Source organism: Pseudomonas sp. FIP_A4 (assembly GCF_036701605.1).
GTDB lineage: Bacteria > Pseudomonadota > Gammaproteobacteria > Pseudomonadales > Pseudomonadaceae > Stutzerimonas > Stutzerimonas phenolilytica.
The window spans coordinates 171,283-285,213 of sequence record NZ_JAYDXP010000119.1; the positions used below are offsets into that span (position 1 = coordinate 171,283).

Annotated in this window: 102 protein-coding genes and 1 pseudogene (2 of these 103 cut by a window edge); 38 read left to right on the top strand and 65 right to left on the bottom strand. The window is 65.3% G+C overall.

What is annotated here, in order from left to right; genetic code table 11:
- On the bottom strand, positions 1-10 hold the 5' portion of the coding sequence (glgA, locus tag U8L64_RS05985; RefSeq protein ID WP_333394810.1) for a glycogen synthase GlgA. It extends 1,541 nt beyond the left edge of the window; 10 of the gene's 1,551 nt are visible here — the first part of the coding sequence; it begins with the start codon at positions 8-10; the stop codon falls past the left edge of the window.
- Between the two features lie 278 nt (positions 11-288).
- On the opposite strand from glgA, the gene U8L64_RS05990 reads away from it, so the two are divergent.
- From U8L64_RS05990 to U8L64_RS06000, 3 genes are all read left to right on the top strand, one after another.
- Entirely contained in the window at positions 289-789 is a 501-nt protein-coding gene (locus U8L64_RS05990; RefSeq protein WP_043296791.1) for a CinA family protein, read from the top strand.
- Between the two features lie 96 nt (positions 790-885).
- Positions 886-1,416 (top strand): ferritin-like domain-containing protein, encoded by a 531-nt coding sequence (locus U8L64_RS05995; RefSeq protein ID WP_333394813.1) that lies wholly within the window; start codon positions 886-888, stop codon positions 1,414-1,416.
- A gap of 104 nt (positions 1,417-1,520) precedes the next feature.
- Positions 1,521-1,808 carry a DUF2061 domain-containing protein gene (locus tag U8L64_RS06000; RefSeq protein ID WP_102828464.1) on the top strand — a complete coding sequence of 96 codons (288 nt, stop codon included), beginning with the start codon at positions 1,521-1,523 and terminating at the stop codon, positions 1,806-1,808.
- Here U8L64_RS06000 and U8L64_RS06005 read toward each other — a convergent pair.
- Positions 1,792-2,067, bottom strand: coding sequence for a DUF1652 domain-containing protein (locus U8L64_RS06005; protein ID WP_138299891.1), 276 nt, complete (start codon positions 2,065-2,067; stop codon positions 1,792-1,794). The two genes, U8L64_RS06000 and U8L64_RS06005, sit on opposite strands and share 17 nt — an antisense overlap.
- Positions 2,068-2,333: 266 nt before the next feature.
- On the opposite strand from U8L64_RS06005, the gene U8L64_RS06010 reads away from it, so the two are divergent.
- Genes U8L64_RS06010 through U8L64_RS06020 form a run of 3 tightly spaced genes read left to right on the top strand, consistent with a single transcriptional unit; the run spans position 2,334 to position 5,511 of the window.
- On the top strand, positions 2,334-2,636 hold the full coding sequence (locus tag U8L64_RS06010) for a hypothetical protein (RefSeq protein ID WP_054094756.1): 303 nt from the start codon (positions 2,334-2,336) through the stop codon (positions 2,634-2,636).
- Between the two features lie 9 nt (positions 2,637-2,645).
- Complete coding sequence (ligD, locus tag U8L64_RS06015) at positions 2,646-5,207, top strand: DNA ligase D (protein WP_333394818.1); 2,562 nt, start codon at positions 2,646-2,648, stop codon at positions 5,205-5,207.
- A gap of 34 nt (positions 5,208-5,241) precedes the next feature.
- A complete protein-coding gene (locus tag U8L64_RS06020) occupies positions 5,242-5,511 on the top strand; it encodes a cold-shock protein (RefSeq protein ID WP_052079010.1) in 270 nt (89 codons plus the stop codon).
- A gap of 77 nt (positions 5,512-5,588) precedes the next feature.
- Here the strand turns inward: U8L64_RS06020 and U8L64_RS06025 are convergent, their stop codons facing one another.
- Together U8L64_RS06025 and U8L64_RS06030 are read right to left on the bottom strand one after the other, a co-directional pair.
- The gene (locus U8L64_RS06025; RefSeq protein ID WP_077683283.1) at positions 5,589-5,825 is read right to left on the bottom strand and encodes a DUF2790 domain-containing protein; all 237 of its coding nucleotides are present in this window, start codon (positions 5,823-5,825) and stop codon (positions 5,589-5,591) included.
- A gap of 271 nt (positions 5,826-6,096) precedes the next feature.
- Positions 6,097-7,032: a LysR family transcriptional regulator gene (locus tag U8L64_RS06030; protein WP_333394823.1), complete on the bottom strand. Its 936-nt coding sequence runs from the start codon at positions 7,030-7,032 to the stop codon at positions 6,097-6,099.
- 173 nt (positions 7,033-7,205) lie between these two features.
- Here U8L64_RS06030 and U8L64_RS06035 point away from each other — a divergent pair, with 173 nt between their 5' ends.
- Positions 7,206-7,604 (top strand): YkvA family protein, encoded by a 399-nt coding sequence (locus U8L64_RS06035; protein ID WP_333394825.1) that lies wholly within the window; start codon positions 7,206-7,208, stop codon positions 7,602-7,604.
- A gap of 15 nt (positions 7,605-7,619) precedes the next feature.
- Positions 7,620-7,952 (top strand): YnfA family protein, encoded by a 333-nt coding sequence (locus U8L64_RS06040; protein ID WP_054094752.1) that lies wholly within the window; start codon positions 7,620-7,622, stop codon positions 7,950-7,952.
- Positions 7,953-7,956: 4 nt separating this feature from the next.
- Here U8L64_RS06040 and U8L64_RS06045 read toward each other — a convergent pair whose 3' ends face one another.
- Genes U8L64_RS06045 through U8L64_RS06060 form a run of 4 tightly spaced genes read right to left on the bottom strand, consistent with a single transcriptional unit; the run spans position 7,957 to position 12,569 of the window.
- Positions 7,957-9,411: an efflux transporter outer membrane subunit gene (locus tag U8L64_RS06045; RefSeq protein WP_333394828.1), complete on the bottom strand. Its 1,455-nt coding sequence runs from the start codon at positions 9,409-9,411 to the stop codon at positions 7,957-7,959.
- Positions 9,408-10,310 carry an HlyD family secretion protein gene (locus tag U8L64_RS06050; protein ID WP_333394830.1) on the bottom strand — a complete coding sequence of 301 codons (903 nt, stop codon included), beginning with the start codon at positions 10,308-10,310 and terminating at the stop codon, positions 9,408-9,410. Before U8L64_RS06050 ends, U8L64_RS06045 begins: the two co-directional genes overlap by 4 nt.
- Before the next feature lie 4 nt (positions 10,311-10,314).
- Positions 10,315-10,518: a DUF1656 domain-containing protein gene (locus tag U8L64_RS06055; RefSeq protein ID WP_043296772.1), complete on the bottom strand. Its 204-nt coding sequence runs from the start codon at positions 10,516-10,518 to the stop codon at positions 10,315-10,317.
- A complete protein-coding gene (locus tag U8L64_RS06060) occupies positions 10,515-12,569 on the bottom strand; it encodes an FUSC family protein (protein ID WP_333394833.1) in 2,055 nt (684 codons plus the stop codon). The genes U8L64_RS06055 and U8L64_RS06060 overlap by 4 nt, the downstream gene beginning before the upstream one ends.
- 182 nt (positions 12,570-12,751) lie before the next feature.
- On the opposite strand from U8L64_RS06060, the gene U8L64_RS06065 reads away from it, so the two are divergent.
- Positions 12,752-13,639, top strand: coding sequence for a helix-turn-helix domain-containing protein (locus tag U8L64_RS06065; RefSeq protein WP_333394835.1), 888 nt, complete (start codon positions 12,752-12,754; stop codon positions 13,637-13,639).
- A 310-nt stretch (positions 13,640-13,949) separates the two neighbouring features.
- Entirely contained in the window at positions 13,950-14,453 is a 504-nt protein-coding gene (locus U8L64_RS06070; RefSeq protein WP_333394992.1) for a copper chaperone PCu(A)C, read from the top strand.
- 58 nt (positions 14,454-14,511) lie between these two features.
- Here the strand turns inward: U8L64_RS06070 and gorA are convergent, their stop codons facing one another.
- Positions 14,512-15,870, bottom strand: coding sequence for a glutathione-disulfide reductase (gene gorA, locus U8L64_RS06075; protein WP_156714450.1), 1,359 nt, complete (start codon positions 15,868-15,870; stop codon positions 14,512-14,514).
- A gap of 72 nt (positions 15,871-15,942) precedes the next feature.
- On the opposite strand from gorA, the gene U8L64_RS06080 reads away from it, so the two are divergent.
- A complete protein-coding gene (locus U8L64_RS06080) occupies positions 15,943-16,365 on the top strand; it encodes a VOC family protein (RefSeq protein ID WP_333394838.1) in 423 nt (140 codons plus the stop codon).
- Positions 16,366-16,425: 60 nt separating this feature from the next.
- Here the strand turns inward: U8L64_RS06080 and galU are convergent, their stop codons facing one another.
- Positions 16,426-17,262, bottom strand: a complete 837-nt coding sequence (gene galU / locus U8L64_RS06085; RefSeq protein ID WP_043296762.1) for a UTP--glucose-1-phosphate uridylyltransferase GalU — start codon at positions 17,260-17,262, stop codon at positions 16,426-16,428.
- Between the two features lie 1,167 nt (positions 17,263-18,429).
- Here galU and U8L64_RS20290 point away from each other — a divergent pair.
- From U8L64_RS20290 to U8L64_RS06110, 6 genes and pseudogenes are all read left to right on the top strand, one after another.
- Positions 18,430-18,582, top strand: a pseudogene (locus tag U8L64_RS20290) (HAMP domain-containing protein); the annotation flags it as partial.
- A gap of 132 nt (positions 18,583-18,714) precedes the next feature.
- Entirely contained in the window at positions 18,715-19,443 is a 729-nt protein-coding gene (locus U8L64_RS20295; protein ID WP_442965269.1) for a methyl-accepting chemotaxis protein, read from the top strand.
- Between the two features lie 194 nt (positions 19,444-19,637).
- Positions 19,638-21,026, top strand: a complete 1,389-nt coding sequence (gene hemN, locus U8L64_RS06095) for an oxygen-independent coproporphyrinogen III oxidase (RefSeq protein WP_043296758.1) — start codon at positions 19,638-19,640, stop codon at positions 21,024-21,026.
- 133 nt (positions 21,027-21,159) lie between these two features.
- Positions 21,160-22,803, top strand: a complete 1,644-nt coding sequence (locus U8L64_RS06100; protein ID WP_333394844.1) for a VRR-NUC domain-containing protein — start codon at positions 21,160-21,162, stop codon at positions 22,801-22,803.
- Positions 22,800-25,061: an ATP-dependent DNA helicase gene (locus tag U8L64_RS06105; protein WP_333394846.1), complete on the top strand. Its 2,262-nt coding sequence runs from the start codon at positions 22,800-22,802 to the stop codon at positions 25,059-25,061. The genes U8L64_RS06100 and U8L64_RS06105 overlap by 4 nt, the downstream gene beginning before the upstream one ends.
- A gap of 154 nt (positions 25,062-25,215) precedes the next feature.
- Positions 25,216-25,461 carry a hypothetical protein gene (locus U8L64_RS06110; protein ID WP_333394848.1) on the top strand — a complete coding sequence of 82 codons (246 nt, stop codon included), beginning with the start codon at positions 25,216-25,218 and terminating at the stop codon, positions 25,459-25,461.
- Positions 25,462-25,508: 47 nt separating this feature from the next.
- Here the strand turns inward: U8L64_RS06110 and U8L64_RS06115 are convergent, their stop codons facing one another.
- Positions 25,509-26,147, bottom strand: a complete 639-nt coding sequence (locus U8L64_RS06115) for a peroxiredoxin (RefSeq protein WP_333394850.1) — start codon at positions 26,145-26,147, stop codon at positions 25,509-25,511.
- A gap of 134 nt (positions 26,148-26,281) precedes the next feature.
- Positions 26,282-27,712, bottom strand: coding sequence for a MocR-like pyridoxine biosynthesis transcription factor PdxR (gene pdxR, locus U8L64_RS06120; RefSeq protein WP_333394852.1), 1,431 nt, complete (start codon positions 27,710-27,712; stop codon positions 26,282-26,284).
- A gap of 65 nt (positions 27,713-27,777) precedes the next feature.
- Here pdxR (U8L64_RS06120) and U8L64_RS06125 point away from each other — a divergent pair, with 65 nt between their 5' ends.
- The 3 genes from U8L64_RS06125 (at position 27,778) to U8L64_RS06135 (ending at position 29,175) form a co-directional block, all read left to right on the top strand.
- Positions 27,778-28,212, top strand: a complete 435-nt coding sequence (locus U8L64_RS06125; protein ID WP_333394854.1) for a cupin domain-containing protein — start codon at positions 27,778-27,780, stop codon at positions 28,210-28,212.
- On the top strand, positions 28,205-28,666 hold the full coding sequence (locus U8L64_RS06130) for a carboxymuconolactone decarboxylase family protein (RefSeq protein ID WP_054094737.1): 462 nt from the start codon (positions 28,205-28,207) through the stop codon (positions 28,664-28,666). The genes U8L64_RS06125 and U8L64_RS06130 overlap by 8 nt, the downstream gene beginning before the upstream one ends.
- Before the next feature lie 68 nt (positions 28,667-28,734).
- A complete protein-coding gene (locus tag U8L64_RS06135) occupies positions 28,735-29,175 on the top strand; it encodes a carboxymuconolactone decarboxylase family protein (protein ID WP_333394857.1) in 441 nt (146 codons plus the stop codon).
- A gap of 17 nt (positions 29,176-29,192) precedes the next feature.
- Here the strand turns inward: U8L64_RS06135 and U8L64_RS06140 are convergent, their stop codons facing one another.
- Complete coding sequence (locus U8L64_RS06140) at positions 29,193-30,416, bottom strand: MFS transporter (protein ID WP_333394859.1); 1,224 nt, start codon at positions 30,414-30,416, stop codon at positions 29,193-29,195.
- A gap of 140 nt (positions 30,417-30,556) precedes the next feature.
- Positions 30,557-31,138: an alpha/beta hydrolase gene (locus U8L64_RS06145; RefSeq protein ID WP_043296736.1), complete on the bottom strand. Its 582-nt coding sequence runs from the start codon at positions 31,136-31,138 to the stop codon at positions 30,557-30,559.
- 257 nt (positions 31,139-31,395) lie between these two features.
- Between U8L64_RS06145 and oscA the strand changes: the two genes are divergently transcribed.
- The 7 genes from oscA to U8L64_RS06180 all read left to right on the top strand — a co-directional run bounded on the left by oscA (position 31,396) and on the right by U8L64_RS06180 (position 38,471).
- On the top strand, positions 31,396-31,575 hold the full coding sequence (gene oscA / locus U8L64_RS06150) for a sulfur starvation response protein OscA (RefSeq protein WP_054094823.1): 180 nt from the start codon (positions 31,396-31,398) through the stop codon (positions 31,573-31,575).
- A gap of 164 nt (positions 31,576-31,739) precedes the next feature.
- Positions 31,740-32,738, top strand: coding sequence for a sulfate ABC transporter substrate-binding protein (locus U8L64_RS06155; RefSeq protein ID WP_054094734.1), 999 nt, complete (start codon positions 31,740-31,742; stop codon positions 32,736-32,738).
- A 166-nt stretch (positions 32,739-32,904) separates the two neighbouring features.
- On the top strand, positions 32,905-33,723 hold the full coding sequence (cysT, locus tag U8L64_RS06160) for a sulfate ABC transporter permease subunit CysT (protein WP_138299906.1): 819 nt from the start codon (positions 32,905-32,907) through the stop codon (positions 33,721-33,723).
- 10 nt (positions 33,724-33,733) lie between these two features.
- The gene (gene cysW / locus U8L64_RS06165; RefSeq protein WP_138299907.1) at positions 33,734-34,609 is read left to right on the top strand and encodes a sulfate ABC transporter permease subunit CysW; all 876 of its coding nucleotides are present in this window, start codon (positions 33,734-33,736) and stop codon (positions 34,607-34,609) included.
- A complete protein-coding gene (locus tag U8L64_RS06170; RefSeq protein WP_043296730.1) occupies positions 34,606-35,601 on the top strand; it encodes a sulfate/molybdate ABC transporter ATP-binding protein in 996 nt (331 codons plus the stop codon). Before cysW ends, U8L64_RS06170 begins: the two co-directional genes overlap by 4 nt.
- Before the next feature lie 169 nt (positions 35,602-35,770).
- Positions 35,771-37,699 (top strand): alkaline phosphatase D family protein, encoded by a 1,929-nt coding sequence (locus U8L64_RS06175; protein ID WP_273525843.1) that lies wholly within the window; start codon positions 35,771-35,773, stop codon positions 37,697-37,699.
- A gap of 163 nt (positions 37,700-37,862) precedes the next feature.
- A complete protein-coding gene (locus U8L64_RS06180) occupies positions 37,863-38,471 on the top strand; it encodes a DedA family protein (RefSeq protein ID WP_077683260.1) in 609 nt (202 codons plus the stop codon).
- A 21-nt stretch (positions 38,472-38,492) separates the two neighbouring features.
- Here U8L64_RS06180 and U8L64_RS06185 read toward each other — a convergent pair whose 3' ends face one another.
- From U8L64_RS06185 to U8L64_RS06290, 22 genes are all read right to left on the bottom strand, one after another.
- A complete protein-coding gene (locus U8L64_RS06185; RefSeq protein WP_333394868.1) occupies positions 38,493-38,786 on the bottom strand; it encodes a hypothetical protein in 294 nt (97 codons plus the stop codon).
- Between the two features lie 80 nt (positions 38,787-38,866).
- Positions 38,867-39,670: an enoyl-CoA hydratase/isomerase family protein gene (locus tag U8L64_RS06190; RefSeq protein WP_081002783.1), complete on the bottom strand. Its 804-nt coding sequence runs from the start codon at positions 39,668-39,670 to the stop codon at positions 38,867-38,869.
- On the bottom strand, positions 39,667-40,710 hold the full coding sequence (locus tag U8L64_RS06195) for a Rieske 2Fe-2S domain-containing protein (RefSeq protein WP_008568691.1): 1,044 nt from the start codon (positions 40,708-40,710) through the stop codon (positions 39,667-39,669). The genes U8L64_RS06190 and U8L64_RS06195 overlap by 4 nt, the downstream gene beginning before the upstream one ends.
- Positions 40,711-40,899: 189 nt before the next feature.
- Positions 40,900-42,141 carry a helix-turn-helix transcriptional regulator gene (locus tag U8L64_RS06200; RefSeq protein WP_037020138.1) on the bottom strand — a complete coding sequence of 414 codons (1,242 nt, stop codon included), beginning with the start codon at positions 42,139-42,141 and terminating at the stop codon, positions 40,900-40,902.
- Positions 42,142-42,283: 142 nt separating this feature from the next.
- Positions 42,284-43,405 carry a helix-turn-helix transcriptional regulator gene (locus tag U8L64_RS06205; protein WP_202966894.1) on the bottom strand — a complete coding sequence of 374 codons (1,122 nt, stop codon included), beginning with the start codon at positions 43,403-43,405 and terminating at the stop codon, positions 42,284-42,286.
- A gap of 54 nt (positions 43,406-43,459) precedes the next feature.
- A complete protein-coding gene (locus tag U8L64_RS06210) occupies positions 43,460-45,886 on the bottom strand; it encodes an efflux RND transporter permease subunit (RefSeq protein WP_077683257.1) in 2,427 nt (808 codons plus the stop codon).
- A gap of 9 nt (positions 45,887-45,895) precedes the next feature.
- Complete coding sequence (locus tag U8L64_RS06215) at positions 45,896-46,864, bottom strand: WD40/YVTN/BNR-like repeat-containing protein (RefSeq protein ID WP_077683256.1); 969 nt, start codon at positions 46,862-46,864, stop codon at positions 45,896-45,898.
- 189 nt (positions 46,865-47,053) lie between these two features.
- A complete protein-coding gene (locus tag U8L64_RS06220; protein ID WP_077683255.1) occupies positions 47,054-48,256 on the bottom strand; it encodes an acetyl-CoA C-acyltransferase in 1,203 nt (400 codons plus the stop codon).
- Positions 48,257-48,267: 11 nt separating this feature from the next.
- Positions 48,268-48,738: a MaoC family dehydratase gene (locus tag U8L64_RS06225; RefSeq protein ID WP_077683254.1), complete on the bottom strand. Its 471-nt coding sequence runs from the start codon at positions 48,736-48,738 to the stop codon at positions 48,268-48,270.
- A 9-nt stretch (positions 48,739-48,747) separates the two neighbouring features.
- The gene (locus tag U8L64_RS06230; RefSeq protein WP_054094727.1) at positions 48,748-49,533 is read right to left on the bottom strand and encodes an SDR family oxidoreductase; all 786 of its coding nucleotides are present in this window, start codon (positions 49,531-49,533) and stop codon (positions 48,748-48,750) included.
- A 230-nt stretch (positions 49,534-49,763) separates the two neighbouring features.
- A complete protein-coding gene (locus tag U8L64_RS06235; RefSeq protein WP_333394881.1) occupies positions 49,764-50,648 on the bottom strand; it encodes an SDR family oxidoreductase in 885 nt (294 codons plus the stop codon).
- Positions 50,649-50,827: 179 nt separating this feature from the next.
- Entirely contained in the window at positions 50,828-51,979 is a 1,152-nt protein-coding gene (locus U8L64_RS06240) for an acetyl-CoA C-acetyltransferase (protein WP_333394883.1), read from the bottom strand.
- A 3-nt stretch (positions 51,980-51,982) separates the two neighbouring features.
- Complete coding sequence (locus U8L64_RS06245; protein WP_333394885.1) at positions 51,983-53,041, bottom strand: acyl-CoA dehydrogenase family protein; 1,059 nt, start codon at positions 53,039-53,041, stop codon at positions 51,983-51,985.
- 10 nt (positions 53,042-53,051) lie between these two features.
- The gene (locus U8L64_RS06250; RefSeq protein WP_333394887.1) at positions 53,052-54,218 is read right to left on the bottom strand and encodes an acyl-CoA dehydrogenase family protein; all 1,167 of its coding nucleotides are present in this window, start codon (positions 54,216-54,218) and stop codon (positions 53,052-53,054) included.
- A 10-nt stretch (positions 54,219-54,228) separates the two neighbouring features.
- Positions 54,229-54,981, bottom strand: a complete 753-nt coding sequence (locus tag U8L64_RS06255) for an enoyl-CoA hydratase family protein (RefSeq protein WP_054094723.1) — start codon at positions 54,979-54,981, stop codon at positions 54,229-54,231.
- Positions 54,978-56,084: an NAD(P)H-dependent flavin oxidoreductase gene (locus tag U8L64_RS06260; protein ID WP_333394995.1), complete on the bottom strand. Its 1,107-nt coding sequence runs from the start codon at positions 56,082-56,084 to the stop codon at positions 54,978-54,980. The genes U8L64_RS06255 and U8L64_RS06260 overlap by 4 nt, the downstream gene beginning before the upstream one ends.
- A gap of 5 nt (positions 56,085-56,089) precedes the next feature.
- On the bottom strand, positions 56,090-57,001 hold the full coding sequence (locus U8L64_RS06265; protein ID WP_333394889.1) for an enoyl-CoA hydratase: 912 nt from the start codon (positions 56,999-57,001) through the stop codon (positions 56,090-56,092).
- Complete coding sequence (locus U8L64_RS06270) at positions 56,998-57,807, bottom strand: CoA-transferase subunit beta (RefSeq protein WP_442965267.1); 810 nt, start codon at positions 57,805-57,807, stop codon at positions 56,998-57,000. The genes U8L64_RS06265 and U8L64_RS06270 overlap by 4 nt, the downstream gene beginning before the upstream one ends.
- Positions 57,808-57,819: 12 nt before the next feature.
- Entirely contained in the window at positions 57,820-58,695 is an 876-nt protein-coding gene (locus tag U8L64_RS06275) for a CoA transferase subunit A (RefSeq protein ID WP_077683248.1), read from the bottom strand.
- Positions 58,692-59,606: a VOC family protein gene (locus U8L64_RS06280; protein WP_333394894.1), complete on the bottom strand. Its 915-nt coding sequence runs from the start codon at positions 59,604-59,606 to the stop codon at positions 58,692-58,694. The genes U8L64_RS06275 and U8L64_RS06280 overlap by 4 nt, the downstream gene beginning before the upstream one ends.
- A 266-nt stretch (positions 59,607-59,872) precedes the next feature.
- On the bottom strand, positions 59,873-60,814 hold the full coding sequence (locus tag U8L64_RS06285) for a bifunctional OB-fold nucleic acid binding domain-containing protein/MaoC family dehydratase (protein WP_333394997.1): 942 nt from the start codon (positions 60,812-60,814) through the stop codon (positions 59,873-59,875).
- Positions 60,814-62,025, bottom strand: a complete 1,212-nt coding sequence (locus U8L64_RS06290; protein ID WP_333394896.1) for a thiolase family protein — start codon at positions 62,023-62,025, stop codon at positions 60,814-60,816. Before U8L64_RS06290 ends, U8L64_RS06285 begins: the two co-directional genes overlap by 1 nt.
- 218 nt (positions 62,026-62,243) lie before the next feature.
- On the opposite strand from U8L64_RS06290, the gene U8L64_RS06295 reads away from it, so the two are divergent.
- Positions 62,244-64,298, top strand: coding sequence for a PQQ-dependent dehydrogenase, methanol/ethanol family (locus U8L64_RS06295; protein WP_333394898.1), 2,055 nt, complete (start codon positions 62,244-62,246; stop codon positions 64,296-64,298).
- 57 nt (positions 64,299-64,355) lie between these two features.
- On the opposite strand, the gene U8L64_RS06300 is transcribed toward U8L64_RS06295, so the two are convergent.
- Genes U8L64_RS06300 through U8L64_RS06330 form a run of 7 tightly spaced genes read right to left on the bottom strand, consistent with a single transcriptional unit; the run spans position 64,356 to position 72,296 of the window.
- Positions 64,356-66,008: a DUF1302 domain-containing protein gene (locus U8L64_RS06300; protein WP_333394900.1), complete on the bottom strand. Its 1,653-nt coding sequence runs from the start codon at positions 66,006-66,008 to the stop codon at positions 64,356-64,358.
- Between the two features lie 60 nt (positions 66,009-66,068).
- On the bottom strand, positions 66,069-67,154 hold the full coding sequence (locus tag U8L64_RS06305; protein ID WP_333394902.1) for an MBL fold metallo-hydrolase: 1,086 nt from the start codon (positions 67,152-67,154) through the stop codon (positions 66,069-66,071).
- A complete protein-coding gene (locus U8L64_RS06310; protein WP_234302321.1) occupies positions 67,151-69,016 on the bottom strand; it encodes a long-chain-acyl-CoA synthetase in 1,866 nt (621 codons plus the stop codon). The genes U8L64_RS06305 and U8L64_RS06310 overlap by 4 nt, the downstream gene beginning before the upstream one ends.
- Positions 69,017-69,019: 3 nt before the next feature.
- Positions 69,020-70,099 (bottom strand): alkene reductase, encoded by a 1,080-nt coding sequence (locus U8L64_RS06315; RefSeq protein WP_333394905.1) that lies wholly within the window; start codon positions 70,097-70,099, stop codon positions 69,020-69,022.
- A gap of 12 nt (positions 70,100-70,111) precedes the next feature.
- Positions 70,112-70,741, bottom strand: a complete 630-nt coding sequence (locus U8L64_RS06320) for a nuclear transport factor 2 family protein (RefSeq protein WP_008568667.1) — start codon at positions 70,739-70,741, stop codon at positions 70,112-70,114.
- 39 nt (positions 70,742-70,780) lie between these two features.
- Positions 70,781-71,554 carry an SDR family NAD(P)-dependent oxidoreductase gene (locus U8L64_RS06325; protein WP_061338369.1) on the bottom strand — a complete coding sequence of 258 codons (774 nt, stop codon included), beginning with the start codon at positions 71,552-71,554 and terminating at the stop codon, positions 70,781-70,783.
- Between the two features lie 10 nt (positions 71,555-71,564).
- Positions 71,565-72,296: an SDR family NAD(P)-dependent oxidoreductase gene (locus tag U8L64_RS06330; RefSeq protein ID WP_234302322.1), complete on the bottom strand. Its 732-nt coding sequence runs from the start codon at positions 72,294-72,296 to the stop codon at positions 71,565-71,567.
- A 222-nt stretch (positions 72,297-72,518) separates the two neighbouring features.
- Between U8L64_RS06330 and U8L64_RS06335 the strand changes: the two genes are divergently transcribed.
- From U8L64_RS06335 to U8L64_RS06355, 5 genes are all read left to right on the top strand, one after another.
- On the top strand, positions 72,519-73,847 hold the full coding sequence (locus tag U8L64_RS06335) for a spinster family MFS transporter (RefSeq protein ID WP_316957888.1): 1,329 nt from the start codon (positions 72,519-72,521) through the stop codon (positions 73,845-73,847).
- A 16-nt stretch (positions 73,848-73,863) separates the two neighbouring features.
- Positions 73,864-74,700 carry an alpha/beta fold hydrolase gene (locus U8L64_RS06340; RefSeq protein ID WP_077683236.1) on the top strand — a complete coding sequence of 279 codons (837 nt, stop codon included), beginning with the start codon at positions 73,864-73,866 and terminating at the stop codon, positions 74,698-74,700.
- Positions 74,701-74,736: 36 nt separating this feature from the next.
- Positions 74,737-76,866: an oxidoreductase gene (locus U8L64_RS06345; RefSeq protein ID WP_333394914.1), complete on the top strand. Its 2,130-nt coding sequence runs from the start codon at positions 74,737-74,739 to the stop codon at positions 76,864-76,866.
- Positions 76,867-77,308: 442 nt separating this feature from the next.
- Entirely contained in the window at positions 77,309-77,791 is a 483-nt protein-coding gene (locus tag U8L64_RS06350) for a carboxymuconolactone decarboxylase family protein (protein ID WP_333394916.1), read from the top strand.
- A 146-nt stretch (positions 77,792-77,937) separates the two neighbouring features.
- Positions 77,938-78,387: a carboxymuconolactone decarboxylase family protein gene (locus U8L64_RS06355; RefSeq protein WP_333394918.1), complete on the top strand. Its 450-nt coding sequence runs from the start codon at positions 77,938-77,940 to the stop codon at positions 78,385-78,387.
- A 77-nt stretch (positions 78,388-78,464) separates the two neighbouring features.
- Here U8L64_RS06355 and pdxR (U8L64_RS06360) read toward each other — a convergent pair whose 3' ends face one another.
- Complete coding sequence (gene pdxR / locus U8L64_RS06360; RefSeq protein ID WP_333394920.1) at positions 78,465-79,910, bottom strand: MocR-like pyridoxine biosynthesis transcription factor PdxR; 1,446 nt, start codon at positions 79,908-79,910, stop codon at positions 78,465-78,467.
- Between the two features lie 64 nt (positions 79,911-79,974).
- On the opposite strand from pdxR (U8L64_RS06360), the gene U8L64_RS06365 reads away from it, so the two are divergent.
- A complete protein-coding gene (locus U8L64_RS06365) occupies positions 79,975-80,457 on the top strand; it encodes a GNAT family N-acetyltransferase (protein ID WP_333394921.1) in 483 nt (160 codons plus the stop codon).
- 13 nt (positions 80,458-80,470) lie between these two features.
- On the top strand, positions 80,471-81,151 hold the full coding sequence (locus U8L64_RS06370; protein ID WP_333394923.1) for an FMN-dependent NADH-azoreductase: 681 nt from the start codon (positions 80,471-80,473) through the stop codon (positions 81,149-81,151).
- 213 nt (positions 81,152-81,364) lie between these two features.
- Here U8L64_RS06370 and U8L64_RS06375 read toward each other — a convergent pair whose 3' ends face one another.
- The 14 genes from U8L64_RS06375 to U8L64_RS06440 form a co-directional block, all read right to left on the bottom strand.
- Positions 81,365-83,638, bottom strand: coding sequence for a DUF262 domain-containing protein (locus tag U8L64_RS06375; RefSeq protein WP_333394925.1), 2,274 nt, complete (start codon positions 83,636-83,638; stop codon positions 81,365-81,367).
- A 1-nt stretch (position 83,639) separates the two neighbouring features.
- Positions 83,640-87,176 carry a helicase-related protein gene (locus U8L64_RS06380; RefSeq protein ID WP_333394927.1) on the bottom strand — a complete coding sequence of 1,179 codons (3,537 nt, stop codon included), beginning with the start codon at positions 87,174-87,176 and terminating at the stop codon, positions 83,640-83,642.
- 492 nt (positions 87,177-87,668) lie between these two features.
- The gene (locus U8L64_RS06385) at positions 87,669-88,046 is read right to left on the bottom strand and encodes a hypothetical protein (protein WP_333394929.1); all 378 of its coding nucleotides are present in this window, start codon (positions 88,044-88,046) and stop codon (positions 87,669-87,671) included.
- Positions 88,047-88,231: 185 nt separating this feature from the next.
- Complete coding sequence (locus U8L64_RS06390; RefSeq protein ID WP_008568658.1) at positions 88,232-89,605, bottom strand: DUF1329 domain-containing protein; 1,374 nt, start codon at positions 89,603-89,605, stop codon at positions 88,232-88,234.
- A 229-nt stretch (positions 89,606-89,834) separates the two neighbouring features.
- Positions 89,835-91,538: a class I adenylate-forming enzyme family protein gene (locus U8L64_RS06395; protein WP_333394931.1), complete on the bottom strand. Its 1,704-nt coding sequence runs from the start codon at positions 91,536-91,538 to the stop codon at positions 89,835-89,837.
- 107 nt (positions 91,539-91,645) lie between these two features.
- Entirely contained in the window at positions 91,646-92,773 is a 1,128-nt protein-coding gene (locus U8L64_RS06400) for an acyl-CoA dehydrogenase family protein (RefSeq protein ID WP_333394933.1), read from the bottom strand.
- Between the two features lie 10 nt (positions 92,774-92,783).
- Positions 92,784-93,974, bottom strand: a complete 1,191-nt coding sequence (locus U8L64_RS06405) for an acyl-CoA dehydrogenase family protein (protein ID WP_333394935.1) — start codon at positions 93,972-93,974, stop codon at positions 92,784-92,786.
- Between the two features lie 93 nt (positions 93,975-94,067).
- Positions 94,068-95,537, bottom strand: a complete 1,470-nt coding sequence (locus U8L64_RS06410; RefSeq protein ID WP_333394937.1) for an FAD-dependent oxidoreductase — start codon at positions 95,535-95,537, stop codon at positions 94,068-94,070.
- 109 nt (positions 95,538-95,646) lie between these two features.
- Entirely contained in the window at positions 95,647-96,816 is a 1,170-nt protein-coding gene (locus tag U8L64_RS06415) for an acyl-CoA dehydrogenase family protein (RefSeq protein WP_333394939.1), read from the bottom strand.
- Between the two features lie 10 nt (positions 96,817-96,826).
- Positions 96,827-98,005 carry a lipid-transfer protein gene (locus U8L64_RS06420; protein WP_156714516.1) on the bottom strand — a complete coding sequence of 393 codons (1,179 nt, stop codon included), beginning with the start codon at positions 98,003-98,005 and terminating at the stop codon, positions 96,827-96,829.
- A 19-nt stretch (positions 98,006-98,024) separates the two neighbouring features.
- On the bottom strand, positions 98,025-98,444 hold the full coding sequence (locus U8L64_RS06425; RefSeq protein ID WP_170799467.1) for a MaoC family dehydratase: 420 nt from the start codon (positions 98,442-98,444) through the stop codon (positions 98,025-98,027).
- Positions 98,413-99,549: an acyl-CoA dehydrogenase family protein gene (locus U8L64_RS06430; RefSeq protein ID WP_333394947.1), complete on the bottom strand. Its 1,137-nt coding sequence runs from the start codon at positions 99,547-99,549 to the stop codon at positions 98,413-98,415. Before U8L64_RS06430 ends, U8L64_RS06425 begins: the two co-directional genes overlap by 32 nt.
- Before the next feature lie 9 nt (positions 99,550-99,558).
- Positions 99,559-100,539: a bifunctional MaoC family dehydratase N-terminal/OB-fold nucleic acid binding domain-containing protein gene (locus U8L64_RS06435; RefSeq protein WP_234302339.1), complete on the bottom strand. Its 981-nt coding sequence runs from the start codon at positions 100,537-100,539 to the stop codon at positions 99,559-99,561.
- A 58-nt stretch (positions 100,540-100,597) separates the two neighbouring features.
- On the bottom strand, positions 100,598-101,380 hold the full coding sequence (locus U8L64_RS06440; RefSeq protein ID WP_054094696.1) for an SDR family oxidoreductase: 783 nt from the start codon (positions 101,378-101,380) through the stop codon (positions 100,598-100,600).
- 135 nt (positions 101,381-101,515) lie between these two features.
- Between U8L64_RS06440 and U8L64_RS06445 the strand changes: the two genes are divergently transcribed.
- From U8L64_RS06445 to U8L64_RS06455, 3 genes are all read left to right on the top strand, one after another.
- Entirely contained in the window at positions 101,516-102,301 is a 786-nt protein-coding gene (locus U8L64_RS06445) for an enoyl-CoA hydratase (RefSeq protein ID WP_054094695.1), read from the top strand.
- Positions 102,302-102,373: 72 nt separating this feature from the next.
- Positions 102,374-103,543: an acyl-CoA dehydrogenase family protein gene (locus tag U8L64_RS06450; RefSeq protein ID WP_333394953.1), complete on the top strand. Its 1,170-nt coding sequence runs from the start codon at positions 102,374-102,376 to the stop codon at positions 103,541-103,543.
- Positions 103,540-104,730, top strand: a complete 1,191-nt coding sequence (locus U8L64_RS06455; protein ID WP_333394955.1) for an acyl-CoA dehydrogenase family protein — start codon at positions 103,540-103,542, stop codon at positions 104,728-104,730. Before U8L64_RS06450 ends, U8L64_RS06455 begins: the two co-directional genes overlap by 4 nt.
- 205 nt (positions 104,731-104,935) lie before the next feature.
- Here the strand turns inward: U8L64_RS06455 and U8L64_RS06460 are convergent, their stop codons facing one another.
- From U8L64_RS06460 to U8L64_RS06490, 7 genes are all read right to left on the bottom strand, one after another.
- Positions 104,936-106,162, bottom strand: a complete 1,227-nt coding sequence (locus tag U8L64_RS06460; protein ID WP_273527737.1) for an NADH:flavin oxidoreductase — start codon at positions 106,160-106,162, stop codon at positions 104,936-104,938.
- 67 nt (positions 106,163-106,229) lie between these two features.
- Positions 106,230-107,606, bottom strand: coding sequence for a DUF1329 domain-containing protein (locus U8L64_RS06465; protein WP_054094691.1), 1,377 nt, complete (start codon positions 107,604-107,606; stop codon positions 106,230-106,232).
- 18 nt (positions 107,607-107,624) lie between these two features.
- Positions 107,625-109,286, bottom strand: coding sequence for a DUF1302 domain-containing protein (locus U8L64_RS06470; RefSeq protein ID WP_333394959.1), 1,662 nt, complete (start codon positions 109,284-109,286; stop codon positions 107,625-107,627).
- Positions 109,287-109,395: 109 nt separating this feature from the next.
- Positions 109,396-111,006: a FadD3 family acyl-CoA ligase gene (locus tag U8L64_RS06475; RefSeq protein WP_333394962.1), complete on the bottom strand. Its 1,611-nt coding sequence runs from the start codon at positions 111,004-111,006 to the stop codon at positions 109,396-109,398.
- 16 nt (positions 111,007-111,022) lie between these two features.
- Positions 111,023-112,057, bottom strand: a complete 1,035-nt coding sequence (locus U8L64_RS06480; protein ID WP_054094689.1) for a 2Fe-2S iron-sulfur cluster-binding protein — start codon at positions 112,055-112,057, stop codon at positions 111,023-111,025.
- 2 nt (positions 112,058-112,059) lie between these two features.
- Entirely contained in the window at positions 112,060-112,815 is a 756-nt protein-coding gene (locus tag U8L64_RS06485) for a glucose 1-dehydrogenase (protein ID WP_333394964.1), read from the bottom strand.
- Positions 112,816-112,825: 10 nt separating this feature from the next.
- Positions 112,826-113,931 carry the 3' portion of an FAD-binding protein gene (locus U8L64_RS06490; RefSeq protein ID WP_054094687.1) on the bottom strand. Its footprint extends 607 nt past the window's final position, so the window shows 1,106 of its 1,713 coding nt (coding positions 608-1,713); the start codon falls outside the window, past its right edge; the stop codon is at positions 112,826-112,828.

Consider the following 113,931-nt stretch of genomic DNA (forward strand, 5'->3'; position numbering starts at 1 on the left):
CAATACTCATCACGATCTCCCCAAGTGTTCCGGCATCCAGGCGCCGGCGCCAGTTACGAGCATATTTCTCCAGTGCAACGATCTGATGACCGTCACACCCGTGAACACGATAGGCAGGAATCACTATTGCGAACCGCCGAACGGCGGGGGTAGGGCTACGCTGGCCCTACCAAAAACCAGACCGGACAGTGTGTGAGAAAGTTCTGGTTTCGGTTGAAAAAGACCCGGCGTGGAACTCGTTTCCGACAGGCTGCTCCGAACGGTAGGCAAACCGTTACGGAGGCGATCATGCAAAGGCTCGAAGAAGTGGTGACATTCCTGCGCGACCGGCAGGCAGTGCTGAGTACGGCCGAGTCCTGCACCTGTGGCCTTATGGCCTCGTTGCTGGCCGATATTCCGGGTTGCGGGCAGGTGCTCGACAGCGGCTTCGTGGTCTATTCGCCAGACGCCAAGCACCGGCTGCTGCAGGTCAGTTTCGCCACCATCGAGCGCTTCGGCCTGACCAGCGAGGAGGTCGCCACCGAAATGGCCACGGGCGCGCTGCGGGCCAGCGCGGCGTCGCTCAGCGTGGCCAACACCGGCGTCGCCGACGATGCCCAGGAGGACGAGGGCGGTACCCAGTGCTTCGCCTGGGCGCTGCGCGAGGGTGAGCGGCTGGTTTCGATCAGCGAAACGGTGAAGTTCGATGGCGACCGCGTGGCGATTCGCAAGCAGGCGGCGCGCTACGGACTTGAGCAGTTGCCGCAGCGCTATGCGCAGCTGCAGGGGATGCTGATCAGTCAGGACTAACGACGTGCAGTCAGTCGGACGGGGGGAACTCCCGGGACAGCGTGCGTTTCACAGCCATCAGAGGATCCGACATTCACGCCTTACAGGAGACGCCCCATGCAAAGTGCCCAGACCGGTCACGACGTCCGTACCGAACGCCTCATCGAATGGCTGCGCGATGCCCACGCGATGGAGGCCCAGGCCGAAACCATGCTGACCAAGCAGGCCAGCCGCATCCAGCATTACCCTGAGCTGAAGGCGCGCATCGAGCAGCACATCACCGAAACCCAGAACCAGGCCCGCCTGATTGAGGACTGCCTGCGCCGCCACGACAGGTCCTATTCCGGGTTGAAGGACCTGGGCGGCAAGATGATGGCGATGGGGCAGGCGATGGGCGGCATGATGGTCAGTGACGAGATCGTCAAAGGCGCGCAGATGGGTTACGTGTTCGAGAACCTGGAAATCGCCTCCTACAAGATTCTCATCGCCGCCGCCGAAGCCGTCGGCGACCTTGAGACCAAGGTAGTCTGCGAACGCATCCTGGTCGAGGAAATCGCGATGGCTGACTGGCTGCGCGACCACCTGGCCGAACTGACCCATGCCTACCTGACACGCGCGGCCGAGCCGCATGTCGAGGCCAAGCGCTAGGCCCGTCTCTACGTCGGCGGGATAGGGAGCGCAGCCCGCCCAAATTCAGCGAACCGTTCGCGCAGCCGTCCGGAGGAGCGGCGGCTGCGCGATGGGAACCTTCGATGAAGCCCAGACCGCTACTGAAGACCTTCACTTTCGCCATCCTGCATTTCGCCACGGCCTTCATCGTGGTTTACGCACTGACCGGCAATGTCGCGATCAGCGGCGCAGCGGCGCTGATCGAGCCGCTGCTCAATACCGTGGTGTTCTATTTTCACGAACGGGCATGGAACCGCTTCGGCCGGCAGACACCGCAGCAAAGCCACAGTTACGGGCACGACGTGTTCGTTAAATATCTCGCGCGGCGCAAAGGGGCGCGCGCCGAGGCATCGGCTATTCGACGGAGCTGAGCGTGGCGTTCTCGGCCGGCATTTCGCTACGGGTGACGAACATTTCGATGCGCAGCTCCTGTGCCAGACGCACAAGATTGGCGGCGTCGCGGCACTGCTCATGGGTCACGCCGAGTACCGTCAGCTCTTCGTGTTCGGCCTGGGCATCGTACAGCCGCACACTGAGGCCGCTGGCCTGCTCCAGGCATTCGCAGCGGAACGGGTGCAGGTAGTCGTGCAGGATCGCTTCGATCTTGAACAGGGGGAGTCGCGAGCCCATAAATCCTCCTTTTTCGGTAGGGGACGGATCACTGCACCTCGGCATCGTCATCTTGCCGACACAATGACCGTAGCAGTGGCTTGCCGGTTGTAAATCGCCGTTTGGCGCCATTTGCCGAGCATGGGACAGCAGCCCCGTGAGGCGGCGCTTTTCGGCCGCGACCTTTCATCGGAAGGCATGCCGGCCCGGCGATCGGCCTCGCTGAACTTCATACCGCAGGGGGATGACAAAACTGCTAAGGCGGACCGAAACCTGCGGAGGACCACATGAAGAAAGCATCCCTGGCGGTGGTACTAGCCGGCGTACTGACATTGCCCGCACTGGCGCAGTATCCGGCCGGCACGCCTGGCGACGATCGCGCCTCGCCGCCCAGCACGATGGGTAATCCGACGCCGCACGAAGAAGTAGAAACGCGCAAGGACGAGCAGGGGCGCACGGTTACCGAAGATGGCCGGCCGGTGGTCACGCCCAAGCATGATCGGGAGGCGGAGCCGTCCACCGATCCGACGCGACACTCGGCACCCGGCGGCCACGACGATCCCTCCACCAGCGCCGGCGAGCTGGATTGACGGGGCGTCATGGCGCTCGACGAGTACCAGCGCAAGCGTGATTTCGCCGCCACGCCCGAGCCGGCTGGCACGCGTAAGCGCGCCCGGCGCAGCGAGCAGGCGCTGCAGTACTGCATCCAGAAACATGACGCCACGCGACTGCATTACGACTTCCGCCTGGAACTCGACGGCACGCTGAAGAGCTGGGCGATTCCCAAGGGGCCGAGCCTGGACCCAGCGGTGCGCCGGCTGGCGGTCCATGTCGAGGACCATCCGCTGGACTATGCCAGCTTCGAGGGGCATATCCCCGAAGGGCACTACGGCGCCGGTGACGTGATCGTCTGGGATCGCGGCGTCTGGCTACCGGACGGTGATCCGCAGGTCGGTTATCGCAAGGGCAAGCTGAAATTCACCTTACAGGGCGAGAAGCTCGCCGGCAGCTGGAATCTGGTGCGTACCCGCATGGAGGGCAAGCAGGAGCAGTGGTTCCTGATCAAATCCCGCGATGAGGCTGCGCGCGAGCAAGCCGATTATGACGTCACCGCCGCCCAGCCGGACAGCGTGCTCAGCGAGCGCACCCTGGTGCCGCGCCGCCGCGGGACGGCGCGCAAACGCACCGAGGAAGATCCGCCCAAGCCGGTGAAGCGCCCAGGTCGCACGCGAAAGGGCGCGGCGACCAAGGTGCCGCAAGCGCTACCGGGCGCCGTTGCCGCCGACCTGCCGGCCACGCTGACACCGCAGTTGGCCACGCTGGTGGATGCGGTGCCGAGCGGTGACTGGCGCTACGAGATCAAGTTCGACGGCTACCGCATCCTTGCGCGCATTGATGCGGGGCGGGTGCAGCTGTTCACCCGCAATGGCCATGACTGGACGGCGAAGATGCCGCAGCAGGCTGCCGCGCTTGCCGGGCTCGGACTGCAATCGGGTTGGCTCGATGGCGAGGTGGTGGTGCCGGACGAGAGCGGCACGCCGGATTTCCAGGCGCTGCAGAATGCCTTCGAGGCCGGCCGCAGTGGCGGCATCCTCTATTACCTGTTCGATGCGCCGTACCTGAACGGGCTGGACCTGCGCGAGGTGCCGCTGGAGCAGCGTCGCGCGGCGTTGCGTGAAGTTCTGGCGCGTAGCGATAGCGATCTGCTGCGTTTTTCCGAGGATTTCACCGAGGCGCCGCAGAGCATTCTCGAAAGCGCCTGCCAGATGAAGCTCGAAGGGCTGATCGGCAAGCGCGCCGGCAGCAGCTATGTCGGCAAGCGCAGCAGCAGCTGGGTCAAGATCAAGTGCGGCAACCGCCAGGAATTCATCATCGTCGGCTACACCGCCCCCAAGGGCACGCGCACCGGTTTCGGTGCGTTGCTGCTGGGGCTGCATGACGATGACGGGCAGCTGCGCTACGCCGGCAAGGTCGGCACAGGCTTCGATGTGGCGACGCTAACCAGCCTGCATCGGCGCTTGCAGGCGCTGGAAATCGCCCGCTGTCCGTTGGACAAGGCGCCGCCGGCGACCGATGTGCGCGGCGCGCAATGGCTCGAACCGAAGCTGATGTGCGAAGTGGCCTATGCCGAGATGACACGCCAGGGCGTGGTGCGGCATGCGGTGTTCCATGGCCTGCGCACCGACAAACCGGCACAGGCGATCACCCGCGAGCGCGCCCGGCCGGTTAGCGCGGCGCGCGGCCGGGGCGGCAGGCGCAAGGCGGACGATCCGCTCGCCGACACCGGCGTGCGCATCTCCAACCCGGAACGCGTCATCGACCCGCACAGTGGCACTACCAAGCTCGAACTGGCGCGCTTCTACGCCCGTCTCGCGCCGTGGCTGCTGCCGCAACTGCGCGATCGCCCGCTGGCGCTGGTGCGCGCGCCGGAAGGCATCACCGGCGAGCTGTTCTTCCAGAAGCACGCGGACAAGCTGAGCATCCCGCACATCACCCAGCTCGATCCGGCGCTCGACAAGCACGGCGCGCTGCTGGTGATCGACAGCCGTGACGCGCTGGTCGGTGCGGCACAGATGGGCACCATCGAGCTGCACGCCTGGAATGCCGTCGCCCCCGGGCTGGAGCACCCGGACCGCTTCGTGCTCGACCTCGACCCAGACCCCGCCTTGCCGTGGAAACGCATGGTCGAGGCTACCCAGCTGACCCAGACGCTGCTGGACGAGATCGGCCTGCAGTCGTTTCTCAAGACCAGCGGCGGCAAGGGACTGCACATCGTCGTGCCGCTGGCGCCGGTGCATGGTTGGAGTGAAGTGAAAACCTTCAGCCATGCCATCGCCCGCTATCTCGCCAAGCTGCTGCCGGGCCACTTTTCCGCCGTCAGCGGACCGAAGAACCGCGTCGGCCGCATCTTCATCGACTACCTGCGCAACAGCCGCGGCGCCAGCACGGTGTCGGCCTATTCGGTTCGCGCCCGGCCGGGACTGCCGGTTTCCGTGCCCATCCACCGCGACGAGCTGGGCGAATTGCAGGGCGCCAACCTGTGGTCGGTCGGCAACCTGTTCGAGCGTCTGCAGGAACTGGGCGAGGCGGATCCCTGGGCTGAGCTGCCGCAGGTACGACAACGCATCGACGACGACATGCGCGCACGCCTTGGCGGTTGAGCCGCGCGCAACCCATCACAGCGAGGTAAGCGTCATGGACAAATCGTACGACGAATCATCCAGCGCACCGACGACTGGCGACGACACGCCCGTGGTGCAGCATCAGGGGCTGGTGATCGAGCTGGACGCCGGGCAAGGCCGCGGCCGGATCGAGACGACCGACGGCCGGCAATTGCCGTTTCACCGGCGCGACGTGGCCGGTGGCGCGTTCGATGGCTTGCGAAAAGGCGATCAGGTGCGCTTCGCCGAGGAGCTGGGCGACGAAGGACCGGAGGCGAGAAAGGTGGAGCGCGGCGAGGTATAGCACGCTCGCCGACAGCGCAAAAATAAAACAGCAACGGCGCCTGTCGGCATCGTTGCTGTTCGACACGCCATTCGCGGTCAGAAGTTGTGGCAGTCCGGCCCCTGGCGCAGATACGACGTCACATGGGTTTCGCCCTGGGAGTCGACGTAGGTCATCTTCGCCTCGACGATCTCGCAGCCGCCGGCCGGAACTTCCAGCGAAACGACCTCGGCAATGTCCAGCTCGTCACCGTACTGATAGGGCGCGGCCGCGGTTTCAGCATTGGCCAGCGGGGCGCACAGCGCCAGACTGGCGATACACAGCAGCTTTTTCATATCGAACCTCTAACGATGTGTCTGGCGGTCGACAGGGCCAAGCCGGGTACCGCCCGAAGCCGGCTCACGTCTGAGGTGCGCCAGCGCAATAAACAGGGCCGCAACGAGGAGAGCGGCCCGAAAGGGGCAATGACCGCGGGAGCGAAGGAGCACTCGATCGGGCGGTCTAGCGGTGCAGGGAAACCGCTGTTGCCACTGACGCAGAATACGCCGCGTCGTATCGGTTAAAAACGCCGCACACCGTCATAGACCTTTACCTGATCAGCAACAATCACGCCCAATAGTTGGGGTTCTGAATGATCTGGTGATAGCTATGGAATGCCTTGGGCAGCTCCAGCTTGAGGAAGTCCAGCCAGGTCTTGATCTTCGCATCGAGAAACCGTCGTGACGGATACAGCGCGTAAATGTGCTTGCACTGCAAGCGGAAGCCCGGCAACAGGCGCACCAGCGTGCCGCGCTGCAGCGCCGGCGCTGCCACGTAGTCGGGCAGCAGGCAGATGCCCATGCCGGCCTCGGCGGCGCTGGCCATCGCCTCGGCGACGTTGACCTTGAAGGTGTCGCCCGGATGGATCAGGTGCACAGCGTCGCCGTCGTTGAATTCCCAGGCATCGGCAAACACCGGATCGACCAGACGCAGGCAACGATGCTGCTGCAGCTCCTGCGGGGTCGCCGGAGTGCCGTGCTGCCTGAGGTAGCTGGGCGCGGCGCAGACCAGGTTGAACACGGAGCCGAGGTTCTGCGCGATCAGTTCGGAATCCGGCAGTTCGCGCGAAAGCGTGATGACCACGTCGAGGCTTTCGCCCAGCAGATCCGGCTGGCGCTGCGAGAGCATCAGCTCCAGGTTCACCTCGGGATACTGCTCGCTGTAGCGGCTGGCCAGCGTGGCCAGCATCTGGATGCCGAGCCCGGTGGTCGAATGCACGCGTAACCGTCCGCGTGGCGTCAGGTGGGCGCCGCTGGCCTCCAGCCGGGCCTGCTCGAGCTGGGCGAGAATCTGTCGACTCTGCTCCAGGAAGCGCTCGCCCACTTCGGTCAGCGCCAGACGGCGAGTGGTGCGATGCAGCAGGCGCGCCTGCAATTGGCTCTCCAGCTCGGCGACCTGACGCGAGACCTGCGCCGTGGACGTCGCCGACTGCAGCGCCGCCGCGGTGAAGCTGCCGGCGTCGACTACCCGAACGAACGCCCGCATGGCTTGCAGCATATCCATCGATCATTACCCCCTGGCCCAACTGATGCGTGAATGGTGCCTGTATCGAATGAAGGGAAGAAGCGTTGTTTCGTTCTGCGCAAGTATCGCCACCATTTCCCCTGTCGGCGCTTGACGCGCGCCCGACACCGCGCAGACTAGCCGCCTGCATTGGTTACCAGGACGCTTCGCTGATGATGCTCGACGATCTCCGCCGCCGGGCCAGGCTGCTCAAGCACCAGGTGATGGTGCTCTGGTTCGCTTGCCGGCATCCGCGCACGCCGTGCTTGCCCAAGCTGATCGCCCTGTGCGTGGTGGCTTATGCGCTCAGCCCCATCGACCTGATTCCCGACTTCATCCCGCTATTGGGCTATCTGGACGACCTGCTGCTCCTGCCGCTCGGGATCTGGCTGGCGCTGCGCCTGATGCCCGCGGCGTTGCTGGATGAGTGCCGCCAGCAGGCACTGGCCTGGGAGGCGCAACAGACGCCAAGGCCCGTCAACCGGATCGCGGCGGGCGTGATTGTGCTCGTCTGGCTGGGGCTGCTCGCCTGGCTCTGGCATTCCTACATGGCCAGCCCGGCCGGCCTTTGAACAAGGAACAACTCGATGGAACTGTTACGTCTGGTGGGCCTGTTTGCCCTGACCGCGCTGGCGGAAATTCTCGGCTGCTACTTGCCCTGGCTGGTCCTGAAGCAGGGCAGGAGTGCGCTGCTGCTGGTGCCGGCCGCGCTTTCGCTGGCGTTGTTCGCCTGGCTGCTGACGCTGCACCCGACGGCGGCCGGGCGTACCTATGCCGCATACGGCGGCATGTACATCGCGGTTGCGCTGCTCTGGCTGCGGCTGGTCGACGGCATCGCGCTGACGCGCTGGGATATCGCCGGTGCCACCATCGCGCTGGTCGGCATGGCGATCATCGCGTTGCAGCCGACCGCGCACTGAGCGCTCAATGCGTGGCGGCCACGCCCGGCTCGGCGCCAGCGGCGGTCGTCCAGCCACCACCCAGGGCGAGGAACAGATCGACCTGATCCTGTGACAACCGGGCCTCGGACGCGGCGAGCGTGGCTTCGCTGGCGGCCAGTGTTCGCTCGGCGTCCAGACTGTCGAGGTAGGCAAGCCGGCCCTCCTGATACAGCGTGCGACTGTACTCGGCGGCTGCCTTGGCCGCATCGCGCGACTGGCGCAGGGCGCGGTTGCGCTGCAGATCGTCGGCGTAGCGGGCAAGCAGCGTCTGGGTTTCACGCAGCGCGTCGAGCACCACGCCATCGAAGCGGGCGAGCGCGGCGTCGGCACCGGCCTCGGTGGCACGCACGCGGGCACGGTCGACCTGGGTCGGGAAGTGCCAGGCGATATGCGGACCGAACGCCCAGCGCCGGGTGATCGGATCGCCCAGGTGCTCGAGCATGCCGGTGTAGCCCGCGCTGGCGCCGAGGCTGACTTCGGGGTACATCATCGCGGTCGCCACACCGATATCGGCGGTGGCGGCGGCCAGTTGCCGTTCGGCGGCGCGAATGTCCGGGCGACGCTTGAGCAGAGCTGCACCATCGCCCACCGGAATCGGCTGGCTCAGCTGTGGCGCATGCGTGCAGGCGGCAACCGTCGGTGGCAGGTCGCCGGGCGTGCGGCCGAGCAGGGCGGCCAGGCGGTAGAGCGCGGCTGCCTTCTTCGTCTCGAACGGCGGCAGCTCGGCGCGTAGCGCCTCGGTCTGGGCGCGGGCGCGGGCGACGTCGATCTGATTGCCGCGCCCACCGGCGAACAGCCGCTCGGCGACGTCGAGCTGACGTTGCTGGATATCCAGCGACTGCCCGGCGATGTGCAGTTCCTCGGTGGCATGACAGGCTTCGACGTAATCGCGTACGACCTGCGCCACCACCGTGATGCGCGCGGTATCCAGCGCGGCCTGGCTGGACTGGGCACTGGCGGCGGCCGATTCGGTGGCGCGCTGCAGCTTGCCGAACAGGTCGAGCTGATAGCCGACGGTCAGCCCGGCGTCCGCGAGGTTCATCACCGGCAGCTTTTCATGCAGTGCCAGCGCTTCGCTGGACAGCTGGCCGCGTGCGAGCGAGCCGCTGCCGCCGATCTCGACCTCCTGCGCATGATGCGCCATCTGGTAGCCCTCGTAGGCACGCCGCAGGTTGTGGTACGCCAGGCGCACGTCGCGGTTGCCGTCCAGTGCCGCGTGCACCAGTTGGTCGAGCAGCGGGTCGTCGTACAGTCGCCACCAGTCGTCGGGCAGGGTGCTTGCGCTGACGGCGGCATTGTCGGCGAGGTCGAAGGATTGCTTCGCCTTTTCCTGCTTGATGACCGCCTCGTCAGGCACCTGGTAATCCGGGCCGACGGCCGAGCAGGCCGACAGCAGGGCGATCAGCGCGAGCGACGCGCAGCGCGACGTGCGGCTCATGGCTTCACCGGCTGCGCATCCGTGGCGGCGGGCCAAGGCAGCACCGAGAGCGTCGCCGTGCGGCCGATGACCATGCGGATGTCGGTCTGCTGGCCCTCGTCCAGCACCACCCGCACCGGGATGCGCTGGGCCAGGCGGACCCAGTTGAAGCTCGGGTCGATGTTGGGCAGCAGCGAATTGCCGCGTGCGCGATCGCGGTCCTCGATGCCCGCGGCAATGCTCTGCACATGGCCCTGCAGGTGCTGCGACTCGCCCATGATGTGGATGTCCACCGGCTGGCCGATGGCAATGGCGTGCAGCTTGGTTTCCTCGAAGTAGCCCTCGACGCGCAGGGAGTCGGTGTCAACGATCGACAAGACAGGTGTGCCGGTTTTCACGTAGTCGCCGACGCGCATGGTCTGGTCGCTGAGATAGCCGTCCACCGGGCTCAGCACGCGGGTGCGCTTGAGGTCCAGTCGTGCCACGCCGAGCGCGGCTTCGGCGGTGGCCAGTGCGGCTTCGGCACGCTTGACCTGGGTGTCGCCAATCTCGACGGTTTCGGCGGCAATGAGGTCCTTGAGCACGCGGTTGCGCCTGGCTTCGCGACGCGCCTGGTCGAGCTGCGCGCGGCGCTCCAATACATTGGCCTCGGCTTCGTCGACGGCCAGTTCGAAGCGTGCCTGGTCGATGACGAACAGCACTTGGCCGCGGCTGACCTTCTGGTTGTCACGTACGTGCAGCTCGGTCACCAGCCCGGAAACGTCCGGCGCGACCTGGATGATGTCGGCGTGAACGTGGCCGTCGCGCGTCCAGGGCGCTTCCATGTAGTAGTCCCACAGGTGCAGGCTGACGATAACTGCGGCGCTCACGGCCAGCAGGGTGAGCAGCACCGAGCCGATGGCGGGTATCCAGTTCTTCACGCATTCACATCCTGGGTACGAGGTTGAACAGGGCGCCGAGCACGAGGATGTACAGGGCGAGATTGAACAGCGGCGGGTGCCAGACCCAGCGGTAAAAGCCCAGCCGCCGCAGTACCGCGGCGATCACGCTCTTCGCGCCGTAGGCGGCCAGCATCGCCACCAGCAACACCGGCACGTAGACGCCGTAGACATTCAGATGACCGGTCATGCGAAGGCTCCGGCAAGTTCCGCCGCGGACGGCGGCGGTCGCATCGGCACGCTGGCCGGTGCGTGGGGAAACAACGCCAGGCGCAGGCCGTGCAGTGCCTGTGCGGCCTTGCGGGCGATGCGCGTGGGATCGTCCTGCAGCAGCCGCAGCGTGCTCTCCAGGGCCTGCAGCAATTCTTCGGCGGGCGGCAGCTGGCGATGCGCACGGGCGCAGGCGAGGAAGTGTTCGCGGAGCTGCTGCAGCACCATTTGCACCTGCTGTTCTTTGCCTCGCGTCAGGTGCAGCTCGCGCAGCTCCAGCAGCCGGAAGCACACGCGCAGCTCGCGCGTGGCATCGTTCAGCGCCTGACCGTCGTCGCCCAGCTGGGTGAGGCGCGGCAGCAGCTGCGCGGTGCGATCGACGAAGCTCGAGGCGACCGTCGCGTAATCCCGCTTGCGGCGCGTCACGGCCAGCTCGGCCAGGCTCAGCCAGCCATGCCGTTCCAGCCGGCGCGCCGCCCAGAACGTGCCGAACGGCCGACTCAGGCGCGCCCAGACCAGCGCGAAGATCACGCCGAGCGCGGTCGACAATGCGATGTCGGCGAACAGCTGGAAGTCCGCGCGATAGCTGTCCTGAATGGTGATATTGGAGATCGTCTGCACGGCCACCAGGATCACCGTGCCGGCATGTTGCGGGCGGCCGGCGAGGGTTCCCAGCAACAGCAGCGGCACGGCGAGGAGGGTGGCCAGGCTGCCGAAGTCGTGCACGTTGGGCATCAGCGCGAACAAATAGATGCCCGCCGCGACGGAGGAAAACAACGTGGCGATCAGAAACGAGCGGATGAACGGGGCCGGATTGTCCTGACTGGCGAAGAAGCATCCAGCGACCGCGGCGATGAAGACGCCGCTGTAGCCGTACTCCCAGCCGGAAACGAACCACAGCATGCAAAGACAGAAGATCGACAGGGCAACCGACGCGGCGGAGAACGCCAGCAGACCGTAATCGTAGTGGCGCGGACCGCCGATCAGCTGCTGCACGTGGTAGCGCAGTGCCGGCGCCGCATCGGCGTGGCCGTCGCGAAACTGCCGGTGCAGATCGAGACAATCCTGCCAGAGATCGACCAGCGCGCGCAGCTGACGCAGGCCGCTGTCGATCGCCAACGCGCGGGCCGGATGGGTATCGCAGAGCCAGGCGGCCAGTTGCTGGGCGCGCTCGCGCAGCTGTTCGGCGCTCCCGTCCGGCGCATCGCCCTGAATCCACCGATCGACATCCTGCAGGTATTCCTCCAGTTCCGGCAGCAGGCCATGCAGTTCGTCCTGCAGGCGGTGCAAGGCGTCCGCCGCGGAAATCAGCTGCGGCATCAGCATCGCCATGCGTGCACGAAACTCGCGTGCGTGCGTCGCCGACAGATGACTGCTGCTGTCGTAGCTCAGGTGATTGATCATGCCGTCCAGGCCCATCACATCGACCAGCAGCGCGTTTAGCGCACGCTGATCGGCCTCGCCGAGGTGCCGCGCATTGAGCATGCGGCTGACCGCTGCACGACCATCCTGCAGCAGCACGCCCATCTTCGCGCCGAGCGTGGTGGCGATGCGGCTGGGAAACAGCACGGCATTGACCACGCTGGCGCAGACGATCCCCAGCAGGATCTCCTCGGAGCGCGCCAGTGCGACATCGAAGATCGTCGACGGGTGGTTGACCTCAGCCAGGCTGACCAGCGGCACCGTGTAGGCGGCCAGCATGAAGATGTAGCTGCGCGGCGAGCGGTCCAGCAGCGACAGAAAGAGCAGGGCGCCGATCCACAGCGAGATCACCAGGCTCAGCATCACCGGTTGCTGGGCGAACATCGGCAGCAGCACGACAGACGCCGCAGCACCGAGCAAGGTGCCCAGCGCCCGGTAGATCGCCTTGGAACGCGTCGCGCCGGAGAGCGGATGCGAGACGACATACACCGAGGCCATCGCCCAGTACGGGTTGTCCAGCGGAATCGCCAGGGCAATGTAGAGCGCGAGCAGGGCAGCAATCAGCGCTTTGGCCGAAAACAGCCATTCACGCCAGGTGGGCATGTTCATAGCAAGTCTGTTCTGAAGAAGCGTGCGCCGGGAGGAGGTGACAGGGCGCTACGCGAGCACACAAGAAGTTACATTTAACGCGAATTCGCTATGACAAATAGAACAAGCACTAGGACAATTACGACCTATCGAGGCGTCCGCCACCACCGCAAAAGCCCGTCTTGCCTCGCCGGATCACGACAATGACCAAACGCATACCCAACTACGCGCTGTACGGTCAGGCTGCCTTGCCGAGCTGGCAGAACCTGCTGCATCTGGAGTGGATCAGCACGCGAGGCGAGTCGCATCAGCGCGAAATTCGCCCGCATCAACACGATTCGTTGTTGCAGATCGTCTACGTGCGTCGGGGGCACGGCGAGGTTTCGCTGGAGAACAGCCGCATGGCGTTTCAGGCACCATGCCTGATCCTGTTGCCGCAACGCACGGTGCATGCGTTCCGCTACAGCGCCGAGACCGATGGCCCGGTCATTACGGTGGCACAGCGGCCGCTCGAGTCGACGGCGCGCATTCTTTCCGCCGATCTGCTGGCATTCCTGCAGCGTCCGGTGGTTGTGGCATTGCCGTGGCCAGCCGATGGCAGCGAGCCGATCTGGCCGCTGTTCGAGCTGATCGAGGCCGAAGCCGACAGCCAGGCGCCCGGAAGCGTGGCCGCCGGGCAGGCGTTGCTGGCTGCATTGCTGCTGCGCATCACGCGGCTTGAGCGCCCGGCACCGACTCCCATCCAGACCCGCGGGCGCCGCTCGGCCATGTTGGGGCGGTTTCGCGAGTTGGTCGATGCGCATTACCGTCAGCAGTGGTCGCTCGGTCACTATGCCGAGGCGCTCGGCGTCACGGTTGCCACGCTGGGGCGTGCCTGCCGCGAACAATTCGGCGAATCACCGAGCGCAATCGTCAGTGCACGCATCGTCCGCGAAGCGCAACGGCAACTGGCGTACACCAGCCTTGATATCCAACAGATCGCTCGCGACCTGGGCTTTGCCGATGCGGCGTACTTCAGTCGGTTCTTCCGCAAACAGTCCGGCCTCAAACCTAGCGAGTTCCGCGCCGCATTCCGTGATGCGCAGTCGTGACGGGCAGAAAGTGGACACGAAGAGACTCAGCATCGCGCTGGATAGCGCGCTGACGCTGTTGTCCCGCCTACAGTCGATATCTATTAGTTCTCATAATCTATATTATGTTAAATAGGATATTTATCTCCATGCTGTCACCTTGCAGGAATCCTTGGTAGCCCACAACGATACTGAGTCACCGCTAGCCATCCTCCGCCCTTTGATCCTCATCAACGTTAGATGCCGGCCCATGACGCTGTCCGCTGCACTGCCTCGTGGCGTGCAACTGTGCGTGTTATGTTGCGGCGTCCATTTCACCGGGAGTCTTTCCATGCTGCTTCGCCTATTGACCGCGATCTGTCTGAGTGCGTTTTGCCTGGCTGCTAACGCCCAGGAGCATCATCATTCATCATCTGCACCAGCTCAGGCCGCAACCGTTTCGGTAAGCCAGGCCTGGTCGCGTGCCATGCCGCCGAGCGCCGCTAACGGTGCGGTTTATTTCGTGCTGGACAATGCGGGCGATCGGGATGATCGGCTGAACGCCGCGCACACGTTGCGCGCGGAGAAAGCCGAGCTGCACACCCATGTGCACGAAGGCGACATGATGCGCATGCAACAGGTGGATTCCGTAGCCGTTCCGGCTGGCGAAACGGTCCGTTTTCAACCCAGCGGCAACCACGTGATGCTGTTCGGTCTGAAGCAACCGTTGGCGGCTGGCGAGCGCTTCGAGCTGACGCTCGAGTTTGAACATGCCGGCCAAATCACCACCGATGTCGATATTCTCGATGAAGCACCGGCCGCGCCGCCGGCTGCCAACCCGCACATGCATCACTGATCGAGTATCGTCGGTCGGGCGCCAGATCGGCGCCCTCCTTTCCTGTGGCTTCGCCCGTTCAGATCGACGCAGGCGTGCGCATGGTGACGAACTCTTCCGCCGCCGTGGGATGAATGCCCACGGTTTCGTCGAATACCCGCTTCGTCGCCCCGGCCTTAAGGGCAACGGCCAGCCCCTGCATGATTTCGCCGGCATCGGGTCCAGCCATGTGGCAACCCAGCACGCGATCGGTTTCGGCATCGACCACCAGCTTCATCAGGCTGCGTTCCAGGCTGTCGGTCATGGTCAGTTTCATCGGACGGAAGCGACTCTCGAAGACGGTGACCTTGCGGCCCTGCTTGCGCGCCTCCTCTTCGGTTAGGCCGACAGTCGCCATGTTCGGCAGGCTGAATACCGCAGTCGGGATGCAGGTGTAGTCCACCGGACGATAATCTTCCGGTTTGAACAAGCGACGCGCCACCGCCATGCCTTCGGCAAGCGCGACTGGTGTCAGCTGCACGCGGCCAATGACGTCGCCGATGGCGAGGATCGATGGAATCGACGTGCGGAACTCGTCGTCGACGGCGATGAAACCGCGCTCGTCCAGCGCCACCTCGAGCGTGTCGAGCCCCAGTCCCTCGAGCATCGGCCGGCGGCCGGTGGCGTAGAAAATGCAATCCGCTTCCAGCGTCCGGCCGTCCTTGAGTGTCGCCAGCAGGCTGCCGTCCGTTTGCCGATCGATGCGGGCGATATCCGCGTTGAACTGTAGATCGACGCCCTTCTTGATCAGTTCGTCCTTCAGATGATCGCGCAGCGAGCCGTCGAAGCCGCGCAGGAACAACTCGCCGCGATACAGCAGCGAGGTTTGTGCGCCGCAGCCGTGAAAGATCGAAGCGAACTCCACCGCGATGTAGCCGCCACCGACGACCAGTACGCGCCGCGGCAGCGCCTCCAGATAGAAGGCCTCGTTGGAGGTGATGGCGTGCTCGCGCCCGGGAATGTCCGGCACCTGCGGCCAGCCGCCGGTGGCGATCAGGATGTGTTCGGCGCTGTAGTGCTTGCCGTCCACCTCGACGGTGTGCGCGTCGACCAGGCGCGCATGCGCTTGCAGCAGGGTCACACCGCTGTCGACCAGCAGGTTGTGATAGATGCCGTTGAGGCGCTGGATTTCGCGGTTCTTGTTGGCGATCAGCGACGTCCAGTCGAAGCTCGCGCCCTCGACCGTCCAGCCGTAACCCTGTGCCTGGGCGATGTCTTCGGCGTAGTGCGCGCCGTAGACCAGCAGTTTCTTCGGCACGCAGCCGACGTTGACGCAGGTGCCTCCCAGATAGCGGCTCTCGGCCACGGCAACCCGTGCGCCGAAGCCCGCCGCGAAGCGCGCTGCGCGCACACCGCCGGAGCCGGCGCCGATGACGAATAGATCGAAGTCGTAAGCCATGAGATGTTGTCTCCTTCTAGAGCGGGACAGCATACCCCAGCCATCGCGCACCCATCAGCGGAGGAGTGACGCATGCCCCCTACCCTTACCCACATCGCCCTGCATGTGCCGGATCTGGACGCCTGCATCGATTTCTACTCGCGTTTCTGTGGCATGCACGTATTCCACCAACGCGCGGGCAAGGGCTCGCGCATCGTCTGGATGGCCGAGCCCGGAAAGGAGCGCGAGTTCATCTTCGTGATCATGCCGGGTGGACACGACCGCGCGCTGGCGGGCGATGACTACAGCCATTTCGGCTTCGCCCTGGACAGCCGCGCCGCGGTCGATGCGATTGCCGACGAGGCGCGTGCGGCTGGTTGTCTGATCTGGGAACCGCGCGATGAACCCTATCCGGTCGGCTATTACTGCGGCCTGCGCGATCCTGCGGGCAACTATGTGGAATTCAGCTACGGCCAGCCGCTCGGTTCCGGTGCGCAGGAATTGCCGGCGCCCTGAAAAACGAATGGGCCACCCGAAGGTGGCCCATTTCGTCCGGCGGCGCGTCGCGTTCTGCGATCAGAACTTGCCGCTCAGGTAGAAGTGCTCGTAGCAGTAGTTGGTCGCGGCGATGTAGCCCTCGGCGCTACCGCAGTCGAAACGCTGGCCCTTGAACTTGTAGGCCAGCACGCAACCGTCCTGCGCCTGCTTCATCAGCGCGTCGGTGATCTGGATCTCGCCGCCCTTGCCCGGCTCGGTCTGCTCGATCAGCGCGAAGATGTCCGGTGTCAGGATGTAGCGGCCGATGATCGCCAGGTTGGACGGCGCGTCCTCGGGCTTGGGCTTCTCGACCATGTGGCTGACGCGGAAGATGTCGTCGCGGATCATTTCGCCGGCAATCACACCGTACTTGCTGGTTTCCTCCGGCGGCACTTCCTGGATCGCCACGATCGAGCAGCGGAACTGGTTGTACAGCTTGACCATCTGCGCCAGGACCGGATCGCCGCCGAGGTTGATGCACAGGTCGTCGGCCAGCACCACGGCGAACGGCTCGTCGCCGATCAGCGGACGGCCGCTGAGGATGGCGTGGCCGAGGCCTTTCATTTCAATCTGGCGGGTGTAGGAGAACGTGCATTCGTCGATCAGGCGGCGGATACCGACCAGATACTTCTCCTTGTCGGTGTTGCGAATCTGGTGTTCGAGCTCATAGCTGATATCGAAGTGGTCTTCCAGCGAGCGCTTGCCGCGTCCGGTCACCATCGCGATTTCGGTCAGGCCCGCGGCCAGTGCCTCTTCGACCCCGTATTGGATCAGGGGCTTGTTCACCACCGGCAGCATTTCCTTGGGCATGGCTTTGGTTGCAGGTAGAAAACGCGTGCCATAGCCGGCAGCGGGAAAAAGGCATTTCTTGATCATGTGAGTCCTTGAAATAAAGGTTCCAGTTGATGCACTGCCTTGATAGATAGCAGCTGCCCTCGCGGGGTTCGCCGGAAGCCCGACGCAGAGGCTACGACCATGCAAATCACAGGGGGTTCGCCGGGCTGCGGCAAATCCGAAAGTGCGCCGACCTTGCAACCGCCGGGACTACGCGCAAGCCAACAAACAGTCCCGTTCAGCGGGCGCCACGCTAATGGCTATTGGCCCGTCTGTAAATGCTCTACAGCGGCCTCGTGATACAAAAAATCCTGCCCCGAACGAGACCGTCAAACCGCGTCGCAAACGGCCTGTTCCGGAAACCGCGCTTAGCTGATCCAGATCAGCGAACACGATGATTTCACTGAAGTTTGTCGTCCGAGTGACGTCAACCGTACGTATCGCAAATATCATATCGCCACTATCGTTGTTGCCCGGCGTGCAGGCCGCCATTTCCCTTTAAAGAACGCGGCTATTAGGCCGATAGCGAGTCTGCAGTCATTTGGCGCCCGCCTTGCCACCGCCTGGCATGTGCGTGCAGCAGTAGATCTAAGGACGAACATGACCAACTCCCCCGCTCCTCGACAACTGTCCGTACAGACCAAGATCAACCTGGCGCTGCTGCTCGTGCTGCTGCTGATCATGTCTGCCTCGCTCTACATCGCGGCCAGCGCCGAGAAGAACCTGGTCCTGCACGTGGTCGAACAGCAGACCAAGGATGCCGCCGACTCCTATTTCGACAGCATCAACACCATGATGCTGACTGGCACGATGGCCCAGCGCGACGTGCTGCGGCAGAAGATTCTCGCCCGTCCCGGTGTGATCGATGCGCGCATCGTGCGCGGCGATGCGGTCATCAAGACCTTCGGCGCCGGTTTTGACCATCAGGCGCCGGCGGATGCTTTGGATCGCAGTGCCCTGGCCGGCAAGGCGATCATGGAGGTCACCAAGCAGAACGGTCGTCGGGTGCTGACCGTGATCAACCCGATCCTGGCGCATGCCGATTATCGCGGCACCAACTGCCTGACCTGTCACCAGGTGGCCGAGAACACGGTGATGGGCGCCGTGCGCATCAGCTACGACCTCAAGGCGCTGGACGCCGAAGTCGAACGCAACATCTGGCTGCTCGGCGGCATCCAGCTGCTCCTGCTGCTGGCCGGCGTTGGCGTGATGATCTACACCGTGCGCCGCGTGATCATCAGCCGTATCCATGCCATGCGCCACACGATGGAAGCGATGACCCGCGACGAAGACCTGAGCCGCAGCGTGTCGATCGGTGCGCAGGACGAAATCGGCGCGATGGGCAACGCGTTCAACCGCATGATCGAGAAGTTCCGCCACAGTCTCGAAGCCGTGGCTGGTGTGACGCGCCAGCTGGGTGATGTTTCCGACCGGGTATCCCATGTCGCGGAAAAAACCCTCAGTGCGGTCATGGAGCAGCGCAGCGAGACCGACATGGTCGCCTCGGCGATGAACGAGATGAGCGCCACCGTGCAGGAAGTCGCGCGCAACGCCAACCAGACCGCTACTGCCTCCAACGACGCCGACCTCGAATCCAAATCCGGCGTGCGCGTGGCCAGTGAGGCGCTGGACGGTATCGACACGCTGATCCAGGACATCGAAAAGGCCGCCGTCGTCGTACGCCAGCTCGAAGCGGACAGCGCCAGCATCGATACCGTGGTGGGGGTAATCAACGGCATCGCCGAGCAGACCAACCTGCTGGCCCTGAACGCGGCCATCGAGGCCGCGCGGGCCGGCGAGCAGGGTCGCGGCTTCGCCGTGGTCGCCGACGAGGTGCGCACCCTCGCCTCGCGCACGCAGAAGTCCACCGAGGAAATCCAGCGCATGATCGAGCAGCTGCAACAGGGCGTGGGCAATGCCGTGCAGGCGATGATCGCCGCCCAGTCGCGCGCGCGCTCGGGTTCCGATTGCGTGGCCCGCGCGGCGCAGAGCCTCGGCGCCATCGCCGATGAAGTCGGCACGATCAACGAGATGAACACCCAGATCGCCACCGCTGCCGAGCAGCAGAGCGCGGTTGCCGAGGAGATCAACCGCAACATCACCAACATCAGCCGGATCGCCGACACCACCTCGGCCGATGCCACCCAGACCTCGCAGATCAGCGAGGAACTGGTGCGTCTGGCTGCCGAACTGAACCGTCTGGTCGGCCAGTTCAAGCTCTGAACGCTGAGGCGCGGGGCGCCCTGCCCTGCGCCGTGTCTGCGGCGGAAGCGTCGCGCCGGCGTTTGCCGCCATACTTCTTGATCGGAAACAGTCGGCTCGCGTGCGCGAATCGGCGATAATCCGCGCCAGCCTCTCGGCCGGACCGGCGCATGCCGCGGCCTTCCCCCCTTTCAACCCGCAAGGTGAAACCGAACATGGACCAAACGCCGAGCTTCAACCGCGCCCTGGTCGAGAAATATGACCGCCCGGGTCCGCGCTACACCTCGTATCCCACCGCGCCGCAGTTTCACCAAGCCTTCGCCGCCGACGACTACCGCAACGCCGCGCGCGCCAGCAACGAGGCGCCTACGCCCAAGGCCCTGTCGGTGTACATCCACATCCCGTTCTGCAAGAGCCTGTGCTACTACTGCGCCTGCAACAAGATCATCACCCACAAGACCGAGCGCGCCGTCGAGTATCTCGAATACCTCAAGCGCGAGATCGCCATGCAGGCCGCGCTGTTCGATCGCTCGCGCAAGCTGACCCAGCTGCACCTGGGCGGCGGCACGCCGACCTATTTCACCAGCGAGCAACTGGCCGACCTGATGGCGACGCTGCACCAGGCGTTCAACATGGACGACAGCGACGATCACGAGTTTTCGCTGGAAGTCGACCCGCGCACCGTCACCCCGGAGCAGATCCACACACTGCGCAAACTGGGCTTCAATCGCCTGAGCTTCGGCGTGCAGGACTTCGATGCCCGCGTGCAGGCCGCAGTCAACCGCATCCAGACCGAGGAGCAGACCCGCGAGCTGGTACAGGCCGCGCGTGATGCGCAGTTCAAGTCGGTCAGCGTCGATCTGATCTACGGCCTGCCGCTGCAGACCGTGGAAAGTTTCAACACCACGCTGAACAAGATCATCGACATCCGCCCGGATCGCATCGCTGCCTACAGCTACGCGCACCTGCCGGACCTGGTGCGCGCGCAGAAGCTGATCCGCCCAGAAGACATGCCGCCGCCCGAGCGCAAGCTGGAGCTGCTGGAGCTGACCATCCAGCGCCTGACCGCGGCTGGCTACGTCTACATCGGCATGGACCACTTCTCGCTGCCGGATGACGAACTGACCCTCGCACGCGCCAATGGCACGCTGCAGCGCAATTTTCAGGGCTATTCGACCCATGCCGACTGCGACCTGATCGGCCTCGGCATTTCCTCGATCGGCAAGGTCGGCGACAGCTACAGCCAGAACGTCAAGGAGCTTTCGCAGTACTACGCGCGTCTGAACGAGGGCATCCTGCCGGTGCAGCGCGGCTACCAGCTCAGCGCCGACGACCGCCTGCGCCGCGACGTGATCATCTCGCTGATGTGCCACGGTCGCATTGATTACGCGGCGATCGAGCGCAAGCATGGCATCCACTTCCGCGAATACTTCGCCGATTCGCTGGCCCAGCTGGCCGAGCATGTCGCCGATGGTCTGGTGGAGCTGCGTGACGACGCACTGATCCTGCTGCCGCAAGGGCAGCTGATGATGCGCAACGTCGCCATGGCCTTCGACGCCTACCTCGGCGGCGAGCAGCGCGGACGTTTCTCCCGCACCGTCTGAGCCCATCCACGGAGCGGGCTTTTGCCCGCTTCGTCTTTCCGCCGATCGTTCCGGCGTTGCCAAAACACGTCATAACTGGATAAATAGCCAGTCTTAAGCCGGGCGCTTCTCGCCCCGTGTGAGCAGACGTGCGATGCGCCAGCCTCTGGAAAACCCCTTCTATTACCTCGACAACTTCGAGCGCGTGCTTGCCTGGGTCGGTCAGCACCATGGCGATCTGTTGGACGAGGACGAGCGCGCCTTTCTGGACGCGCTCCCTCAGTTGCCGCGGCCTTCGCGTGCACTGCTGGTGCGCATGGTGATGCGCAAGGGTGAGCTGTTTCGCGCGAGCAAGCTGCGCTACGCCGAGATCGGCTGCGTCGTGCAGGCGAGCGAACCGCTGATCGCGCGCGGCTGGGTCGACCCGGAGCCGGCGTTGGGTCTAGAGCAGCTGTTTGCATTGCTCAAGAAGGATGAACTGTTACAGGTCTTCGATTCAGCCGCCGCCGGGCTGCGCAAAACTGAGCTGCTGGAGTGTCTGCGCGCCAGCCACGCCATCGCGCAGACGCTGCACCAATGGCACCCGGCGCTGGGTGACCGGATATTTGCCTTGCGCATCAGCGCATTCAGCGAACGCCTGCGGTTGATGTTTTTCGGCAACGCCCATCAGGATTGGTCGGAATTCGTCCTGGCCGATCTCGGCATCCATCGCTACGAGCAGGTGCCCTTCTCCCCCGCCTCACGGGCCTTCGCCAGTCGCGCGGAGGTGGATGCCTACCTGCACCTGCAGCGCTGCCGCGAACGCTTCGATGCCGGCGAGCCGCTGGCGGAGCTGCTCGCTGATGTCCCCGCGCAGCCCTTCGCCAATCCCTGGCTGGAGAGTCGGCGCGGCAAGTTGCTGCTGCGCATCGGTCAGCAGCTCGAACGCCAGGGCGAGCTCGGGCACGCGCTGCGCGTGCATGCGGGCAACAGCTATCCCGGGGCGCGCGAGCGGGCCATTCGCGTGCTCGAACGGTGCGGGCAGCCGGAGGCCGCGCTGACGCTGGCATTGCAAGCCGCTGCCGCACCGGAATCCGAGCACGATGCTCAGCAACTGGCGCGCATCCTGCCGCGCCTGCAGCGCAGTCTCGGTTTGCAGTCTGCAGCGCGCCGGCATTCGGCGACGATGGAGCGCATCGATTTGCTCCTGCCGCGTCCGACAAGTGCAGTCCGCGTGGAACAGGCCGTGCGTGCCCACCTGAGCACGGCCGATGCGCCCGTGCATTACGTGGAAAACACCCTGCTCGGTTCACTGTTCGGCCTGCTGTGCTGGGACGCGCTGTTCGCGCCGCTACCGGGCGCGTTCTTCCATCCATTCCATTGGGCGCCGGCGGACCTCGACCGCCCTGATTTCCATCAGCGTCGCGCCGAGCTGTTCGCCGGCTGCCTCGCTCACCTGGATGATGACGGCTATCGCGAGTGCATCCGACGCACCTTCAGCGCGAAGTACGGCATCCACAACGCCTTCGTCAGCTGGGGCATGCTCGACGAGGCGCTGCTGCAGCAGGCGCTGGACTGCCTGCCGGCAGCGCATCTCAAGCTGATCTTCCAGCGCATGCTCGCCGACATCGGCAGCAATCGCAGCGGCCTGCCGGATCTGATCCAGTTCTGGCCGGCGGAACGCCGCTACCGGATGATCGAGGTGAAAGGCCCCGGCGACCGCCTGCAGGACAACCAGCTGCGCTGGCTGGCCTTCGCCGATGAGCACGGCCTGCCGGTCAGCGTGTGCTACGTGCAGTGGGCGGAAAGCGCAGCGTGAGCTATCGGATTGCCGTGCGGGCGCTCTGCGAGTTCACCGCCAAACAGGGCGATCTGGACCTGCGCTTCACGCCCTCGCCCACCGCGCTGGAAGGCATCGCCGGTCACGCTCAGGTCACCGCCCGCCGGGGCGCGGGCTACGAGCGCGAAGTCGCCCTGGAAGGCACCTACGGTACGCTTACCGTGCGCGGCCGGGCCGATGGCTACGATCCGCAGCGCAACCGTCTGGAGGAGATCAAGACGTTCCGCGGCGACCTCTCCCGCCAGCCGGCCAACCATCGCCTGCTGCATTGGGCGCAAGCCAAGGTCTACGGCTGGCTGCTCTGCCAAACGCGGGGACTGGCGGAAATCGAGCTGGCGCTGGTGTATTTCGACGTGCTCAGCCAGAAGGAAACGCTGCTGATCGAACGCCATCGTGCTGACGAACTGCGCCAGTTCTTCGAGGCCCAGTGCATGCGCTTCCTCGCCTGGGCCGAGCAGGAACTGGCCCACCGCGCGCAGCGCGATCTGGCGCTGCACGCGCTGAAATTCCCCTATGGTGAATTCCGCCAGGGCCAGCGTCAGCTAGCCGAAGCGGCCTACAAGGCCGCCTGCACCGGCACCGTGCTGATGGCGCAGGCTCCGACTGGCATCGGCAAGACGCTGGGCACGCTGTTCCCGCTGCTCAAGGCGATGCCGGGCCAGCAGCTGGATAAGCTGTTCTTTCTCGCCGCCAAGACCTCAGGGCGACGCCTGGCGCTGGACGCACTGCAGACGTTGCAGCGCACTGGCGCGGACGAGGTGCGCGTGCTGGAGCTCATCGCCCGCGACAAGGCCTGCGAGCATCCGGACAAGGCCTGCCACGGCGAGTCCTGTCCGCTGGCGCGCGGCTTCTATGACCGGCTGCCGGTGGCGCGACAAGCCGCGCTGGCGCACCCGCAGCTGGATCAGACGACGCTGCGCGAGGTGGCGCTGGCGCACGATGTCTGTCCTTACTACCTCAGCCAGGAAATGGCGCGCTGGGCTGACGTGGTGATCGGCGATTACAACTACTACTTCGACGTCAGCGCGCTGCTCCACGGGCTGACGCTGACCAATCAGTGGCGTGCCTGCGTGCTGGTGGATGAAGCGCACAACCTCCTCGAGCGCGCTCGGAGCATGTACAGCGCCGAGTTGGATCAACGAGATTTCAAAGGCTTGCTGGCCAAAGCTCCTGCACAACTGCACAAGTCGCTCAGCCGTATTCAGCGCTGTTGGAACGAGCTGCACCGCGATCAGGCAGGCGAGTATCGCGTGCTGGCGGAACTGCCGCAAAAGCTGATCGGCGCGCTGCAACAGCTGGTCAGCGCCGTTACCGATTACCTGGGCGAGAACCCCACCGGCGTGGAAGCCGCCATACTCAACGCCTACTTCCAGGCCATGCATCTGTGCCGGATGGCTGAACTGTTCGGCGAGCACTCGCTGGTCGATTGCACATTGCTGCCCGCTGGTGGTTCGGCTCGCGGCAAGGCTTCGCGGTTGTGCCTACGCAATGTGATCCCGGCGCCGTTCCTCGCGCCGCGGCTGGCGCAGGCGCGCGCCTGCGTGCTGTTTTCCGCCACGCTCAGCCCGCGTCGGTTCTACGCCGACACCCTGGGGGTGCCGACCAGCAGTGTCTGGATCGACGTGGACTCGCCGTTTCGTGGTGAGCAGCTGCAGGTGCAACTGGCGCGGCATATCTCCACCCGCTACCAGGACCGCGAGCGTTCCCTGGCGCCGATCGTTGCGCTGCTGGTTGAGCAGTATCGTCGGCGGCCGGGCAATTACCTGGCGTTCTTCAGCAGCTTCGACTACCTGCAACAGGTCGCCGCGCTGCTCGCCGAATGCCATCCCGACGTGCCGATCTGGCAGCAAACCCGCGGCATGCAGGAGAGCGCCCGCGAGGCTTTTCTTGCGCGCTTCGAGGCGAACGGACGTGGTATCGGCTTCGCCGTGCTCGGCGGTGCGTTCGCCGAAGGCATCGACCTGCCGGGCAATCGGCTGATCGGCGCGTTCGTCGCGACCCTTGGTCTGCCACAGGTCAACCCGGTCAACGAACAGCTCAAAGCGCGTATGGAGGCGGTATTCGGCAACGGCTATGACTACACCTATCTCTACCCCGGCCTGCAGAAGGTGGTGCAGGCTGCCGGTCGAGTGATTCGCACCACCCAGGACGAAGGCGTCATCCACCTGATCGACGATCGTTTTGCCCGCACACAGGTACGCCGCCTGTTGCCGTCGTGGTGGGAAATCGGCAGATAAAGCTGCTGCTAGATATGAAGTTTCACATCAAGATAACGGCATAACATATTGAGTTAACGACTAATAGTTTTCGGCTATTCCTGCGGATCGTAAACGCATAGGCCGTCGGAGGATCGCTTCTATACTCGAATCGAACCCATCGGAGGATACCGCCATGCGTCGCCTTATCAGTTTCACCGTTGCCGCTCTCTTCAGTGCCCCGCTCTGGGCCATGCATTGTCCGATGGACATGGCCAAGATCGACGAACAGCTCGCCGCCAATCCGCCCAGCGACGCCGCCACCCTCGAGCGCGTCAAACAGCTGCGCGCCGAAGGCGAACAGCTGCACAACGCCGGCGACCACGCTCAGTCGGTCAAGGTACTCGGCGAAGCGCTCGACCTGCTGGGCGTCAAATCCTGAGCCGCAAGCGCCCTGGCAGTTTTTGCCAGGGCGCTTCTCGTACTCGCTCAGCGATTGGGCTGCGGGGTCAGGCGCAAGTACGGCTTGACGGCGCGATAGCCTTTGGGGAAACGCTGCTTGAGCTCTTCCTCGTCCTTGATCGACGGCACGATCACCACGTCATCGCCTTCCTGCCAGTTGGCCGGGGTGGCGACCTTGTAGTTGTCAGTCAGCTGCAGCGAATCGATCACCCGCAGGATCTCGTGGAAGTTGCGCCCGGTGCTCGCCGGATAAGTGATGGTCAGGCGCACCTTCTTGTTCGGATCGATGATGAACAGCGAACGCACGGTCAGGGTGTCGTTGGCGTTCGGGTGGATCAGGTCGTACAGCTCGGAAACCTTGCGGTCGGCGTCGGCGAGAATCGGAAAGTTGACTTGGGTGTTCTGCGTCTCGTTGATGTCGTCGATCCACCTGATGTGCGAATCCACCGGGTCTACGGACAGGGCGATGGCCTTGACGTTGCGCTTGGCAAACTCGTCCTTCAGCTTGGCGGTGAAACCGAGCTCCGTGGTGCATACCGGGGTGAAGTCGGCCGGGTGCGAGAACAGCACGCCCCAACTGTCGCCGAGCCATTCGTGGAAGCGGATGCGGCCTTCGTTGGAGTCCTGCTCGAAATCGGGGGCGATGTCGCCGAGGCGGATGCTCATGGTTCTGCTCCTTCAGTGATTCGTTGAGGTGGGCACACTATGCGCACTGTCGTTGTGAGTTAAAAAGAATAAATAATGATTTATCTATAACCAAAAGCAATTGTGGGGGCGTGCCCTTTCCGGCTGCCCGGCCTTTAGGAAAACTGGCGAATCAGCTGCTGAAGGCGCTCGCAGGCGGCAGGAAGCTGTTGCTCGCTCGCGCGGGCGACGCCGAGAAGCAACCCCGGACGCTGAGGGTCGACCGGAGCGAACCATGTCGAAAGCGGTGATGGCGCCAGTCCGAATGCCAGCGCCTCACGAGCGATGACGCGATCGCGTGCCCCTTCGGGCAGCCAAAGCAGCACGCCGAGCCCCGCCGGACGCACCGGATACCCCATGGCCTGTAACGTCGCATGCAGCGCGGCGCTGCGACTCGCGTAGACACGCTTCATGCGACGCAGATGCCGTAGGTAATGGCCGTCGCGCATGAACTCGGCGGTGGCCGTTTGCACGGCGGGGCCGGGAGCCGGTGCGAGACACATCACCGCTTCGGCGAACCGCGCAACCAGTGCCGCCGGGACGACGACGAAGCCGAGCCGCAGCGTGGGGCTGATGGTCTTGCTGAACGAGCCGATGTAGATGACGCGGCCGGCGCCGTCCAGCGATGCCAACGCCGGTGCCGCGCGGCGCTTCAGCTGCAATTCGCCGAGATAGTCATCCTCGATGATCCACGCCCCGGAGCGCGCCGCCCAGTCAAGCAGCTGAACCCGCCGGGCGAGCGACAGCGGGACGCCGGTTGGAGCCTGCTGTCCCGGTGTCACCAGGGCCAAGGCGGCATCCGGCGCATGCTGCATGCCGTAGGCGACGTCGATGCCATCGTCGTCCACCGGAATCGGGAACGGAGTGACTTGAGCGATTTCCAGCGCTTTGCGGCTGGGCGGGAACCCCGGATTCTCCACCCAGGCCGAGCGCCCTTCGGCCTTAAGGACCCTCAGCGCGACGCCGAGGGCGCCGGAGAACCCCGCTGTGATGAACACCTGGGATGGGCGACATTCGATGCCTCGTGACAGCGCCAGGTGCGCGGCGATCTCGTTGCGCAGCGCCTGCTCGCCGCGAGGGTCCGGATAGATGAGCTGAGCGTGCACTTCGGTGCGGGCAGCATGTGCACGCAAGCGTGCAAAAAGCGTCACCGGAAAGCTATCCGAGGCGGGCACGCCATTCTGGAAGACGGCCGCTCCGCTCAGAAATTCCCGGTACAGCGGCGGCAGCGCATCCGCCGCGCTGGCCGGCTCCGACAAGGCGATTTTCGGTGGATGATTGGTCACCCGGGTGCCGCCGGCACCGCAGGAGACGACCAGTTGTTTGTCCGCCAGGCGCTCGTATGCGGTCTTGACGGTGCCTCTGGCGACGCCCAGCTGGGCGGCGAGGTCCAGCCATGACGGCAGCCTGGCGCCAGGCGCGAGCACGCCGTTGTTGATAGCTGCCGCGATACCGATGTGAATCTGCTCGGCCAACGGTATATCGGCAGTCCGGTCCAGCTTCAGGTCAAGGATTTTCATGCCGCATGGTACAGCCGAAATGAACATTTTCGGTTCTTTTGGGTGAACCCTCGACGGTCGCATACTGGCCGCCGCCCTCAAAGGAGATTCCCATGAAGCCCACACGCTTGCTACCGCCCTTGCTGACCGCCCTCGGAATAACCTTTGTCGGCGTGGCCAGCGCCGACGCTCCCGGCGATACGATCAAACCCAACTTTTCCCATGCCCTGGCGAACGTTCCGGGCAAGTCGCTGACGGCCGTGGAGGTGACCTACGCGCCAGGAGGCGCATCGATGCCGCACCGTCATGCGCAATCGGCGTTTATCTATGCCTATGTCGTTTCCGGCCGGATTGTCAGCCAAGTGGCCGGGGAACCGGAGCGCACCTACTCGGCGGGGGAAACCTGGTACGAAATGCCGGGCGCGCATCATGTCGTCAGTCGCAACGCGAGCGACTCCGAACCCGCCAAGCTGCTGGCGGTGTTCGTCGTCGATTCCGACGACGACGTCCTCACCACGCCTGACGAGCAGGACTCCGGAAATGAGTGAACGACTGGACTACGCAAAAGCCTCGCCCGGCGGGGTGAAAGCCCTCGGCGGCGTCTACGGCTATGTCACCCAGTGCGGTCTCGACGAGGTGCTGGTCGAACTCGTCTACCTGCGCATCAGCCAGATCAACGGATGCGCCTATTGCCTGGACATGCACACCCGTGATCTCGCCACGAAAGGTGTCGGAATCGAGAAACTGGCGTTGGTGCAGACCTGGCAGGAGGCCGGCGACCTGTTCAGCGAGCGGGAACGCGCGGCGCTGGCCTGGGCGGAAAGCGTAACCCGCGTCGCGCAGACCGGCGTTCCGGATGCCGAGTTCGCCGCGGCCCGGCAAATCTTCGAGGAAAAGGAGCTGGCCGATCTGACCGTGGCCATCGGTCTGATGAATGCGTACAACCGCCTCGCCATCAGCTTCCGCCGCGTGCCGCAAGCGGTGCTCGCAGCCAAGGCTTGAATAGCGAAACGCCCGTCACGCCGTGCAAGCAACCGAAGACCCGTCACTGCAACTACAGGATGAAACACATGGAACAGCGATTCGACGTCGCCCAACTTATCCCCGAAGGCTACCGAGCCATGTATGCCTTGCACGCCTACGTGCAGGGCGCTGGCCTGGATCTTGGCCTGCTCGAACTGGTGCGTCTGCGCGTATCGCAGACCAATGGCTGCGGTTTCTGCGTCGCCATGCATATCCCGCTGGCGCGCAAGCACGGCGTCAGCGAGCATCAGGTCATTCTGGTCGCCACCTGGAAGGAATCGCCGGTCTTCAGCACGCGCGAGCGGGCCGCGTTGGCCTGGGCCGATGCGGTCACCAGCCTGGCCGGGCAGGAAGTGCCGGATACGGTCTATGCACAGGTGAAAGCCGAGTTCAGCCCTGAGGAGATCGCCAAACTCACGCTGTGCATCGGCGAGATCAATACCTGGAACCGCCTCATGATCGCTTCGCGCACGCCGCCCGCCTTGTAACCGTCATCCCAGCCGGATCAGCGCGCCGCGTCCTCGAAACGATCGACCTGGCGCAGGCTCTTGAAGCCCAGCGCCCAGCCGCCGGTGACTGCCAGGGTGCAGGCGCACCCCAGCAGCGCTGCCGGCACCGCGCCGAGCCAGGCGGCGCTGAGGCCGGCGCGGAATTCGCCCAGCTCGTTGGATGAGCCGATGAACAGCATGTTCACCGCATTGACCCGGCCACGCATGGCATCCGGGGTGGAGAACTGGATCAGCGAAGAGCGGATGTACACGCTGACCATGTCCGCCGCGCCCGCCACCACCAGCGCGGCGAACGACAGCCAGAACAGCGTGGACAGCGCGAACACCAGGTTGGCCAGGCCGAACAGCGCCACGGCGACGAACATCACCCGCCCGACATGCCGGTCGAACGGCCGCACGCTGAGGTACAACCCCACCGCCACTTCACCGATCGCCATCGCGCTGCGCAGCAGGCCGAGGCCGGTGGGGCCGACTTCGAGCACGTCTTGGGCATAGATCGGCAGCAGCGCCACCACGCCGCCGAGCAGCACGGCGAACAGGTCCAGGGAGATCGTGCCGAGGATGATCGGCCGCGACCGGATGAAACCGATGCCCGCGGTGAAGCGCGTCCAGGCACCGGTTGTCAGCGTCTCGCGGCGCTCGGCGAAGCGTACCGGCACGCGCCACAGCAGCAGCGTGCCAAGCACGAAACCGACCAGGCAGGTGCCGTAGGTCAGCGCGCCGCCGCCCAGCGTATAGAGCGCCCCGCCCAGCACCGGGCCGCCAATGGTGGCCACGCGCATGATCATGCTGTTGGCGGCGATGGCCGAGGCAAGGCGCTTGCGCGGTACGATCTGCGGCAGCAGGCTGGACAACGCCGGCCCGGTGAAGGCCCGCGCGCAGCCATAAAGCACCAGCACGCCATAGTAGTAGCCCACCGCCTCGCCCCGCAGCGACAGCCAGAGCAGCGCTGCGGCACACGCGGCTTCGAGCAGCCAGCTCAGCGCCAGGATCAGCTTGCGGTCATAACGATCGATCAGATCACCGGCCGGCAGCAGCAGGAACAGCATCGGCACGAACTGCGCCAGGCCGACATAGGCCAGCGACAGCGGATCGCGGGTGATGTCGTAGACCTGCCAGGCAACGACTACCGCCTGGATCTGCATGGCAAACACGGCCAGCAGGCGAGCGGCGAGAAAGGCGGCGAAACCGGGAAGACGGTAGACGGATGAAGTGGTCAAGACTGAAGTCCGCGCGGCAATAGCAGCGCCCGTGCCGCAACGGCCGGGCGAAAGCGGATCAGCCTACTGGAGCGCACGGGCCGCAGGCAAACCGGCCGGCCGCGTTTCACGCCTCAGTCGTCGGGCGATTCCACCTCGGCTCAGGCGGCCCGACGGCGGTTCTGGTCGATGCGTTTCTGCAGGCGGTACAGGTAGGCGAAGCCCTGCTCCCAGCGGTGGTGGCCGGATTGCACGTTGATGTGGCCGACGCCCGGAAGGATCACCGTCTCGCTGCCCCAGTCGATTCCCAGCATTCGGGCGCGCTCGGCGCTGGCGGCAGTGTCGTTGTCGGAACCGACCAGTTGGCTGGGGAACGGCAGCGCCTGGCGCGGGATCGGCGCAAAGTCGCGCAGCGCCTCGGGGCAGTTGCTGCGCTCGACATCCGCCGGCGCCACCAGTAGCGCACCGCGTACGCGCCGCAGCGACGCCGGATCGGCCGTCTGCGCCCAATGCGCCACGGTCACGCAGCCCAGGCTGTGGGCGATGAGGATGGTCGGCTGATCGCTGGCGTCGATGCTGCGCTGCAGTTCGGCCACCCAGTCCATGCGGCGCGGCCTGAGCCAGTCCTGCTGCTCGACGCGCGCGCTGTTCGGCAGGCTGCGCTGCCAGTGGCTCTGCCAATGATCGTCTGGCGAGCCTTGCCAGCCCGGCACGATCAGATAACGGATGGATTCGCTGTACATCACCTGCCCTCCTGTGAATGCGGCGCAGTCTAGGTCAGGCTGCACAAGGTAAAAAAAGAATAAAAAATCATTTGCTTATTCCATAAGTCAGCACGACGGCGATAGGCATTGTGAAGTGATCTAATTCGATAATGTTATATAAATGTTCTTAAATGATATTTTTAAGCATATAACCCCCGCACCTATTATCCGCCCCACGCCTCCCCTGGCTGCGTTTCATCCCGAAGCGCATGGAGGTTTTCATGGAGAGCAACCCGATGAGCGCGACCCTTCGCAGCCCGGAAGGTCAGGACGAAGCCAGCATCCTGCGCGAAATTCGCAGCGCCCTGAACGGCCTGAAGTTTGGCTCGGTGGAAATCACCGTGCACAACGGTCAGGTCGTGCAGATCGAGCGCAAGGAGAAGTTCCGCCTGCAATCGACTGGCAAGACCGCCTGATTCGCTAGACCAAACCAAGCCCGACTGGACCACCGGAGGGCGTGCATGAGAACGACACCATGACCACGCACCGGTACTGCCGCTGTCATCCGCGAATGCGGAGCTGACCAACCTGAACACCCACAAGCCAACGCAAAAACGATTTCTTCATTCAGGAGCTGCACATGTCCATTCGTCGCTTTGCCCTCGCCGCCCTGGCGAGCGCCCTCGTCGCCGGCCCCGCCGTGGCCGCCGACTCTCTGCTCAACGTGTCCTACGATCCGACGCGCGAGCTCTATGTGGAATTCAACGACGCCTTCAACAAGCACTGGCAGGCCCAGGGCCATGAGCCGATCAAGATCCAGCAGTCCCATGGCGGCTCGGGCAAGCAGGCCCGCGCGGTGATCGACGGCCTGCGCGCCGACGTGGTGACCCTGGCGCTGGCCGGTGATATCGACGAGCTGCATCGCCTCGGCAAACTGATCCCCGAGGACTGGCAGACCCGCCTGCCGGACGCCAGCACGCCCTATACCTCGACCATCGTGTTCCTCGTGCGCAAGGGCAATCCGAAGGGCATCAAGGACTGGGACGACCTGGTCAAGCCGGGCGTCGAGGTGATCACGCCGAACCCGAAGACCTCCGGCGGCGCACGCTGGAATTTCCTCGCCGCCTGGGCCTACGCCCAGCAGAAATTCGGCGACGAGGCGCAGGCCCAGGCCTTTGTCGAGAAGCTCTACAAGAACGTGCCGGTGCTGGATACCGGCGCCCGCGGCTCGACTGTCACCTTCGTCAACAACGGCATCGGCGACGTGCTGCTGGCCTGGGAGAACGAGGCCTTCCTGGCGCTCAAGGAGGAAGGCGGCGGCAATTTCGAGATCGTCGCACCGAGCCTGTCGATCCTCGCGGAGCCGCCGGTGGCGGTGGTCGACAAGAACGTCGAGCGCAAGGGCACGCGCGAAGTCGCCGAGGCGTACCTGAACTACCTGTACAGCGAGGAAGGTCAACGCATCGCGGCGAAGAACTTCTACCGCCCGCGTAACGAGGCCGTGGCGGCCGAGTTCAAGGATCAGTTCCCGGCGCTGAAGCTGGTCACCATCGACGGGGATTTCGGCGGCTGGAAGGTCGCGCAGCCGAAGTTCTTCAATGATGGCGGCATCTTCGACCAGATCTACCAAGCGCAGTAAGCGGAAATTCGTAGGGTGGATGGCCGAAGCCATCCACGCGTCCGAGGCGCTGGCCTGCATACGGCAGGCTCGGGCGTGATGCGCGTGGAAAATCGCTTCGCGCGTTTTCCACCCTACGGTCCTCCCGCTTCCGGCTTCCAATTGCCAAACCGACCGAGCCTCGAACATGTCTAGCCGATCTACCTCCGTCATACCCGGCTTCGGGCTGACGCTGGGCTACACCCTGGTGTACCTCAGCCTGTTGGTGCTGATTCCCCTGGGTGCGCTGTTTCTCAAGACCACCGAACTCTCGTGGGCGCAGTTCATCGCCATCGTCAGCGCGCCGCGCGTGCTGGCGGCGCTCAAGCTGAGCTTCGGCACCGCCTTCGCTGCCGCCGTGCTCAATGGCGTGATCGGCACGCTGCTGGCCTGGGTGCTGGTGCGCTATCGCTTCCCCGGCCGCAAGATCATCGAGGCGATGATCGACCTGCCCTTCGCCCTGCCGACCGCGGTGGCAGGCATCGCCCTCACCGCGCTGTACGCGCCGAACGGACCGATCGGCCAGTTCGCTACCGACCTGGGCTTCAAGATCGCCTACAGCCCGCTGGGCATCACCCTGGCACTGACCTTCGTGACCCTGCCCTTCGTGGTGCGCACCCTCCAGCCGGTGCTCGCCGATATCCCGCGTGAAGTGGAAGAAGCCGCAGCCTGCCTCGGCGCGCGTCCGCTGCAGATCGTTCGCCATGTGCTGCTGCCAGCGCTGCTGCCCGCCTGGCTGACCGGCTTCGCCCTGGCCTTTGCCCGCGGCGTCGGCGAGTACGGCTCGGTGATCTTCATCGCCGGCAACATGCCGATGAAGACCGAGATCCTGCCGCTGCTGATCATGGTCAAGCTCGACCAGTACGACTACGCCGGCGCCACGGCCATCGGCGTGCTGATGCTGGTGGTGTCTTTCATCCTGCTGCTGGCGATCAACCTGCTGCAGCGCCGCATTGCCCACGGCTGAGGAGGCCAGCATGACTACCGCTTCCCTGCCCGTGTCGGCGAATGCCCGCGCCACCACTACCCGTCGCGGCAAGCAAACGGCCCGCCGCCTGTTGATCGGCGCGGCCTGGTTGACCTTCGCGCTGTTCCTTCTGCTGCCGCTGTTGATCGTCCTCGGCGAAGCCTTCAAGCAAGGGGTCGGCACCTTCTTCACGGCGATCCTCGAGCCCGATGCCCTGGCCGCGCTCAAGCTCACCCTGCTTGCCGTGGGCATCTCGGTGCCGCTCAATCTGGTGTTCGGCGTCGCCGCCGCCTGGTGCGTGAGCAAATACGAGTTCCGCGGCAAGAGCCTGCTGGTGACCCTGATAGACCTGCCGTTCTCGGTCTCCCCGGTCATCGCCGGCCTGATCTACGTGCTCTTGTTCGGCGCCCAGGGCTATTTCGGCGCGTGGCTGAGTGACCGCGATATCCAGATCGTCTTCGCCGTGCCGGGCATCGTCCTGGCGACGCTGTTCGTCACCGTGCCCTTCGTCGCCCGCGAGCTGATCCCGCTGATGCAGGAACAGGGTAGTACCGAAGAGGAAGCCGCGCGGCTGCTCGGCGCCAGCGGCTGGCAGATGTTCTGGCACATCACCCTGCCGAACATCAAATGGGGCCTGATCTACGGCGTGGTGCTCTGCACCGCGCGGGCAATGGGCGAGTTCGGCGCGGTGTCGGTGGTCTCCGGGCATATCCGCGGGCTGACCAACACCCTGCCGCTGCACGTCGAGATTCTCTACAACGAATACAACCACGTCGCCGCGTTCAGCGTGGCCAGCCTGCTGCTGGCCCTGGCGCTGGTGATCCTGCTGCTAAAGCAGTGGAGCGAATCGCGCATCGCGCGCCTGAAAACCGGAGCACAGCCATGAGTATCGAAGTCCGTGACGTCAACAAGCGCTTCGGCCAGTTCCAGGCGCTGCAGGCGATCGACCTGCACATCCAGAGCGGCGAACTGGTCGCCCTGCTCGGTCCGTCCGGCTGCGGCAAGACCAGCCTGCTGCGCATCATCGCCGGGCTGGAAACGCCGGACAGCGGCAGCATCGTGTTCCATGGCGAGGATGTCTCCAGCCGCGATGTGCGCGACCGCAACGTCGGCTTCGTCTTCCAGCATTACGCACTGTTCCGCCACATGACGGTGTTCGACAACGTGGCCTTCGGCCTGCGCATGAAGCCGAAGAAGCTGCGCCCGAGCGAAGCGGTGATCGCCGCCAAGGTGCACGAGTTGCTGAATCTGGTGCAGCTGGACTGGCTCGCGGACCGTTACCCCGAACAGCTTTCCGGTGGCCAGCGCCAGCGCATTGCCCTGGCCCGCGCGCTGGCAGTGGAGCCCAAGGTGTTGCTGCTCGATGAGCCGTTCGGCGCGCTGGATGCCAAGGTGCGCAAGGAACTGCGCCGCTGGCTGGCGCGGCTGCACGAGGACGTGCACCTGACCTCCGTGTTCGTCACCCACGACCAGGAGGAGGCGATGGAGGTCGCCGATCGCATCGTGGTGATGAACAAGGGGGTGATCGAGCAGATCGGCACGCCGGCGGAGGTCTACCGCAACCCGGCCAGCGAGTTCGTCTACGACTTTCTCGGTGATGCCAACCGCCTACAGCTGGGCGACCGGCCACTGGTGTTCCGCCCGCATGAGGTGCTGCTGTCGCGCGAGGCGCTGGCCGACTACCAGGTCGGCGAGGTGCGTGACATCCGCCCGCTGGGCGCGATCACCCGCGTGACGCTGCGAGTGACCGGCCAGGACGAGCCGATCGAGGCGGAAGTCGGCAACGACCACGCCAGCCTGATCGGCATCCAACGCGGCGAGACGTTGTATTTCCAACCTTGCCCCGTTGCCCAGCGGTACGGCGTTATGCACGTTTGATGCACCGCGCCGGGCGCCCGTCGTGGCGGCTGGCCGCCTGCGCAATCGGGTAACCTGGCGTCGAGTCTTGCCATAGTGGCCGCGGCGACGGGCTTGAATGCTTCATCGCCGCCGCAATCTTCTGCGATTGAAGCACTCTGATAGCTGGCGTTTACCTTTTGAGCATTGCATGAACGAACCCACCTCCTCCCCGAGCCCGCCGCTGCCGCCGGTGCTCGCCGGGCCGCTGTTGCGCCGCGTCGAAATCACCCGGCTGGTGTTCTGGCTGGTCGGCAGCGAAGCGCTGACGCTGCGCCTGCACCTGAACGTCGACGGTGGCCCGGAACGCGTGCGGTCCCTCAACGACGACGAGTGCACACGAATACGGGTCGGCACGTCCGCCTGGCTGCATCTGATCGATGTGAAGCTCGACGAGCCACTGCCCCACGACCGGCCCATCCGCTACGACCTGCGCCTGCTCGGCCACGCGGCGGAGCCTGGCATCGCGCAGTGGGCGCCGCATCTGCTGCACGATGGCGAGCGTATGCCGCTATTCGTGATACGGCCGCGCTTCGACAATCTGCTGCACGGCTCCTGCCGCAAGCCGCATCACGCCTCCGCTGACGGACTCGTTTGCGTCGATCGCCTGCTCGGCGAGGCGCGGCAGGCACCGGAGCAATGGCCGGCAGCCTTGCTGATGACCGGCGACCAGATCTATGCCGACGATGTCGCCGGGCCGATGCTGGTGGCGATCCACGCGCTGATTCGTCGCCTGGGGCTCTACGGCGAATGCCTGGAGGGCGCGCTGGTGGCCGACAGCGCCGAGCTGCTGGCGCACCCGGCAACCTATTATCGCCGCGAACAGCTGCTGCCGGCGTTCAAGGCCAGCGAGGTGTTGCGCGAGCGCTTCTTCGGCGGCGCGGAAAAACCGGTGTTCACCACCGCCAATGCCCACAATCACTTGGTGACCCTGTCCGAGGTGCTGGCGATGTACCTGCTGGTGTGGTCGCCGATGCCCTGGCGACTGATCGATCCGGCTGCACCGCCGCTCGATGGCGAGCTGGCGCAGCGCTATGCGCGTGAAGCCGAGCAGATCGACGCGTTCCGCAGCACCCTGCCGCGCGCCGCCCGGGCGCTGGCACATGTGCCGACGCTGATGATCTTCGATGACCACGACATCACCGACGACTGGAATCTATCCGCACGCTGGGAGGAAACCGCTTACGGTCATCCGTTCTCCCGCCGCATCATCGGCAACGCGCTGGCGGCCTATCTGCTCTGCCAGGGCTGGGGCAACCAGCCCGATGCGTTCAGCGCGGTGCTCGCACCGTTGCAGCGGTTACTGAATAGCGCGAGGGACGGCGCGCTCGATTGTCAGGCCCAGAACGATGCGATCGACACCCTGCTCGCCTTCGCCAACTGGGGGTATGTGCTGCCCGGCGAGCCGGCGCTGGTGGTGCTCGACACCCGCACCCGACGCTGGCGCAGCGAACGCAATCTGAATCGACCTTCGGGCCTGATGGACTGGGAAGCGCTCACGGACTTCCAGCACGCGCTGCTCGATCATCACTCGGCGGTGATCGTCTCGCCGGCGCCGATGTTCGGCGTGAAGCTGATCGAGACGGTGCAGCGGGTATTCAGCTGGCTCGGCTATTCGCTGCTGGTCGATGCGGAAAACTGGATGGCCCATCGCGGTGCGGCGCAGGTAATGCTCAACATCTTTCGCCACACGCGCACACCGGGCAACTACGTGATTCTCTCCGGCGACGTCCATTATTCGTTCGCCTATGAAATCCGCATCCGTGGCCGGCGCAGTCGTCCGCAGCTGTGGCAGATCACCAGCAGCGGCGTGAAAAACGAGTTCCCGCGCCGCTTGCTGGACATCTTCGATCGCCTGAATCGCTGGCTCTACTCGCCGCGCTCGCCGCTGAACTGGTTGACCAAGCGCCGGAGGGTCAAGGTGCAGCCCTGGTTGCCCAGCCGCAGCAGCGCCGGCGAGCGTCTGTGGAACGCCGCGGGGATCGGCCATGTACAGCTGGATGCCGAGGGCCGTCCGGCGCTGGTGGAACAGATCAATGCCGACGGTTCGCCTGCGGTTCAATTCCGACCGCAAGTCTGATTGTCGGTCGCTGAGCCGCATGCGACGCTGCGCGCCATGCGGTGTAACGATTTAACGACGCGGCGGCCGGAACCGGCCACGCCCGGCGGGTTCAAACCGCGTGCCATAGGCCCGCGACCGGCTGAGCGGTGACGTTCTCCCTTTCGGTTACAAGGATTTTCAAGTGTTCGATTCGATTACCGGGCTGATCGGCCAAGGCGGCTACTTCGGCATTCTCGCGCTGATGCTGTTGGAAAATCTGTTCCCGCCGATTCCCTCGGAAGTGATCATGCCGCTGGCCGGGTTTCTCGCCGCGCGTGGCGAGCTGAATATCATTGGCGTGGTGATCGCCGGGACGCTCGGCTCGTTCCTCGGCGCGCTGCCCTGGTACTACGCCGGCGCACTGCTCGGCGAGAAGCGCATGCGTCGCCTGGCCCAGCGTTACGGTCGCTGGCTGACGATATCGGGTGACGATGTCACCGACGCGGGCATCTGGTTTCGCGCGCACGGGCGCAAGGCGGTGTTCTTCGGCCGTCTGGTGCCGGCGATCCGCACGCTGATCTCGGTGCCGGCCGGCATCGCGCATATGCCGTTCCGTTCCTTCGCCTTCTATACCCTGGCGGGCTCGGCGATCTGGACCTTCGTGCTGGCGCTGGCCGGTTACCTGCTGCACGCCGAATACGACCGCGTCGCCGAGTACCTGGACCCGGGTTCGAAGATCGTGCTCGGCGTCATCGTGCTGGTCTACCTGTATCGCCTCGTGCGCAACGGCCACGCGCTGCGCCAGCGGTAAGGCGAACGGGGCCGCAACGCCTCAGTCCCGCGGCTGGCGACGGCCGCTGAGCAGAATCGCCCGGCTGCGTTTGCCCTTCATCAATGTCTTCATGAGACTGCGCCGGGCCTGTTCGTCCAGGAAGAACGCATCCGGATCGGGCAAGTCGCCTTCGCGCAGAAACTGCCCGTCTGGCTCGGCCGGCTCCACCACTTCCACCACCGTCGCGGTGCCAGCGCCACGGATAGCGTCCCATCCCTTTCCGTGGCCTTCGACCAGCACAGGCGTATCACCGGGGTAGCCTTGCAGGATCGCTATCAGTTCAGCCGCTGTCATTTCGTACCATCGCCAATGAGCGCGCAGGCGCAATGAGCGGCATCTTATCCGCTTCGTTGCGGTTATTCGTAGGCGAAGGATTACCGGCGCTTTGCAAAGAACTCATCGACCGCAACCACGAACTCGGCCCGTTGTGCGCACTCTAGGAACATTCGGTGTTCCAGCTCCAGCTGTACCTCCAGCGGCGCGGATCTAGCACGCAGCAGTAGTGATTTAGTGGCTCTCACTACATGTATAGGCATCGTCGCCAGCCGTTCGACCGCGGTCTGCACGGCTTGGTCCAGACGCGTCCTATCAACCACCTGATTTACCAGCCCCCACTCAGCGGCTTGTCGCGCATCGAGTCCGCGACTCAGCAGCGCGATCTCAATCGAGCGACTCAATCCAAGCCTACGTACGAGGTGCCAGGACAAGCCGAGATCGCAGGTCGTTGCGATGTTCGAATAGGCGTAGACGAAACGGGTGTCTTGCGCAGCAATCGAAATATCCGCCAGACACGCCAGGCTGAGCCCCGCGCCTGCAACGGCCCCCTGCAGGCGCGCAATGATCACGATCGGCATCGCCTGGAGCAAAAGCACGGCCTGATTCATCGGTGGAATGATCGCTGCCACTGCCGCTTCGGGATCCTGACGCAGCGCGTGCAGGTCGCCGCCCGCCATGAAGGCTTTCCCGCTGCCCTGCAAGACGAGCGCCTTGAGCTCGTCTCGCTCGGATAGCGACTGGCAGGCTTGCAGAAACTCCTGGGCCATCGCAGGGCTCAGCGCATTGAGCGTGTCCGCCTGGATGAAAGTCATCCAGGCGATCCCGTTTGCGATGCTCAGGGTGAGCGTCTTGCCTGCATAGTGCGGCTCCTCGCTCGCGTCTGGCACAGCGTTATCCTTCATTTGCGCTGGTCGACCGTCACGATCTCGCGAGGCTCGGCAAAGCTCGCCGGCACATCCGCCTCATCCATGAAGAACTGCTGATACCACTCGCGCAGCTGGTAGACCGGGCCGTCGCCCTCTGCCAGAACCGGATTGTCGATGCGGATCTTGTGCTTCCAGATATCGACGTCCTGGTAGAACGAGGTTCGATTGTTCTGAACGTACTGCAGGGCCAGTTCCTTGTTCTGCTCCTCGCTCCAGCCAGACACCTTCTTGACCAGCACGCCAAAGCGCAACTCGAAGCTCTCGGGGCCAATCGGCACGTGGCAGTTCAGCAGAATACTTTCGACCAGCAAGCCCTCGAAGTTGGCTCTCATGCGGGTGAAATGGGTAGCCGGACCGTAGTAGGCAGACTCCGCAACCAGGTCACCACCCAGGCGGCCCGAGTCGCCATGGAATATCTGGTGGCCGATATGTCTGTCGAAGATATTCGCGAAGTAAGTGGTCGGCGTGCCGTGCACAGGCCCGAAGTGCTGCGCGTCGGCCAGGTTGTCGACCAGCTCGCGCGGATTGGTTTCGATCACCATCTTGTCGATGTGCCAGTCGTTGTCCCACTCGTCACTGTCGATTTCCGGTAGGTACGGGATCTCGACACCTGGTGCGGGCGGATTACCCTCGGGATTATTCCAGACGAACAGCAGCCGATTGACCTCGCAGGTCTGCCAGCTTCGGGTTTTGGCCTTCGGAGGGATGCGCTTGCAGTAGGGAATTTCTGCACAGCGACCGCTGGCTTCGAACTGCCAGTGGTGAAACGGACAGACGACGCGTCCATCTACCAGCTCGCCCTGCGACAGGTCAGCGCCCATGTGCGGGCAATGCGCGTTGAGAATGCTGATCGTGCCTTGTTCATTGGCAAAAGCGACCAGCCGCGTGCCGAAGATGTTCAAGGTGTGAAGCTTGCCGTCGCGGTAATCATCGGCCATGCCGAGGCAGTGCCAGCCACGAGCGTATCGGTATTCGGCAGTGGCAGCCGCTGGTTTGATGTTGATCAGTTGCGTCATGTCGTTACCCTCAGGCGTTCTTCTTGTTAGCGGGTGTGGCGGGTTGAACCACACGGGACATGGCGATAATCGGCAACCTGACGCGGTGCTTCATCCCTCAGATGGACTAGATCGGCTGCTTATAAAAGGTGGGGAGCCGCGGCCGGTCTGGGCCCGACCGCGGCGAAGTCGATGCTGCGGCGTCAGTGGTCAGCGAACGTCACGCATGTGCGGGCGCGGCAGCCGCACAACCGGGATCTTCAGCGGTGCGAGCTGGCTGCCGCCCAAGGCCACCACGCTGTTGAGCATCACGCGCACGAGCTCGGCCTGACGACGAACCCCCGTCTTGGAAAAAATGGCGCGCAAATGGGCCCGCGCCGTATTGCGCATGATGTTCAGGTTCTCCGCTGCCTCCTCCAGCGACAGGCCGTTGGCCAGTTCCAGGGCCAGAGCGGTTTCCGCCGGGGTGAAGTTGAAAAGCTGTTTGGCCACCGTGTTGTTGACCTGCGACTTGCCGACCGCATCGCGCACGTAGAGCACCACCGCCGGCTGGCCTTTGCCTTCGACCCAATCCACCGAAGGCATCGCTTCGGCCACGATTCCGAGATTGACCTCGCCGGAAGGCCGGGCAATGGATAAGGCATCACGCTCCAGCGGGCGCTGGCCTTGATGCGCGGCAAAGGCCTCGTTGATCAGTTTGTGAAGCTCCCGGTTATCGCTCGGGTAGGTTGCCTCGAGGCGACCGCCGACAAGCTTCAGGCCGTCAGCACGCTCCAGCAACTCGCGCGCAACTTCGTTGAGTTGCAGCACCGAACCGCTTTCGTCGAGCACGATAGTCGCGACAGACAAGCGCGTTATGGCTTGCGAATAGAGCGTTCCGATCATCTCGCTACGGTTGAGCAGGTTGTGCATGTGCAAGCTGCGCCGCAGATGTGGCAGCAACATCCGGCAGACTTCGCGATCGCGCGGGCCAAACTCCGGGGCATCATGCGAACGGGTGATGCGCAGGCGCACCAGACCGGCATCGGGCGTCGAGATGTCCGCGCCCATCAGGTGATAGACGTCGTAGTTGCGGCACAGCTCTCGGTAGTAATGCGAGGTCTGCCAATCTGCTTCCGACAGCACGTCGAGCTCGGTGAAGACGGTGTCTGCCGGCTGATGGCCAAAAGGCGTGGAGCCCTCCTGGTAGGCCTGGTAGCACAGTCGTCCGTGCTCCTTGTAATTGCCGGCGACCAGCATCAACCCCAACTCCTCCATGCCCACCACTTTGAGGATGAGCGTGACGTAATTGGCGCGGAAGTAGACGCGCAACGCTTCCAAGGCGCGGGTCAGCGCTTCGTTGTCGAAGGCACCTTCCTGCAGGATGCTCACCAACTGGTCGTACTCGGTGAGCGACAGCTGTTCGGTGACGGATACGGGAAAAACGTTCTTGGAAGCCGTGGAGAGCGACATCGTCTGCATATCGAACCTCGCTTGCTGTCGGCCGCGAGGGCCTCAGCACTTATTTTTATTCTGGGTCTGTTCCGGCTGTAGCCGGCAAGCAGCTTGCCATTTTTCGCCTGGAACGCGCGCATGCTCTGTCTCGAAATTTCTTTCAGTTTTTTTCCTGGGCGGTCGTCCTCCCTAGGCTGACTACGCTGTTCAAAATAATGCGGACAAGTTCCGTCTGGCGCCTGACGCCGGTTTTCGAGAACACCGCGCGCAGGTGCGCACGCGCGGTGTTTCGCCGGATGCCCAGCGACTGCGCCGCTTCCTCCAGCGAAAGCCCGTTGGCCAGCTCTATTACCAGCGCCGTTTCCGACGGGGTGAACCCGAATAGCTGACGCGCCATCGCATCGCTGAGCAGCATTCGCTCCTCGGCATCGCGCACGTAGACCAGCAGCACCGGCTCGTCGCCATCGTCACGCCATTCACCGGCAGGCACGGCTTCAACCACCAGACCGAGGCTCACCCGCCCCGATGGCCGTGATATGGACAGCGCTTCGGTCTGTTCCTCCGCCGCAGCGACACCCTTGCGCAACGCGCCGCGCAAGAGCTGATAAAGACGTTGGTTATCGCCCGGGTAGTAGGCCTCGAGTCGGCCGCCGACACTCTTCAGGCCATCGCCACTGGCGAGCAACTCGCGGGCCACCCGATTCTGCTCGACGATCCGGCCGCTGGCGTCGACCACCAGCGTGGCCACCGACAGGCGCCCGATGACCTGCGAGTAGATCGAGCGAAGCGACTCGTTGCGACCCAGCAGCACATTCAGACGTAGAACCCGCGAAAGGTGCGGCACGAGGCGCGCGCAGAACGCCTTTTCCGCCTCGGAAAAGTCCGGCGCCGACTCCGGTCGCGTGATGCGCATGCGGAAGGTGCCACTGCCGGAGGCCGCGATATCGACCGCGAGCACGTGAAAAACCCCATGCGTCGCACAGTAGTTCTGGTAGTACGGCGACCCGCGCCAGGTCTGGAGATCCATCAGGTCGCCAACGCTGAACACTCGATTCGGCGGCAGATTTACGAACGGCGTGACTTCGTGGGGGTAGTCGAGGTAGGTGATGCGCCCCTGCCCCTCGATATCGCCGAAGACGATCATCAGTCCCTGGTCCGAATCCTCGCCCGGTGGGCGCAGGATCAGCGTCACGTAGTTCGCGGCGAACAGCTCGTGCAACGCACGCAGCGCCTGTTGCCAGCCCTGCTCCTCCAGCGCCGCGTCGTACAGCGTGCCGAGCAAGCTGTCGTAGTGATCGATCGCCGGCGCAGCCGCTGTTGCAAGGGCGATCACCGTTCAACCCTCTACGCTGGCGGCTTGCGCCACAGCTTTGCGTTGCGAAGCGACAGCCACCGGAGGCGCCGGCCTGGGCTGCGCCTTGACCAGCCGCACCGAGCGGTCGAACCAGGCGGCCAGGCCCGGCAACAGGAAGATCGCGCCGAACACGTTCACCAGGAACATGAAGGCCAGCAGGATGCCCATGTCAGCCTGGAACTTCAGTGGAGCGAAGGCCCAGGTGCCGACGCCCACGGACATGGTGAACGCGGTGAACAGGGCCGCCGTACCGCGCTGGCGCATGGCCTCGTAGAAGGCCGTGCGCAGATCCTTGCCGGCCGCCAGTTCATGCTGCATCCGCTCGTACAGGTAGATGCCGTAATCGACACCGACGCCCACGCCAAGCGCCAGCACCGGCAGCGTGGAGACCTTCAGACCGATACCGAAACTCGCCATCAGCGCATTGCACAAGGTCGCCACGATCGCCAACGGCGTGATGATGCACAGCACAGCGCGGAACGAGCGGAACGTCAGCCAGCAGAACAGCGCCACCGAACCGAGCAGTGCGCCATGCATCTGCACCTCGGCCTGCTTGACCGCTTCGTTGGAAGCCGCCATCACGCCCGCATTGCCGCCGGCCAGCTTGAACTGCACCTTGCTCTGATCGACACCGGCGAGGATGCGCTCGATCTCCGAAACCACATGCTCGATGGTCTCGCCGCTGTGATTCTGCAGGAACACCAAGATCTGCATGGTCTGGCAACCATCGAGCACCAGGCCGTGGGACTGTGAGTAAGCCATCGAGCCGGGCTGCAGCCCGCGCTGGGCGCCGGGAATCGCCGCCCAGCGTGGATTGCCTTCGTTATTGCTGGCAATGGCCACCTTGCCCATCCCCGCCACGCTCTGGACCGACTGCACGCCGGCAATGCTGCGGGTCTGGAAGTCCACCTGCTCCACCGCGCGCATCACGTCGGGGTCCAGACAGGCCTCCTGAATGCCCGGTACCTCGGCATAGATCGACAGCACGTCGAGGCCGATCGAATAGCTGCCGATGATCTGCGCGTTGTCCCGGTTGTAGCGAGAGGTGTCGCGCAGCTCGGGAGCGCCGGTGCCGACATCGCCGACGACCAGATCACGGCTTTTCCAGGTTCCGGCCAGCAACAGCACCAGACTGACCGCGAACACGACCAGCGCCGGCCCCGGCGTGGCCACCACTGAAAGCTTCCACCACAGCGCATGGCGCCCGCCGGCTGTCCCGTTGCTCTGCACGACAGCGCCGCGCTCCAGACGCATGTGGGAAATGATGATCGGCAGCATCAGCTTGTTGGTCACGATCATCAGCATCACGCCGATGCACGCCGTCAGCCCCAGCTCCCGCACGATCGGGATATCGATCAGCATGATCACGCCAAAGCCCAGCGCATTCATCAGCAGCGCCAGCGCACCCGGCACGAAGATCTTGCAGAACGCCGCATGGGCGGCCGCTTCCGAACTGCTGCCGGCCAGCACGTCCTGCTTCCAGGCGTTGGTCATCTGCACCGCGTGCGACACACCGATCGAGAAGATCAGGAACGGCACCAGGATCGACATCGGGTCGATGCCCAGGCCCAGCAGCGGCAGCAGGCCAAGCAGCCAGATGACCGGCAGCAACGCCACCAGCAGCGCCACCACCGACAGCTTGAGCGAACGACAGTAGAGCCACAGCAGCGCGGCAGTAATAAAGAAGGCGATCACGAAGAAGCCCATGACTGCGATCAGGCCGTCCACCACATCGCCGACCAGCTTGGAGAAGCCGACAATGTTTAATTCGATGTTCTCGTTATCGAAACGCTGGCGAATCTGCTCCAGTTGATCGGCGATCTCGATGTAGGACACCCGCTCGCCGGTTTGCGGATTGATTTCCTGCAGGTCGGCGCGAACCATCGCGGCACTGAGGTCGTTGGCGACCAGCCGGCCGATCTGCCCGGAGCGGGCGGTGTTGTTGCGTACCTGAGCCAGGTCTTCCGGCGTGCCGCTGAACTGCGGCGGAACCACTACGTCGCCGACATAACCCTGCTCGGTGACCTCGATGTAGCGCACGTCTGGCGTGAACAGCGAGCGCACGCTCGCGCGACGGACACCTGGAATGAAGAACACCTCATCGGTCACTTCGCGCAGGGCCTCGAAAAATTCCTTGTTGTAGATGTCGCCCTCGCCCTTCCAGCGCACGCTCACCAGAATGCTGTTGGCACCGGAAAATATCTCGCTGTAATGCAGGTAATTACGCATGAAGGCATGCGAGATCGGAATCTGCTTGTTGAAGCCCGGATCCAGGCGGACCTGGGTTGCGCTGTAGCCCAGCGCCAGGGTGATCAGCACGAACAGCGCGAGCAGAGGCTTGCGCCACGCCAGCAGGCCGTCGGCACAACGCTCGACGATACGGTCGACCAGACGCGTACGGTTCATCATGACGACTCCTTAATGGCCGGCGGCGAACAGTGAATTCAGTTGCAGAGCCAGCCCGCGCTGGCCAGCGACCACCAGTCGACCGTCCTTGAGCATCACCGCGGAGGTCAGCGTGTCCTGACCTTTCAGATAGCCCGTCGTAGTCAGGTCCCCGGCGGCGTCGAGCCAGGCATAGGCGCCACCGCTGCCGACGATCAGCACGCCGTCATCAGCGGTGCGCACGTGTCCATAGAGCGGCAGCCGGTGGCCCAGCTCGACCTGTTCCCAATGAGCGCCATCGTCATGACTGACGAACACATGGCCACGCATGCCGTAGGCCACCCAGTTGCGTCCGGATAGCTGCGATACGCCAAACAGCGAGCCGTCGTAGAACGGCTCGACCTGCTCCCAAGTCGCACCGTCGTCAGTCGTACGCAGGACCAGGCCCATCTCGCCGACGAGAATACGGCGACCGTCGGCCGCGCCGTCCATGCTGTTGAGGTGCTCGCCATTGATCGGCAGTTCCTGCTTGCTCCAGGTCTGCCCGGCATCGCTGGAAACGAAGAATTTGCCGAAGCTGCCAAAGGCGTAGATGCGATTACCATCGGCGCTCCAGAGCCCAAGCAACGGTTCGCCGAGCTCGGCGTCGTGCAGGGTCGTCTCCCAATTGAGACCACGGTCGGTGCTGCGCAAGATGAGGTTGTCGTGCCCGACGGCAAGCAGCATGTCCTCACCGAAGGCGGCGACCGCAGTGAGTGTGACAGGCTCGCGAACCGCCTCCTGGCGGGACTCCCAGCTCTTGCCGTCGTCGACGCTGAAGAGGATGACGCCTCGCTCGCCCACCGCCACCAGCGTATCGCCGAGCCGGGTCATGTCGTTGATATGGACGCGCGAAACGTTCAGCGCTGCGCTTGCCGTGGCTTCGTCGCTGCGAGGTGAGAAGGCGTAGACCACCAGCACCGCGACGACTAGACAGAATAAATAGCTGATCACTTTGCTCATGGCACGCCACCCTCTGGTTGGACGCCTGGCTCCGGATTCGGAGCAGCGCCCGTTGTTCTTGTTCTGAGTTCCGCCGACGCTCGCTCCAGTTACCTGGGGCGCCGTCTTTGCCCGATCTTGTGCCGGCGCGAGACGCGCAACATCGTCCAAATGGCTTACACCTGGATCACCCGCCCGCACCGGTGCCGATCAGGGCAGCTCGAACAACCCGGCAGCCCCCATTCCGCCGCCGATGCACATGGACACCACCACGTAGCGGGCGCCGCGGCGGCGGCCTTCGAGCAGGGCATGGCCGACCATTCGCGCGCCGCTCATGCCGAACGGGTGGCCGATGGCGATGGCGCCGCCGTTGACGTTCAGCCGTTCGTTGGGAATGCCCAGCGCATCGCGGCAATGCAGCACCTGGCAGGCGAAGGCCTCGTTGATTTCCCACAGGTCAATATCGGAGGCCCGCAGGCTGAAGCGTTCCAGCAGCTTGGGCACGGCGTAGGCCGGGCCGATGCCCATTTCCTCGGGCTTGCAGCCGGCCAGCGCGATACCGCGATAGATGCCCAGCGGGGCGAGGCCACGACGTTTGGCTTCGTCGTGGCTCATCAGCAGGCAGGCGGCAGCGCCGTCAGAAAGCTGCGAAGCGTTGCCGGCGGTGATATGTGAGCCCTGCTCCACCCACTTGCCGTTCTTCCATACCGGGTTCAGGGCCTGCAGCGCTTCGAGCGTGGTACTGGCGCGATTGCACTCGTCGCGGTCGGCGACGACCGACTCGTGCCCGTTCGGATTGCCTTCCTTGTCGAACAGCAGCCGACTGGCCGCCAATGGCACTATCTCGTCGGCGAACAGCCCGGCCTGCTGGGCCGCCGCGGTGCGCTGCTGGCTCTGCAGGGCGTACTCGTCCTGGGCCAGGCGGCTGATGTGGTAACGATTGGCGACGATCTCGGCGGTCTCGATCATCGGCATGTAGGCGGTCGGCATCACCTCCAGCACCGCCTCGGACTGGGCGCGGTACGCATTCTTGTGCTTGGTCTGGGTCAACGACAGCGACTCGACGCCACCGGCGACGGCGATATCCAGCTCGCCGCAGGCAATCGACTTGGCCGCCGCGCCGATCGCCATCAGCCCGGAGGCACACATGCGATCCAGCGCCATGCCCGGAACGCTGTCCGGCAAGCCGCCGGTGTAGGCACACAGGCGGCCGATATTGAAGCCCTGCGTACCCTGCTGCACGGCGGCGCCCATGATCACGTCGCCGACCTCGTCCGGCGCGACGCCGGCGCGTTCGACTACTGCGCGAACGACATGGCCACCGAGCACCGGTGCCTCGGTATCGTTGAACGAACCCCGGAAGGACTTGGTCAGCGCGGTACGCGCGGTGGAAACGATCACAGCTTCTTGCATGACAACATTCCTCATGGAGCGGGGTTGAAGGTGTAGCGACTGATGGTGTCTACCACGCAGCCGGGGCGATCGCTGCCCTCGATCTCGACGGTCACGCGCACCACGACCTGCAGCGCACCGTTGGCCAGCGCCTCCACTGCGGTGATTTCGCCGACGCCGCGCACGCGGGCGCCGACCCTGACCGGCGCCGGGAAACGCACCCGGTCGCAGCCGTAGTTCACGCCCATCAGCAGGTTGTCCACGCGCATCAGCTGCGGCAGAAAGAAATTCACCAGCGAGAGGGTCAGGTAGCCGTGGGCGATACAGCCGCCGAACGGCCCGCCGGCGGCACGAACCGGGTCGACATGAATCCACTGGTGGTCGCCGGTAGCCTCGGCAAAACTGTTCACTCGTTCCTGCTCAATAAGCAGCCAGTCGGTGGCGCCGAGCGAGGTGCCGACGGCCGCCTGCAGCTGCTCGGCGCTTGCGAATACGTGAGTCATGGCGGCTCCTCAGGCGTGCTGCGAACTGACCGAAAGCACCTCGCCCACCATGTAGGAGGCGTAGTCGCTGGCGAGGAACATCATCACGTTGGCCACCTCCCAGACCTCGGCGGCGCGGCCGAACGCCTCGCGGCTGGCGAGTTGTTCGAGAAGCTGCTCGCTGGAGGCCTTCTTCAGGAAGTCATGCAGGGCAATCGACGGCGAGACGGCGTTGATGCGCACGCCAAACTCGGCCGCCTCCAGTGCGCTGCAGCGCGTCAGCGCCATCACGCCGGCTTTCGCGGCGGCGTAGTGAGCCTGTTCCTTCTGTGCCCGCCAGCCGAGCACCGAAGCGTTGTTGACGATCGCCCCGGCGCCACGACGCTGCATGTGCGGCAGCATGGCGCGCGTCATGCGAAAGGTCCCGGTGAGGGTGATATCCAGCACCCGCGACCATTCCTCGTCGCTCATCTCGGCAACGCGCTTCTGGCCACCGAGTCCGGCGTTGTTGATCAGCACATCGACTCCGCCCAAAGCCTGCTCGGCCGCGGCGACCAGCGCCTGGACCTCTTCTTCGACGGTCACGTTGCACAGCTGGCCGTAGATCGCCTGGAGACCGGTTTCGGCCTTCAGCCGCTCCACGGCCTCTTCCAGGCGACGGGGATGGATGTCCGAAATCATCAGCGCCCGGCAGCCTTCTTCGGCACTGCGGCGTGCTGCGGCATAGCCGATGCCGGCGCCGGCAGCAGCGGTGATCAGAACGGATTTGCCAGCCAGCAATTGGTGGCCAGGCACATAGGCAGGAGCTTGTCTCATGATGTCGACCTCAGGAATGAAGAACCTTGAGGTCATCTAAACGCGCCACCCGGCGGGCCGGCATCGTCAAAACGGACGGGGTGGTGAAGCGGGTCCGTGTACAGCCAGCGGACCGGGGTTACGTAGGGTGGAAAACGGCGCAGCCTTTTCCACCATCGGCCGCGACTGGTGGAAATTCGCTACGCGAGATTTCCACCTTACGGCGAGAGCAGCCAACCAGGATGGTTGTTTCAGCTACCCCAGACCTTCTGCGCCGGTGGCGCCTCGGCGAGGATTTGGGCGATAGCCGCGCCGACTTCCGCAGGCTTCCAGCGCTCGCCCTTCTCCCGCGTGACACCGGTGCGCCAGCCATCAGCCAGGGAAATACGCCCGCCTTCGGCCTCGAACACGCAACCGGTGACCTGCGCCGATTCGGCCGAGGCGAACCAGGCGAGCACACTGGAGACATTCTCAGGTGCCCAGTAGTCGAAGCTGCCGTCCTCGGGCTTGGCCATGCGCGTGGCCATCGCTTCCACGGCAGTCGTCATGCCGGTACGCGCGGCGGGCGCCACGGCGTTGGCGGTGATGCCATAGCGGCCAAGCTCGGCGGCCTGGTTCAGGGTCAGCGCGGCGATGCCAGCCTTGGCCGCAGCATAGTTTGACTGTCCAATGGAGCCCTGCAGGCCGGCGCCGGAGGTGGTGTTGATGATGCGCGCATCGACCTTCTTGCCGGCCTTGCTCTGGTCGCGCCAGTAGTGCACCGCATGCGAGGCGATGCAGAAATGGCCCTTCAGGTGCACCGACATGATGGCGTCCCAGTCAGCCTCGGTCATCGACGCGAACATGCGATCGCGGTTGATCCCGGCGTTGTTCAGCACCACGTGCAGCTCGCCGAAGGTTTCGATGGCCTGGCGCACCGCATTCTCGCTGTCGGCATAGCTGGTGATGTCCGAGGTGTTCACCACCGCCCGCCCACCCGCAGCGGTGATCTCGTCCACCACCGCCTGCGCCGCCGCCTGATTGATGTCGTTTACCAATACACAGGCGCCTTCCGCGGCGAAGACCCGTGCATGCGCGGCACCCAGGCCGCCACCCGCGCCGGTGATGATCACCACGCGATCGTTGAGAATTCCCATGCTTTGCTCCTTTTAATAACTGAAAGCCGCTCCGGAGGTCGGAGGCGCCTGCAAATGCGTCGCGAGCGCAGGTCAGGCAAGGCGAAATCGGCTGGGGAAGCAGAGTTTGCCGAGGCAAATGAGCATTCCACGGCCGATTTCAACGCCGCATGACCAAGCGCAGCAGCGATTGCTGCGCCCTACAACCGTTCGATGATGGTGACGTTCGCCTGCCCGCCGCCTTCGCACATGGTCTGCAACCCATAGCGCCCGCCGGTGCGTTCCAGCTCATGCAGCAGGGTCGCCATCAGCTTCGCGCCGGTGGCGCCCAGCGGGTGGCCGAGCGCGATGGCGCCGCCGTTGACGTTGGTGCGTGCCGGGTCGTAATCCAGCTCGCGTTGCCAGGCCATCACCACCGAGGCAAACGCCTCGTTGATCTCCACCAGATCGATGTCGTTGACCGTCATGCCGGCCTTCTTCAGCGCATGGCGGGTGGCCTCGATCGGTGCCGTCAGATGCCAGATCGGATCGTCACCGCGCACCGACAGGTGGTGAATGCGTGCCCTGGGTGTCAGCCCGTAGCGCTTGAGTGCCGCTTCCGAGACGACCAGCAGCGCCGCCGAAGCGTCGCAGGTCTGGCTGGAGACCGCGGCGGTGATGTCGGGAAATTGCGCATCGACCGGCTCGAGCGATGCCATTTTTTCCAGCGTGCTCTGACGCGGTGTTTCATCGGTGCTGACGCCTTCGAGCGGCACGATTTCCCGGCTGAAATGCCCCGCTTCTATGGCGGCCAGCGCACGCCGGTGGCTTTCCAGGGCAAAGGCTTCCATCTGGCGGCGGTCGAAGCCCCAGTGCCGGGCGATGCGTTGGGCGGCATAGAACTGGTTCACCGGCTGGTCGCCGAAGCGTGCCTGCCAGCCGCTGCTGCCGGAGAACGGATCACTGAAGCCCAGCGGCTGCCCTGCGAGCATCGCCGAGGAAATGGGAATCTGCGTCATGGTCTGTACACCACCGACGGCCACCACGTCCTGGGTGCCACTCATCACCGCCTGGGCGGCGAAGTGCAGCGCCTGCTGGGAGGAACCGCACTGACGATCGACCGTGGTGCCGGGCACGTTCAGCGGCAGGCCGGCCGCCAGCCACGCGGTGCGGGCGATGTCACCCGCCTGCGAGCCGATGGTGTCGACACAGCCAAAAATCACATCGTCATAGTCTTCGGCGGGAACGGCATTACGTTCGACAAGTGACTTGAGCGCATGCGCGCCGAGGTCGATGGCATGGACGTGGGCCAGGCCTCCCTTGCGCTTGCCGGTCGGGCTGCGCAGCGCGTCGACAATATAGGCTTCAGCCATCGGTCATTCCTCGAAAGTGAACTGCGGGCCGACAGCGGCGCCGTCGGCGAGGATGGCCGTGGCCACCCGCGATTTGTGACAGGCGCGATCGCCCCATGCCGAGTCCAGCGCCCAGGCGCGCTTCATGAACATCTGCAGATCGACCTCCCAGGTGTACCCCATCGCCCCGTGCACCTGGATGCCGTGGCGCGCGGCGAGCCAGGCGGCCTCGCAACAGGCCAGCTTGGCGTGCGAAACGTGCACGTCGACCTGGCTGTCACCATTGGCCAGCGCGTGGGCGGCGCGGTAGAGCACCGGCTTGGCGAACTCGATCTTGCCGGCAACATCGGCCAAGTGATGCTTGATCGCCTGGAAGCTGCCGATCGGCTTGCCGAACTGCTTGCGCTGCACCACGTAGTCAACCGAGAGGTCGAGCATGCGCTGGGCAAGGCCCAGGCTCTGCCCGGCCACTGCCAGGGCACCGCGGTTAAGCGTGGCGCGCCACAGCGCACGGCCACTGTCGGCCCCGGCCATGCGCGTCTGCGCGGTCGGGTTCCAGCTGATGCGGCCAAGCCGACGCGAACTGTCGATGCTCGGGTTGCGCTCGATGTCGATCTCGGCCCGCGGCACGGCGTGCACTTCGCCGTCGTGCTCGAGCAACAGCACCTCGGCCAGGTGCGCATCGGCAACCAGCAGGTTGACCGGATGCCCGACCGCGATGCGCACGGCACCCTCGGCGATCTTCTCCAGCAGTTCGTCGCGGCGCGGCGTGCCCGCGGGCAGCCCGGCGAGCAGGCCGGTGGCGACATAGGCGGTATCGGCCAGCGAGTCGGGAATGGCGTAGTAGCCCAGTTCCTGCGTCAGCAGCGACCAGGCAATGTCGTCCATACCCAGCCCGCCCTGCGCTTCGGGAACCGACAAGGCGGTCAGCCCTTGCTCGGCCATCTTGCGGCGCAGTTCCGGCGAGCGGCCCTCCTCGGTCTCCCAGATGTCGCGGAGCATCTCCGGCGGCGCCTCGGTCATCAGGAAACGGCTGATCGCCTCGCGAAAGGCGATCTGGTCATCGGTAAACGTGAAATCCATGTTCGCCCCCTCAAGCTTTCGGCAGGCCGAGCATCCGCTCGGCGATGATGTTGCGCTGGATCTCGTTAGTGCCGGCGTAGATCGGCCCGGCCTGGGCGAACAGGAAGCCCTCCAGCCACTGGCCGCTTTCGACGGCTTCGGGTGCGTTGCCTCGGAGCTCACCGCGGGCACCAAGGATGCGCATGGCCGTCTCGTGCATCTTCAGGTCCAGCTCGGACCAGACCACCTTGTTGATGCTGGACTCGGCGCCGACCTTCGCGCCTTTGCCGATCAACCCGACGGTGTGGTACGCCGAGTACGCATAGGCCTGCGCACCCATCCAGCTGTCAATCACCGCATCGCGCAACCCCGGATCGCGCTCGGCGACCTCCGGGTGCGCCTTGTACAGCTCGACCAGGCGCTGGGCCGTCTGCTGGAAGCGTGCCGGCGAGCGCAGCAGCAGACCGCGCTCGAAGCCGGCGGTGGCCATCGCCACATTCCAGCCCTGGCCTTCACCGCCGATCAGGTTTGCCGCCGGTACCCGCACGTCGTCGAAGAACACCTCGGCGAAGGCGTCCTTGCCGTTGAGCGCCTTGATCGGCCGGATGGTCACGCCCGGTGCATCGAGCGGGACCAGCAGGTAGCTCAGCCCGTGGTGGCGGCTGCTGGCCGGGTCGGTGCGGAACAGGCCGAAGATCCAGTCAGCGAAGATCGCCCGCGTCGACCAGGTCTTCTGCCCGTTGACCACATAGTGGTCGCCGTCGGCGGTCGCCTTGCTGCGGATCGCCGCCATGTCGGAGCCGGCGTTCGGCTCCGACCAGCCCTGCGCCCACATGTCCTCGCTGGACGCGATACGCGGCAGGAAGCGGCGCTTCTGCTCCTCGGTGCCGAATTCCATCAGGGTCGGGCCGAGCAGCAATTGGCCGTTCTGGTTCACGCGCATCGGCGCGCCGGCGGCGTAGTACTCCTCCTCGAAGATCAGCCACTCGATCAGGTCGCAGCCGCGCCCACCCAGGTGTTCCGGCCACATGACCATCGACAGGCGGTTGGCGTACAGGCGCCCTTCCCACTCACGGTGCTCCTCGAATCCCTCGCGGGTGTCGTAACTGGCCAGCGGCGTGCGCGGCACGTTGTCTCTGAGCCACTCGCGCACTTCGGCGCGGAAGGCCTTCTGGGAATCGGTAAAGGTCAGCTGCATGGCGGCGCTCTCAGAACTGGGTGTCGCGTTTTTCGACGAAGGCGCGGCGGGTCTCGGCCGAGTCCGGCAGGGTGTACGCCTCGAGGGTGAAGCCCTGTTCCCAGCGGTACTTGGCTTCCAAGTCCCCGTCCTCGATGCCGTTGAGCGCCTCCTTGGCGATGCGGATCATCGCCGGGCTCTTGGCCGCGATCTTCGCGGCGATCTCGCGCGCGGCGGCGGGCAACTCGTCGCGCTCGACCAGCCGTTCGATGAAGCCGTACTGCATGGCGTCCGGTGCACTGACCTTTTCGCCGGTGAAGAACATGTAGCGAACCTTCTGCACCGGGAACAGGCGCTGCAGGTGCGCGCCGCCGCCCATTGCGCCGCGGTCGACCTCCGGCAGGGCGAAGGTGGCGCAGCGCGAGGCAACCACGATGTCCGCCGCACCGGTCATGCCGATGCCGCCGCCGAGCACGAAGCCATGCACGGCGACGATCACCGGTACCTGGCAACGGTGGATGGCCTTGAAGGTCGCGTAGTTGCCGGCGTTGACCTTGACGATCCGCTCCGGGTGCGCGTCCAGCTCCTTGATGTCGACGCCGGCACAGAAGCCGCGCCCCTCGGCCCGCACGATCAGCACGCGCACCGAGGGGTCGGCGCCCAGCTCATCGATCCGGGCGGCCAGAGCCAGCCACTCATCGCTGTCCAGCGCGTTGACCGGGGGCTTGGCCAGCACCAGCTCGGCAATGCCCTGGTTGATCTCTACCTTGAATGCGCTACTCATGCATGAGCCCTCTGCTGTTTAATCCCCGGCGCAGCCGCCGGTTCCATTGGCAGGCGTGCGTACAGGCGCTGCAGGCACCGTTCGGCTTCACCGGCGATCTGTTCGATGAGTTCCTGGCAGCTCGGCAGGCTGTCTATCGCGGCGGCCACCTGGCCGCTGGGCAGGATGCCCTCGTCAGGCAGGCCATCGACCATCGAGCGCTCCAGCAGCACCGGCTGGTTGGCCGCCATCACCACTTGCGAAAGCGTCGAGGGGTCTTCGCGGATCGCCTTGAAGAAGGTCCTGAACATGTGCGCGCTGCTCATGCCCGTCTGTGCCTGCCACTGGCGTGCGCTGCGCAGGGCGATCAGCAGCCGGCCCATGGGGCTGGCCTTCTCCAATCGATTGATGAAGGGGTTGTCGATCATCCGGTGGCGCATGCCGTCGACCGCCAGGGTGACGCGGATCTGCTGGGTGTCCTTCACCGCCAGATAGCGCTCCAGCGTGGCGCGCGGGGTCGGCGAATCGGAGGTCATCAGAAAGCGCGTGCCCATGGCGATGCCCTCGGCACCCGCGGCCAGCGCCGACGCCAGGCCGCGCCCGGTTGAATAGCCACCGGCCGCGATCACCGGCACGCTCACCGCATCGAGCACCTGCGGCAGGAGGATGGTGGTCGGCACGCCGCCGGTGTGGCCGCCGCCCTCGCCGCCCTGGATCGTCACCATGTCCGCGCCCAGTTCCACCGCCTTCTGCGCGTGTTTGAGCGCACCGACCGTAGGAATGCACAGCACACCCGCCTGTTTGAAGCGGGCAATGGTGGCCTTGTCCGGGCCGCGACCATAGCTCACCGCACGCAGGCGGTACTGAATGGCCAGGTCGACGCACTGCGCGGCGTTGTCCTGGAACATGTGGAAGTTCAGGCCGAAATTGCTGCCGCCGGTGGCCTGGATGACCTTTTTGATTTCGCCTTCCAGGTCCTGCGCGGGGATGGTCGCCCCGGCCAGGAAGCCGAAGCCGCCGGCCAGGGTCGTGGCGATCACCAGATTGGCGTCAGCCACCCAGCCCATGGCCGTCTGCACGATCGGGTAGCGGCAGCCGAGGGCCTCGGTCAGGCGGGTCTGCATCATGATCATGACGCCTCTCCCCGGCTGGCCTGCGCTTTGTTCGCCTCGGCCATGGCCTTGCCATCGAAGCCGCCCAGCTTGTCGCCGGAGATCAACTCGTTGTGTACATGGGCGAAGTGGTGCCAGGCGAACACGGCCTCCATGCCGGTACGCTTGCCCTGGAGATCCTCGATGTGATTCACCGCCTGCTTGGTCAGCGCCAGGCCCATGCGTGGCTGCGTGGCGATGCGCCGTGCGATGTCCAGCGTCTGCTGTTCCAGCGCCTCGCGCGGGACCACGCGGTTGACCATGCCCAGCTCGTAGGCGCGCGCCGCCGGCATGCGCTCGCCGAGAAAGAGAAACTCCTTGGCGATGCGCGGATGCATCTCGAAAGCGTGGGCGAAGTACTCCACACCCGGAATGCCCATGCGCACCACCGGGTCCTGGAAGAAGGCATCCTCGCTGGCGACGATCAGGTCGCAGACCCAGGCCAGCATCAGTCCACCGGCGACGCAGGCGCCCTGAACCATGGCGATGGTCGGCTTAGGGATCTCCCGCCAGCGCCGGCACATGTTCAGGTACACCTCCTGCTCGCGCACATAGAGGAATTCGCCGCCCGGTTTGTTGCTGTGGTCCCACCACAGGTGCTGGCGCTCGAACGGCCGGTTGACGTCGCGGCCCGGCGTGCCGATGTCGTGCCCCGCGGAGAAGTGCTTGCCGGTGCCACCGAGCACGATGGCCTTGACGCTGTCGTCGTCCACCGCACGGCGGAAGGCGGCGTCCAGCGCATACGTCATCTGCGAGTTCTGCACGTTGTTGAACTGCGGCCGGCTCAGGGTCAGGATCGCCACGCCATCCTCGACGCGGTACTGCACCGGCTCATCGGTTTCGTAGACGGCCGTGTCCGGCCGCTTGACGAAGGCGTCGTCTGGGCTCATCCGGCGATCTCCTCTGCACTGCGAATCCCGCGCGGGTTGCCCTTGAGCTGCTGGCTGCGCAGATCGTGCGGATCGAGCCGCCGGATGATCGCCAGCTGCTCGGCCGTCGGATGCGGCGTCTCGCCCATGCCTTCGGCCTTGCGCAGCGGGAAGCCGGTGCGCGCCTGCACGGTGTCGAAGTCCACCCCCGGGTGCAGCGAGAGCACCTGGCATGCGTGGTCCGGGCCGTTGAAATCCATCACGCAGAGATCGGTTATCACACGGCCGATGCTCATCAGCTCGCGGCGCATGCCCGGTGCCCAGCGCTCCTCCTTGAAACCGACGCCGGAGACCATGTCCACCTCGCCGGCGACAAAGGCGCGGGTGCTGTGATTCGGCACGAAGAAGGAGTTCTTGTGATTGATGCTGTTGCCCGGCAGGCCGCGCACGCCGAGCATCGCCACCTTCGGCCGGGCGTAGTCGCCGACCACCGACAGGTTGGTCTGCGCCCAGCGATCGACCTGGGTCGGCCCGATCATCGCGTGGCGGCGGCCGTGCCAGACGCACTCGAAGATGCGCTCGAAGGGCATGTAGCCGGCGTACTTCGGCTGGTAATCGCCGCGCGGGCCGACCGGTACCGGCTCCTCGACCAGATAGGCCTCGCTATCGGTCATCAGCAGGTCCGGGTTATGGCTCAGCTTGGCCAGGCTGGCGCCCAGCCGAGGAATGATGCCCAGCCCTGAAGCGAGCAGCTCGCCGTCGTCGCGCCAGGCTTCGGCGGCGGCCACGATCATCAGTTCGGCGAGGCTGAAAGTGTTATCCGACATGCTCATGCTCCTTCAGAAAATCGGCAGCGGCAGGCTGGCCAGACGCGCGGTCCCGCCATTGCGCTCGCGATAGGCGGCCTCGTCGCAGGTGACGTAGCTGTCCAGGTAGCGTTGCCAGCCGTTCTCCTCGCCGGCGCTGGCGACGTAGTCCTTCAGGTGCTGCATGTCCCAGCCGTAGTCAGGGGAACAGCTGGTCGGGTGTGCACCCTGTGGCGCTTCCACCACGCCGGTGACCAGCGAACGCTCGAAGGTGTTGAAGCGTGCCGTTTCGGCATCCAGCGACAGGCGCTCCTCTACCTGTTCGGCCGAAACGAAGCACTGCTTGGCCGCCCGTGCGAACAGGTGATCGAAGTAGGCGTCGGTACCGGTGACCAGGGTGTTGCCGAGACGGTCGGCGCGGTTGACGTGGACGAAAGCGACGTCCAGTTCCAGCGCGGGCATCGCCAGCAGCACCTCGCCGTCGTCATAGGGTGAAGTCACGGTGCGCAGCGCCGGGTTGTGCGTCAGCACATCGGTCGCCAGCCCGGCACGTGCCGGCAGGAACGGCACGCGCATGCCGGCAGCCCGCAGGCCCCACTGGAACAGACCTTCGTCCAGTTCCATGACATCGACGAAGCCGGCTTCACGCGCCTTGCGGAAATACGGCTCCAGCGGGATCGCATCGAGCGTGGCGAAGCCGAACACCAGCTTCTTCACCTTGCCGGCCGCCAGCAGCATGCCGACTTCCGGCCCGCCATAGGCAACTACGGTCAGGTCCTTGACCTCGCTGCGCAAGATTTCGCGAACGATCGCCATCGGCTTGCGCCGCGGGCCCCAGCCGCCGAAACCAACGGTCATGCCGTCGCGCAGCTGGCCCACCACATCGCCCAGTGTCATCAGCTTGTTCATTGCGCCTCTCCTTGCACCGCGGCCTGGCGGCCGACCGAGAAGTCATGGCCCCAGACGCTCACGCGGGTGAACTCGAAGGCGCTGTGTTCGTTCCAGTCGACCTGCAGGCCGCCGCAGCCGTACTCTAGATCGAAGCCGGACGGCGTCTTCATGTAGAACGAGGTCATGCGGTCGTTGAGGTGCTGGCCAAGCGTGGCCGACAGCGGCACACCGTGGGCGGCGACACGGTCGTGCGCGCGGCCGACCTCAGTCATGTTCTCCACCTCCACCATCACGTGAACGCACTTGCTCGGCACGTCGTACTCGGCAATTGCCAAGCTGTGATGGCGCGGATTGGCGCAGTGCAGGAAGTGGATGCGCACCGGCGGCGCATCCGGCGCCGGCTTGAAATTGAAGACGTCGGAGATTTCGAAACCGAGCAGGTCGCGGTAGAAGGCGCGGCACTCGTCGAAGCACGGCGCCGGCAGCACGGTGTGCCCCAGGCCCATGTCGCCGGTGAGAAAGCGCGGCACGCCCTGCGGCGACACGAACGGCTGGCAGTCGGAGCGATGGCCCCAGGTCAGCTCGTGACGGTTGCCCGCGGGGTCGTGCACGATAGCCACGGCCTGCACGCCACGCTGCTCGCACAGGGCTGCATCGCCCAGCTCGACGGCGACATCGGCGTCACGCAGGCGGGCCAGCAGCGCACTGAAAGCGCGCTCGCCGGACAGCTCCCAGCCCGAGGCCACATAGCCGGCGGACGGCCCCTCGACGATCAGCATGCGGAACGGACGCTCATCCATCTTCACGTAAAGGCCGCCGCCGGGCGCCGGGCTGGTCATCATCCCCAGCACATCCTCGGCATAGCGCTGCCAGGCGTCCAGATTTTCGATCTGAGCGACGAAATAGCTCAGTGCACGGATATCGGTCATGGGTTCAACTCCTCATCGCCTTCGTTGGGCTTGGGGGGATTGTCCTGCCGATATGCGGGGGGCTCATCGTCCGTTGAGACTAACAACGGCAAGGCTCGCGGCCTTGCCGGACGGGGCTTCGTGGCGCTAAGTCCGGTGCGGCGAACGCCTGTGCGCGCGCTCGATTGCCCGGGCTCACCGGCAACCGGACAGGCCGCGCGAGCAGGCAAAAAAAACCGTCTCGGCCTAAGCGCATGAGACGGTCAAAGAGAGCACAGCACACTGTCTTACATGTAGAGAATGACCAGATCGTTAATCACCGCAGGCCGCTCCTGTCCCACCACGTGCACGTTGAATTCAAGAGTCAGCTGGGTGCCGCGCTTGTTGCGCTCGACAGCCTTGACCCGGCAGCGCGAGTGGACCAGCGATCCGGCCGGCACTGGCGAGGGGAAGCGCAGGCGGTCGGAACCGTAGTTGACCATGTTGGTAAAACCGGTGATCTCGAACGGCAGTGGCACCTGCATGCGCGACATGATCACCTGCACCAGCGCGCCGTGGGCGATGGTGCCGCCGAAGGGGCCTTCCTTGCGGGCCCGCTCCGGGTCGGTATGGATCCAGTAGTCGTCGCCCGACAGCTCCGCAAACGCATCGATCAGCGCCTGGTCGACCAGCACCTGGTTGCTCCAGTCGGTGAACGCGTCCGAGACCAGCGCCTGCAACGCCTGCTCGTCGCCGACGTCGATCTGCTGGCGTGGCGGGCGGTTATCGGCTTTCGCCGGCGCCGGCGCTCGCACCACCTCGTCGATGAAGTCCAGTGCGACGTCGGTTCCGGTGTAGCGCAGCAGCACGGTGCCGTCTTCTTTCACCTGGGCCCGCACCGGCTTGACCGGCATGCCGATCTCGATCGCCTCCGGCGCCAGGCCCACCAGCGTGGTGTTGATCCGCACGCCCTGCTCCAGCTCGACCACTGCGAGGATCTGCGCGTCCGGCCCGGCGAACTCCGGCAGCGTGGGGATGCGCGCCACGGTGTAGGTGTAGAGCGTGCCGCGCCCACTGACCTCTTTCCAGTTCAGGTCGTGGGCCAGGCAGTGGGCACAGTGCCGACGCGGGTAGAAGTTCCAGGCCTGGCAGGCGTTGCATTGCTGCAGCTGAATGCGACCTTCCTTCAGCCCGTTCCAGAACGGCGCGGAAATCTCGGTCATCACCGGCATGGGTTTGTTCGACATGATCAGGCTCCCTGGAGAATCAATGCGCCCTGCTCGCTCATGACACCGCCGGTGCCGGTCACGAACACGTTGTCGCAGGTCTTCAGCTGGCGATCCCCGGCGCGGCCGGCGATCTGGTGAAAGGCCTCGATGACCTGCGACATGCCACCCGCCGCGCCAGCCTGGCCGAAGCTGAGCTGGCCGCCGTGGGTGTTCATCGGGAAGCTGCCGCGCCAGGTGAGGTCGTTCTCGCGGATGAAGCGCATGCCCTCGCCTTTCGGACAGAAGCCGGCGTCCTCCAGGCTGAGCAAAACGGTGATGGTGTAGCAGTCGTAGATTTGCGCGGCATGCATGTCCGCAGGTTTCAGCCCGGCCATGGCAAAGGCGCTGCGCGCCGCCGGGCCGACCGGCGTTTCGGTCATGTCCGGCGAGTAGCTCGGCGACTTGTATCCCAGCCGCTCGCCGAAACCGGTGACCACCGCGCCGCGGTTGCGCGCCCTGGCCATCAATTCTTTCGAGGCGACAATGACAGCGGCCCCGCCAGCCACCGGCATGACGATCTCCAGCACCCGTAGCGGGTCGGCAACCATGCGACTGTTAAGCACGTCGTCGATGGTCAGCGGCTGGCCGCAGAAGATCGCCTCCGGGTTGGCCTGGGCGTTGGTGCGTTGGTCCACGGCGATCTTCGCCATAGCGACCGGGTCATAGCCGTAACGCGCCGCATAGCGCTGGGCGATCATCGCGTAGCCGGTGTTCTGCCCCATGTGCCCGTAAGGCAGGTCGAACTCCGCCTCGGGCGCACCGTAGTTGGTGCTGTGGCCGCCGAAGCGCATCGCGCGCATCATCGCGGTCGGGTCCTCGTCCGGCCCCATCGGCGCCATCCGCGCCGGCAGCACACAGAGCACCGCCTGGCACAGGCCCAGCTCGATGGCGGCTGCCGCGCGCCAGACCATACCCATGCCGGTGCAGCCGCCGAGGTCGACGACTTCGGCGAAATTCACCGCCAGCCCGAGGTATTCGGCCGCCATCGCCGGCACAAACACCGACGCCTCGTGAAAGTGCGGGCCGTTGATGACCAGCCCGTCGAGGTCCTCGGCCTTGAGGCCGGCATCGTCGAGCGCGCGAGCGGCCAGGTCGGCCACCTGCTCCAGGTGGAACATGCGCGGCGCCGTTGCGTACTTCTCCGGCTTGTACTGCGCGGCGCCTACGATGGCCGCCTGCCCTTTGAGTCCCATGCTTCGCTACCTCGTCTCGAACGCCCGGTGAGCTTCTAGCGCGGCCAGGCTGGCCGTGCGGTTGCTGTTGTCCGTGGTTCAAAGGTGCCAGCCGGGGCGCGGACCAGCATCGTCCATAAGGCCTAGGGCTGCAGATGAGCGGCTACGCCATACGGACGAGGTTAGCCACCCGGCGCGGGCCGATCATGGCTTTTTCCCAGCCAAACAAGGACGCTGCCATGTCACCTCGATCACTGCCCCGGCTATTGCCTCTCGCACTGGCGATCTATGCCTCGTGCGTGCTGGCGGCTCCCCTGCCCGACCAGGCCTGGCCGCAACACGGGCTGGATGCCGCCGAGACGCGCTTTTCTCCATTGGCGCAGATCGACCGGTCGAACGTCAGCCGGCTCGGCCTGGCGTGGCAGTTCCGCTTCGATCGCCCGCGCGGCGTGCAGGCGACACCGCTGATGGTCGGCGAGACGATCTACGTCAGCGGCCCCTGGGGTGTGGTCTACGCGCTGGATGCCCGCAATGGCGAACTGCGCTGGCAGCACGACCCGTTGGTGCCGGCGCACAAGGCGGCCGTGGCCTGCTGCGACGTGGTCAACCGGGGCGTCGCGGTGGCCCATGAACGGGTCTTCGTCGGCACCCTCGACGGGCGCCTGCAGGCACTGGATGCACACAGCGGCGAGCTGCTCTGGTCGACACAGACCACGCCGCCGGAGCGCCCCTACACCATTACCGGCGCACCCCGCGTGGTCGGCGATCTGGTGATGATCGGCAATGGCGGCGCCGAGTACGGCGTGCGCGGTTATCTCTCGGCCTACGATGCCGGGAGCGGCGAGCTGCGCTGGCGTTTCTACACCGTGCCGGGCAACCCGGCCGAAGGCGCCGACGGTGGGGTCTCCGACGAGCCATTGAAGAACATTGCGCTGCCGACCTGGACGGGCCAGTGGTGGCTGCTCGGCGGCGGCGGCACGGTGTGGGACTCGATGGCCTACGACCCGGAACTCGACCTGCTCTACTTCGGCGTCGGCAACGGCTCGCCGCACGACCGTGACCTGCGCAGCCCCGAGGGCGGTGACAACCTGTTCCTCTCTTCCATCGTCGCGGTACATGCGAAAACCGGCGAGTACGCCTGGCACTACCAGACCACGCCTGGCGACAGCTGGGACTACACCGCCACGCAGCACATGATCCTCGCCGAGTTGCGCCTCGATGGGCGGCAGCGCAAGGTGCTGATGCAGGCGCCAAAGAACGGCTTCTTCTATGTGCTCGACCGCGAGACCGGCGAGCTGCTGAGCGCGGCCAATTACGTGCCCACAAGCTGGGCCAGCCATGTGGACCTGGCCAGCGGCCGTCCCGTCGAAGTGCCGGGCGCGCGCTACCCTGCCGACCAGCCTGCGGCCGTCACGCCGTCGCAGATCGGCGGGCACAACTGGCAGCCGATGGCCTGGAATCCGCTCACCGGGCTGGTCTACATCCCGGCGCAGGAAAGCCAGGCGTATATGGTCAAGGCCCAGCCATTTCGCATCGAACCCGGGCGCTGGAACACGGGTATCCAAGACCATCCCCTACCGACCGATGCCCAGAGCCTGGCGCAGGCGCGCCAGAGCATGCGTGGCCATCTGCTGGCCTGGGACCCGATCCGCCAGCGCGAGGCCTGGCGTAGCCAGCAACCGGGGATGTGGAACGGTGGCGTGCTGACCACCGCCGGCCGCCTGGTGTTTCAGGGCCAGGGTGGCGGCGGCCTGCACGCCTACGATGCCGAGAGTGGGAAACGGCTGTGGCAGAGCGACACCTGGCTCGACATCCTCGGCGGGCCGATCAGTTATCGCCTCGACGGCGAGCAGTACATCGCCGCCGCCGCGGGCTTCGGCAGTTCGATGCACCTGTCGGCCAGCGCCTTGTTGCCGCGCCAGGGCCTGGCGGCCAACGGCGGCGTGTTCGTCTGGAAGCTCGACGGCAAGGCACAACTGCCCGAGCCGCAGGCACGACCGCCGATGCCGCCGCTGCCCGCTGGCACCGCCGATCCCGCTACGCTGCAACAGGGCGCGCAGCTCTACACGCGCTACTGCATGGTCTGCCATGGCGCGGCTGCGGTCGCCGGCGCGGGCATTCCGGACCTGCGCCACTCGGCCTACCTGCAGAGCGCCGAGGCCTTCCGCCGTCCGCCGCTCGAAGGGCTACTCGAGGCGCGCGGCATGCCCTCCTTTGCCGGAAGCCTGGATCAAGCAGCGGTCGAGTCGATTCGCGCCTATGTCATCCAGAGCGCACGGGACACCGCCAGATAACCCGCTGGTGCAACGAAAAAACCCGGCCAAGGCCGGGTTTCTTATGGCTGACTACTTCTAGAACGCGTACTTGGCCGCCAGGGTGACGTAATCCCGATCGGCCAGCTTGCGGCGAATGGGGTCCGGCTCGCCGAGGAAGGCGTTGTAGGCGAGCGCCACCTCGAAGTTGCCCAGCCGGCGGAACGTTGTGCCGAGGCTCAGGCGCATGTCGCCCTTGGCACCCTGGATCGCGCCCTGCAGCGGAGTCGCCCCTTCGGCCACGTGGGAGAAACGCACCGGCACGATCATGTCCCAACCGTTGGCAACGCCCGGGTAGCTCAGCTCCACACCGAGCTGATAGGCCGTGGCGGTCTTGCTCTGCCAGGCGCTCGCGGTGCGATAGGTGAAGTCGTCGCTGCCGCTCTGCGGGTGATCGTCAACGCTGTCGGCACGCACATGGACGATTTCGCCGGTGAGCGTGGTCTGGCTGGCCCACGGCCGGTCGCCGAGGATGTGGATGAACGACAACTGCATCTGCTGGCCGCTGCCGCGGGTGTGCTGCGGCGCGCCCTGCGGGCTGAGCACGTTGACCGGGGCGCCATCGCGATAGCTCCACTCGCCGCTGACCTGGGTATCGCCCAGACGCGTGGAGAAGCTCAGGCCGGTCAGCTTGATGTCTTCGTAGTAGTTGATGCGGTACTCGGTGGGCAGCTGCAGCATGAAGCCGGGTGCGACTTCGACCATGCCGTTGGTGGTGGTGATGCCGGCCGGGCTCTTGTCGTGGTAGCGGATGTGGAAGGCCGACAGCTCCCAGTCGAAGTTCGGCCGGTAGCGCACCTGCACACCCCACTGGCCGCTGTCGCTGGGCTCGTCGGTACCGGCGTAGAGCACGCGCTGGTTGAAGGTCCCCATCGGTCCCAGGGGAATGGCGACGTTGAGGAAGTCGCGCCCCGGGCCGATGATGTCGGAGGTCGACAGGTAACTGCCCACCGGCGGCAGCTCGGTGCCCTTCCACTCGTACTGCACGTAGCCGCCAAGGCTGAATTGCGGGTTGATGTTCCACAGCGCCGAGACCTGGCCGACCGGCAGGATGATTTCCTTGACCTCCACCCCGGGCAGCGAACCCTTGACCGCGTCGGCGGGCGACTGGGCGCCTGAAACGCCCGGGTAGTAGAGGCTTTCGCCCCAGGCGACCACATGCCGCCCGGCATTCACGTCGAGGCTCTGGCCGTTGTCGAAGCGCCAGCCGCTGAACACATAGGCGTCGAGGAAGCGCGCCCGCCCGCCACCGTAGTACTCGGTGCCGCTGGTGAATGCGTTGTAATCGCCGAACTTGTTTGCCCGCTCCGGTGCGTCATGGTCGTTCTTGCCGTGATAGGCGTCGTCGTAGAACGCGTTGGCGCGCACCACGGCGCCATAATTGTCCTTGCGCAGGATCATCTCGCCCAGCGCGCTGACGCGATGGGTCACCAGGCTGCCGCGATCGAAGTTGCGGTTGCCATCGTCGGCGTTGATGTCGCCGAGCAATGCATCATCCTGGCTATCGACGCGCATGCCGATGCCGTAAGAGGTAATCAGGCTCCAGTCCAGCGTGGCGCCGTTGTCGAGGAACACGGTGTCGCCCGCCAGGGCCGCCGGCGCCTGCGACGCCAGGCATACCGCCACGGCGAGCGTCGCGTGGCGGAACTGGCGCGTCTGATTGCCAGGAAACGCTTTCTTATTGTTGTTCACGGTGGATCTCCCGAGTGGTGGTCAAAGACCGTTAGGTACGTCCTGCAAAATTCCCGTCGTTCAGATGTGGATGTCGCCCGGCTGCTCCGGCCGCGCCAGGCCCGGATCGACCCGGCGGAAGCGCCAGACGCCTGCCTCCTGCTCACGCGTCAGCTCGCCCTCCTCGACCAGGTAATGCAGGTGGGCCAGCGTTTCGCCCAGCGACATCAGCAGGTCGAACGGTCCCTTGATGCGCGGAAACAGCAGCGGGCGGATCTCGGCCGCGGTCATCGCGCCCTCAAGCTCGGCCATGAGCGTGTCGAGGTGGTGCTCGTGATGCTTCTGCAGTTGGTAGAGGCGCTGGTGCAGGCCATGGAACGGCCGCTCGTGCGCCGGCAGCACCAGCGCCTCATCGGGCAGCGCGCGCAGGCGGCGCAGCGAATCCAGCCAGTCGCCCAGGGGGTTGGCATAGGGCTCGTTGGCACCGACCAGAACGCTGGAGGTGATGCGCGGCAAAACCTGATCGCCAGCGATCAGCAACTGGTCCTCCTTGCTCAACAGGCAGGCGTGCTCGGGCGAATGGCCTGCGCCGATCACCACTTGCCAATGGCGGCCACCGATCTTCAGCCAACCGCCGTCGCGCAAGCGGCGATAGCTGCGTGGCAGACCGCCGTCGAAGCGCATGCCCTCGATGGTGGGGACCAGCGAGGCGATCTGTTCCTCGTCCAATCCGGCGCGGCGATAGAAGTCGTGAAACTCCCAGCCCGGCTCGCGCCCGTCCGGCGCGACGTAAAGCGCCTGGTACTCGCCGCGGGTCATGTACAGCGGGCAGCGGAAGCGCTCGGTCAGCCAGGCCGCCAGGCCGCTGTGATCGAAGTGGAAGTGGGTGCAGATCACCGCCAGCACCGGCCGGCTGTCCATGTCCTCGACGAATACCCGTTCCCAGACCTCGCGGCTGCGCGGCACGGCCAGACCGGTGTCGACCACCACCCAGCCCTCCGCGTGGCGAAGCAGGTAGAGGTTGATGTGGTCCAGCCCGAACGGCAGCGGCATGCGCAGCCAGAGCACGCCGTCGGCGACCTCCTGCACCTCACCGGCGGCCGGCGGCTGCGGCCAGGGGAAGCGCAGGCCGTCACGCAGTTCGTCGTCCCGCGTTGGCGCGTTCATCGGCCGGACTCGCTGGCGAATGGCGCGAGGCCGTTGGCCGCCAGCAGCTGCGCGCTGTACGGCCGGTAGCTGCCGGAGGCCTCGTCACGGATGTACAGCGGGTCGTCGAACTGCTGCGGGTCGTAGCCCTGGCGCTGCAGGTCGACCTTGCGCAGCTTGAAGGTGCTGGTCATGTCCGCGCTGGCGCAGACCCGTACGAACACCGGCGCGGCATAACGCGGTACGCGCGCGGCGGCCAGCTGGTAGAAGGCTTCCGGGTCGAAGACATGGCCTGGCTGCATCAGCAGCGCCGCCATGCCGGCGCGCCCCTCGTGCCCCGGCACCCGTACGCCGTAGACGTTGATCAGCTCCAGGCCCTGGTAATCACCGAGCGCGTCGGCGACCTCCTGGGTGGAGACGTTCTCGCTTTTCCAGCGGAAAGTGTCGCCGATGCGGTCGACGAAGTAGCAGTAGCCCTCCTCGTCGTAGCGCAGCAGATCGCCCGAGCTCCACCAAGCGTCGCCCTGCTGGAACACGTCACGCAGGATCTTGCTTTCGGTCGCTTTCGGGCAGGTGTAGCCTTCGAAACGGCCGCCGCCGATCTCCGGATGGTCGACGATAAAGGCCACCGCTTCGCCAACCTCACCCGGCTGACAGGGAATGCAGAAGCCTTGTTCGTCGCGCAGATGGCAGCCGTTCTCGCTGTCGTAGCGAATCAGCCGAACGTTGGTCTTTTCCCAGTACGGCACCCGCCCGCAGGAGCCCAGGTGATTGTCGAGGTTGATGATGGCGCAGTTGGCTTCGGTCGAGCCCCAGCCCTCGAACACCGGCAGGTCGCCGAAGCGTTCGATCCAGCGCTGCCAGGTTTCCGGGGTCAACCCGGCGCCGAGCATGCAGCGCAGGCTGTGCTGCCGATCGTCCGGCTGCGGCGGGCGGTTGAGCAGGTAGCGGCAGATCTCGCCGATGTACTGGAAGACGCTCACCTGATAGTTGCGCACGTCGTTCCAGAACTCGCTGGCGCTGAACTTGCGCCGTACCACGATAGCGGCACCGGCCTTCAGCGCGGTGGAGGTGACCGAGGTCGCCGCGGCGCCGTGATACAGCGGCAGGCAGCAGTAGAAGACGTCGTCCGGCGTCGCGTCGAGCGTCACCTGCATCACGTCGCCCGAGCTCAGCCAGCGCATGTGGCTATAACGCGCGGCCTTCGGCAGCCCCGTGGTGCCGGAGGTGAAGATCAGCAGCATGGTTTCTTCGGCACGGATGCCGGCCCGCCAGGCCGGGTCCACCGCCGCAGTGCCGGTGCCGGCAACTGCTTCGGCGAAGTCGCGATCGGCCAGGCGCAGCAACGGTTCGGCCGCCGGGTTTTCCTCGTCACGCACCAACAGCAGCGGATAGCGCGCGGCCTCCGGGGTGTCGGCGAACGGCTGCAGGCATTCCTCGCCGACCACCACTGCCTTGGCCGCGGTGCTCTGCAGGGCATGCAGCAGCGGCGTGCCGGTCGCATGATGGTTGATCAGCGCCGCGACCACGCCGAGCTTGGCCATGCCGAACCAGGCGAAGAAGAACTCCGGACGGTTCTCCATCGCCAGCGCGCAAACGTCGCCGCGCTTGAGGCCCTTGTGGCGTAGCGCGTGGGCGAACACGCTGGCCCGTGCGTCGACCTCGGCGTAGCTGTAGCGGCGGCCCTTGTAGATCAGGAAATCGCGCGCGCCGAAGGTTGCCGCCTGGGTCTCCAGGCGGTCGGCCAGGGTGTAGAGGTCCTTGGGCTTGATCGCGCCGGCCGCAGCCGAACGCCGGTCGAGGATCTGCTGGGTCTGTTCTCGGGGAACCACGGCGGATCGCAGGTCTTGTTCTTGTCTGTGTGCCATACCGGTGGTGCTCATGAGTTACTCCAGGGCTGGTTCGCCGGCCCGGCTCGGGTAGTCGCTGTAGCCGGCGGGACCGGGTGAATAGAGGGTGTGCCGGTCGAAGCGGGCCAACGCATGGCCCTCGCGCAAGCGCTCCACCAGGTCGGGGTTGGCGATGTAATGACGGGCGAACGACACCGCTTCGGCGGCGCCGCTGCTGATGTGTGCGGCGGCGCTCGGGCCGTCGAAGCCGTCGTTCGCAATCAGCGCACCGGCAAAGCCCTGCCGGGCGATGGCGAAGGCATCCAGGCCCTGTACCGGCGAGCGCATGATGTGCAGGTAGGCCAGGCCCATGCCGTCGATACCGGCCAGCAACGCCTTGAGGGTCGCTTCGGGATCGAGGTCTTCGACGTCGTTGTACGGGTTGCCCGGGCACAGCCGCAGGCCGACGCGCCCGGCGCCGATGGCCTCGGCCATTGTCTGCAGGACTTCCAGGGTGAAGCGGATTCGGTTGGCCAAAGGGCCGCCGTAGCGGTCGTCGCGCAGGTTGCTGTTGGTGGCGATGAACTGCATTGGCAGGTAGCCGCTGGTGCCATGCAGTTCGACGCCATCGAAGCCGGCTGCGCGGGCATTGAGTGCGGCCCGGCGGTAATCGCTGATCACGCCGGCAATCTCGTCCAGGCTCAGCGCGTGAGGCAGGTCGGTGTCGGCCATGCCCTCGCTGTCGGTGAACAGCTGCGTCCTGGCGGCGACCGCCGAGGGCGCGACGCTACGGGTGCCGGCCGGCTTGTTGGCCCGCGCGGCGACCCGGCCGCAATGCATCAACTGCAGGACGATTTGTCCGCCACGCGCATGCACCGCATCGGTGACCTCGCGCCAGGCCCGGATCTGCGCCTCGCTGTAGATGCCCGGTGTGCGGCAGTAGCCGATGCCGTCGGCCGAGGGCGAGGTACCTTCGGCAACGATCAATCCGGCACTGGCACGCTGGGCGTAGTACTCCACCATTTCGGCGGTTGGCACGTGGTCGCTGCTGGCCCGGCTGCGGGTCATCGGCGCCATGACGACACGGTTGGCGAGCGCCAGCTCACCGAAGCGCGCCGGTTGGAAAAGTGCGTTCATGGGCAGGTCCTCTCAGCGCACGCGAATGCGTGGTGCCGGCGTGTCGCCGCGCATGTGGCGGAGGAAGCCATCCAGTGGTGCCGGCGCAGCGACTTCGGGCAGGCCCTCGCGCATCGGCGGGTTGGCCCAGAAGGCTTTCCACGAGGGGAACAGGTCGTGAAAGGTGCCCGGATAGGGCTCGCGACCGGGCCAGCGCATCTTCATGTCGCCGATCGGCGGCTTGTTCAGGTCGGTCGCGTACCAGTAGCAGGGCAGCCGGCGGCGGAAGTACCACTGGCCGTCGATGCGCTGGTAGTCGTCCCAATAGAGCATCTGCATGATCACCCACTCGGCACCGGCTTCATGCTCGTTCTTCGAGTACACGACGCCGATTGCATGGTCGGCGTCGACGAACTCGATGACGTGCTGGCCGAGGTGGTGCGAAGTCCCGGTGAACTGGTGGCGCAGGGTGTCGTCGACCCACGCCTTGAGGTGCGCGCGGCCTACCTGGTCGCGGCCGACGCGGATGTCCGGCGCGAACAGATTGACGTGAGCGTCGAGGTCGCGCATGTCCAGCGACAGGGAATACCTGGCCGCCAGTTGCCGGATCGCCTCGGTCGACTCCAGCCGGTCGAGGCGCTGCAGGAGTGCTTGCTGGTCCATGGGTTCATCTCCCGGTCGGGTCGGTTGCACGGAACGGCCTCATTCGAGAACCGTGTAGAGGTCCGAACTGCGCCCACCGTCGACGGGCAGGCTGGCGCCGGTGATGTAGGAGGATTCGTCCGAGGCGAGAAACAGCACGGCGTTGGCCAGCTCTTCCGGGCGCGCGACGCGGCGCATCGGAATCAGCTTTTCGGTGTTGGTCCGGGTCTGCTCGTCGGAGAGCATTCCTGCAGTCGAAGGCGTCGCCACCACGCCCGGCACCACGACGTTGCAGCGCACGCCGCTGGCCGCGCCTTCGGAGGCCACCGCGCGGCTGAAGTTGATCACCGCCGCCTTGGCCGCCGAGTAACCGGACATCCAGGCCGTGCCGAACAGGCCGCAGATCGAGGCGATGTTGACGATCGAGCCGCCGCCGCTGTCCTTCATCAGGCGCATGGCAGTGCGGGTGCCCCAGAAGGTGCCGTCGACCGTAGTGGTGAAGTTCGCGTGCCAGTCCTCGGTGGACATGCTGTCGACGCTGCCCCAGGTGAAGGCCATGGCGTTGTTGACCATCACATCGAGGCGCCCATGCTCGGCCGCGACCTGCTCGATGGCGCCTACGAAGGCGTGCTCGTCACTGACGTCGGCGACCTTGAACTGGGCCTTGCCGCCAGCCGCGCGGATGCTCTCGACGACCTCGGCCAGCGGCGCCTCGCGGCGGCCGCAGACGATCACCGTGGCGCCCTCCTCGGCCAGGCGCTTGGCCGTGGCTGCGCCGATACCCGAGCCACCGCCGGTGACGAATGCGATTTTTCCTGCCATGCGTGCTGTCATGTGCAACTCCTCAGATGAAGGCCATGCCGCCGTTGACGGCGACGTTCTGTCCGGTGATGAAGGTGGCGTCGTCGCTGGCGAGGAACGCCGCGACGCGGGCGATTTCCTCCGGCTGGCAGAGGCGTCCGAGCGGGATGGCCTTGACCATCGCGTCCATCCATTCGGAAGGGATACCGGCCATCATCGGCGTGTCGGTCGGGCCGGGTACCAGGGTGTTGACGCGGATGCCGCTGGCCGCCAGCTCGCGCGCTGTGCTGCGGGTCAGGCCCATGATCGCGGCCTTGCTCGCGCAGTAATGACTCGGCCCTTCGCCGGTCATGGCCGCGGTGCTGGCCAGGTTGACGATCACGCCGGAGCCGGCCTGGCTCATCAGGCGCGCGGCTTCACGGCTGCACAGGAAGGCGCCGGTGAGGTTCACACCGATCACGCGATTCCAGTTTTCCAGCGGGGTGTCGAGAAAGGCGTCGTGCGAGCCGATACCGGCATTGTTGACGAGGATGTCCAGCCGGCCCGATTCGGCGGCGATGCGCGCGAAGGCGTCAAGAACCGACTGCTCGTCGGCCACGTTGCAGTGCTGCACGCGGCCACGCTCGGCCAGGCCGGCCACCGTTTCTTCCAGCGCCTGGACGTTGATATCCGCCGCGTAGACGGTCGCGCCCTGCTCGGCGAAGTGCCGCACGATGGCGCGCCCCATGCCCTGCGCGGCGCCGGTCACCAGCGCGATCTTGCCTTCGAGTTTCATACCTGCTCCTCCTGTCAAAGGCCGTCGGCGTGGAGCCGGTCAAGCCCATTGCGTTGGAGCGGATGATTCATGCCGCAGAACTGTCGAACATCGTCCGTTGAGACTAACGAGTCATTTGCCGGACGCAGCGGCCCCGCGACTGGTCTGAACGGACGATGCCCGCGCGCGAAGCCTTGAACATCCTGTCCCGGTCCCTACAAGAACAAGACAGGAACGCCTACCGTGAGCAGCTCTCCGCAAGTCACCTGGCGTAGCCATTACGCCCTCTGCGTACTGGCCGTCATCTACGTCTGCAATTACATCGACCGCTACCTGGTCTCCATCCTCATCGAGCCGATCAAGCTCGAGTTCGGGGTTTCCGACACGGCGATCGGGCTGCTTACCGGGGTGGCGTTCGCGCTGTTCTACACGGTGTTCGGCTTGCCCATGGGACGGCTCGCCGACCGCATCGGACGCAAGCCGGTAGTGGCGCTGTCGTGCATCGCCTGGAGCCTGATGACCATGCTCTGTGGCGTGGCGACCAGCTTCGGCATGCTGCTGGCCTTCCGCATCCTGGTCGCCGTGGGCGAAGCCGGCGGCTCGGCGCCCTCGGTGGCGATGGTCTCGGACCTGTATCCGGCGCGCCTGCGCTCGCGAGCATTGTCGATCTTCATGATGGGCCCGCCGATCGGCATCGCGCTGGGCCTCGGCGCCGGCGGCTGGATCGCCGAGCATTACGGCTGGCGTTCCGCGTTCATCGTGATCGGCGCACCGGGCATCCTCATCGGCCTGCTGCTGGCCTTCACCGTCAGGGCACCACGCCCGGCCGGGCTGGCCTCGCCACAGGCACGCCAGGAGAGCTTCATGATGACGCTGCGCAGCATGCTCGGCGTCTCGTCGTACCGGCTGATTCTGGTCGCTGGCAGCCTGGCCGCCGTGGCGGGCAATGCCATCGGCACCTGGAACCCGAGTTTTCTCATCCGCTCGCACGGCCTGGGCATCCAGGAAGCGGGCTTTCTCATCGGTATCGTCGGCGGGCTGTGCGCCGCCATCGGCACCCTGACCTGTGGCTTTGTCACCGACCGACTGGCGGCCCGCGATTCCGGCTGGCAGGTCGGTGTCGCGGCGCTAGGCACGTTGATTAGCGTGCCACTGGGCCTGCTGTTCTTCCTCTGGCCGAACGGCGTTGCCTTTCACATTGCCGGTAACAGCGTACCGACCGCGTTCCTCTTCTACATGGGCTTCGCCTTCTTCGCGACCTGGTGGGCGACCCCCTGCTTCGGCGCCATGAGCGGGTTGTTTCCACCCGCGAAAGTCGCCCAGGCCACTGCGCTGTTCCTGATGGGAGTCACGCTGGTCGGAGTCGGATTGGGTCCGCTGGTGGTCGGCGGGCTGAGCGATATTTTCCGCGCCATGATCGGCGATCAGGCCCTGCGCTACGCCATGGCTAGCACCATCGCCCTGCTGCTTGTTCCCGTGATCTGCCTGTCTCTCGCGGTGCCTCGCTATCGCCGCCAGACCTTGGACACGCCCGCAGATCACACAGCCAAAGCCGACGCCGTAACCGCCTGACACAAGGAATTCCGCGATGACCGACCAAAGCCATGACCTGCCCCTGCCCACCGGCAAGTACGTCACCCTCAACACCGGCCTGACCCTGCACTACCTGGACATCGGCGAAGGCCCGATCGTGGTCTGGCTGCACGGCAGCGGCCCGGGCGCCAGCGGCTACAGCAACTTCAAGGGCAACTACCCGGTGTTCGAGCAGGCCGGCTATCGCAACATCATCGTCGACCTGCCCGGCTTCGGCCGATCCGACAAACCCGCCGACGCGCAATACAACCTCGACTTCTTCGTCCGCCACCTGAATGCGCTGCTTGAAGCGCTGGACATCGAGCGCTGCACCCTGCTCGGCAATTCGCTCGGCGGCGCGATTGCACTCGGCACCGCGCTGGCCCACCCGCAGCGCGCCGAAAAGCTGATCCTCATGGCGCCGGGCGGCGTCGAGGAGCGCGAGACCTACTTCCAGATGCAGGGTATCCAGCGCATGGTCCAAACCTACGCCGCCGGGCCCATGGGCATCGAGCAGATGCGCCATGTGATGGAGCTGCAGGTGTTCGTCCCCGCCAACCTGCCCGACTCGATACTGGCCGAGCGCGTGGCGGTGGCCGTGACCCAGCCGGCCAACCTGTTCAGCACCATGATGGTGCCGAACATGACCGAGCGGCTCGGCGAGCTGACCTGCCCGATCTTCGGTTTCTGGGGCAGCGACGACCTGTTCAACCCGCCGAGCGGCGTATTCAAGATCCTCAAACACGCGCGTAACGCCCGCTTCACCCTGCTCAACCGCTGCGGTCATTGGGTCCAGGTCGAGCATCCCGAGCTGTTCAACCGCCAGTGCCTCGAATTCCTCCAGGAAGCCTGAAGGCCGGTCGCCCCGCCCCATCGCAAGGAACGAAACATGCCCGACTATTCGCACCTGCTCTCGCCCGGCCGCCTGGGCAAGCTCGCGCTGCGCAACCGCATCGTCATGGCGCCGATGGGGTCGAACTTCGCCGAGGAAACCGGCCATTGCGGCGAACGCATCCAGGCCTACTACGAAGCTCGCGCCGCCGGTGGTGCGGGCCTGCTGATCATGGGCGTGTGCGCCGTGGCCTATCCGGCCGGTACCGCCGAGCCCTGGCAGGTCGGCGTCTCGCGTGATGATTTCATCCCCGGTCTGGCGCAGCTGGCCGAGCGCGTCCACAAGCACGGCGCGAAGATTGCCATGCAGCTGCAGCACGCCGGCAAGGTCTCGGTGCGCGACATGGCCGCCGGCCGCGAACTCTGGGTGCCGTCGATGCCCAGCCGGGTGAACAGCGACATCATGGCCGCGCTGACCGCCGAAGAGCTGGAGAACTTCGTCAGCTCCGCGCGCGGAATCGGCGGCGGCCCGCGCATCCGCGTGATGGACCGCGACGACATTGCGCAGATGGTCGAGTGGTTCGCCGCCGCCGCCGTACGCGCCCAGCAGGCCGGGTTCGATGGCGTGGAAATCCACGCCGCGCACAACTACATCATTGCCGGCTTTCTCTCGCCGTATCACAACCGGCGCGACGACGAGTACGGCGGCAGCCTGGAAAACCGCAGCCGCCTTCTTCGTGAAGTGCTGGCCGAAACCCGTCGCCGGGTGGGCGACGACTTCGGCGTCTGGCTGCGTCTCGATGCCTACGAGCTGCATACGCCCGGAGGCATCACCCTCGAAGAAACCTGCGAGGTCGCGCGCATGGCCGAGCGCCACGGCGCCGATGCCGTGTCGGTTTCGGCCTACGCGCAGGTCACCACCGGCACCGCCTTTACCGATGCGCCGCTGGTGCACAAGCCTGCCGCTTACCTGGATTGGGCTGCCGAGGTGCGCAAGGCGGTCAAGGTCCCCGTGATTGCCGTAGGCCGCCTGGAGCCCGACGTCGCCGACCGCGCCATCGGCGACGGCAAGTGCGAGTTCGTCGCCATGGCGCGCAAGCTGCTGGCCGACCCGGAATTGCCGAACAAGCTGGCCGCCGGCGACCCCGGCAGCATTCGCCCGTGCATCTACTGCTACACCTGCGTGAGCCAGATCTTCATCAATCGGCGGGTCAAGTGCGCGGTCAACGCCTTTACCGGCCACGAGCACGAGGCGGTCATCATGCCCGCCGCCGAGCCGCGACACATCGCCGTGGTCGGCGGTGGCCCGGCCGGGCTCGAGGCCGCGCGGATCGCCAGCCTGCGGGGACACAAGGTGACCCTACTCGAGCGCAGCGAACGGCTCGGCGGCACCCTGTTCTTCGCCGCCCTCGCCTACCACGAGAACGGCCGTCTGCTGGACAACCTGGTGCATCAGGTGCGCAGCCTGCCCATCGACGTGCGCCTTGGCACCGCCGCCACTCCGGAGCTGCTGAAATCGCTGGGCGTGGACGAAGTGCTGGTCGCCAGCGGTGCTCGCCGCTCCGCTCCGGCCATTCCCGGCGCCGAACTCAAGCATGTCTGGAGTGGCGACGAGCTGCGCCGGCTGATGACCGGCGACCGCGCCGAGGAAATCGCCAGGCAGAAGCTCTCGCTGACCCAACGCACCCTGATGAAAGCCGGCAGCCTCACCGGCGCCACGGACAGCACTGAAGCTATTCAATCGTTGTCGCGGCTGTGGATGCCGCTGGGCAAACGCATTGTCATCATCGGCGGCGGGCTGGTCGGGCTGGAGCTGGCGGAATTTCTCATCGAACGCGGGCGCCACGTCGTCGTGCTCGAGCCCGGCCCGCACCTGGGCCGCGAACTGGCGATCGTTCGCCGCTGGCGCGTACTCGACAACCTGCGCAGCCATGACGTGCCGCTCATCACCGGCGTCAGCGTCACCCGCATCGACGCCGGTGGCGTGGACTACCGCGACAGCAACGGCGACGCCCAGCGCCTGCCGGCCGACTCCGTCGTCATGGCCATGGGCGCCGAACCCGACGATAGCCTCGCCACCCAGCTCGAAGTCGCCGGCCTCTCGGTACAACGAATCGGCGACTGCGGCGAGCTCGGTTATATCGATGGCGCGATACACAGCGCGGCGGAGGTGGCGTTGAGGGTTTGAGGTAGGTGGATGAAAAAGAAAGCCCCGGCACGTTTGCCGGGGCTTTTTGTATGTAGCGCGAGGTGGTTGCAGCTGCTTTTTGCGGGTAACGGCGCTTGGCGGGTTTCGCCGATCGCCATCGGCGCTAACCGGCGCCTGCCGATTCGAAGCAGCCCTTGGTAAAGGACCGCATCCGCGCGAAACCTGGAGTCCTGCGAAGCCGCCTAGCCGACCTATAACAGGCACCGGCTATAGGCGGGGCGTGGAAAAACGAGGCCGCTGATCACGAATATCAGCTGAGTGGCAGATGCAGGCTGACCAGAACATGGCCCAGTTCAAACGCTCGGTCTTGGATCTGTGGAGCAGAGCCATCGGTGCGTAGAGTTCTCACACCACCGGGCCGCGGCGGTTCTGCAGCGCAGACGGGCCTGTTGTCCTCAACCCGACCGTGAGAAGAATGAACATGAGCCAACGCCTCGACTACTTCAAACTTTCGCCGCAGGCCTCGAACAAGCTGGTGGAGCTGTCCATGCTGCTCTCCAGCAAGACGCCGTTTCTTGCCGATCTTGCCCACTTGATCACGCTGCGCGCCTCCCAGATGAACGGCTGCGCGTTCTGCGTAGACATGCATGTCAAGGAAGCCAAGATTCATGGCGAGCGCGAGCTACGCCTGCACCACGTTGCGGTCTGGCGCGAGTCGCCGCTGTTTTCCCCGCGCGAACGCGCGGCCTTGGAATGGACCGAGGCTCTGACCCAGCTCGCGCCGCACGGGGTGTCGGACGCGGTCTACAGCGCGGTACGTGAGCAATTCTCGGAGCAGGAAATCTCTGACCTGTCCTTTCTGGTGGTCGCGATCAACGGCTGGAATCGTCTGAATGTGGCGGTGCGCGCAGTCCCAGGCACAGCCGACAAGGCGTTCGGTCTGGACAAGTCCAATCTCGCCTAGCGCGCTAACACCTCTTGCCGATCACCGCCCGGGGCGGTCGGCTGGCTTGCGGGTTGATCGTTGGTGGTCGGCTCCGACTTAAACGGGCAGGCCCGTAGCCCAATAGCGCGGGCAACAACTCCCTACTTCCCTCGAGAGGATCATTCATGACGCGTCCCAATTGGTTCCAAGTCTCTGCCGAAGGTGCACGGGCGCTAGGCGAGCTCCACACGTACGCCACAAGCGGGACGAACCTGCCCGACCAACTGGTTCACCTGGTTTTTCTCCGAGTCTCTCAGCTGAACGGCTGTGCGCACTGCATCGATATTCACACGCGTGACCTTATCAAGGGCGGCATGACGGTCGACAAGCTCGTGTTGGTACCGGTATGGGAAGAGGCTTCCTATCTGTTCTCGGAGCAGGAGCGTGCAGCTTTGGCATGGGCTGAAGAGGTCACGCTCGTCAGCGAAACGCATGCATCCGACGAAGCCTATGCCGCAGCCTTGGCCACCTTTGGGGAAAAGGATCTTGTCGAACTCACGATTGTGATCGCGACCATGAACGCCTTGAACCGCATGGGCATCAGCTTTCGAATGAAGCCGCTCGCCAAGGCTTGAGTGAAGGTGGAAGGCTGATGCTGCTTGCTCGCCATGGCGGGCTAGCGTTCGTGACGTCCCGTATGGCCTGATTGACGTTAGTGGCGCCCTCGGCACGCCAGGCGGACCAACTCGCCCAGTCTTTCCGCTTGTTCAGGTTGCGTGCAGTTGGTGAAGCTGGCCAGTATCGCCGGCCCCTGGGGGGCACCAACCCACCAGGGCGACAGAGGTTGTACCGCCATTCCTTCTTGCAGCAGCTGTTCAGCCAAGCGTCGATCCGACGTTTCAGGCGGCAGCCGTAACACCAGATGCATGCCACCAGGAGCGGGCTCGACCCGCACGCAGCCCTGCAAGCCTCTCTCTAGCGCAGCCATGGTTTGCGCGCGGCGCTCACTGTACAGCCGTCGCATGCGCTGGATGTGCCGGGCGAAATGTCCGTCACTCATGAACTGGGCGAGAATGGCTTGGGTCATCGCTGGCGCCGCGGCGGCGAAAAGCGCGCGCCCGACTCGCTCGAATGTCGCGACCTGCTCTTGTGGTACTACGAGGTACGCCAGCCGGATGCCCGGATACAGCACCTTGCTGAAGGTGCCGGCATAGAGCACACGTCCGTGCCGGTCCAGGCTGGCGAGTGCTGGCAGCGGGCGACTGACATAGCGGTATTCGCCGTCGTAATCGTCCTCCACCACCCACGCACCACGCTGCGCAGCCCATTCGAGCAGGGCTTGCCGGCGTGGTAAGGACAACGTCATGGACAACGGGCTTTGATGCGCGGGCGTCACCACAGCCAAGCGCGCATCCCGATAGCGCTCAATGGCCAAGTCCACGTCCAGGCCATGCCTGTCTACCGCCACGGGTAGAGGCTCAATGCCGAACTGTCGCAGGACCTGACGAGCCGGCGGATAGCCTGGGTTTTCCACCCAAGCCCGATCACCCCGCGCGAGCAGTGCTTGCAGCACGAACATCAGGCTGTGCCGCCACCCCGTTGTGATGAACACCTGATGCGCGCCGCAATCGATGCCGCGCGCTACCTGCAGATAGGATGCTATCGCGCTGCGCAGCGCCGGTAGCCCGTGCGGCGCCGGGTAATCCATATCCAGGCTGCGCATGCTTCGCAGGTAACTCGCGCCGAGGCGCGCCCAAATCTTGCGCGGAAAGGCATCCAACGCGGGCACGCCCAACTGAAAGGGCAACAGCTGCGGCGGGCGCCACAGCATGTCCGGGTCACTTGCGATGGCGTTCACGTCGGCCACGGGAGGTCCCGCGGGGGCCGTGCTGCGGCGCAGATCGGGATTCACAATGGTCCCCGCCTGCCCCCGCGTCAGCAAATAACCTTCACCCACCAGTGTCGAATAGGCGAGTTCGACGGTGCCGCGGGCGACGCCGAGCTCCTTGGCCAACGCGCGAGCCGAAGGTATGCGGTCGCCAGGCGCAAGCGACCCACTGGCAATGGCTGCTCGCACCCGGTCGTAGAGCTGCCGGTAGAGCGGCGCGCTATCTGCCGTATTGGCGGCGGTGAGGGCATCTGAAAACGGATTGTTCATGGCCTAGCTGGAATGTCCGATCTTGGTTCAATGCAGTGTGGCAGCTCGGGCCTAGCATGGCTTCATGACCCACACCAATCATCAGCACCTGCCTAACCTATTGGACTTGGCCGATTCGGCGCTACGTCCCCTCGACGGTCTGGCGGACCTGCGCCTGGCTCATCCCTTGCTCTGCCATCGCCATCCGCATTTGGCAAACGCAGTGGACGCGATGGCGCGGATCGGGCGCCTGCAGGGGCAAGGGTATCGTTTGATCGGCGCGTTCGACGGTAATCGCCTGGCCGCCGTTGCCGGCTATCGCTTTCAGGAAAACCTGCTGTTTGGCCGGTTCCTCAGCCTAGAGGATCTGATAACGGCTGACACCCACCAAGGTGCTGACTGGAGTTGCCGACTCCTACTGGGACTTGAACGACTCGCCCGCGCCGAGGGCTACCTGTGCCTGGTCGTGGAGCACCACGGTGGCCAACCCGGCGCAGAAGGCCGTTACCGTCGCAGCGGACTCATCCCCTCATCGATTCGCTACAGCAAACCGCTGATTACTGACTGACAGGAGCCATCCGATGTGCCCTTCCAACACCCTAAGTGTGCTTCGCCTGATTGCCAGCCCACGCGGCGCCGAGTCCGAGAGCTTGCGCCTGTCTCATCAGGTACTCGACGGCATTGCACGCCAGTCAGGGGAGAGACCGCTTAGCGTGACGGACCTGGACTTGAATACGCTGGCCCACGTCGACGGCAGTTATGCGCGAGTACTTGCCGGCTCGGCAGATATGGACCCGTCCCAGCCGGCGAGCAGCCTTCAGCGCTCCGACAATTTGATCCACCAATTGGATAAGGCCGATGTGCTGGTCATCGCAACACCGATGCACAACTACGGTGTGCCTTCCGTCCTCAAAGCCTGGATCGATCACATCGTACGCATCCGGGTGACCTTCAACAGCACGCCGCAAGGCAAAGTCGGCCTGCTACGCGACCGCCCGGTTTATGGCGCGATCTCATCGGGCGGACTCATCACCGGGGATCGGGCGCGCCAACCCGACTTCCTGCGGCCGTATCTGAAAGCGGCGCTCGCGACGGTTGGGCTGAACCATCCACAGTTCTTTACGGTTGAAGGCACGGCTAGAGGCGACGTGGAGCTGGCAGCCGCGCGCCAAAAAGCAGAAGAACACGTGATCGAGTTCTTCTCCGCAAGGCCTCTGGGGCACGCGAACTCCGGCGCTCGATCCTTCAGCGTGATTCATTAATAGGCACAACGAATCGGCGACTCGACTATATCGACGGCGCGCTGCGCCGCGCGGCGGAAGTGGCGTTCAGGGTGTGAGGTGAGTGAACGAGGAATCGAGCCCCAATGAGTTTACGGGCTCTTTTGCTCTGTCGTAATCGAACACGACCTTTCCGCACTCTCCACTAATCCGCCTGTCAGCAGCTGATATCCATAAACAACTACCGCTCGCTCCTTAACCGTTCAAGCAGAGAGTGGGGCTGGATATTGGCTGCGCGAGGTCGGCAAGCAAATTGAAAAGTCGCTTACCCAGCAAGTGCCTGCGTTCGCTTACCCACTCCGGGATGCGTTCCAGACGGTAAAGATCGATATCGCTTGGCAGGCAATGGCTGTGCATAAACTCTGGCGCCAAGGTCTGCGCCCACTGCTCGAATGGCATGGCGTAGTAATGCTCTTGCTCTGCAGCACTTAGCGCCACGCCGAGGATCAACTTGTTGGCAAAGCCCTGCAGCACCGGCACCATTGCCTCGCTAACACCGGCGCGGCGCAGTTCATCCGGCAGGAAATGGCGGCTCTGCACCAGCGGTAGTGCACGTCGCTGCAGGTTGGGGAGATCGTCGGCATACAGCAGCGAGAGCAGCAACTCGGCCTGCGGCTGCTGGTCCAGCGTAGTGCCGCACCAGCGAGCCAACGCGTCTTGGCCGAAATCGATAGGCCGGCCCATGCCGCGAAAGGCCTCAGCAATCGCCTCCCAGGGAAAAGCCTCCTCGCTGCGCAGAGCGCGGCGCACGGCGTTGCGGTACACCTTGAAGGTGTTGTTCGTCTGCAGACCGAGCAGGCCTTGGAAGCCGATCAGGATGATCCAGCGGCGGATGCGCTGGCGATCCTCGGCGCTGAGCTGCAGCTCGCCCGGCTGCGGGTTGCTCTTGTGCACGTAATAGGCCACTAGCATCAGCACGTTGATGCCACTGAGGCGTTCGCCATAGAGGCCATGGTCGCGCAGGAAGCGCGCCGAGAAGCGCAGCACTTCCTTGACCCGCTCCCAGCTCTGCTCCAGCAGGCGGATGTTGCTGGGAATGAAGTTCTGCACCTTGATGGCGAAGTCGAGATCGTTGAGGAACAACGCAGTACGCAGAACGAACTCGCGGTTGATGGCACGCTTGGGGCTGAGGATGGCGGTGAGGTCGTCGATGAGGACTTCGGTTTCCTCACGGGCGTTGAATTGCTCCCAGCGCAGCGTGATCACCGACATCAGCAGGTCGCTGCGGCTCAGCGGCGAACCGCCGCTGTTGGCGCGGATGAAGATGTCCAACACGCGGTCGTAGGAAGCGCTGCACTCAGTGAAGTAGGCCAGCGCATTGTCGCGCCAGACGGCCTGCCAGAGCCGGCCGAGGTTGGCACGAGCGATGACGCGGCGGCTGTCGTCCAGGTTGAGGTTGGCATCCACCCAGTTGCGCAGCATCTGCTCCAGTTCGACCTCGCTCTTGGCGGCGAGGATCAGACCGACCTCGAACCACAGCTCGCCGGCCTTGTTCTGCGGGCGCTGGTCGTGGTCGAAGAAGGCGAAGCGGTAATGCTCGGCAATCGGGCTGACGTCGTCGTCCTCGCCTTCCTCCTCGACTTCCGGAGACTGGGCCAGGTCGATGAACAGGATCTTCTCGTCCCAGGCATCATCCGATTTCTTGCGCTTGTGCTTCTGCTTGACGGTGTAGGAGCCCTTGAGGCCGATGAGCAGCGAGGTCAGGCGCTGCTGGCCGTCGAGCACCAGGGTAACCGGCTGGCCGGGCTGCAGCTCGGCCTTGTCGTTGTGAATCGAGCCATGACGGAAGTCGCTGATGAAGCTGTAGATCTCCCAGTCGTCCTGGCTGCCCTCGGGCAGATCCCAGAACATCAGCGCGCCAATCGGGTAGCCGCGCATGATGGAGTCGAACAGCCCGGTGATCTGTTCCGGCGACCACACATAGGGGCGCTGGATGGCCGGAATGAACAGGTTGCGGTTAATGCGGTCGAGGGTATCGGCAATGGTAGTGATCTGGTAGCCCATGATGCTTCCTTGTTCTGGTTGCGCTAATGCGGGCTGCCCGGTCGTCACCGGCTGGACAAGCTGCAGTGGCGCGACGACCTCCGGTTGGGCAACAGCCGGAAGCTCGACCACGGCAACCGCCAGGGGCGACTGGGCATACCAACGCAAGAACGCCTCGAACTGGTCGAGGCGATCAAATATCCAGTAATGCACGGCGTGGCCCACCCGCAGGCGCGGACAGTTCTTGCCGTTGAGGTTGGAGTTGCGTGACTTCTCCGCCGGATAGTGGCGCTCCGGCGAGGCCGGCGCATCGGCCAGGGAAACTGCCTCGCTCCAGCAGTAGATGCCGTCGCGCTCCCTCTCCAGGGCCAGCTCGCGGCCCTGCCGGGTACGGAAGCCGGCGATGTAGTGGGTCGGCGAGGCGATACGGGCAAAATGCTCTGCGCAGAAGGCCTCGGCCTGCCGGGCCAGGTTCGCGAGCGTCATTTCACAGGGACTCCGCCGGGCTGAGGGCACGCGCCAGCAACAGGTTGAGATCGAGGTTCTTGCTGGTTTCCGCCCAGTCCGGCTCCTGGCTGAAGGGATTGCGCACGTAGTACGGTCCTTCGAAGCTGTCGTCTTCGCCAACCAGCACGATGGCGAGGATGAATTTGTCCGCCTGGTTGAGGCCGTAGATGATCTCGTTGCGGGTCACGGTGATGGTGCCCTGGCCCTTGGCACGGCCCTTCACCTCGATGTGCCGGGCATTGGGCAGGAAGTGTTCCTGGCGCGGTGGCTGGGAGGTGATGTCCCAGCCGCACTTGTCGGCGGAAACGTCGCGGATGCTGTGACCCAAGGCCTCCTCGGCCGCGATCACCGCTTGCATGGCCAGTCGCTCGATGCGGGCACGCGCTGCGGCATCGGCACAGAAGGTTGTCTCGCCCTTGCGCTGCGCCAGCAGCCCGCGCGGGATCACCAGGGCGCCGCCGATGACCACCGGGGTGCTGGAAACCACGCTGCGCATGGCCTCTAGTTCCTTCTCGCGCTGTTGCAGACGGGCGGTGAGCTCCTCTGCGGTGCGGCGGGCGTTCTCCGGCTGCATGCGCGGCTGCTTGCCGGCCTGTACCTCATCGCTGAGCTTGAAGTAGCGATCCGACCAGAAGTCGATTTCCTTGATCAGACGCTCACGCACTGCCGCGTGAATCTTGTCAGCCTGCTGCACCAGGCGGCCCTTGACCTCGGCGTAGTGCGACGGCACCAGATGCTGGGAGGCGTGGTTGAGAGCCAGGGCTTCCAGATCCTGGGTGATCCAGCTGGCGTTGAGGATGTCCTGCACCAGATAGTGGTCGGTCGGGTCGAGGGCTTGCATGTCGAGATGCGGCGCACAACCGGCATTGACGGCCTCGCCCTTGCTGTCGATGGCCACGAACTGCAGGCGGCGGGAAACGGTCTTCTGCTTCTCACCCATACCCTCGCGCAGGCTGTGGTCGAGCAAGAACAGCACGCGCGGCTCGATGCCATCGTCGTTCGGGTCGACCAGAATCGCACCCTGCTTGAGCTTAGCGCGGAAGGCACCGAGGATCATGTCGGTGCTGGCGCGCATCAGTGGGTGGCCGGGGTGGATCAGGTCGGCCATCGGCTTGCCGTCCTGACGAATCAGATGCTTCTCGAAGCAGATGCGCTCGTACTTGCGCAGCACCGGAGTGCGCGTCTCACCAATCAGGCGATCACGCTCGCGCAGGTCGGCGGGGACATGGCGAATCTCATAGCGCCCTTCCTCGAGCTGCTTCATCTTGCCGCCCAGGTGACGGAACGCCTCGCTGAAGAAGGCGCGAATGAAGTAGGGCTGCAGCTTGCGCGCCTGGGCCTTGTCCATTTCCTCCTTAACCGCGTACAGCTCATCCATGCCCATGTGCTGCTCAACCAACGCATTGCGGCGCATGATGGCCTTGAGGTGCTCGGTATCCAGCGCCCCTTCGATGGCCTGATCGAGCTTGGCCTTGGTTTCCGGCAGCTCGCCGTAGCGGATAGCCTCGATCAGCAGATCCTTGAGCGACTTGTTCTCGAAGGCTTCGCCGAGAATGTCGAAGACCCGACCTCCCAAGGCGGCGCGCTCGATTTCGAGCTTTTCGAGCAGCTTCTTGAAGACCTCGCCCTCACGGGTTTCGCAGGCCACCAGGTTCCACAGGTGACAGACCTCGGTCTGGCCGATACGGTGAATACGGCCGAAACGCTGCTCCAGACGGTTGGGGTTCCAGGGCAGGTCATAGTTGACCATGAGATTGGCGTTTTGCAGGTTCACTCCTTCCCCTGCCGCATCGGTAGCAATCAGCACCAGCACTTCGGGGTTGTAGCGGAACTCTTCCTGCACCCTGCGGCGGTCATCGCGATTGGTGCCGCCGTGGATGGTCACCACGGCCTCAGCCTTGCCGAGGATGTCGCGAATGCGGGCAACCAGGTAATTCAGGGTGTCGCGGTGCTCGGTGAAGATGATCAGCTTACGGCGGTTGCCGGTGGCTGTGAACATTTCCGGGCGATCCTGCAGCAGGCCGGACAGCTCCTCCCACTTGCGGTCATTGCCGGAGCTGACCAGATCCATAGCACGCTGCTCCAGATCGCGCAGGATGAGGATTTCCGCCTCCAACTCGGGGATGGTCGCGGCGGCCGTGGCCTGATCAACCACCTGCTCGGCGTAGAGCTCGTACTCTTCCGGACTAAGCTCGTCTTCCAGTTCGTCGAGGTTGTCCGGCAAGTCGAGCTGCTTGGTCACCACATAGTTGCCAATCGTCTGGGCGACGCCGGGCTGCATGCCTCGCGCAGCGAGCTTCATCTCATCCAGACGCTGCTCCAGCTTCTTGCGACGACGTTGCAGCGACTTGAAGATGGCCTCGGGACTGGAAGCCAAGCGACGCTGTAACTGGGTGAGCGCAAAGCCCACAGTGCCCTTGCGCTTGCCGTCCAGCAGGCGCTCCGCGCGGTTCATCTCGTTGCGGACATAGTCGGTGACCTCGTTGTAGAGGTCAGCTTCCATCCAGGACAGCTCGTAGTTGGCGGTGTAGGCGCGGCGCTCGGGGAATAGCGGCTTGCCGTCGAACTTGAGCAGCTCCTCCTTGACCATACGGCGCATCATGTCGCTGATGTCGACCTTGTGCGCCCCCTCGCGGAACTTGCCGTAGAAGCGGTCGCCATCGAGCAGGGACATGAACAGCTGGAAGTCCTCTTCTTTGCCGTTGTGCGGCGTCGCGGTCATCAGCAGGAAGTGGCGGCACAAGCCGCCGAGCAGCTCACCGAGCCTGAAGCGCTGGGTCTTGTTGACCTTCTGCCCGAAGTAGTTGGCCGACATCTTGTGGGCTTCGTCGACGACGATTACGTCCCAGGAGGTGGCCTGCAGCTTCTGCTGGTATGCCTCGTTGCGCGAGAGCTGGTCCAGGCGGGCGATGATCAGGTCCTGATCCTCGAAGTAGTTGCCGGACGGGCTCTGCTCCATCTTCTCGCGGCTGAATATCTCGAACTGGACGCCGAACTTTTCCAGCAGTTCGTCCTGCCATTGCTCGGTCAGGGAGCCAGGAGACACGATCAGCACGCGCTTGGCGTCCGCACGCATCAGGAGTTCACGGATCAGCAGGCCGGCCATGATGGTCTTGCCGGCTCCGGGATCATCGGCCAGGACGAAGCGCAGCGGCTGACGCTGCAGCATGAACTCATAGACAGCGGAAATCTGGTGCGGCAAGGGTTCGACGTTGGAGGTATGCACCGCCATCATCGGGTCGAACAGGTGGGCCAGCTGGATACGCAGCGCTTCCAGGCCGAGCTTGAACTCCTCGGCAGACGCATCGAACGCCCAAGGCCGCCCGGTCTCCGCCAGTTCCAGGCGCGCCTCGTCGGTACGGAAGAGCATCTGCTCCCCCAGGCGCCCCTGATTGGTCTTATAGATGACGGTGACGGCATGCTCGCCGACGCGCTCTACCGAGACGATGCGAACGATCTCTTCTGGCTCAATGCCGCGAGTCAGGGCGTCTTTTTTTATGTCTTCCAGCTTGACCATACAGAGTTTCTCTAAGGCAAGCGTGTATAACCGACTTGACGGAACATTTAGGCCGTCAAACCTTGCATAAACGAATGCTGGATAACTTGGCCGCCCGGGATGATGCGGACCGATACTATATTACGACGATGTTATTCTGCCATCACCCCATAACTTGGCTGTAAACCGTTTTAGTTTCAACTTCTTCTGGAATGCAGCGAGCCGACTCGCCGGAACTTGCGGCCGCCACGCGCACGCCGCCAACCTCTTGTTGGTAACAGACTGAGCGGTACTACCGCCTGCCAACACCGGTAGCTTTCTAGCTACCGATGTTTCTTCCCGGTGACTCAACAGCGGCTGCTGCGCTGTTCTGGAACACGCGGGACGTGATTTAGGCAGTGGGCAGCAAGCCTGTATGGTCATGGCTGTGCTGATAACTTGCTCGGTCGTCTACAAGCTGGCCCCTCCAGGCCGGCTCATCCGGATCGGCAAGCCGACCCCACACCCACTGCCCTAGATAAACCCCTGCGCCGCCATGCCGCGAGGGAGGCGGTTTTTGCCGGGGAGTTGCGCGAGGCGTTTTTGCCATTCGGCGCGGGCTGACAGACTGGCAGCGGACTTCGCAGCTGGCTTCGCGGCTTTGGCAGGGGCCGGTCCGGCGAGTGCTGCAGCCTTGGCGGACGCTGCTGCTTCGGTCGGGGCGGAGGCCTTGGCGGCAGCTCGCAGCTCGGCCAGGCTGGGGCTCTTGCGCACGGGCTCGGCCGTGGCCTTTTCCACCGAGCGCAGGCAGAGCTTGCATGAAATCTGGGAGGCGTCCGGCGAGCTTTGCAGGCTCGTTCCTGTTCTGCCGCATGCGACGTTCCCATCGAGCGGGGCGTAGTGAATCACCAACGTACTGTCTCCTGAATTTCGGGGCGCGGGATTCTACAAGCTGACCGCGAACAGGCAAGACCATCGGAGCGATCGATCGCTGGGAAGAAAGGCTGAGGGGTGCAATGCTTCGCCAGGCGCGGCAACGCACTCGCCAGCCATAAAAAAACCGGCGCCCAGGCGCCGGTTGTCGTTCAGCTCACCGCTTAGCGGCCGCCTGCACGCAAAGCGTCTGGCGTGTACATGCTGGGCGTGAACTTGCCTTCGTTGAGGATCGGCCCCTTGTGCGACTCGTTGGTGAGCGCATAGGCGAGGTACTGCCCGGTGCTCAGGTCGTGGTAGAAGGCCGCGCCGGACTGCCAGGCGCTCATGTCCGGGTGGTAGTAGTAGGCGGTCGAAGCGTACTTCCAGAGCTGGCCGCGGGTGTCGTAGTGGTCGGCCAGCACACCATGCCAGGTGTCCTCGTCGATGAACATCACACGCTTGCCGTAGACGTGGCGATAACCCTCCTTCAGCGTGGCCTCCAGCACCCAGACGCGGCGCAGTTCGTAGCGCTGGAAGTCGGGGTTGGGGTGGTTCGGCGTCAGCAGGTCGGCGTACTTGGTTTCGCCGCTGTTGATCTTGTACGCATTGGCGGGAATGTAGATCTCGCGCTTGCCGAGCATCTTCCACTCGAAGCGCTCCGGCCCGCCGTTGAACAGACGATCCTCGTCCACGATCATCGTGCCGTTGCTACCCGCCATCGGCTGGTCATAGCCGTAGCCTGGCGATTGCCGCACGCGGCGGGTGCCCGGGTTGTAGGACCATGCGGTGCGCGGTCGGGTGGCGAAGTTGTAGGGCTCGTGGGCGGCGATCGCGGTGCCACGGTCGCGGGTGGGCAGCATGGTGTAGTTGTAGGAGTAGGCCTGTACGCCGGTCTTGGTGTAGGGGGTTTCGCTCGGATGGTTGGCCGGCGAGAGCCCCTTCATGTGGGTACGGCCCCAGCCGATGTTGCCGTCGGGCATTACCGACGCGAGGTCGCGTACGGCGTCCTCGGTCCAGGCGCGCGCCGGCAGCTGGTGGTTCCAGAGCAGCTCATAGCCGTTCTTGGGGATCGGGAACATAACCTGGCCGATGCCTTCGACGCCCATGCCATCGTTGACGACTTCTGCGTTCAGCGCGTTCCACTTCGCCCGCTCGCAGACGTAATCCGGATAGCGAAAGTCGCGATGCCCCGGGTAGATGTCCATGCGAAAGGTGTCCGGATACTTGCGGAACATCGTCTTCTGCCCCTCGGTCAGGCGCTCGGCGTGCTCTTCGAAGTTCTTCGCGGTAATGACCAGGACAGGCTTTTCATTCGGGTACGGGTCGACCGGCTTGCCGCCTGAGTGTTTGACGTGGTCCCAGCCAGGCACTTCACCGAGGTACTTGCCGGTAAATGCGGGAATCGAGCCGTCGGCGTTGCCGGCACGCTCGGCGCCGGTGCAGGTAAGTTCGTTGCCGAGGCGAGCCGCCTCTTCCTCGCTTACCTTCGCCAACGCACCCTGGGAAACCAGCTTGACTGCCAACGCCAGTGAGAGAAGAGCTACAGACTTTTTCATTGTTATTGTCTCCATCGGTTACCTGTCGGAACTGGTACCGATTGTTTACAGGGACTCCCGCCCGCAACATCGTCTGGAAAGACTATTCCTGACAAATCGTCGTTTAATTGACCGATTGGTCGACCACGAGGGATTCCGCCCGGGGCGGGCCGAATGAAGGGAGCGGCGCGATCGATGGAGAGCACGCATCATCGCGCAGCGGCCTGCAGCGCCGCTGCGTGAGGCGCTGCTAGGCCAGGCTGCGAAGAGCCTCGGGCGTGGGTTGCAGCAGCTGTCTGATCTCTTGCTTGACCAGCTTGCCCATGGCATTGCGCGGCAGCGGTTCGCGGACCAGCAGCAGGTGTGTGGGCAGTTTGTAGGCGGCCAGGCGTTCGGCCATGTGGCTGCGCAGCTGCGCTTCATCCAGGCGGGCCTGCGGCTGCAGGCAGACCACCAGGGCGACGCACTCGCCCATCTGCTCGTCCGGCATGGCGAAGGCGGCAGCCTCACTCACCTCGGGGTGGCTGCTGGCGCAATGCTCGATCTCCTGCGCGGAGATGTTCTCGCCACCGCGAATGATCAGGTCCTTGATGCGGTCGGTGATGTGCAGGAAGCCGTCTTCGTCCACCAGGCCGACGTCGCCGGTGAACAGCCAGCCATCACGCAGCGTCTCGGCGGTTTCCTCCGGGCGATTGCGATAGCCCTGCATCAGCGTGGGCGTGCGCAACCAGATCGGCCCGGCCTGGCCCGGCGGCACGGACTGGCTGGGATCTCCGCCGATGCGGATATCAACGATCGGCAATGCCCAGCCGGCGTTACCGGGGCGGGCGACGAACTGGTTGCCGGCATAGGCGGCGCCGATCCCGTTGCTCTCGGTCAGGCCATAACCGGCGCCGGCCAGTGCAGCAGGCTTCAACCCAATCAGCTGATCGAGCAGGCCCGCGGACGCGGCACCGCCACCCAGGCCGAGGCCCATCAGGCTGCTGGCAGCCTCGCTGGTGAAACGCGGGTGCGCCAGCAGCTGCTGCATCATCACCGGCGCACCGCTGAACTGGGTGCAGCGCTCGCGGGCCACCAGTTCGAGCGCCTGGTCGACATCCCACTTGTACATCATCACGATGCGCCGGCCGCTACGCAGTGCGTTGAGGAACATCGCATGCAGGCCGCTGACGTGAAACAGCGGAACAGCCAGCAGCAGCGTCGGCTGCAGTCCGGATTCGAGCAGCGGGCGAATGCGTTCGTAGGAGGTCATGCCGGCGAACGCACTCTGGAATTCCAGCGCGTAGAGCGCCTGGCTGACCGCCCGGTGCGACGAGACCACGGCCTTGGCACGCTGCGTGGTACCGGAGGTGAACAGAATGAGCGCCGGATCTTCCGGCGCCGGCGCGTGCGGATCGACCGGCTCCACCGGCTCGCCGAGCAATGCCGCGTAGCTGTACACGCCCTCGCCCGCCTCGCCATCGACCAGCAGAGCCTGCACGCTGCGCGCCGGCAGCGCATCGGCGACAAGCGCCAGCCGCGGCTGATCGCAGATCAACAACGAGGCGTCGACGTCTTCCAGGGCGTTGAGAATCTCGGCGCGCAGCCCCCAGCTATTGAGCGGTACCGGCACCGCGCCGGCCTGCACCGTGGCGATGAAGCTGACCAGCCACTCGGGCCGGTTGCGCATGGCGATGGCGACCCGCTGCCCGGGGCGCACGCCCAGGGTGCGCATCAGGTGCGCGGTCAGCCGGTCGACGGCCTGGTAGAACTCGCCATAGCTCAGCCGCTGCTCCTGCCAGTGCAGGAATGGCCGCTCGGCGAACGCCCGGCCGGCCTGCACCGCCTCGATCAGGTGCGCCGGCGCATTGCGAAAGTGCCGGCTGCCGTTATCGGCACCGACCACCTCGAACGGTGCGCCCGGTGCAATGAGCTGCTGCCACGCCTGTTGCCACTGCTGGAGTTGCTCCTTCATCTGCCGTTCCCCTGTCACCAGGCCCCGGCCGGGCAAGCGGTGCCCTGTCGCGGCCCTTCGGTCATTGTTGTTTTTGTGGGTACGCCGCGCACGCCGCGGCGCGACGCTCAGTCCAGCGTCTTGCCGTAGCGTTCGACGTGGAAGTCCGAATCGCCCAGGCAGGCCTGCGCCACACGGATGCGCTTGAGGTACAGGCCAAGATCGTACTCATCGGTCACGCCGATGCCACCGTGCATTTGTACCGCTTCGTTGCTGATGCGCTGGGCGGCCTCGTTCATCTTCCACTTCGCCAGGCTGGCCAGGCGCGCGCGCTCACGGGCGTCGATCCGCTCGTCCTGCAGCGCTTCGAAAGCAGCCATCACGGCACTACGCGCCAACTGCAGCTCGACATAAAGGCGCGCCGCGCGGTGCTGCAGCGCCTGGAAGGAACCGATGGGCGCGTCGAACTGCACCCGCGTGCGCAGGTATTCAATTGTCATCTCGAAGGCGCGCTCGGCCATGCCGAGCAGCTCGGCGGCCAGGCAGGCCCGGCCGCGGTCCAGCGCATCGGCTAGCGCTTGGCGGATGTCACCCCCGCCAAGGCGCGCCGACGCCGGCACGCGCACGCTGTCGAAGGCCAGGGTGGCGTGATTGCGTGAGTCGACCAGGTCCATCGGTGTCAGGTGCAGACCTTCGGCATCGGCCGGAACGAGAAACAGGGCCAGTTCGCCATCCTCGAGCCGGGCGACGGTGACGAAGACGTCCGCTTCGCGGGCGTCGAGCACCCAGCACTTGCGCCCGGCGAGGACGAAGTCGTCGGCTTCCTCGACGGCCTGCAGGCGGACCGCCTCCGGCGCATGCCGCGTCCCCTCCTCCAGCGCCAGCGCAAAGCGCCGTTCGCCAGCGATCAGCGCCGGCAGCAGCGTCTCGCGCTGGCTGTCGCCGCCCAGCGCCTCGATCAGGCTGCCGCACAGCACCACGCTGGACAGCAGCGGCGAGGCGCTCAGGTGGCGCCCCAGCTCCTCGAAGATCGGCGCGTAGCCGGCAAAGCCGAAGGCCAGCCCGCCGACCTCCTCGGGAAAGGCGACCGCGCTCCAGCCGAGTTCGAGCATGCCGCCCCAGGCGGCGTCGTCGAAACCGAGCGCGGCGCCCTCGTCACGCAGACGGCGCTGCAGGGCCACCGGCGCACGGGCGGCGAGAAAGTCACGAGCACTGTCGCGCAGCTGTCGTTGTTCTTCGTTGTAAACCAGGCTCACGGCAGTCTCCTTACTTGCTATCCGGCAGGCCAAGCACACGCTTGGCGATGACGTTCAGTTGCACTTCCGAGGAGCCCCCGGCGATGGTCTGGGCAAAGCTCGCCAGCCAAGCGGCGGTCATCGCCACTTCCCGCTCGCGATGGGTCTGAGTGGAAAAACCGAGGCCCTGCTGGCCCATGAGGTCGAGGAGAATCTCGAACTTGTCGCGCTCCTGCTCGGAGTGCACCAGCTTGGAGATGGCCATGACGCCGGACATGTCCTCCCGGGCGCGCATGCCTTCGAGCATGCGCCGGTTGGTCAGGCGGAAGGCATGCTCGTCCATCAGGCATGCCAGCGCGCGCTGCTGCAGTGCGACTTCGGCAGCACATGCCGGCTCGGGCAGGTACTCGCGCAGGTGTGCGGCCAGGTCAAAGTGCGTCGGCAGCGCCGATTCGCTGAACTTGGACATGGCCTTGCGCTCGTGTTGCAGCAGCGCCTTGGCCAGCGTCCAGCCACCATTGAGCGGGCCAATCAGATTCTTCTTCGGCACCCTCACCTCATCGAAGAACACCTGGCAGAAGGAAGACTTGCCGCTGATCAGGTCGATCGGGGTGACGGTCACGCCCGGCGACTTCATATCCAGCACCAGCAGGCTGATGCCGGCGTGCTTGGGCTGCTGCGGGCCGGTGCGCACCAGCGCGTACATCCAGTCGGACTTGTTGCCGTAGGAGGTCCAGATCTTGGTGCCGTTGACGATGAAGTCGTCGCCCTCCTCGCGCGCGCTGGTCTTCAGGCTGGCCAGGTCGGAGCCGGCGTTGGGCTCGGAGAAACCCTGGCACCAGCGCGTCTCGCCGCGCGCCATCGGCGGCAGCAGCTCGCGCTTCTGCTCGTCGCTGCCAAACTCCAGCAGCACCGGCCCGAGCATCCAGATGCCGAGGTTGATCTGCGGCGGGCGGCAGCCCAGGCGGCGCATTTCGTTGCTCAGCACCGCCGCCTGTTCGGCGTCGAGGCCGCCACCGCCGTATTCGGTCGGCCAGTCCGGGGCGAACCAGCCCTTGTCGCGCATGCGCTCGAACCACAGGCGCTGGTCGTCGTTCTTGAATTGAATCTCGCGGCCGCCCCAGATCAGTTCGTCCTCGGGCATCGGGGTGCGCATCGACGCGGGGCAGTTGGCTTCCAGCCAGGCCCGGGTTTCTTCGCGGAACTGCTCGATAGTGCTCATCGCATGTCCTTGTGAGTCGGGGCGTATGGGAATGAATCTACGGTTGGCATGCAGCCGGCGCGTCGTCCGGATGGACGAGCCCGGCCGTGCGGCTCATGTCGAGGCGGCACGCAACCCGGCCTGACGACCGAAGAACGTCGAGTCGCCGAGCGATAGGCCAGAGCTGTAGCCTTCGCCCCAGCGCGGCAACCCGCAGGCCGTGCGCCCCGCGGCGTAGAGCCCGGCGATCGGCTGGCCATCGGCATCCAGCACTTCGCCGGTCGGTCGTGTGGCCAGCCCGCCAAGGGTGAAGGCATGCGCACCGAAGTCGCCGCTGCAATAGCTCAGCGCGGCGAACGGTGGCTCGGTCAACGGGTGCAGCCATTCGCCAGCCTTGTGCAGCAACGGGTCGCGGCCCTGTTCGGCCTCGCGGTTGAAGGTTTCGACGGTGTGCACCAGCGCGCCGGCCGGCAGGCCGAGCTCGGCCTCGACCTCTTCCCAGCTTTCGCCGACCGCGGCGATGGGGATGTCCGGTTGCAGCATCGGCCGGCCGAAGATCTCGTTGTCCACCAGCAGCCAGGCGCGCCCCTCCGGCTGACGCAGCACGTAATGCGCTACGCGACCGTGGTAGGCATCCTCGTTGATGAAGCGCTCGCCGCGGGCGTTGACGAAGATGCCCTTGACCAGCGACTCCGGCGGGAAGAACGGCAAGGTGGCGAAGAATTCCTGCATGTTGAGCGCGGCGGCGCCCACGGCGATGCCCATGCGAATGCCGCTGCCGTCGTCGTTGCCGGCGGTGACCTGCTGCTGGCAGGCCTCAGCCGCCGGCACGAAGCGGCGGACCATGTCCGGGTTGGCGATGAAGCCGCCGGCGCAGAGGATCACGCCCTTACGTGCACGCACGAAGCGCGGTGCGCCGTCCAGGCGTACCACCAGCCCGCAGACCGCGCCCTGCCGGTCGATCACCAGGGTCAGTGCACGGGCGCCGTAGTGCACCTGGGCACCGAGTTCGAGCGCCCGCCCGCACAGGGTTTCCATCAGCACCTTGCCGCCACCCCAGCCAACGAACTGGGCCGTGTGGCCGCGCGGTGCCGGCTGGGCGACGGCGCTGAACGGCCAGGCCTTCTCGTTACCGGACCACAACAGAGTGTCGTCCGTGGTCGGCTCGATCCACTTGCCCGGCAGATAAGTGCCCTTGAATGGCACTCCCTGCTCGCGCAACCAGCCGAAGTGGTCGACCGCCTGCTCGGCGTACAGGCGCACCCGCTCGGCATCGGCGGCGGGGCCGCCGGCCATCATCAGGTAACGATAGAAATCCTCGGTGTCGTCGTTGAAGCCCGCCGCGCGCTGAACATCCGTTCCGCCGTTGCCGCCGACGTACACCTCGCCGCCGGACAGCGCCGCGCTGCCACCAGCGGACGAGGCCACCTCGAATATCTGCACCTCGGCACCGGCGCGGCGCGCCTCGATCGCCGCGCAGCTGCCGGCGGCGCCAAAGCCAACGACCGCCACATCGGTCTCGATGTCCCAGGCAGGCACGTCTTCGATGCGGCAGGGCCGCGCGGGGGAAAAGGAAAGGTCCATGACAGGCTCCATCGGAATTCGTCTTGTTATGGAGAAGCCAACAGCCGCCGGTGACGCACGAGGCGATCACCGGCGGCAAGTATCGGTGCCGGAATCTCCGGCACCGCGTTCAGCGGGAAGTGCGTGGCATGCCCAGACCGAACTGAGCGATCAGTTCGCGCTGCAGCTCGTTCACCCCGCCGCCAAAGGTCTGTGTCACCGCCTCGCGCACCTCGTATTCCAGCTCGCCGAGCAGGAATGCCGCCGAGCTGCCGGGGCGCACCAGCCCGTTCGCACCGGCAACTTCAGTGAGCTTGCGCAGGATCTCGATGACCGACTCCGAGCCATAGACCTTGGTGGTCGAGGCCAGCGCAACGTCCATCCGCCCCTGCTCCAGCTCCGCGGCGATGCGGAAGTTGATCAGGCGCATGGCCTCAAGCCGCGCATAGCACTCGGCGAGCAGCTGACGCACCCAGGGCTGGTCGGTCGCCCGCCGACCGTTCTCGTCGCGCGTGCGCGCCCAGAGATAGACCCGGCGGAACAGCCCGACCACCTTGTCGCCCCAGGCGCCGAGGCCGAGCCGCTCATGGTTGAGCTGCGAGGTGATCAAGCGCCAGCCCTGGTGCAGTTCGCCCACCAGCATCTCCCTCGGCACCTTGACGTTGTCGTAGTAGGTGGCCGTGGTCGGCATGCTGCAGGTCGGGATCAGCGTGTGCGAGAAGCCTTCGTCGCGGGTATCGACGATCAGGATCGAGATGCCCTTGTGGCGCGGCTCCTCGGGGTTGGTGCGCGCGGCCAGCCAGATGAAATCGGCGTTGCCGGCGCCTGAGGTCCACAGCTTGTTGCCGTTGACCACGAAGTGGTCGCCCTCCAGGCGCGCATGCGTCTTCAGCGTGGCCAGGTCCGTGCCGGCGCCGGGTTCGGAGTAGCCGATGGAGAAATGGATCTCACCGGCCGCGATCCCCGGCAGGAAGCGCTCCTTCTGCAACGGCGTGCCATGTTCCATCAGCGCCGGGCCGACCGTGCTGATGGTCACGAACGGCAGTGGTGCGCCGGCGATGTTGGCTTCCTCGAAGAAGATCAACTGCTCGGTCGCGGCATAGCCCTGCCCGCCGTACTCCTTGGGCCAGCCTACCGCCAGCCAGCCGTCGGCACCCATCTGCCGGATGAGCCGGCGATATTCCTCGCCGCCCTCGGTGCCGCGCATCCGCATGCGCAGCTCGGGGCTGATCAGCTGGTTGAAGTAGTCGCGCACCTTCAGGCGCAGCGCCCTTTGCTCTTCGGTTAGATCAACGAACATTTCGCTCTCCTCAGGCCACGCCGAGAATCAGGCCGCTCGTGGGAACCCCGGTGCCGGCGGTGACCAGCACGTGCTCGACGTTGTCGACCTGATTGGCGGCGCTGCCACGCACCTGGCGCACGCCCTCGGCCACGCCGTTCATGCCGTGGATGTAGGCCTCGCCGATCTGCCCACCGTGGGTGTTGATCGGCAGCTTGCCGCCACGCGCATGGTGCCCCGCACGGACGAATTCCTTGGCTTCGCCCTTCGGTGCGAAGCCGAACGCTTCGAGCTGCGGCAGCACGAACGGTGTGAAGTGGTCGTAGATCACCGCGGTCTGGATCGCGTCCGGGCCGACGCCGGCCTGGCGGTAGAGCTCGCGGGCCACCACGCCCATTTCCGGCAGGCCGGTGATGTCGTCGCGGTAGAACGAGGTCATCGACTGCTGCCCCGGCGCCATGCCCTGCGAGGCGCCCTTGATGATCACCGGCTTCTGCTTGAGGTCACGGGCACGCTCGGCCGAGGTGATGACCATCGCCACCGCGCCGTCGGACTCCTGGCAGCAATCGAGCAGGTGCAACGGCTCGCAGATCCAGCGCGAGGCCTGGTGCTCTTCGAGGGTGATCGGCTTGCCATAGAAAAAGGCGTTCGGGTTGGTCGCGGCGAAATCGCGCGCCGCCACGGCAACGCGGCCGAAATCCTCCGAGGTGGCGCCATAGGTGTGCATGTAACGCTGGGCGAACATGCCGATCCACGAGGCCGGCGTGTGCAGCCCATGGGGCATGTACCAGCCGTAGTTGACGTTCTCGAAGATCGGCGTGTTGCCGAAGCCGTAGCTGCCGTTGCCGAAGCGATACCAGGAGCGCTCGTTCATCGCCCGGTAGACCACCACCGTCTTGGCCACGCCGGTGGCCACCGCCATCGCCGCGTGCATGATCGGCGCACAGGCGGCGCCGCCGCCATGCGGGATCTGCGAGAAGAAGCGCACCTGCTCGCAGCCGAGCAGCCGGGCGATCTCGAATTCAGGCACCTTGTCCAGGGTATAGCTGCTGAAGCCGTCGACCTCCTTGGGGTCGATGCCGGCATCCTCCAGCGCAGCGAGGGTCGCCTCCATGGCCAGGCGCAGCTCGGTGCGCCCGGAGTTCTTGGAAAATTCTGTAGCGCCCAGGCCGACGATGGCGGCCTGACCGGAAAGATTGGGTTGGCTCATGAACACTGCCTCCGGTTGATCATGGCAGGGCCACGGTGACCGTTCCGGTCACGTGGTTGCCCATGGAATTTCTGCCCTTGAGGCTGACGACGACGCGCTTTGCGGCTTCGTCGCGCTCGCTCACTTCACCGCTGAAGGTCATGCTGTCGCCCGGAAAATTGGGCGCACCGAGTTTGATCTTCAGGTCCGAGAAGCGCGCCTGCGGCCCGCTCCACTGCTCGATGAAGCCTTGCACCAGCGCGCTGGTGGTGAGGATGTTCATGAACACATTCGGGGCGCCCTGAGCACGCGCCGCCTCGACGTCGTGGTGCACCGGTACGTAGTCGCGGGTGGCGATGGCGCCGCCGGCGACCAGGGTTACGGTGATCGGAATCTGTTTTTCCGGCAGTTTTTCGCCGAGGGTGACGTCAGCGAATGCCTTGGTTTTCTTCGAGGTCATATTTCCATCCCAGCGTGTCGTTATTGGCAAGCCACTGTCCGAGTCGGTCGAGGGTGGCGGCAGGTCCGCCCAGGCTCTGGCCCAGGTCGCGGCTCCAGTACAGGTAGCGATGGATCGGGTAGGTCAGATCGACGCCGATGCCACCGTGGACGTGCTGCGTCTTGTGGCCGATCTGGTGGCCGGCTTCGCACGCCAGGTAGCGCGTGGAGAGCGCCTCCGAATCGCTGCCCAGGTTCTGCTCCAGGCGATAACAGAGCTGATAGAGCGATGAGCGCAGCGCTTCGAGGACGATGTAGGAGTCGGCCATGCTCATCTGCACTGCCTGGAAAGAGCCAATGGCGCGATCGAACTGGCGCCGCTCGCTGACATAGGCCACGGTGCGACGAATCTGCTCTTCGCTGACGCCCAGCTGCAGGGCCGCGGTGGCGGCGATGGCGCGCTGCTCCAGCCAGCCCAGCGCGGCAGCCGGCAGCACCTGTTCAGGCGTCAGCCGAACGTCGCGGCAATGCAGGTCGGCGACGGCCAGGCCATGGTTGGCCACGCCTTCGACGGGCTCGATGCCTTCGCCACACGGGTCCAGCAGCACCAGCCGGGGCCCCTCGATGCATTCGGCCACCACTAACAAACGGTCGGCCTGGGAAGCCAGGGGCACCGCGCCCACCGCCCCGGACAAGGTCAGTTGACCAGCCACCTCTGTTATCTGCAGGCCGATGCCCCGCCCCGCGGCCAGCCCGGCAAGAGACAGCGAAAACAGCACACTGCCCTCCGCGGCTTGGGCCACCAGACCGGCGTGCGCCTGATCGCCCCATTGCGCCAAGGCTGCGGCCGACAGCTGATGCTGCCAAAGCGGTACCTGAGCCAGGCTCGCGCCCTGGGCCTGCAGCACGCAGAGCAAGTCGGTCATGTTGAGCCCGCTGCCGCCGTTCGCTTCCGGTATCGCCAGCGCATGCAACCCGGTTTCGATGCAGGTTTGCCACAGCTCACCCATGTACGGCTCGCCCGACAGCTCCCAGGCGCGCAGGCGATCATCGGTGCAGTAATCACGAAACAGCCCGTCCGCCATTTCGGCGATGGCGCGCTGCTCGTCACTGAACGAGAAATCCATGAGGCCTCCTTAACCGGCTACGGGCCGGAACTGGGGCAGCGTCAGCCGCTCGTCGAAGGTGTTGAATTCGACCTGCAGGCGCTGGCCGACCTTCAGTTCCCCCGGCTCCACGCCGACCAGCCCGGCGACCAGGCGCACGCCTTCGTCGAGCTCGACCAGGCCGATGGGGTTGGGGTGGTCGAACGGGGCGACTTCCGGGTAGTGCATGACCACGAACGAATACAGCTCGCCCTGCCCGCTGGCCTGCACGTGGTCCAGCTCGAAGCTGTGGCAGGTGCTGCACACCGGAGCCGGCGGATGCTGCAGGGTCTGGCAGGCGGTACAGCGCTGGATCAGCAACTTGCCCTCGCGGCAGCCATCCCAGAAGAAGCGGCTGTCGTCGCTGATGCCCGGTAGCGGGCGCATCGCCTTGGGCGCTTCGGTTTCCGCCGCGGCCGGCTCGGCGGCCTTCGGGCGCTCGGCGGGCTTGAACTTGAATACGCGAAACAGCAGCTCGCCGACGCGCTCGTCGTCGCCCTCTTCCTGCTCGACGAAGTAGGTCATGATCGCCGTGACGAAGAAGCCAGTCCCCAGGGCGGTGGTCTTTTCCTCGCTGATGTGGTCGATGCGGCTGTTGTAGTACAGGCGCTCGCCCACGTGCAGGTAACGGTCGAAGCTCAGCTCCGAGTTCACCGCGACCACGCCCGGGTAGCCGTAGGCCTCGATGTCCTTGAGGATCTCGAAGACGTTGGCGGCGGTGGAGCCCGGGGCGAAGTTGTCCAGATCCAGGCCAGCCATCCCCCAGACCTGCAGCATGGCCGGTGGCGCCACCACATCCGGGTAGCCGGCGTCGCGCGCGGCGGCCGGGTCGGTATACAGCGGATTGTCGATGCCCATGACCTCGCACCAGTGGCGGATCATCGGCGCGTTGACCGCATCCCAGGCGTTCACCCGGCCGTACTCGCGCCCGACTGTGGCCTGCAGTTTTTCTATCAGCTCTTGATCAGCCAAGTTAGCCTCCTGATGGATCTGTCTGGACGCCGCCGCCGGCGGCATCACCGGGGTTGCATCAATGCTGGTCGGCGTTGGCGGCATCGAGAAACGCGGGTTTCTCGCCACCGCCGTGCAGCAGCAGGTTGGTTCCACTGAAATAGGTCGCCATGGGCGAGGCCGCGAAAAGGCAGGCATTGGCGATGTCGTCCGGCTCGCCCATGCGGCCGGCCGGGATAGTGCGGCCCACCGCCTGGATGCCGGCCTCGTCGCCGTAGTGCAGGTGCGATTGTTCGGTGCGAATGAGGCCGGGACTGATCGCCGCGACGCGCACCTTCGGTGCCCACTCCACCGCCAGCGAACTGACCAGCGCCAGCACCCCGGCCTTGGCCGCACCGTAAGCCGCAGTACCCGGCGACGGGCGTAGCGCGGCAACGCTACCGATGAACAGGATCACCCCGCCGCCATCGCGCTGCATGAGCCGGTTGGCCTGCTGGGCGACGTTCAACGGCGCGATCAGATTCAGCCGGATGATCCCCTCGTGGAACCGCGGCGAGGCGGTAGCGGCCTCGGCGGCCGGGCTGCCACCGGCGTTATTGATCAGTACGTCGAGGCGCCCGTAGCGCTCGTCGATGGCGGCGAACAGCGCCACCAACGAGTCGAGGTCGCGCACGTCGACGGCGATGAACTCCGCCACACGGCCGCCACCTTCAGGCAGACGTTCCGGCGCCTGGCGGCCGCAGACCACCACATTCGCCCCGGCCGCCAGAAAGCGGCTGGCGATCACCGCACCGATGCCTTTGGTGCCGCCGGTCACCAGTACGGTCTTGTCGGAAAAATTCAGGTCTGCTGGGGCATCCATCGCTCAGTCCTCGTGCAAGCAATGGCCCCACTGTATTGACCTGACCGAGGCGGCTCGTCGTCTGAACGGACGATGAGTCGACCAAGCCCGCACCGAACAATCGCGGCAACTATCCGCCTGAGGAGCTGGGCCGCCATGAGCCAAGCAGAAGAACGCAGCGTCCTGATCGATCGTCCCGCCGAAGGCGTGGCCCGCCTGCGCCTGAACCGCCCGGCGGTGAACAACGCCCTGAGCCTGGAGCTACAGGCTCTGCTGGCCCGGTACTTCAGCGAACTGGCTGACGACGCCTCGGTGCGCTGCATCCTGCTGACCGGCGGCGAGCAGGTGTTCGCCGCCGGTGGCGATATCTCCAGCATGGCTGGCGTCGGTCCGATCGAGATCCTGCAGCGTCATACCGAACGGGTCTGGGCGCCCATCCAGCACTGCCCCAAGCCGGTGATCGCCGCGGTGTGTGGCTACGCCTACGGCGGTGGCTGCGAGCTGGCAATGCATGCCGACATCATCATCGCCGGCCGTAGCGCTCGCTTCAGCCAGCCGGAAATCCGTATCGGCATCATGCCCGGCATCGGCGGCACCCAACGCCTGGTGCGCGCGGTGGGCAAGGCCAAGGCGATGCAGATGGCCCTCACCGGCCGCCCGATAAGCGCCGAGGAAGCCTGTATCGCCGGGCTGGTCAGCGAGGTGGTCGCCGACGAGCAGGTGCAGGAGCACGCCCTGGAGCAGGCCCGGCTGATCGCCGCCATGCCGCCGCTGGCTGCCGAACAGATCAAGGAGGTCATCCTCGCCGGCATGGACGCCTCGCTCGAAGCCGGCCTGGCCCTGGAGCGCAAGGCCAACGCCCTGCTGTTCGCCTCACGCGATCAGAAGGAAGGCATGCAGGCGTTTCTCGACAAGCGCCGCCCGGCCTTCGAAGGCAGATAGTCCGTTTCGGGGATTCCGCCTCCCGGGGCGCGCCGTAGGCTGCCGCCAACGAAGCCCCCTAGGAGCCCGACGATGGATTTCGCGCTGAGCGATGAACAACTGATGATTCAGGAAAGCGCCGCTGGCTTTCTCGCCAAGGCCTCGGACTCGGCCGCCGTTCGCGCGGCCATGGAACGTGGCGGCTACAGCGGCGAGCTGTGGCGCCAGATCGCCGGGGAGCTGTGCTGGCCGGCATTGATCGTACCGGAACAACACGGCGGCCTTGCGCTCGGTTTCGTCGAGCAGGCCATCCTGTTGGAGCAAATGGGCCGCCGCCTGCTCGGCTCGCCTTTCTTCGCCAGCGCCTGTCTCGCCATCCCCGCCCTGCTGCTGAGCCGCAATGCCGAATTGCAAGCGCGCCTATTGCCCGAGCTGGCCAGTGGCAGCCTGACCGCTACCCTCGCCTGCTCGGCCGGTTCACGGGCGGGCCATCTGCTCGACCAGAACGTGCAGGCGGTGGCCGAAGGTGACGGCTGGCGTCTGGATGGAGTCTGCGACGCGGTGGTCGACGGCGCCGAGGCCGATCTGCTGATTGTCGCCGCCCGCCTGACCGGAACCGAGGGCGCGTCCATCGGCCTGTTCGCCGTGCCGGCCAACGGGCGCGGCATCAGCCGCGAGGCACTGCCGACGCTCGACCAGACCCGGCGCCTGGGCCGGGTCGTGTTCGGAGCCGTCCAGGTGTCGGCCGATGATTGCCTGCATACCGATAGCGATGGCGCTCAGCTGCTCGAGCAAACGCTGCAGCTGGGCGCCATCGCGCTCGCCTGCGAGCAGACCGGCAGCGCCCAGCAGTGCCTGGACCTGACGCTCGCCTACCTGAACGAGCGCCAGCAGTTCGGCCGCCCCATCGCCAGCTTCCAGGCGATTAAACATCGCTGCGCCGACCTCATGCTGGAGATCGAGAGTGCGCGCTCGGCCTGCTATTACGCGGCATGCGTGGCCCGCGAGGCGCTCGACCCGGCCGGCGACCGGGCGATCGCCGCTGAGCTGGGCGAAGCCAGTGCTATCGCCAAGATTCACGCCAGCGAAGCCTTCATGCACTGCGCCGAAGAGTCGATCCAGCTGCATGGCGGCGTCGGCTTCACCTGGGAATACGACCCGCACCTGTACTTCAAACGCGCCCGCGCCGGCGAACAGCTGCTTGGCACGCCGGCTCAGCATCGCGAGCGCCTGGCCCACCTGATTCTGGAGCAATACGCATGAAGATCGGATTCAGTGCCGAAGACGAGGCCTTTCGCCAGGAGGTCGCCGACTGGCTGGCCGAACACCTCTGCGGGCCATACGAAGCGTTGCGGTTTCGCGGTGGCCCGGGGGACGAGCACATGTTCCCCGAGGAGCGCAAAGCCTGGGAGCGCGAGCTGGCCCGTGGCGGCTGGATCGGCCTCGGCTGGCCGAGCGCCTACGGCGGGCGCGGCCTGTCGATAAGCCAGCAGGTGATCTTCTACGAGGAGTACGCACGTGTCGGCGGCCCGGGGCGCATGGGCCACATCGGCGAAGGCCTGATCGGTCCGACCCTGGTGGCCTTTGGCAGCGATGAACAGCGTGCACGCTTCCTGCCTGGCATCCTGGGGGGCCGTGAGTTCTGGTGCCAGGGTTATTCCGAACCCGGCGCCGGCTCGGACCTGGCGGCAGTAAAGACGCGCGCACGCTTCGACGAGACGAGCGGCAAGTGGCTGATCAACGGCCAGAAGGTCTGGACCTCTCTCGCCCACGAGTCGGACTGGTGCTTCGTGCTGGCACGCACCGATCCGGACAGTCGCGGCCACCATGGGCTCTCGTTCCTCCTGGTGCCGATGGACCAGCCCGGCATCAAGGTACAGCCGATCCAGCAGATCACCGGTACCAGCGAATTCAACGAGGTGTTCTTCGACGATGCCCAGACCGAGGCGAGCTGCATGATCGGCGCCCCGGGCGACGGCTGGAAGATCGCCATGGCCCTGCTGGGCTTCGAGCGCGGCGTGTCGACCCTCGGTCAGCAGATGCAGTTCCAGAATGAGCTGGACGAAGTGATCCGCCTGGCCAAACGCAACGGTGCCGCCGAGGACCCGCTGATCCGCCAGCGCCTCGCCCAGGCCTGGGCAGGCCTGCGGGTGCTGCGCTACAACTCGCTGCGTATGCTGTCCGGACCGCAGGACGGCAGCCTGCGCCGGGAGGCGACGATCTACAAGCTGGCCTGGTCTACCTGGCACGCTGAACTGGGCAAGCTGGCGATGGATGTGCTCGGGCCGCAGGCGGAAATTCTCGACGGCGGCCCGTACGAGCTGTCGCGCCTGCAGTCGCTGTTCCTGTTTACCCGCGCCGACACCATCTACGGCGGCAGTAACGAGATCCAGCGCAACATCATTGCCGAGCGGGCGCTGGGCATGCCGCGCGAGCCGCGGGTGCAGTAGGTATGCTCACGCTGGATATAGAAAGGCCCGGCCATTTGGCCGGGCCTTTCTCATTGAACAACTGCAGGTCAGTCGTAGGGTGGATGGCCGAAGCCATCCACCGACAACCGCACTGCTGGTTTGGTGCGCCGTCCAACTATCAGGTTGGCGGATGGCAGGATTCGCCCTGCTTCCTCCCGCGCCAGAACGTCAGCGTTCACGGATTTCATGAAGCCGCCGCCTGCGCATTGAGCGCCGCATCGCCCGGCGCACCAAGCACGCAGCTGGTGCCACCCGGGGTGTACATCATCGCCACGCAGCGGTTGCAGGCGGTGCAGATACCCCGCTCCGACGTGCCGTCGGCGAACTTGGCGACCAGGTCAGGCTCGGCGATCAGCGCGCGCCCCAGGGCCAGCGCATCGAAGCCTTCAGCCAATACCTGTTGGGCCCCCTGCAAGCTGGTCACTCCACCCAGATACGCGAGCGGCAGCTCAACGGCCTGGCGTATGCGCCGCGAATGATCCAGTAGATACAGCTCGCGAAAATCCACCACCGGCTCACGCAGCTGCTGGATCGCCATGGCGGCGGCGACCAGCGGGTTGCTCGGGCGCACCCGGTTCTCCTTGGGAAACGAGGAGCCGAACATGGTGGTGATCGATTCGGCGTTCATGCCGGCACTGAGCACCAGCATGTGCGCGCCTTCGCGCTCCAACTGCCGGGCGATGGCGACGCCGTCCTCCGGGCGGTTACCGCCCCTGACGCCGTCGGTGATGCTGTATTTGCACAGCACGGCCAAGTCGTTACCCACCGCATCCAGCACCGCACGCAGGACCTGACGCGGAAAGCGCAGGCGGTTCTCCAAGCTGCCGCCGTATTCGTCGCGGCGCTTGTTGTACAGCGGCGAGATGAACTGGCTGAGCAGGTAACCGTGGCCCATGTGGATTTCCACCGCATCGAAGCCCGCCTCGCGGGCCAGCCGCGCACCCTGGACGAAGTCGCCGATGACGCGGTTCATGTCGGTTTCGCGCATCGCCTGTTTGCGGAACATCCCGCTGAGCATGCCGATCTTGTTGAAGCCGCCACTGGCCGACAGCGGTCGCGGCGTGGCGCGTTCGCGCAGAAAGGTGAAGCAGCCGCCGTGGGTGATCTGAGCGGACGCCGCCCCGCCGTGGCGATGCACTGCGTCGGTCAGCACACGCAGGTGCGGCAGGCTGTCGGGCTGCAGCACGATCTGCCCCGGCAGGGTTCGGCCATCGAGGCTAACCGAGCAATAGGCCAGGGTCGTCATGGCCACGCCGCCGGCGGCCATCGACTCGTGGAAGCGCACCAGCTGCTTGCTCGGTACGCCGTCAATCGACATACCCTCGTTGGTGGCGGCCTTGATGAAGCGGTTCCTGAGCGTCAGCGGGCCGATGCGCAGCGGCTTAAAGGGAGACAGGGATTGTCCATTCATGGCGGGACCTGTGAGATCGCTGGACGAGAAAAAGCCGGCGCCCCTTGCGGGTGCGCCGGCAGTTGCACTACAGCCCGGAGCGGCGCGCCGCTTCGGGGCCGAAGTTGCGCTCGGTCAGCTTGCCGCGGTTGAGCACATAGGCCTGCGGCTGCTCGTTGACCAGGTTGAAGCCCAGGTAGGTGCCCGACAGCAGGTCGTGGTAGAAGCCCGCGCCGGCCTGCCAGGTCTGGGCCTCGTAGGCGTAGAAGTAGTTCACCATCGAGGTGCGCCACAGGCCGCCACGGGTGTCGTAGTTGTCACCCATGAGCATCAGCCAGCTGTCCTCGTCGACGTACATCACGCGCTTGCCGTACAGGTGCCGGTAGTTCTCCTTGAGCGTGCCCTCGAGCACCCATACGCGGTGCAGCTCGTAGCGCATGTGCTCGGGGTTGGCATGGCCGGGTGTCAGGAGTTCGGCGTAGCTGATTTCCGGCGAATGCACGCGGTAGGCGTTGTAGGGCACGTAGATCTCTTTCTTGCCGACGATGCGCCAGTCGTAGCGCTGCGGCGAGCCGTTGAAGATGCGCACCTCGTCGACGGTGATCGACCCACCCGTGCCGGGAAACTGCATATCGAAGCCGTACTCGGGCGCCTGGCGGACCCGCCGCGTGCCCGGGTCGTAGCGCCAGCTCTGGCGCGGCTGGGTCTGGTGATTCCAGAACTCCATGCCGGTGTTGATCTCGCCGCGGTCACGCTCAGGCAGCAGCGTCTCGTTGAGGTAGAACGACGACTGCCCCGTCTGCGGAGCGACATGGCCAGGCTTAAGGTGCGGCGCCAGGTTGCGGGACTTCACCCGCCCCCAGTTGATCTTGCCGTCGACCAGCACATAGGCGTTATCAGACGTGAGCTCTTCGGTCCAGGGCCGGTAGGTGTAGAAGCTCGACGTCCAGAGCAGTTCCAGACCGGTCTTCGGGAAGGGAAACGCAATGCCGCCGGTGGTGGCCTCGATACCCTCCCCGTCGCTCACCAACTTGGCGCTGCGAGCGTTCTCCAGGGTCGCCTGGCAGACGCTGTCGGGCATGCGGAAATCACGCCGCGACGGGTAGACTTGCATGCGGAAGCTGTCCGGGTATTTGGCGAACAGCGCCTTCTGCCCGTCGGACAGCCGCGCTTCGTGCTCGGCCATGTTCTGCGCGGTGATCACGAACAGCGGCTTGTCGTCCGGGTAGGGGTCGATCGGATGCTCGCCCGTGGCAGTAAAGGTGACGTGCGGCGGCACGCCCAGCCATTTTCCGGACCATTCCGGAATGCTGCCGTCGGCATTGCCGGCCTTCTCGGCGCCGACACAGGTCAGGTCCTGGCCCAGACGGGCGATTTCCGCTTCGCTGGCGGCGGCCAGAGCGACGCCGGCCAGCCCGAACTGCAAGGCCAGGCCGAGCAGCAGGTTTCGTTTTACAAGGTGCATAAGTAGTCCCTTATCCGATCAGAACGTGTACTTGACGTTGAAGGAGAGGTAGTCGCGGTCGGCCAGCAGCCGGCCGTGCTCGATGCTCGGCGAGGAGAGGTAGTTGACCAGGGTCGCACCGACCTGAAAGTTGCCGAGGTACTTGAAGTCGGCACCGAGGGTCAGGCGCTTCTCGTCGCGCCCCAGGCCCTGGGTGCCGCTGCCGTCGAGGGTCTGCATCCAGACCACGCGGGTGTTCAGATCCCAGCCGCTGAACAGCCCCGGATAGTCGAAGTAGGCACCCAGGCCGAGCAAGGTGCTGGAGCGGGTCTGGCCGTCGTACTCGAAGTCGTCGTAAGCGCCATCGATGCCGGCCCCACCGCCGCTGACCTGCAGGGTGTCGACGCGCTGGATTCGCTCGTTGAGCAGCTCGCCCATCAGCGTGGTCTGGTGGGCGAAGCGGTTCGGCCCGAGCATGTACATGAAGTTCAGGTTGGTCATCAGCAGGTCGCCGGTGGTGGGCGCCCCGTTGCTCAGGTACACCGGGGCATCCTGGCGCAGACTCATGTCGCCGCCGATCTGCACATCGCGGTACTTGGTGGTGAAACTCAGGCCGGTCAGCTTGATGTCTTCGAAGTAGCCGAACTTGTAGCTCGGCACGCCGGGACCGTAGCCCAGCCCGTCGAGCCCGGGCGCCGAGGAATAGCGCGTGGTGCCGGTGAAATCGAAGAACATCGCGGCGACGCGGTCGTGGTAGCGGTAGTGATACAGGCCGAACTCGGTGCTGAAGGTCGGCGAATAGCGCAGCCCCACGCCCCACTGCCCCGAATCGCGCGGCTTGTCATCACCGGCGTAGGTCAGCGCGGAGAACGTGGCGTCCGGCAGGCTACTGATCACTCCAGGTGCGAGCCGATAGAACTCAGCGCCCGGGCCGAAGTAGTCCGAGCCAAAGTAGTCGCCCACCGGGTTGAGTAGGGTCGGCTCCCACTCGTACTGGTAGAAGCCGGTCAGGGTCAGCTGTTCGTTCAGCGACCAGGCTGCCGAAACCTGGCCAACAGGCAGGTAGGCGTCCTTGGCTTCGGTGCCCGGCACGTTGAACTTGGTAGCGTCGACCGGCGCCTGACCCTGGCTGATATTCGGCCAGAACAGGCTTTCGCCCCAGGCCAGCAGGTGCCGACCGGCCTTGACCGAGAGGTACTGCTGCTCGCCCAGCGGAAAATCGCCGAAAACATAGGCATCCAGCAGCCGCGCCTTGCTGCCGCTGTCCTTGCGCGTACGCGAAGTGAATTCGCGATAGTCGCCGGTCTTGTTCACCGTCAGCGGCGAGTCGTTGTCGTTGCTGTTCTTGTAGACGTCGTCGTAGAAGTGGCTGCCACGCAGCACGGCACCATAGTTGTCCTTGCGCGCGATGATCTCGCCGAACAGGCTCAGCCGATTGTTGATCAGGCTGCCCTTGTCGAAGTTGCGCGTGCCGTCGTCGTTGTTGAGGTCCGCCAGGTATTCGCTGGAGGGGCTGGCGGTCCGCACCGACAGCGTGTAGTTGGCGGTGATCTGCGATTGCAGCACCAGCCCGTTGTCGAACTCGACGGTGGGCAACGCCAGCGCCGATGAACTCACCGCCAAGCCGGAAAGGGCCAGCACCAGCCGCCCTTGCCGGCTCGGCACGCCGGCGTACCCGATTACCTTATTCTTGTTGTTCAAGGTCTGCTCCTTAAGCCATCCAACCGATGCCCTTCGAGAGGTGCAGACGCAGTATCAGAACTGCCAGGCCGCGCCACATGGTCCATACGGACGAAGGCGCAGCGGTTTGTCAGGCCAGTTCGGCAGCCAGTTTCAGCTTGTCGATCTTGTTCGAGGCATTGGTCGGCAGCTGCTCGTAGAACACCACGCGGCGCGGCACCTTGTAGTTGGCCATGCGCTCGCGGGACCAGGCGATCAGTTCGGCTTCATCCAGCGTCGCGCCGGCCTTGCGCACCACGCAGGCACAACCCACCTCGCCCATGCGCGCATCGGGAATACCCAACACCGCTACCAGCGCGATATCCGGGTGTTCGCCCAGCGCGGCTTCGATCTCGGCCGGGTAGCAGTTGAAGCCGCCGACGATGAACATGTCCTTCAGGCGCCCGGTGATGCGCAGGTTGCCGCTCGCGTCGAGACTGCCGACGTCGCCGGTGTGCAACCAGCCCTCGGCGTCGATCGCCTCCGTCGTGGCTGCCGGGTCATCGAAATAGCCCTGCATTACATGGAAGCCCCGCAGGCAGATCTCGCCGTTCTCGTCCGCCGGCAGCGGCCGGTTGTGTGCATCGACGATGCGCACTTCGGTGCCGGGAATCGGCTGACCACTGGTGCCGGCGATGATTTCCGCCGGCTCGCGCGGGTCGCAGATGGTCGCCAGGCCACCGCACTCGGTCAGGCCGTAGGCGGTGGTCACCACGCTGCAGCCAAGCTCATGGCGGATGCGCTCGATCAGCTGCGGCGGAATGGTCGAGGCGCCGGTCACCGCGATGCGCAGGCTGCCCAGATCGGCACTTTGCAGGCGCGGATGGGCGAGCATCGACAGGTACAGCGCCGGCGGCCCGGGCAGTACGGTGATGCGCTCGCGGGCGACACGCTCGAAGATCGCCTCGGCGTCGAACACCGGGTGCGGCAGGATGGTCGCGCCAGCAAGCAGGCAGGTCAGCCAGCCGGCCTTGTAGCCGAACGAATGAAAGAACGGGTTGACGATCAGGTAGCGATCGCCGGGGCGCAGGCCGATGATCCGCACGTACTCACTGAAGGCGCGCAGGCTCTGCCCGTGCGCATTCATCACACCCTTCGGCTTGCCGGTGGTGCCGGAGGTGTAGAGCAGGTCGCTGAGGTCGTCCGGACGTACCGCCAGCGCACGGGCGCGGGCCGCTTCGAGCGAAACGTCCTCGCCGCGTGCGCGGAGTTCGGCAAGGGTCAGATCGGTCGCCGCGGCCGCGGTGCTGTCGAGTGTGACCACCTGTTCCAGGCTGGCGGGGCGATACGGCGCCAGCATCGCCGGGTAATCCGCGCCGAGAAACTGCCCTTCGACGAACAGCAGGCGCGTACCGCTGCGCGCGAGGATATCGGCGGCCTCGGCGCCCTTCATACGGGTATTGAGCGGCACCAGCACGGCACCGGCGCATTGCAGGCCCAGGGCGAGCACCACCCAGTCGATGGAGTTCGGTGCCCAGATCGCCACGCGGTCGCCGGCTTCGACCCCCACGGCCATCAGGCCACGGGTGACGGCGAGAACCTGCTCGGGCAGCTCGCGGTAATCGATGCGCCGCTCGCCATCCTCCAGCGCGACGCGGCCGGCATGCACCTGGGCCGCGGCGAACATCAGCTGTGGCAGGGTCTGTGCGACGTCAGCGGCGCCGTCTCGGGTTTCGTTCGAGGGGGAAATCAGCACGGTCATGTCGGTCTCTGCTCGGTCAGTCGGGAAAGCGCAGGTGAACGTTGGAGGTCAGTGCGATGGCCTGGCAGGCCAGCGTCCAGCCCTCTTTGAGCTCGTCTGCATCCAGCGCCTCGTTGGCCAGGAGTTCCACCTCGCCCTCCACCAGCGTGCACATGCACGACGCGCAGGCGCCGACCAGACAGGAATGCGGCGGCTGCAGGCCCTCGCGGCGCATGGCCGCCAGCAACAACTCGCCCGGCTGGCAATCGAGGCTATGTCGCTCGCCGTCCAGCTCCACGGTCAGCCGAGCGGCCAGGGCGCCGGCATGCTCGACGACCGATTCAGTCGGCTGCTCACCTTCGCCGGGCAGCGACACGAAGCGTTCGACATGCACCGCCTGGCCAGGCAAGCCGGCGGCCTTGAGCGCGGCCACCGCACCGTCCATGAACGGCCCCGGGCCGCAGATGAACGCCTCGGCCTGGGCGAAGCCTTCGGCAAAGGCCGCCAACTGCTCGGGCAAAGGCCGGCCCTGGACGCTGTCGAGCCAGTGAATGACCTGTAGCCGCGTCGGGTGATGCAGTGCCAGCTGACGCAGCAGATCGCGGAAGATCACCGAGTTTTCGTCGCGATTGGCATAGACCAGACGGATGCGCCCCCTGCCCTCCTTCAGCGCTGCGCGCAGGATCGACAGCACCGGCGTGATGCCGCTGCCGCCAGCGAACAGCAACAGGTCGGTGTCCAGCGTCTTCGGCACGAACACGCCGGCCGGCGGCAACACCTGCACGCTGTCGCCGACGCTGAGCCGGTCACACAGCCAGTTGGAGCCGCGACCGTCGGTCACGCGCTTGACCGTCACGCGCAGCGGCTCGTCATGCAGCGGGCAGCTGGACAGCGAATAGCAGCGCGGCAGCCAGTCGTCACCGTGGGGAATGCGCAGGGTGAGGAACTGACCGGGGCGATAACTGAAGCGCCCCGCCAGCGCCGCGGGTACGTCAAAGACGAACGAGCAGCTGTCGGCGGTTTCGTGAACCACCTCGGCCACGGTGAGAGTGAGGTATTCGGGCGCGTTCATGCTCAGATACTCATGACGAACTGGCCGCTGTCGATGCGCAGTTCTATGCCGTTGATGGCCCGAGCTTCGTCGGACGCGAGAAAAACGATGGCGTTGGCCACATCCTCCGGCCGGCACGCACGGTTCATCGGGTCCGCGTCGATGGTCAGCCGTTCCGGGTCGACGTTCGCCGGATAGACCGCGCGGGTCATGGGCGTCAGCACGCCATCGGGGTGCACCGAGTTGCAGCGGATGCGATGTGCCCGGCCGAAGGCCGCGACACTGCGCGTCAGCGCGGCGATCGCTCCCTTGCTGGCGCTGTAGGCCAGGTAGTCTGGCTTGCCGGCCATGGAGGTGACTGAGGCGAGGTTGACGATCGAGCCACCGCCGCCACGCTTCATCAGCGCGACCGCGGTCTGGCAGCCGAGAAACACGCTGTCGGCATTGACCCGCATCAGACGCTGCCAGTCCTCGAGCGTGGTGTCCTCCACCGAGCCGGCCTTGAGGATGCCGGCATTGTTGACCAGCACGTCGAGCCGGCCATGCTGCGCTTCGATATACGCACCAAGCGCCTGCCAGCTCTGCGGGTCACTGACATCTTGCTCGATGAAGCTCACCGCCTCGCCCAGTTCCTGCGCCAGGCGCTGGCCGGCTTCGGCGTTGAGATCGGTCAGCACCACCCGGGCGCCTTCGGCGGCGAACCGGCGTACCGTGCTCGCGCCCATGCCGCTGGCCCCACCGGTGACCACGGCAATCTTGCCCTGCAGACGTGCATTCATCGGTCGCTCCTCAGCGGCTGTTGGCCAGGTGGTGCGCGGCGATGTAACCAAAGGTCATCGCCGGACCGAGAGTGGCACCTGCACCCGGATAGCGGATGCCCATGACCGACGCCGAGGTGTTGCCGATGGCGTACAGCCCGGGGATCGGCGCACCGTCCGCTTCGCGCAGCACCTGCGCCTGGGCGTTGGTCAGCAGCCCGCCCTTGGTGCCGATGTCGCCAGCGTTCATGCGCATGGCGTAGAACGGGCCCTTGGCCAGCGGCGCCAGGCAGGGATTGGGCTTGACGTTGGAATCGCCGTAGTAGCGGTCGAAGACGTTGCCGCCGCGGTCGAAGTCTTCATCCACGCCGGAGCTGGCGAAGCGGTTGACCCGCGCCACGGTCTCACGCAGCCCCTCGGCGTCGACGCCAATCTGCCCGGCCAGTTCGTCGAGGCTGTCGGCCTTCCAGTAGACGCTGCCGAGCCACTCCTTGCGCAGGCGGCTGTCGGGCATGATCTGCCCCGGCATCAAGGGGCCCATCGCGTAGCCGAAGCGGAATTTCGCATCGAAGATCACCCACGCTGGCACGCTCTGCCCGCCGCTAACTTCGTTGTCGCGGTACATGGCGTCGACGAATTCCAGGTAAGGCGCCGCCTCATTAACGAAGCGCCGGCCATGGCCGTTGACCACGATGGCGCCTGGGAAGGCGCGCTCGGCGAACACGCCGCGCGACTGGGCTTCGCCCGGCACCTGCAGGGTTGGCGCCCACCAGGCCCAGTCCAGTAGATCGGTCGCCGCGCCGAGCTTCTGCCCGGCCTCCAGTGCCGCGCCGGTGTTATTGCCTTTGGGCGTGGCACTCCACTCGTGGTTGTTCGGCTGCGGCAGGTAGCGCTCGCGCAGGGCCTGATTCTGCTCGAAGCCGCCGGCACCAAGTATCACCCCGCGCAATGCGCGAATACGCAGCAGCTGGCCATCGCGTTCGGCGACCACGCCAACCACCTTGCCGTCTTCCTCGATCAGCTCGCGAAAGTCGGTCTTCAGCCACAGCGGGATATCGCGGTCGAGCATCGACGCGCGCAGGCTCGCCACCAGCGCGTTGCCCAGCGCAGTGCGGCGGTCGCGGCGCGTCTTGCGGC

What these genes read in the sequence shown, in the direction of transcription:
- U8L64_RS05990 (WP_043296791.1), top strand. Translation starts at nt 289, where the DNA reads ATGCAAAGGCTCGAAGAAGTGGTGACATTCCTGCGCGACCGGCAGGCA.
- U8L64_RS05995 (WP_333394813.1), top strand. Translation starts at nt 886, where the DNA reads ATGCAAAGTGCCCAGACCGGTCACGACGTCCGTACCGAACGCCTCATC.
- U8L64_RS06000 (WP_102828464.1), top strand. Translation starts at nt 1,521, where the DNA reads ATGAAGCCCAGACCGCTACTGAAGACCTTCACTTTCGCCATCCTGCAT.
- U8L64_RS06005 (WP_138299891.1), bottom strand. Translation starts at nt 2,067, where the DNA reads ATGGGCTCGCGACTCCCCCTGTTCAAGATCGAAGCGATCCTGCACGAC.
- U8L64_RS06010 (WP_054094756.1), top strand. Translation starts at nt 2,334, where the DNA reads ATGAAGAAAGCATCCCTGGCGGTGGTACTAGCCGGCGTACTGACATTG.
- ligD (WP_333394818.1), top strand. Translation starts at nt 2,646, where the DNA reads ATGGCGCTCGACGAGTACCAGCGCAAGCGTGATTTCGCCGCCACGCCC.
- U8L64_RS06020 (WP_052079010.1), top strand. Translation starts at nt 5,242, where the DNA reads ATGGACAAATCGTACGACGAATCATCCAGCGCACCGACGACTGGCGAC.
- U8L64_RS06025 (WP_077683283.1), bottom strand. Translation starts at nt 5,825, where the DNA reads ATGAAAAAGCTGCTGTGTATCGCCAGTCTGGCGCTGTGCGCCCCGCTG.
- U8L64_RS06030 (WP_333394823.1), bottom strand. Translation starts at nt 7,032, where the DNA reads ATGGATATGCTGCAAGCCATGCGGGCGTTCGTTCGGGTAGTCGACGCC.
- U8L64_RS06035 (WP_333394825.1), top strand. Translation starts at nt 7,206, where the DNA reads ATGATGCTCGACGATCTCCGCCGCCGGGCCAGGCTGCTCAAGCACCAG.
- U8L64_RS06040 (WP_054094752.1), top strand. Translation starts at nt 7,620, where the DNA reads ATGGAACTGTTACGTCTGGTGGGCCTGTTTGCCCTGACCGCGCTGGCG.
- U8L64_RS06045 (WP_333394828.1), bottom strand. Translation starts at nt 9,411, where the DNA reads ATGAGCCGCACGTCGCGCTGCGCGTCGCTCGCGCTGATCGCCCTGCTG.
- U8L64_RS06055 (WP_043296772.1), bottom strand. Translation starts at nt 10,518, where the DNA reads ATGACCGGTCATCTGAATGTCTACGGCGTCTACGTGCCGGTGTTGCTG.
- U8L64_RS06060 (WP_333394833.1), bottom strand. Translation starts at nt 12,569, where the DNA reads ATGAACATGCCCACCTGGCGTGAATGGCTGTTTTCGGCCAAAGCGCTG.
- U8L64_RS06065 (WP_333394835.1), top strand. Translation starts at nt 12,752, where the DNA reads ATGACCAAACGCATACCCAACTACGCGCTGTACGGTCAGGCTGCCTTG.
- U8L64_RS06070 (WP_333394992.1), top strand. Translation starts at nt 13,950, where the DNA reads ATGCTGCTTCGCCTATTGACCGCGATCTGTCTGAGTGCGTTTTGCCTG.
- gorA (WP_156714450.1), bottom strand. Translation starts at nt 15,870, where the DNA reads ATGGCTTACGACTTCGATCTATTCGTCATCGGCGCCGGCTCCGGCGGT.
- U8L64_RS06080 (WP_333394838.1), top strand. Translation starts at nt 15,943, where the DNA reads ATGCCCCCTACCCTTACCCACATCGCCCTGCATGTGCCGGATCTGGAC.
- galU (WP_043296762.1), bottom strand. Translation starts at nt 17,262, where the DNA reads ATGATCAAGAAATGCCTTTTTCCCGCTGCCGGCTATGGCACGCGTTTT.
- U8L64_RS20295 (WP_442965269.1), top strand. Translation starts at nt 18,715, where the DNA reads ATGGTCGCCTCGGCGATGAACGAGATGAGCGCCACCGTGCAGGAAGTC.
- hemN (WP_043296758.1), top strand. Translation starts at nt 19,638, where the DNA reads ATGGACCAAACGCCGAGCTTCAACCGCGCCCTGGTCGAGAAATATGAC.
- U8L64_RS06100 (WP_333394844.1), top strand. Translation starts at nt 21,160, where the DNA reads ATGCGCCAGCCTCTGGAAAACCCCTTCTATTACCTCGACAACTTCGAG.
- U8L64_RS06110 (WP_333394848.1), top strand. Translation starts at nt 25,216, where the DNA reads ATGCGTCGCCTTATCAGTTTCACCGTTGCCGCTCTCTTCAGTGCCCCG.
- U8L64_RS06115 (WP_333394850.1), bottom strand. Translation starts at nt 26,147, where the DNA reads ATGAGCATCCGCCTCGGCGACATCGCCCCCGATTTCGAGCAGGACTCC.
- pdxR (WP_333394852.1), bottom strand. Translation starts at nt 27,712, where the DNA reads ATGTTCATTTCGGCTGTACCATGCGGCATGAAAATCCTTGACCTGAAG.
- U8L64_RS06125 (WP_333394854.1), top strand. Translation starts at nt 27,778, where the DNA reads ATGAAGCCCACACGCTTGCTACCGCCCTTGCTGACCGCCCTCGGAATA.
- U8L64_RS06130 (WP_054094737.1), top strand. Translation starts at nt 28,205, where the DNA reads ATGAGTGAACGACTGGACTACGCAAAAGCCTCGCCCGGCGGGGTGAAA.
- U8L64_RS06135 (WP_333394857.1), top strand. Translation starts at nt 28,735, where the DNA reads ATGGAACAGCGATTCGACGTCGCCCAACTTATCCCCGAAGGCTACCGA.
- U8L64_RS06145 (WP_043296736.1), bottom strand. Translation starts at nt 31,138, where the DNA reads ATGTACAGCGAATCCATCCGTTATCTGATCGTGCCGGGCTGGCAAGGC.
- oscA (WP_054094823.1), top strand. Translation starts at nt 31,396, where the DNA reads ATGAGCGCGACCCTTCGCAGCCCGGAAGGTCAGGACGAAGCCAGCATC.
- U8L64_RS06155 (WP_054094734.1), top strand. Translation starts at nt 31,740, where the DNA reads ATGTCCATTCGTCGCTTTGCCCTCGCCGCCCTGGCGAGCGCCCTCGTC.
- cysT (WP_138299906.1), top strand. Translation starts at nt 32,905, where the DNA reads ATGTCTAGCCGATCTACCTCCGTCATACCCGGCTTCGGGCTGACGCTG.
- cysW (WP_138299907.1), top strand. Translation starts at nt 33,734, where the DNA reads ATGACTACCGCTTCCCTGCCCGTGTCGGCGAATGCCCGCGCCACCACT.
- U8L64_RS06170 (WP_043296730.1), top strand. Translation starts at nt 34,606, where the DNA reads ATGAGTATCGAAGTCCGTGACGTCAACAAGCGCTTCGGCCAGTTCCAG.
- U8L64_RS06175 (WP_273525843.1), top strand. Translation starts at nt 35,771, where the DNA reads ATGAACGAACCCACCTCCTCCCCGAGCCCGCCGCTGCCGCCGGTGCTC.
- U8L64_RS06185 (WP_333394868.1), bottom strand. Translation starts at nt 38,786, where the DNA reads ATGACAGCGGCTGAACTGATAGCGATCCTGCAAGGCTACCCCGGTGAT.
- U8L64_RS06190 (WP_081002783.1), bottom strand. Translation starts at nt 39,670, where the DNA reads ATGAAGGATAACGCTGTGCCAGACGCGAGCGAGGAGCCGCACTATGCA.
- U8L64_RS06195 (WP_008568691.1), bottom strand. Translation starts at nt 40,710, where the DNA reads ATGACGCAACTGATCAACATCAAACCAGCGGCTGCCACTGCCGAATAC.
- U8L64_RS06200 (WP_037020138.1), bottom strand. Translation starts at nt 42,141, where the DNA reads ATGTCGCTCTCCACGGCTTCCAAGAACGTTTTTCCCGTATCCGTCACC.
- U8L64_RS06210 (WP_077683257.1), bottom strand. Translation starts at nt 45,886, where the DNA reads ATGATGAACCGTACGCGTCTGGTCGACCGTATCGTCGAGCGTTGTGCC.
- U8L64_RS06215 (WP_077683256.1), bottom strand. Translation starts at nt 46,864, where the DNA reads ATGAGCAAAGTGATCAGCTATTTATTCTGTCTAGTCGTCGCGGTGCTG.
- U8L64_RS06220 (WP_077683255.1), bottom strand. Translation starts at nt 48,256, where the DNA reads ATGCAAGAAGCTGTGATCGTTTCCACCGCGCGTACCGCGCTGACCAAG.
- U8L64_RS06225 (WP_077683254.1), bottom strand. Translation starts at nt 48,738, where the DNA reads ATGACTCACGTATTCGCAAGCGCCGAGCAGCTGCAGGCGGCCGTCGGC.
- U8L64_RS06230 (WP_054094727.1), bottom strand. Translation starts at nt 49,533, where the DNA reads ATGAGACAAGCTCCTGCCTATGTGCCTGGCCACCAATTGCTGGCTGGC.
- U8L64_RS06235 (WP_333394881.1), bottom strand. Translation starts at nt 50,648, where the DNA reads ATGGGAATTCTCAACGATCGCGTGGTGATCATCACCGGCGCGGGTGGC.
- U8L64_RS06240 (WP_333394883.1), bottom strand. Translation starts at nt 51,979, where the DNA reads ATGGCTGAAGCCTATATTGTCGACGCGCTGCGCAGCCCGACCGGCAAG.
- U8L64_RS06245 (WP_333394885.1), bottom strand. Translation starts at nt 53,041, where the DNA reads ATGGATTTCACGTTTACCGATGACCAGATCGCCTTTCGCGAGGCGATC.
- U8L64_RS06250 (WP_333394887.1), bottom strand. Translation starts at nt 54,218, where the DNA reads ATGCAGCTGACCTTTACCGATTCCCAGAAGGCCTTCCGCGCCGAAGTG.
- U8L64_RS06255 (WP_054094723.1), bottom strand. Translation starts at nt 54,981, where the DNA reads ATGAGTAGCGCATTCAAGGTAGAGATCAACCAGGGCATTGCCGAGCTG.
- U8L64_RS06260 (WP_333394995.1), bottom strand. Translation starts at nt 56,084, where the DNA reads ATGCAGACCCGCCTGACCGAGGCCCTCGGCTGCCGCTACCCGATCGTG.
- U8L64_RS06265 (WP_333394889.1), bottom strand. Translation starts at nt 57,001, where the DNA reads ATGAGCCCAGACGACGCCTTCGTCAAGCGGCCGGACACGGCCGTCTAC.
- U8L64_RS06270 (WP_442965267.1), bottom strand. Translation starts at nt 57,807, where the DNA reads ATGTCGGATAACACTTTCAGCCTCGCCGAACTGATGATCGTGGCCGCC.
- U8L64_RS06275 (WP_077683248.1), bottom strand. Translation starts at nt 58,695, where the DNA reads ATGAACAAGCTGATGACACTGGGCGATGTGGTGGGCCAGCTGCGCGAC.
- U8L64_RS06280 (WP_333394894.1), bottom strand. Translation starts at nt 59,606, where the DNA reads ATGACCGATATCCGTGCACTGAGCTATTTCGTCGCTCAGATCGAAAAT.
- U8L64_RS06290 (WP_333394896.1), bottom strand. Translation starts at nt 62,025, where the DNA reads ATGGGACTCAAAGGGCAGGCGGCCATCGTAGGCGCCGCGCAGTACAAG.
- U8L64_RS06295 (WP_333394898.1), top strand. Translation starts at nt 62,244, where the DNA reads ATGTCACCTCGATCACTGCCCCGGCTATTGCCTCTCGCACTGGCGATC.
- U8L64_RS06305 (WP_333394902.1), bottom strand. Translation starts at nt 67,154, where the DNA reads ATGAACGCGCCAACGCGGGACGACGAACTGCGTGACGGCCTGCGCTTC.
- U8L64_RS06310 (WP_234302321.1), bottom strand. Translation starts at nt 69,016, where the DNA reads ATGAGCACCACCGGTATGGCACACAGACAAGAACAAGACCTGCGATCC.
- U8L64_RS06315 (WP_333394905.1), bottom strand. Translation starts at nt 70,099, where the DNA reads ATGAACGCACTTTTCCAACCGGCGCGCTTCGGTGAGCTGGCGCTCGCC.
- U8L64_RS06320 (WP_008568667.1), bottom strand. Translation starts at nt 70,741, where the DNA reads ATGGACCAGCAAGCACTCCTGCAGCGCCTCGACCGGCTGGAGTCGACC.
- U8L64_RS06325 (WP_061338369.1), bottom strand. Translation starts at nt 71,554, where the DNA reads ATGACAGCACGCATGGCAGGAAAAATCGCATTCGTCACCGGCGGTGGC.
- U8L64_RS06330 (WP_234302322.1), bottom strand. Translation starts at nt 72,296, where the DNA reads ATGAAACTCGAAGGCAAGATCGCGCTGGTGACCGGCGCCGCGCAGGGC.
- U8L64_RS06340 (WP_077683236.1), top strand. Translation starts at nt 73,864, where the DNA reads ATGACCGACCAAAGCCATGACCTGCCCCTGCCCACCGGCAAGTACGTC.
- U8L64_RS06345 (WP_333394914.1), top strand. Translation starts at nt 74,737, where the DNA reads ATGCCCGACTATTCGCACCTGCTCTCGCCCGGCCGCCTGGGCAAGCTC.
- U8L64_RS06350 (WP_333394916.1), top strand. Translation starts at nt 77,309, where the DNA reads ATGAGCCAACGCCTCGACTACTTCAAACTTTCGCCGCAGGCCTCGAAC.
- U8L64_RS06355 (WP_333394918.1), top strand. Translation starts at nt 77,938, where the DNA reads ATGACGCGTCCCAATTGGTTCCAAGTCTCTGCCGAAGGTGCACGGGCG.
- pdxR (WP_333394920.1), bottom strand. Translation starts at nt 79,910, where the DNA reads ATGAACAATCCGTTTTCAGATGCCCTCACCGCCGCCAATACGGCAGAT.
- U8L64_RS06365 (WP_333394921.1), top strand. Translation starts at nt 79,975, where the DNA reads ATGACCCACACCAATCATCAGCACCTGCCTAACCTATTGGACTTGGCC.
- U8L64_RS06370 (WP_333394923.1), top strand. Translation starts at nt 80,471, where the DNA reads ATGTGCCCTTCCAACACCCTAAGTGTGCTTCGCCTGATTGCCAGCCCA.
- U8L64_RS06375 (WP_333394925.1), bottom strand. Translation starts at nt 83,638, where the DNA reads ATGACGCTCGCGAACCTGGCCCGGCAGGCCGAGGCCTTCTGCGCAGAG.
- U8L64_RS06380 (WP_333394927.1), bottom strand. Translation starts at nt 87,176, where the DNA reads ATGGTCAAGCTGGAAGACATAAAAAAAGACGCCCTGACTCGCGGCATT.
- U8L64_RS06390 (WP_008568658.1), bottom strand. Translation starts at nt 89,605, where the DNA reads ATGAAAAAGTCTGTAGCTCTTCTCTCACTGGCGTTGGCAGTCAAGCTG.
- U8L64_RS06395 (WP_333394931.1), bottom strand. Translation starts at nt 91,538, where the DNA reads ATGAAGGAGCAACTCCAGCAGTGGCAACAGGCGTGGCAGCAGCTCATT.
- U8L64_RS06405 (WP_333394935.1), bottom strand. Translation starts at nt 93,974, where the DNA reads ATGAGCACTATCGAGCAGTTCCGCGAAGAAACCCGGGCCTGGCTGGAA.
- U8L64_RS06410 (WP_333394937.1), bottom strand. Translation starts at nt 95,537, where the DNA reads ATGGACCTTTCCTTTTCCCCCGCGCGGCCCTGCCGCATCGAAGACGTG.
- U8L64_RS06415 (WP_333394939.1), bottom strand. Translation starts at nt 96,816, where the DNA reads ATGTTCGTTGATCTAACCGAAGAGCAAAGGGCGCTGCGCCTGAAGGTG.
- U8L64_RS06420 (WP_156714516.1), bottom strand. Translation starts at nt 98,005, where the DNA reads ATGAGCCAACCCAATCTTTCCGGTCAGGCCGCCATCGTCGGCCTGGGC.
- U8L64_RS06425 (WP_170799467.1), bottom strand. Translation starts at nt 98,444, where the DNA reads ATGACCTCGAAGAAAACCAAGGCATTCGCTGACGTCACCCTCGGCGAA.
- U8L64_RS06430 (WP_333394947.1), bottom strand. Translation starts at nt 99,549, where the DNA reads ATGGATTTCTCGTTCAGTGACGAGCAGCGCGCCATCGCCGAAATGGCG.
- U8L64_RS06440 (WP_054094696.1), bottom strand. Translation starts at nt 101,380, where the DNA reads ATGGATGCCCCAGCAGACCTGAATTTTTCCGACAAGACCGTACTGGTG.
- U8L64_RS06445 (WP_054094695.1), top strand. Translation starts at nt 101,516, where the DNA reads ATGAGCCAAGCAGAAGAACGCAGCGTCCTGATCGATCGTCCCGCCGAA.
- U8L64_RS06450 (WP_333394953.1), top strand. Translation starts at nt 102,374, where the DNA reads ATGGATTTCGCGCTGAGCGATGAACAACTGATGATTCAGGAAAGCGCC.
- U8L64_RS06455 (WP_333394955.1), top strand. Translation starts at nt 103,540, where the DNA reads ATGAAGATCGGATTCAGTGCCGAAGACGAGGCCTTTCGCCAGGAGGTC.
- U8L64_RS06460 (WP_273527737.1), bottom strand. Translation starts at nt 106,162, where the DNA reads ATGAATGGACAATCCCTGTCTCCCTTTAAGCCGCTGCGCATCGGCCCG.
- U8L64_RS06465 (WP_054094691.1), bottom strand. Translation starts at nt 107,606, where the DNA reads ATGCACCTTGTAAAACGAAACCTGCTGCTCGGCCTGGCCTTGCAGTTC.
- U8L64_RS06475 (WP_333394962.1), bottom strand. Translation starts at nt 111,006, where the DNA reads ATGACCGTGCTGATTTCCCCCTCGAACGAAACCCGAGACGGCGCCGCT.
- U8L64_RS06480 (WP_054094689.1), bottom strand. Translation starts at nt 112,057, where the DNA reads ATGAACGCGCCCGAATACCTCACTCTCACCGTGGCCGAGGTGGTTCAC.
- U8L64_RS06485 (WP_333394964.1), bottom strand. Translation starts at nt 112,815, where the DNA reads ATGAATGCACGTCTGCAGGGCAAGATTGCCGTGGTCACCGGTGGGGCC.